The 112907-nt window shown below is 69.8% G+C and carries 106 protein-coding genes, 2 tRNA genes and 3 pseudogenes (1 of these 111 running past the window's edge); 46 read left to right on the forward strand and 65 right to left on the reverse strand.

Annotated elements, in window-relative coordinates:
* Positions 1 to 464 precede the first annotated feature (464 nt).
* Both FCI23_RS15960 and lon read right to left on the reverse strand, forming a co-directional pair.
* Entirely contained in the window at positions 465 to 890 is a 426-nt protein-coding gene (locus FCI23_RS15960; protein ID WP_136724698.1) for a MarR family winged helix-turn-helix transcriptional regulator, read from the reverse strand.
* A gap of 133 nt (positions 891 to 1023) precedes the next feature.
* Positions 1024 to 3438 (reverse strand): endopeptidase La, encoded by a 2415-nt coding sequence (gene lon / locus FCI23_RS15965; protein ID WP_136724562.1) that lies wholly within the window; start codon positions 3436 to 3438, stop codon positions 1024 to 1026.
* Positions 3439 to 3540: 102 nt separating this feature from the next.
* Between lon and FCI23_RS56385 the strand changes: the two genes are divergently transcribed.
* The 7 genes from FCI23_RS56385 (at position 3541) to FCI23_RS15995 (ending at position 12538) form a co-directional block, all read left to right on the forward strand.
* Positions 3541 to 3702: a hypothetical protein gene (locus FCI23_RS56385; protein WP_169316810.1), complete on the forward strand. Its 162-nt coding sequence runs from the start codon at positions 3541 to 3543 to the stop codon at positions 3700 to 3702.
* Positions 3703 to 3766: 64 nt separating this feature from the next.
* Positions 3767 to 4654, forward strand: a complete 888-nt coding sequence (locus FCI23_RS15970; RefSeq protein ID WP_136724563.1) for a nucleotidyltransferase domain-containing protein — start codon at positions 3767 to 3769, stop codon at positions 4652 to 4654.
* A 155-nt stretch (positions 4655 to 4809) separates the two neighbouring features.
* Positions 4810 to 5448 carry an SDR family NAD(P)-dependent oxidoreductase gene (locus FCI23_RS15975; protein WP_136724564.1) on the forward strand — a complete coding sequence of 213 codons (639 nt, stop codon included), beginning with the start codon at positions 4810 to 4812 and terminating at the stop codon, positions 5446 to 5448.
* Positions 5449 to 5870: 422 nt separating this feature from the next.
* Positions 5871 to 6578: a spermidine synthase family protein gene (locus tag FCI23_RS15980; RefSeq protein ID WP_136724565.1), complete on the forward strand. Its 708-nt coding sequence runs from the start codon at positions 5871 to 5873 to the stop codon at positions 6576 to 6578.
* A 61-nt stretch (positions 6579 to 6639) separates the two neighbouring features.
* Entirely contained in the window at positions 6640 to 7380 is a 741-nt protein-coding gene (locus FCI23_RS15985) for a response regulator transcription factor (RefSeq protein WP_136724566.1), read from the forward strand.
* Positions 7377 to 8483, forward strand: coding sequence for a HAMP domain-containing sensor histidine kinase (locus FCI23_RS15990; protein ID WP_136724567.1), 1107 nt, complete (start codon positions 7377 to 7379; stop codon positions 8481 to 8483). The genes FCI23_RS15985 and FCI23_RS15990 overlap by 4 nt, the downstream gene beginning before the upstream one ends.
* A 203-nt stretch (positions 8484 to 8686) precedes the next feature.
* Positions 8687 to 12538, forward strand: a complete 3852-nt coding sequence (locus FCI23_RS15995; RefSeq protein WP_136724568.1) for a multifunctional oxoglutarate decarboxylase/oxoglutarate dehydrogenase thiamine pyrophosphate-binding subunit/dihydrolipoyllysine-residue succinyltransferase subunit — start codon at positions 8687 to 8689, stop codon at positions 12536 to 12538.
* Between the two features lie 75 nt (positions 12539 to 12613).
* Here the strand turns inward: FCI23_RS15995 and fxsT are convergent, their stop codons facing one another.
* The 7 genes from fxsT to FCI23_RS16030 form a co-directional block, all read right to left on the reverse strand.
* Complete coding sequence (fxsT, locus tag FCI23_RS16000) at positions 12614 to 15604, reverse strand: FxSxx-COOH system tetratricopeptide repeat protein (protein ID WP_136724569.1); 2991 nt, start codon at positions 15602 to 15604, stop codon at positions 12614 to 12616.
* Positions 15605 to 15700: 96 nt separating this feature from the next.
* Complete coding sequence (locus tag FCI23_RS16005) at positions 15701 to 16993, reverse strand: FxsB family cyclophane-forming radical SAM/SPASM peptide maturase (RefSeq protein WP_246143738.1); 1293 nt, start codon at positions 16991 to 16993, stop codon at positions 15701 to 15703.
* Positions 16994 to 17123: 130 nt separating this feature from the next.
* Positions 17124 to 17300 (reverse strand): YxD-tail cyclophane-containing RiPP peptide, encoded by a 177-nt coding sequence (locus FCI23_RS16010; RefSeq protein ID WP_246143739.1) that lies wholly within the window; start codon positions 17298 to 17300, stop codon positions 17124 to 17126.
* Between the two features lie 71 nt (positions 17301 to 17371).
* Positions 17372 to 20653 (reverse strand): SAV_2336 N-terminal domain-related protein, encoded by a 3282-nt coding sequence (locus tag FCI23_RS16015; protein WP_136724572.1) that lies wholly within the window; start codon positions 20651 to 20653, stop codon positions 17372 to 17374.
* A gap of 6 nt (positions 20654 to 20659) precedes the next feature.
* Positions 20660 to 21685: an AAA family ATPase gene (locus FCI23_RS16020; RefSeq protein ID WP_136724573.1), complete on the reverse strand. Its 1026-nt coding sequence runs from the start codon at positions 21683 to 21685 to the stop codon at positions 20660 to 20662.
* Positions 21686 to 21834: 149 nt separating this feature from the next.
* Positions 21835 to 23811: a trypsin-like peptidase domain-containing protein gene (locus tag FCI23_RS16025; RefSeq protein ID WP_136724574.1), complete on the reverse strand. Its 1977-nt coding sequence runs from the start codon at positions 23809 to 23811 to the stop codon at positions 21835 to 21837.
* Entirely contained in the window at positions 23804 to 24193 is a 390-nt protein-coding gene (locus FCI23_RS16030) for a CU044_2847 family protein (protein ID WP_136724575.1), read from the reverse strand. The genes FCI23_RS16025 and FCI23_RS16030 overlap by 8 nt, the downstream gene beginning before the upstream one ends.
* 147 nt (positions 24194 to 24340) lie before the next feature.
* Between FCI23_RS16030 and FCI23_RS16035 the strand changes: the two genes are divergently transcribed.
* From FCI23_RS16035 to FCI23_RS56390, 4 genes are all read left to right on the forward strand, one after another.
* Positions 24341 to 24523, forward strand: a complete 183-nt coding sequence (locus FCI23_RS16035; RefSeq protein ID WP_136724576.1) for a DUF6104 family protein — start codon at positions 24341 to 24343, stop codon at positions 24521 to 24523.
* 271 nt (positions 24524 to 24794) lie between these two features.
* Positions 24795 to 25658 (forward strand): DUF4097 family beta strand repeat-containing protein, encoded by an 864-nt coding sequence (locus FCI23_RS16040; protein ID WP_211265351.1) that lies wholly within the window; start codon positions 24795 to 24797, stop codon positions 25656 to 25658.
* Between the two features lies 1 nt (position 25659).
* Positions 25660 to 26607 carry a PadR family transcriptional regulator gene (locus FCI23_RS16045; protein ID WP_136724578.1) on the forward strand — a complete coding sequence of 316 codons (948 nt, stop codon included), beginning with the start codon at positions 25660 to 25662 and terminating at the stop codon, positions 26605 to 26607.
* A 64-nt stretch (positions 26608 to 26671) separates the two neighbouring features.
* Entirely contained in the window at positions 26672 to 26998 is a 327-nt protein-coding gene (locus tag FCI23_RS56390; RefSeq protein ID WP_169316811.1) for a hypothetical protein, read from the forward strand.
* A gap of 52 nt (positions 26999 to 27050) precedes the next feature.
* On the opposite strand, the gene FCI23_RS16050 is transcribed toward FCI23_RS56390, so the two are convergent.
* The 3 genes from FCI23_RS16050 to FCI23_RS16060 form a co-directional block, all read right to left on the reverse strand.
* Positions 27051 to 29807 (reverse strand): type 1 periplasmic-binding domain-containing protein, encoded by a 2757-nt coding sequence (locus tag FCI23_RS16050; protein ID WP_246143740.1) that lies wholly within the window; start codon positions 29805 to 29807, stop codon positions 27051 to 27053.
* 271 nt (positions 29808 to 30078) lie between these two features.
* Positions 30079 to 31041 carry a zinc-binding dehydrogenase gene (locus FCI23_RS16055; protein ID WP_136724579.1) on the reverse strand — a complete coding sequence of 321 codons (963 nt, stop codon included), beginning with the start codon at positions 31039 to 31041 and terminating at the stop codon, positions 30079 to 30081.
* A 137-nt stretch (positions 31042 to 31178) separates the two neighbouring features.
* Positions 31179 to 32411 (reverse strand): NAD(P)-dependent malic enzyme, encoded by a 1233-nt coding sequence (locus FCI23_RS16060; RefSeq protein ID WP_407645968.1) that lies wholly within the window; start codon positions 32409 to 32411, stop codon positions 31179 to 31181.
* Positions 32412 to 32938: 527 nt separating this feature from the next.
* On the opposite strand from FCI23_RS16060, the gene FCI23_RS16065 reads away from it, so the two are divergent.
* From FCI23_RS16065 to FCI23_RS16075, 3 genes are read left to right on the forward strand one after another with little or no spacing between them, the layout of a single operon-like run.
* Positions 32939 to 33871: an ABC transporter substrate-binding protein gene (locus tag FCI23_RS16065; RefSeq protein WP_136724580.1), complete on the forward strand. Its 933-nt coding sequence runs from the start codon at positions 32939 to 32941 to the stop codon at positions 33869 to 33871.
* A 27-nt stretch (positions 33872 to 33898) separates the two neighbouring features.
* Positions 33899 to 34840: an amino acid ABC transporter permease gene (locus tag FCI23_RS16070; RefSeq protein WP_136724581.1), complete on the forward strand. Its 942-nt coding sequence runs from the start codon at positions 33899 to 33901 to the stop codon at positions 34838 to 34840.
* Positions 34837 to 35616, forward strand: a complete 780-nt coding sequence (locus tag FCI23_RS16075; RefSeq protein WP_277037749.1) for an amino acid ABC transporter ATP-binding protein — start codon at positions 34837 to 34839, stop codon at positions 35614 to 35616. Before FCI23_RS16070 ends, FCI23_RS16075 begins: the two co-directional genes overlap by 4 nt.
* Positions 35617 to 35707: 91 nt before the next feature.
* On the opposite strand, the gene FCI23_RS16080 is transcribed toward FCI23_RS16075, so the two are convergent.
* Complete coding sequence (locus FCI23_RS16080; protein WP_136724582.1) at positions 35708 to 36466, reverse strand: class I SAM-dependent methyltransferase; 759 nt, start codon at positions 36464 to 36466, stop codon at positions 35708 to 35710.
* 83 nt (positions 36467 to 36549) lie between these two features.
* Between FCI23_RS16080 and FCI23_RS16085 the strand changes: the two genes are divergently transcribed.
* Positions 36550 to 37188, forward strand: a complete 639-nt coding sequence (locus FCI23_RS16085; RefSeq protein ID WP_136724583.1) for a CGNR zinc finger domain-containing protein — start codon at positions 36550 to 36552, stop codon at positions 37186 to 37188.
* On the opposite strand, the gene sodX is transcribed toward FCI23_RS16085, so the two are convergent.
* Positions 37083 to 37493 (reverse strand): nickel-type superoxide dismutase maturation protease, encoded by a 411-nt coding sequence (gene sodX / locus FCI23_RS16090; RefSeq protein ID WP_246143749.1) that lies wholly within the window; start codon positions 37491 to 37493, stop codon positions 37083 to 37085. The two genes, FCI23_RS16085 and sodX, sit on opposite strands and share 106 nt — an antisense overlap.
* Before the next feature lie 159 nt (positions 37494 to 37652).
* Here sodX and sodN point away from each other — a divergent pair, with 159 nt between their 5' ends.
* Positions 37653 to 38048: a superoxide dismutase, Ni gene (gene sodN, locus FCI23_RS16095; RefSeq protein WP_136724585.1), complete on the forward strand. Its 396-nt coding sequence runs from the start codon at positions 37653 to 37655 to the stop codon at positions 38046 to 38048.
* A 7-nt stretch (positions 38049 to 38055) separates the two neighbouring features.
* Here sodN and FCI23_RS63055 read toward each other — a convergent pair.
* A pseudogene (locus FCI23_RS63055) lies at positions 38056 to 39061 on the reverse strand (tyrosine-type recombinase/integrase); the annotation flags it as partial.
* Between FCI23_RS63055 and FCI23_RS63735 the strand changes: the two are divergent.
* Positions 39003 to 39641, forward strand: a complete 639-nt coding sequence (locus tag FCI23_RS63735; RefSeq protein ID WP_407645969.1) for a hypothetical protein — start codon at positions 39003 to 39005, stop codon at positions 39639 to 39641. The pseudogene FCI23_RS63055 and the gene FCI23_RS63735 overlap by 59 nt on opposite strands.
* A 192-nt stretch (positions 39642 to 39833) precedes the next feature.
* On the opposite strand, the gene FCI23_RS16105 is transcribed toward FCI23_RS63735, so the two are convergent.
* Positions 39834 to 40952 carry an aldo/keto reductase gene (locus tag FCI23_RS16105; protein ID WP_211265343.1) on the reverse strand — a complete coding sequence of 373 codons (1119 nt, stop codon included), beginning with the start codon at positions 40950 to 40952 and terminating at the stop codon, positions 39834 to 39836.
* 144 nt (positions 40953 to 41096) lie between these two features.
* Between FCI23_RS16105 and FCI23_RS16110 the strand changes: the two genes are divergently transcribed.
* Together FCI23_RS16110 and cutA are read left to right on the forward strand one after the other, a co-directional pair.
* Positions 41097 to 41501, forward strand: a complete 405-nt coding sequence (locus FCI23_RS16110; protein ID WP_136724586.1) for a MerR family transcriptional regulator — start codon at positions 41097 to 41099, stop codon at positions 41499 to 41501.
* A 148-nt stretch (positions 41502 to 41649) separates the two neighbouring features.
* Positions 41650 to 42072, forward strand: coding sequence for a divalent cation tolerance protein CutA (gene cutA, locus FCI23_RS62360; protein WP_322973842.1), 423 nt, complete (start codon positions 41650 to 41652; stop codon positions 42070 to 42072).
* A 619-nt stretch (positions 42073 to 42691) separates the two neighbouring features.
* On the opposite strand, the gene FCI23_RS63060 is transcribed toward cutA, so the two are convergent.
* Both FCI23_RS63060 and FCI23_RS63740 read right to left on the reverse strand, forming a co-directional pair.
* Entirely contained in the window at positions 42692 to 42961 is a 270-nt protein-coding gene (locus FCI23_RS63060) for a hypothetical protein (protein WP_211265344.1), read from the reverse strand.
* Between the two features lie 250 nt (positions 42962 to 43211).
* Positions 43212 to 43571, reverse strand: a complete 360-nt coding sequence (locus FCI23_RS63740; RefSeq protein ID WP_136724587.1) for an ATP-binding cassette domain-containing protein — start codon at positions 43569 to 43571, stop codon at positions 43212 to 43214.
* On the opposite strand from FCI23_RS63740, the gene chvE reads away from it, so the two are divergent.
* A complete protein-coding gene (chvE, locus tag FCI23_RS16135) occupies positions 43513 to 44622 on the forward strand; it encodes a multiple monosaccharide ABC transporter substrate-binding protein (protein ID WP_136724588.1) in 1110 nt (369 codons plus the stop codon). The genes FCI23_RS63740 and chvE overlap by 59 nt on opposite strands.
* A 275-nt stretch (positions 44623 to 44897) precedes the next feature.
* On the opposite strand, the gene FCI23_RS16145 is transcribed toward chvE, so the two are convergent.
* From FCI23_RS16145 to FCI23_RS16195, 12 genes and pseudogenes are all read right to left on the reverse strand, one after another.
* The gene (locus FCI23_RS16145; protein ID WP_136724589.1) at positions 44898 to 46796 is read right to left on the reverse strand and encodes a hypothetical protein; all 1899 of its coding nucleotides are present in this window, start codon (positions 46794 to 46796) and stop codon (positions 44898 to 44900) included.
* 186 nt (positions 46797 to 46982) lie between these two features.
* Complete coding sequence (locus tag FCI23_RS16150; protein ID WP_136724590.1) at positions 46983 to 48011, reverse strand: ABC transporter permease; 1029 nt, start codon at positions 48009 to 48011, stop codon at positions 46983 to 46985.
* Entirely contained in the window at positions 48008 to 48979 is a 972-nt protein-coding gene (locus FCI23_RS16155) for an ABC transporter permease (protein ID WP_136724591.1), read from the reverse strand. Before FCI23_RS16155 ends, FCI23_RS16150 begins: the two co-directional genes overlap by 4 nt.
* Positions 48976 to 50406: a sugar ABC transporter ATP-binding protein gene (locus FCI23_RS16160; RefSeq protein ID WP_136724592.1), complete on the reverse strand. Its 1431-nt coding sequence runs from the start codon at positions 50404 to 50406 to the stop codon at positions 48976 to 48978. Before FCI23_RS16160 ends, FCI23_RS16155 begins: the two co-directional genes overlap by 4 nt.
* Positions 50407 to 50452: 46 nt before the next feature.
* Positions 50453 to 50665, reverse strand: a pseudogene (locus FCI23_RS63745) (ATP-binding cassette domain-containing protein); the annotation flags it as partial.
* Between the two features lie 69 nt (positions 50666 to 50734).
* Complete coding sequence (locus FCI23_RS16170; protein WP_169316813.1) at positions 50735 to 52018, reverse strand: substrate-binding domain-containing protein; 1284 nt, start codon at positions 52016 to 52018, stop codon at positions 50735 to 50737.
* A 430-nt stretch (positions 52019 to 52448) separates the two neighbouring features.
* Positions 52449 to 52922 carry a nuclear transport factor 2 family protein gene (locus FCI23_RS16175; protein WP_136724594.1) on the reverse strand — a complete coding sequence of 158 codons (474 nt, stop codon included), beginning with the start codon at positions 52920 to 52922 and terminating at the stop codon, positions 52449 to 52451.
* A 75-nt stretch (positions 52923 to 52997) separates the two neighbouring features.
* The gene (locus tag FCI23_RS56400) at positions 52998 to 53165 is read right to left on the reverse strand and encodes a hypothetical protein (RefSeq protein ID WP_169316814.1); all 168 of its coding nucleotides are present in this window, start codon (positions 53163 to 53165) and stop codon (positions 52998 to 53000) included.
* Positions 53166 to 53233: 68 nt separating this feature from the next.
* Positions 53234 to 54100 (reverse strand): ABC transporter permease, encoded by an 867-nt coding sequence (locus FCI23_RS16180; RefSeq protein ID WP_136724595.1) that lies wholly within the window; start codon positions 54098 to 54100, stop codon positions 53234 to 53236.
* On the reverse strand, positions 54097 to 54909 hold the full coding sequence (locus FCI23_RS16185) for an ABC transporter permease (protein ID WP_136724596.1): 813 nt from the start codon (positions 54907 to 54909) through the stop codon (positions 54097 to 54099). Before FCI23_RS16185 ends, FCI23_RS16180 begins: the two co-directional genes overlap by 4 nt.
* Positions 54906 to 55757, reverse strand: coding sequence for an ABC transporter ATP-binding protein (locus tag FCI23_RS16190; protein ID WP_136724597.1), 852 nt, complete (start codon positions 55755 to 55757; stop codon positions 54906 to 54908). The genes FCI23_RS16185 and FCI23_RS16190 overlap by 4 nt, the downstream gene beginning before the upstream one ends.
* 56 nt (positions 55758 to 55813) lie before the next feature.
* Complete coding sequence (locus FCI23_RS16195; protein WP_136724598.1) at positions 55814 to 56905, reverse strand: ABC transporter substrate-binding protein; 1092 nt, start codon at positions 56903 to 56905, stop codon at positions 55814 to 55816.
* A gap of 439 nt (positions 56906 to 57344) precedes the next feature.
* Between FCI23_RS16195 and FCI23_RS16205 the strand changes: the two are divergent.
* Positions 57345 to 57500, forward strand: a pseudogene (locus tag FCI23_RS16205) (histidine phosphatase family protein); the annotation flags it as partial.
* Positions 57501 to 57510: 10 nt separating this feature from the next.
* Here FCI23_RS16205 and FCI23_RS16210 read toward each other — a convergent pair.
* Together FCI23_RS16210 and FCI23_RS16215 are read right to left on the reverse strand one after the other, a co-directional pair.
* Positions 57511 to 58056, reverse strand: coding sequence for a GNAT family N-acetyltransferase (locus FCI23_RS16210; RefSeq protein WP_169316815.1), 546 nt, complete (start codon positions 58054 to 58056; stop codon positions 57511 to 57513).
* Positions 58057 to 58347: 291 nt separating this feature from the next.
* Positions 58348 to 58662 (reverse strand): antibiotic biosynthesis monooxygenase family protein, encoded by a 315-nt coding sequence (locus tag FCI23_RS16215; protein WP_136724600.1) that lies wholly within the window; start codon positions 58660 to 58662, stop codon positions 58348 to 58350.
* A gap of 87 nt (positions 58663 to 58749) precedes the next feature.
* Here FCI23_RS16215 and FCI23_RS16220 point away from each other — a divergent pair, with 87 nt between their 5' ends.
* Complete coding sequence (locus FCI23_RS16220; protein WP_136724601.1) at positions 58750 to 59703, forward strand: threonine/serine dehydratase; 954 nt, start codon at positions 58750 to 58752, stop codon at positions 59701 to 59703.
* A gap of 6 nt (positions 59704 to 59709) precedes the next feature.
* On the opposite strand, the gene FCI23_RS16225 is transcribed toward FCI23_RS16220, so the two are convergent.
* Together FCI23_RS16225 and FCI23_RS16230 are read right to left on the reverse strand one after the other, a co-directional pair.
* Positions 59710 to 59931 (reverse strand): hypothetical protein, encoded by a 222-nt coding sequence (locus FCI23_RS16225; RefSeq protein WP_136724602.1) that lies wholly within the window; start codon positions 59929 to 59931, stop codon positions 59710 to 59712.
* A gap of 257 nt (positions 59932 to 60188) precedes the next feature.
* Entirely contained in the window at positions 60189 to 60581 is a 393-nt protein-coding gene (locus FCI23_RS16230) for a BlaI/MecI/CopY family transcriptional regulator (RefSeq protein WP_136724603.1), read from the reverse strand.
* 138 nt (positions 60582 to 60719) lie between these two features.
* On the opposite strand from FCI23_RS16230, the gene FCI23_RS16235 reads away from it, so the two are divergent.
* The 7 genes from FCI23_RS16235 (at position 60720) to FCI23_RS16265 (ending at position 65962) form a co-directional block, all read left to right on the forward strand.
* Positions 60720 to 61595 (forward strand): 1-aminocyclopropane-1-carboxylate deaminase/D-cysteine desulfhydrase, encoded by an 876-nt coding sequence (locus FCI23_RS16235; RefSeq protein ID WP_136724604.1) that lies wholly within the window; start codon positions 60720 to 60722, stop codon positions 61593 to 61595.
* Between the two features lie 9 nt (positions 61596 to 61604).
* Entirely contained in the window at positions 61605 to 62114 is a 510-nt protein-coding gene (locus tag FCI23_RS16240) for a GNAT family N-acetyltransferase (protein WP_136724605.1), read from the forward strand.
* 168 nt (positions 62115 to 62282) lie between these two features.
* Positions 62283 to 62696 carry an ATP-binding protein gene (locus FCI23_RS16245; protein WP_136724606.1) on the forward strand — a complete coding sequence of 138 codons (414 nt, stop codon included), beginning with the start codon at positions 62283 to 62285 and terminating at the stop codon, positions 62694 to 62696.
* 170 nt (positions 62697 to 62866) lie between these two features.
* Positions 62867 to 63733, forward strand: a complete 867-nt coding sequence (locus FCI23_RS16250; protein WP_136724704.1) for an RNA polymerase sigma factor SigF — start codon at positions 62867 to 62869, stop codon at positions 63731 to 63733.
* Between the two features lie 172 nt (positions 63734 to 63905).
* Positions 63906 to 64340, forward strand: coding sequence for a hypothetical protein (locus FCI23_RS16255; RefSeq protein ID WP_136724607.1), 435 nt, complete (start codon positions 63906 to 63908; stop codon positions 64338 to 64340).
* Positions 64341 to 64419: 79 nt separating this feature from the next.
* On the forward strand, positions 64420 to 65388 hold the full coding sequence (locus tag FCI23_RS16260) for a diacylglycerol/lipid kinase family protein (RefSeq protein ID WP_136724608.1): 969 nt from the start codon (positions 64420 to 64422) through the stop codon (positions 65386 to 65388).
* 316 nt (positions 65389 to 65704) lie between these two features.
* Positions 65705 to 65962, forward strand: a complete 258-nt coding sequence (locus FCI23_RS16265) for a WhiB family transcriptional regulator (protein WP_018563321.1) — start codon at positions 65705 to 65707, stop codon at positions 65960 to 65962.
* A gap of 164 nt (positions 65963 to 66126) precedes the next feature.
* Here FCI23_RS16265 and FCI23_RS16270 read toward each other — a convergent pair whose 3' ends face one another.
* The 6 genes from FCI23_RS16270 to FCI23_RS16295 all read right to left on the reverse strand — a co-directional run bounded on the left by FCI23_RS16270 (position 66127) and on the right by FCI23_RS16295 (position 73861).
* Complete coding sequence (locus FCI23_RS16270; protein ID WP_136724609.1) at positions 66127 to 67575, reverse strand: sensor histidine kinase; 1449 nt, start codon at positions 67573 to 67575, stop codon at positions 66127 to 66129.
* Between the two features lie 392 nt (positions 67576 to 67967).
* Entirely contained in the window at positions 67968 to 68990 is a 1023-nt protein-coding gene (locus FCI23_RS16275; protein WP_136724705.1) for an SIS domain-containing protein, read from the reverse strand.
* A 239-nt stretch (positions 68991 to 69229) separates the two neighbouring features.
* On the reverse strand, positions 69230 to 70720 hold the full coding sequence (locus FCI23_RS16280; RefSeq protein WP_407645970.1) for a glycoside hydrolase family 3 protein: 1491 nt from the start codon (positions 70718 to 70720) through the stop codon (positions 69230 to 69232).
* A gap of 8 nt (positions 70721 to 70728) precedes the next feature.
* Positions 70729 to 71553 carry a carbohydrate ABC transporter permease gene (locus tag FCI23_RS16285; protein ID WP_211265345.1) on the reverse strand — a complete coding sequence of 275 codons (825 nt, stop codon included), beginning with the start codon at positions 71551 to 71553 and terminating at the stop codon, positions 70729 to 70731.
* Positions 71550 to 72581, reverse strand: a complete 1032-nt coding sequence (locus FCI23_RS16290) for a carbohydrate ABC transporter permease (RefSeq protein ID WP_136724611.1) — start codon at positions 72579 to 72581, stop codon at positions 71550 to 71552. The genes FCI23_RS16285 and FCI23_RS16290 overlap by 4 nt, the downstream gene beginning before the upstream one ends.
* On the reverse strand, positions 72578 to 73861 hold the full coding sequence (locus FCI23_RS16295; protein WP_136724612.1) for an extracellular solute-binding protein: 1284 nt from the start codon (positions 73859 to 73861) through the stop codon (positions 72578 to 72580). Before FCI23_RS16295 ends, FCI23_RS16290 begins: the two co-directional genes overlap by 4 nt.
* A gap of 203 nt (positions 73862 to 74064) precedes the next feature.
* Here FCI23_RS16295 and FCI23_RS16300 point away from each other — a divergent pair, with 203 nt between their 5' ends.
* The 3 genes from FCI23_RS16300 to mctP all read left to right on the forward strand — a co-directional run bounded on the left by FCI23_RS16300 (position 74065) and on the right by mctP (position 76880).
* On the forward strand, positions 74065 to 74826 hold the full coding sequence (locus FCI23_RS16300) for a GntR family transcriptional regulator (RefSeq protein ID WP_136724613.1): 762 nt from the start codon (positions 74065 to 74067) through the stop codon (positions 74824 to 74826).
* Between the two features lie 159 nt (positions 74827 to 74985).
* On the forward strand, positions 74986 to 75249 hold the full coding sequence (locus FCI23_RS16305) for a DUF3311 domain-containing protein (protein ID WP_136724614.1): 264 nt from the start codon (positions 74986 to 74988) through the stop codon (positions 75247 to 75249).
* The gene (gene mctP / locus FCI23_RS16310) at positions 75246 to 76880 is read left to right on the forward strand and encodes a monocarboxylate uptake permease MctP (RefSeq protein ID WP_136724615.1); all 1635 of its coding nucleotides are present in this window, start codon (positions 75246 to 75248) and stop codon (positions 76878 to 76880) included. Before FCI23_RS16305 ends, mctP begins: the two co-directional genes overlap by 4 nt.
* A 43-nt stretch (positions 76881 to 76923) precedes the next feature.
* On the opposite strand, the gene FCI23_RS16315 is transcribed toward mctP, so the two are convergent.
* Positions 76924 to 77898 (reverse strand): helix-turn-helix domain-containing protein, encoded by a 975-nt coding sequence (locus FCI23_RS16315; RefSeq protein ID WP_136724616.1) that lies wholly within the window; start codon positions 77896 to 77898, stop codon positions 76924 to 76926.
* Between the two features lie 92 nt (positions 77899 to 77990).
* Between FCI23_RS16315 and FCI23_RS16320 the strand changes: the two genes are divergently transcribed.
* A complete protein-coding gene (locus FCI23_RS16320; protein ID WP_136724617.1) occupies positions 77991 to 78170 on the forward strand; it encodes a hypothetical protein in 180 nt (59 codons plus the stop codon).
* Between the two features lie 227 nt (positions 78171 to 78397).
* Here the strand turns inward: FCI23_RS16320 and def are convergent, their stop codons facing one another.
* The 6 genes from def to FCI23_RS16350 all read right to left on the reverse strand — a co-directional run bounded on the left by def (position 78398) and on the right by FCI23_RS16350 (position 83343).
* Positions 78398 to 79042, reverse strand: coding sequence for a peptide deformylase (gene def / locus FCI23_RS16325; protein WP_136724618.1), 645 nt, complete (start codon positions 79040 to 79042; stop codon positions 78398 to 78400).
* Between the two features lie 55 nt (positions 79043 to 79097).
* The gene (locus tag FCI23_RS16330) at positions 79098 to 80087 is read right to left on the reverse strand and encodes a tetratricopeptide repeat protein (protein WP_136724619.1); all 990 of its coding nucleotides are present in this window, start codon (positions 80085 to 80087) and stop codon (positions 79098 to 79100) included.
* A 212-nt stretch (positions 80088 to 80299) separates the two neighbouring features.
* Positions 80300 to 80632, reverse strand: coding sequence for a mycothiol system anti-sigma-R factor (gene rsrA, locus FCI23_RS16335; protein WP_136724620.1), 333 nt, complete (start codon positions 80630 to 80632; stop codon positions 80300 to 80302).
* Complete coding sequence (locus tag FCI23_RS16340) at positions 80629 to 81297, reverse strand: sigma-70 family RNA polymerase sigma factor (RefSeq protein WP_169316818.1); 669 nt, start codon at positions 81295 to 81297, stop codon at positions 80629 to 80631. The genes rsrA and FCI23_RS16340 overlap by 4 nt, the downstream gene beginning before the upstream one ends.
* Positions 81298 to 81536: 239 nt before the next feature.
* Positions 81537 to 82217 (reverse strand): alpha/beta hydrolase family protein, encoded by a 681-nt coding sequence (locus FCI23_RS16345; RefSeq protein WP_136724622.1) that lies wholly within the window; start codon positions 82215 to 82217, stop codon positions 81537 to 81539.
* Positions 82218 to 82518: 301 nt separating this feature from the next.
* On the reverse strand, positions 82519 to 83343 hold the full coding sequence (locus FCI23_RS16350) for an SOS response-associated peptidase (protein ID WP_136724623.1): 825 nt from the start codon (positions 83341 to 83343) through the stop codon (positions 82519 to 82521).
* 53 nt (positions 83344 to 83396) lie between these two features.
* On the opposite strand from FCI23_RS16350, the gene FCI23_RS16355 reads away from it, so the two are divergent.
* The 4 genes from FCI23_RS16355 (at position 83397) to FCI23_RS16370 (ending at position 87031) form a co-directional block, all read left to right on the forward strand.
* Entirely contained in the window at positions 83397 to 84110 is a 714-nt protein-coding gene (locus tag FCI23_RS16355) for a M50 family metallopeptidase (protein ID WP_136724624.1), read from the forward strand.
* 151 nt (positions 84111 to 84261) lie between these two features.
* The gene (aroA, locus tag FCI23_RS16360; protein WP_136724625.1) at positions 84262 to 85596 is read left to right on the forward strand and encodes a 3-phosphoshikimate 1-carboxyvinyltransferase; all 1335 of its coding nucleotides are present in this window, start codon (positions 84262 to 84264) and stop codon (positions 85594 to 85596) included.
* 9 nt (positions 85597 to 85605) lie between these two features.
* Positions 85606 to 86637: a ribosome small subunit-dependent GTPase A gene (gene rsgA / locus FCI23_RS16365; RefSeq protein ID WP_136724626.1), complete on the forward strand. Its 1032-nt coding sequence runs from the start codon at positions 85606 to 85608 to the stop codon at positions 86635 to 86637.
* A gap of 70 nt (positions 86638 to 86707) precedes the next feature.
* Positions 86708 to 87031, forward strand: coding sequence for a DMT family transporter (locus FCI23_RS16370; protein WP_136724627.1), 324 nt, complete (start codon positions 86708 to 86710; stop codon positions 87029 to 87031).
* A 39-nt stretch (positions 87032 to 87070) separates the two neighbouring features.
* Here the strand turns inward: FCI23_RS16370 and FCI23_RS16375 are convergent, their stop codons facing one another.
* The 3 genes from FCI23_RS16375 to FCI23_RS16385 form a co-directional block, all read right to left on the reverse strand.
* On the reverse strand, positions 87071 to 87625 hold the full coding sequence (locus tag FCI23_RS16375; RefSeq protein ID WP_136724628.1) for a Uma2 family endonuclease: 555 nt from the start codon (positions 87623 to 87625) through the stop codon (positions 87071 to 87073).
* Between the two features lie 452 nt (positions 87626 to 88077).
* A complete protein-coding gene (locus tag FCI23_RS16380; RefSeq protein WP_211265346.1) occupies positions 88078 to 88503 on the reverse strand; it encodes a type II toxin-antitoxin system VapC family toxin in 426 nt (141 codons plus the stop codon).
* Positions 88503 to 88772, reverse strand: a complete 270-nt coding sequence (locus FCI23_RS16385) for a type II toxin-antitoxin system Phd/YefM family antitoxin (RefSeq protein ID WP_136724629.1) — start codon at positions 88770 to 88772, stop codon at positions 88503 to 88505. The genes FCI23_RS16380 and FCI23_RS16385 overlap by 1 nt, the downstream gene beginning before the upstream one ends.
* 308 nt (positions 88773 to 89080) lie before the next feature.
* Here FCI23_RS16385 and FCI23_RS16395 point away from each other — a divergent pair, with 308 nt between their 5' ends.
* Complete coding sequence (locus FCI23_RS16395) at positions 89081 to 89461, forward strand: PIN domain nuclease (RefSeq protein WP_136724630.1); 381 nt, start codon at positions 89081 to 89083, stop codon at positions 89459 to 89461.
* Between the two features lie 49 nt (positions 89462 to 89510).
* On the opposite strand, the gene FCI23_RS16400 is transcribed toward FCI23_RS16395, so the two are convergent.
* Complete coding sequence (locus tag FCI23_RS16400; protein ID WP_136724631.1) at positions 89511 to 90128, reverse strand: TetR family transcriptional regulator; 618 nt, start codon at positions 90126 to 90128, stop codon at positions 89511 to 89513.
* Positions 90129 to 90250: 122 nt separating this feature from the next.
* Between FCI23_RS16400 and hisN the strand changes: the two genes are divergently transcribed.
* Positions 90251 to 91045, forward strand: coding sequence for a histidinol-phosphatase (gene hisN / locus FCI23_RS16405; RefSeq protein WP_136724632.1), 795 nt, complete (start codon positions 90251 to 90253; stop codon positions 91043 to 91045).
* 186 nt (positions 91046 to 91231) lie between these two features.
* The gene (locus FCI23_RS16410; RefSeq protein ID WP_136724633.1) at positions 91232 to 91624 is read left to right on the forward strand and encodes a CBS domain-containing protein; all 393 of its coding nucleotides are present in this window, start codon (positions 91232 to 91234) and stop codon (positions 91622 to 91624) included.
* Positions 91625 to 91756: 132 nt separating this feature from the next.
* Here FCI23_RS16410 and FCI23_RS16415 read toward each other — a convergent pair whose 3' ends face one another.
* On the reverse strand, positions 91757 to 93217 hold the full coding sequence (locus FCI23_RS16415) for a catalase (RefSeq protein WP_136724634.1): 1461 nt from the start codon (positions 93215 to 93217) through the stop codon (positions 91757 to 91759).
* A gap of 162 nt (positions 93218 to 93379) precedes the next feature.
* Between FCI23_RS16415 and FCI23_RS16420 the strand changes: the two genes are divergently transcribed.
* Positions 93380 to 93790 (forward strand): Fur family transcriptional regulator, encoded by a 411-nt coding sequence (locus FCI23_RS16420; protein ID WP_136724635.1) that lies wholly within the window; start codon positions 93380 to 93382, stop codon positions 93788 to 93790.
* Between the two features lie 53 nt (positions 93791 to 93843).
* On the opposite strand, the gene FCI23_RS16425 is transcribed toward FCI23_RS16420, so the two are convergent.
* The 5 genes from FCI23_RS16425 to FCI23_RS16445 form a co-directional block, all read right to left on the reverse strand.
* The gene (locus FCI23_RS16425) at positions 93844 to 95166 is read right to left on the reverse strand and encodes a hypothetical protein (RefSeq protein ID WP_407645971.1); all 1323 of its coding nucleotides are present in this window, start codon (positions 95164 to 95166) and stop codon (positions 93844 to 93846) included.
* A gap of 188 nt (positions 95167 to 95354) precedes the next feature.
* Positions 95355 to 95428: transfer RNA gene (locus tag FCI23_RS16430), tRNA-Met, on the reverse strand.
* A 108-nt stretch (positions 95429 to 95536) separates the two neighbouring features.
* Entirely contained in the window at positions 95537 to 97417 is a 1881-nt protein-coding gene (locus tag FCI23_RS16435) for a tetratricopeptide repeat protein (protein WP_407645972.1), read from the reverse strand.
* 205 nt (positions 97418 to 97622) lie between these two features.
* Positions 97623 to 97696, reverse strand: a tRNA-Met gene (locus tag FCI23_RS16440).
* Between the two features lie 41 nt (positions 97697 to 97737).
* Positions 97738 to 100575, reverse strand: a complete 2838-nt coding sequence (locus FCI23_RS16445; protein ID WP_136724710.1) for a UPF0182 family membrane protein — start codon at positions 100573 to 100575, stop codon at positions 97738 to 97740.
* A 129-nt stretch (positions 100576 to 100704) separates the two neighbouring features.
* Between FCI23_RS16445 and FCI23_RS16450 the strand changes: the two genes are divergently transcribed.
* Positions 100705 to 101259, forward strand: coding sequence for a PPA1309 family protein (locus tag FCI23_RS16450; RefSeq protein ID WP_136724636.1), 555 nt, complete (start codon positions 100705 to 100707; stop codon positions 101257 to 101259).
* A gap of 236 nt (positions 101260 to 101495) precedes the next feature.
* Here the strand turns inward: FCI23_RS16450 and FCI23_RS16455 are convergent, their stop codons facing one another.
* From FCI23_RS16455 to FCI23_RS16465, 4 genes are all read right to left on the reverse strand, one after another.
* Positions 101496 to 102572 (reverse strand): YlbL family protein, encoded by a 1077-nt coding sequence (locus tag FCI23_RS16455; RefSeq protein ID WP_211265347.1) that lies wholly within the window; start codon positions 102570 to 102572, stop codon positions 101496 to 101498.
* 72 nt (positions 102573 to 102644) lie between these two features.
* Positions 102645 to 102791: a hypothetical protein gene (locus FCI23_RS56405; RefSeq protein ID WP_169316816.1), complete on the reverse strand. Its 147-nt coding sequence runs from the start codon at positions 102789 to 102791 to the stop codon at positions 102645 to 102647.
* A gap of 105 nt (positions 102792 to 102896) precedes the next feature.
* Positions 102897 to 103331, reverse strand: a complete 435-nt coding sequence (locus tag FCI23_RS16460; RefSeq protein WP_322973844.1) for a molybdenum cofactor biosynthesis protein MoaE — start codon at positions 103329 to 103331, stop codon at positions 102897 to 102899.
* A gap of 96 nt (positions 103332 to 103427) precedes the next feature.
* The gene (locus tag FCI23_RS16465) at positions 103428 to 104531 is read right to left on the reverse strand and encodes an SDR family oxidoreductase (protein ID WP_136724638.1); all 1104 of its coding nucleotides are present in this window, start codon (positions 104529 to 104531) and stop codon (positions 103428 to 103430) included.
* 116 nt (positions 104532 to 104647) lie between these two features.
* On the opposite strand from FCI23_RS16465, the gene FCI23_RS16470 reads away from it, so the two are divergent.
* Both FCI23_RS16470 and FCI23_RS16475 read left to right on the forward strand, forming a co-directional pair.
* A complete protein-coding gene (locus FCI23_RS16470) occupies positions 104648 to 106048 on the forward strand; it encodes a zinc-dependent metalloprotease (RefSeq protein WP_136724639.1) in 1401 nt (466 codons plus the stop codon).
* Positions 106045 to 106581, forward strand: coding sequence for an NUDIX hydrolase (locus FCI23_RS16475; protein ID WP_136724640.1), 537 nt, complete (start codon positions 106045 to 106047; stop codon positions 106579 to 106581). The genes FCI23_RS16470 and FCI23_RS16475 overlap by 4 nt, the downstream gene beginning before the upstream one ends.
* Before the next feature lie 41 nt (positions 106582 to 106622).
* Here FCI23_RS16475 and FCI23_RS16480 read toward each other — a convergent pair whose 3' ends face one another.
* From FCI23_RS16480 to FCI23_RS16495, 4 genes are all read right to left on the reverse strand, one after another.
* Positions 106623 to 107384 carry an AIM24 family protein gene (locus FCI23_RS16480; RefSeq protein ID WP_136724641.1) on the reverse strand — a complete coding sequence of 254 codons (762 nt, stop codon included), beginning with the start codon at positions 107382 to 107384 and terminating at the stop codon, positions 106623 to 106625.
* 17 nt (positions 107385 to 107401) lie between these two features.
* The gene (locus tag FCI23_RS16485) at positions 107402 to 108085 is read right to left on the reverse strand and encodes an AIM24 family protein (protein ID WP_136724642.1); all 684 of its coding nucleotides are present in this window, start codon (positions 108083 to 108085) and stop codon (positions 107402 to 107404) included.
* A gap of 8 nt (positions 108086 to 108093) precedes the next feature.
* Complete coding sequence (locus FCI23_RS16490; protein WP_136724643.1) at positions 108094 to 109647, reverse strand: TerD family protein; 1554 nt, start codon at positions 109645 to 109647, stop codon at positions 108094 to 108096.
* A gap of 69 nt (positions 109648 to 109716) precedes the next feature.
* Entirely contained in the window at positions 109717 to 110292 is a 576-nt protein-coding gene (locus tag FCI23_RS16495) for a M48 metallopeptidase family protein (RefSeq protein ID WP_136724644.1), read from the reverse strand.
* Between the two features lie 194 nt (positions 110293 to 110486).
* Here FCI23_RS16495 and FCI23_RS16500 point away from each other — a divergent pair, with 194 nt between their 5' ends.
* Both FCI23_RS16500 and FCI23_RS16505 read left to right on the forward strand, forming a co-directional pair.
* A complete protein-coding gene (locus FCI23_RS16500) occupies positions 110487 to 111608 on the forward strand; it encodes a TOMM precursor leader peptide-binding protein (protein WP_136724645.1) in 1122 nt (373 codons plus the stop codon).
* Between the two features lie 7 nt (positions 111609 to 111615).
* Positions 111616 to 112907, forward strand: partial view of an ABC1 kinase family protein gene (locus tag FCI23_RS16505; RefSeq protein ID WP_136724646.1) — the 5' portion only. It continues 58 nt past the right edge of the window; the window shows 1292 of its 1350 coding nt (coding positions 1–1292); it begins with the start codon at positions 111616 to 111618; its stop codon lies off the right edge, out of view.

Here is a 112907-nt window from a genome sequence, read left to right on the forward strand (position 1 = left end):
CCCGGACGGAGTCTGGGGGAGAGTCGTCGACTGACGACAACGCCGCGAGCTCCCCCAGCTACCGCTGGGAGGTGCCCCCAGTGCCAGGGCACGCGACGCCGCGGAGATCGGCCGGACAGGCCCTAGGTGGTCCCGTGCCCCCAGGAGGTGCCCCCATCTCGCTCCGCTCGGCCCCGCGGAACGCCCGCACACAACAGGACCTCCTGCCACTCGTATGGATTCGCACCCACGAGCTACCAGGAGGCCCTGCCTTCATGCCCGGACCATCGGAAGATCACCAGACCAGGAACCCTGTCCGACCAGCCTTGCCTTCAGGCCGGTACGACAACGCCCCCTACAGGGGCAGCCCGCTCAGGACCGGGCCCAGGATGCTCGAGCCGGCGCTGCCGTGTCGCACCTTTTGGTCGTCCGACGCGCCGACCCGCCAACTTGAGCCCGCCCAGGCGACCTCGCCCCGCAGGCGGCTAGCCGCCCTCCTGGAGTTCGTTCAGGCGGTGGAGAAGGCGGGCCAGCTCCGCCACCTCCGTGCGGTCCCAGCTGGAAAGGCGGCGGAGATAGCGCTGACGCCGGGCGTCACGAACGCTGGCGAAACGTTCCCGCCCCTCCGGGGTGAACTCGACGAGAAAAGCGCGGCCGTCAGCGGGATCGGGCTCACGGCGGATGAGGCCGAGATCTTCCAGAGCGCGCAACTGACGGCTCATGGTCGCTTTCCCGACGCCGAAGTACCCGGAGAGGGTGGTGGCGCGCTCGGGGCCGGTCTCTTCGAGGCGGGCGAGCAGCCCGTAGGCGGCGGGCTCCAATTCGGGGTGGACCTCGCGGGCCATTTCGCCGGACTGGGCACGGGCCCGCCGGAACATGACGGTCAGCTCACGTTCGAGCGACTCCATCATCGGGTCCACGTCGTCACCGTCCCCTTTCAGAACTGCCAGGAATCCTCCACAGTCGCGACAGTATTCCGCAGAAGGGGAGCAACGGCGTACGGCCCCCCGCAGAAGGGGGGCCGTACGCCGTTGGTTCCGCCGGTCAGGCAGCGACCGGCACGGCCACGGCCTCGGCGGGCTCCAGGGCCAGCTTCAGCACCTGGCGGACGTCGGAGACCGGGTGGACCTCCAGCTTCTCCAGGACCTCGGCCGGGACGTCGTCCAGGTCGGCCTCGTTGCGCTTGGGGATCACGACAGTGGTGATCCCCGCCTGGTGGGCGGCCAGCAGCTTCTGCTTGACGCCGCCGATGGGCAGGACACGCCCGGTGAGCGAGACCTCGCCCGTCATGGCGACGTCGGTACGGACCCGGCGGCCCGACAGCAGGGACGCCAGGGCGGTCGTCATGGTGACGCCCGCGCTGGGGCCGTCCTTGGGGACGGCACCGGCCGGCACGTGCAGGTGCACGCCGCGGTCCTTCAGGTCGCCGACGGGCAGTTCCAGTTCGGCGCCGTGCGAGCGCAGGAAGGAGAGGGCGATCTGCGCGGACTCCTTCATGACGTCACCGAGCTGCCCGGTGAGCTGCACGCCGCTGCCGCCGGTCTCCGGGTCGGCGAGGGACGCCTCGATGTAGAGCACGTCGCCGCCGGCACCGGTCACCGCGAGGCCGGTCGCCACGCCCGGGACGGCGGTGCGCCGCTCCTCAGGATCCTGGGCGGCCTCCGGCACATGGTGTGGCCGGCCGATCAGCCCGCGCAGGTCGTCGGGGCCGACGGCGAAGGGCAGCTTCTGCTCGCCCAGCTCGTTCTTGGCCGCGATCTTGCGCAGGATGCGGGCGATGGTCCGCTCCAGGGTCCGTACGCCCGCCTCACGGGTGTACTCCCCCGCGAGCCGGCGCAGCGCCGGGTCGTCCAGGGACACCTCGCCGTCGGCGAGCCCTGCACGCTCCAGCTGGCGCGGGAGCAGGTGGTCGCGGGCGATGGTGACCTTCTCGTCCTCGGTGTAGCCGTCGAGCCTGACCAGCTCCATGCGGTCGAGCAGCGGCTCCGGGATGGCCTCCAGGACGTTGGCGGTAGCCAGGAAGACGACATCGCTGAGGTCCAGCTCGACCTCCAGGTAGTGGTCCCGGAAGGTGTGGTTCTGGGCCGGGTCGAGCACTTCGAGGAGCGCCGCCGCCGGGTCGCCCCGGTAGTCGGAGCCGACCTTGTCGATCTCGTCGAGCAGGACGACCGGGTTCATGGAACCCGCTTCCTTGATCGCGCGCACAATACGGCCGGGCAGCGCGCCGACATACGTACGCCGGTGGCCGCGGATCTCCGCCTCGTCGCGTACGCCGCCGAGCGCGACCCGCACGAATTCGCGCCCCATCGCGCGCGCCACGGACTCGCCCAGCGACGTCTTGCCGACACCGGGCGGCCCGACCAGGGCCAGCACGGCGCCGCCGCGCCTGCCGCCGACCACGCCGAGCCCCCGGTCGGCGCGACGCTTGCGCACCGCCAGGTACTCGGTGATCCGCTCCTTGACGTCGTCCAGTCCCGCGTGGTCGGCGTCGAGCACCGCACGGGCGCCGGGGATGTCGTAGGCGTCCTGGGTGGTGGTGTTCCACGGGAGTTCCAGGACCGTGTCCAGCCAGGTGCGGATCCAGCTGCCCTCGGGCGAGGCGTCCGAGGAGCGCTCCAGCTTGTCGACCTCCTTGAGCGCGGCTTCCCGCACGTTTTCCGGGAGGTCGGCGGCCTCGACGCGGGCCCGGTAGTCATCGGACTCGTTCTCGGGCTCGCCACGCAGCTCGGACAGCTCCTTGCGGACGGCTTCGAGCTGCTGGCGGAGCAGGAACTCGCGCTGCTGCTTCTCCATGCCCTCCTGGACGTCCTTGCGGATGGTCTCGGCGACGTCCTGCTCGGCGAGGTGGTCACGCAGCCGGGAGGTGGCGAGCTTCAGCCGCTCCACCGGGTCCGTGGTCTCGAGCAGCTCCACACGCTGTTTGGTGGTGAGGAAGCCGGAGTAGCCCGAGTTGTCAGCAAGCTGCGACACATCGTCGATCTGCTGCACCCGGTCCACGATCTGCCAGGCGCCGCGCTTGCGCAGCCAGCTGGTGGCAAGCGCCTTGTACTCCTTCACAAGCTCGGCGACCGCGCCGGGCGGCTCGGTCGATGCCGGCTCCAGCACCTGGGTGCCCTCCACCCACAACGCTGCCCCCGGCCCGGTGGTCCCGGATCCGATCCGGACCCGGCTCACCCCCCGGATAACCGCCCCGGGGTCGCCGTCGGACAGCCGGCCGACCTGCTCGACCGAGCCAAGAGTGCCGACGGCGGCCAACGCCCCGTCGATCCGCGGCACCAGCAGGACCTGCGGCTTGCGCTGGGCGCCCGCCTGGTGCGCGGCCTGCGCCGCTTCCACGGCGGCGCGAGCCTCGGCGTCGGTCAGGTCCAGCGGCACCACCATGCCGGGCAGGACGACAGCGTCGTCGAGCGGCAGCACAGGCAGGGTGAGCGGCGCCGACTGGGTGGATTCTGCAGCCATGATCTCTCCCTAAGCAATCAAGTTGAGCAATACCCACTCAATGCTCATGAGGCCGCTACTGTTCCCCTGCGCTGTTCGCTCTGAGCGATCGCCTCTGGGGGGGTGACCGCGTGCCGATCGATCGAGGAGTCGAGGGACACCCATGGCCTCGCAGGGACACACCGCGAGCAGGCGCTCGCCGAGATCCGTCATCTGCTCGACACCCACGGCGGCGGTATCGACGTACACCAGCTCACCGACGTTTTCCTCGCCCGCGCCCTCTGAAAGAGGCGGCAGGGCCATTGGCTGACGGCCCCGCTCGTGCTTGGTTGACGCGGTGAGCATCAGGATGACGCTGGAAGAAGAGTTCGCCGCGTTCCAAACACGGATGGAGAAGAACGCCGAAGTCCTCGGGGTCGTGCTCAGCGGCTCCCAGGCCCGGGAAGGCATGGCCACCGCGCACTCGGATTACGACCTGCTCCTGGTGGTCGCCGACGGTGCCGAGGAGGCCTTGGCGGGTGAGGCTCGACGTGACACACGGATGGATGTGTCCGCGATGCCTCTCGGCGAGTTCCGCGGGCACGCGCTGCCCGGCTCAGGAACGGAGTGGAACCGGTACGCATTCACCCATGCCAAGCTCCTGAAAGACACCCCCGAGGCCCTCATCGCCGGACTTGTCACGGCCAAGGGCCGCCTGTCCCCGGCCGAGGCCGCTGAGACGGCACCGGAAGTCCTCGACGGATTCCTCAACAGCCTCTACCGCTGTCTGAAGAACGAACGGGACGGCAACATCCACGGAGAGCGCCTCGACGCGGCCGAGGCCCTGCCCTTCTACCTCACTTACGTTTTCGCTCTGCACGGGCGAGTCCGGCCCTACAACAAGTATCTGAGCTGGGAACTGCGACACCGCCCTCTTGGCCGGCCGGAATGGGCCCACGACCACCTTCTCGGACTTCTGGCCGAGGCTCTCACGCCCACGGCCGTGCGAGCTGTCCGGATCATGTTCAACGAGGTGGAGCCGCATGCCCGGGCCGCGGGCCACGGCTCGGTCCTGGATGCCTGGGGAGAAGATTTGATCTTCATGCGCGGCAACAGCGGCGATAGCCAGTCGTCCCAGGAGACGTCCGAAGCCTTGCCTCCGCAAGTGCCAAGCGCCCCGTCATGCCGGGACCTCGGCGGACCTGGGTCAGGAGGAGCGGCAGGCCGGCCTGATCCGCCCACTCGCTCGCTCAGCTGAGCGCCACCCTCGCGACGCTCCGATCCGCCGAGCCCTCGCCATCCGTGAGCTCCCGGCTCCCGCCCCGCGGCTCGGCCTCGCCATTCGCCACCTCTTCAGTCCCAGGTATCGGTTGTACCTGGGACGGCCGATCCGTCGGCGGCATCGTCGACGCCATGAACAATTCCACAGCACTCGTCACCGGTGCCAACAAGGGCATCGGCAAGGAGATCGCGCGGCAGCTCGCGGCCGCCGGGCTCACCGTCTACGTCGGTTCGCGCGACGCCGGGCCCGGGCAGCGGGCCGTCGAGGAGATCGGCGGCGACGCCCGGCTGCTGATTCTCGACGTCACCGATGGCAAGACCGTCGCCGACGCCGAGCAGCAGGTCGAGAACCTCGACATTCTCGTCAACAACGCCGGCATCATGGCCGATGGCAGGGCGGCGATCGAAGCGGACGTCGACAGCTTCCGCCGTACGTATGAAACGAATCTGTTCGAGGTCCTCACCGTCACCAACGCATTTCTGCCGGCGCTGCGCCGATCCGCGAAGCCCCGCATCGTGAACATCTCCGGCGGGACCGGATCGCTGGCCTGGAGTCCGGGGCCGGAGCCGCACTTCCCGGCGGTGGGCTCGGGCGCCGCCTACCGGTCCTCGAAGACGGCGCTGACGCTGACGGTGCTCTACGCCCAGGCGCTCGCCGGTGACGGAGATCCGGCCGAGGGCGCGGCGGGCGCCGTGTCGCCGGCGCTCCTGCCGGACGACGGCCCCAACGGCGAGTGCCTCTCATGGGACGGAACCCCTATGCCGTGGTAAGTCACCATCAGGGCGTGTGCCGGCCCGAAACTCGCCGTGCGCGCGATCTCCGAAGGTTTAGAGGCCGCACGAATAGGTGGGGCGGCGTCGCGTGCCGAGCTGTGACATCAGCCGACTCCGTCGGCGGGGGCGCCTGGAAGTGTTGCCGTCGGTGTCGGTCGACGACTCTCCCCCAGACTCCGTCCGGGAGGTGCCCCCACCAAGCTCTCGGCTCCGCTCGAGCAGGGGCACCCCCATCGCGTCGCCTCGCCCCCAGCCTTCGGCCGGGAGGTGCCCCCAGGAGGTGCCCCCACCTCCGCCTTGCCAGACTTGCCCCTCGCCCCGCTCCTTCACCCACCCCACCCATCCGCGCGGCCTCTTACACAAACCGGAGACGTTCAGCCGGAACGGGCAGTCGCCGGGCCGTCGTAAGGTTTTCCCCCATGGCAGAGCATGCGAAGGCGTACGAGGACATCGCGCCGGTGACCGTCGACCGCCGCGAGGGCCCCTACGGGGAGGTGGCCCTGCGGCGCCGCGGCGAACACTTCGAGATCATCGCGAACGGCTGCTTCCTGATGGACACCTCGGACGGGCGCTCCGAGCGGCTGCTGGTCCGGGCCGCCTGCGAGGCGCTGCCCGGCCGCCCCGGAATGTCCGTGCTGGTAGGCGGTCTCGGCGTCGGTTTCTCCCTCGCCGAAGCGGCGGCCGAGCCGCGCTGGGGGCGGATCACGGTCGTCGAGCGCGAGAGCGCCGTAGTGGACTGGCACCGGTACGGCCCGCTGGCACCGTTCTCGGAGCACGCGCTGGAGGACCCCCGGGTCGAAGTGATCGAGGCCGACCTGGTCAGCTACGTACAGGCATACGCGCAGGTCGGGGCGGTCCCGGCGTATGACGCGCTCTGCCTGGACATCGACAACGGTCCCGACTGGACGGTAACCGACGGTAATGTCGGGCTGTACAGTGCCGATGGGCTCACCGCGTGCCGGGAGCGGCTGGCACCCGGTGGGGTGCTGGCGGTGTGGTCCGCCCGACCGTCGGCGGCATTCGAGAAAGCACTGGAATCAGTGGGGTTCACGGAGGTCCGGACCATTGAGATCCCGGTAATCCGGGGCGTACCGGACGTCGTACATCTCGCGCGCAAGGCCGCATAGCCTCAGTGCTCGTGCGCCCCGTACGCTGCATGGCAACCAAACGACCATGGGGGAACCCAGCATGGAAAGCACACACCCGACGCACGGCGACGCCGGTGCGGCTACGCCCGGTGCCCAGCGCCGGGTGTTGGTGGTGGAGGACGACCCGACCATCGCCGACGCCATCGCTGCCCGGCTCCGCGCCGAGGGCTTTCAGCTGAAGACCGCGGGCGACGGTCCGACCGCCGTCGACACCGCGCTCGCCTGGCAACCCGACCTGCTCGTTCTCGACGTGATGCTGCCCGGCTACGACGGCCTGGAAGTGTGCCGCCGGGTCCAGGCCCAGCGCCCGCTTCCGGTGCTGATGCTGACCGCGCGGGACGACGAGACGGACATGCTGGTCGGGCTCGGCGTCGGCGCCGACGACTACATGACCAAGCCCTTCTCGATGCGGGAGCTCGCCGCCCGGGTACATGTGCTGCTGCGCCGGGTGGAGCGGGCCACGATCGCCGCCCGCGACCCGCGCAGCGGCAATCTTCAGCTCGGCGACCTGGAGATCGACCACTCCCAGCGCCGGGTCCGGGTCCGGGGCGCCGATGTGCACCTGACGCCCACCGAATTCGATCTACTGGTCTGTCTCGCCCAGCAGCCGCGTGCGGTGCTCTCCCGGGAGCAGTTGCTCGCCGAGGTCTGGGACTGGGCCGACGCCTCCGGCACCCGGACCGTGGACAGCCATGTCAAGGCGCTGCGCCGGAAGATCGGCGCGGAGCGGATCCGTACGGTGCACGGTGTGGGCTACGCGCTGGAGACGCCGGCGCCATGAGCCCGGACAACCGGCGACCGGGCCTCAGGGAGCGGGCGTGGGATGAGCTGCGGCCCTACGACCCGTTCCGGTCGATCAAGGCGGCGTTGCAGCTGCTGGTCGTCGTCTCGGTGCTGATAACGACGTTGCTGGTGTTCCTGGCGATCCACTCGGCCACCGAGCTCCGGGTGATCACCATCTTCTCGATCATCGCGTCCCTGCTGATCACCCAGTTCGTGGCGCTCGGCCTGACCGCGCCGCTGACCGAGATGACGGCGGTGGCCCGGGCCATGGCGCGCGGCGACTACAGCCTCCGGGTGTCTGCGGTGCGCCGGGACGAGGTCGGCGAGCTCGCCGAGACCTTCAACCAGATGGCCGCCGACCTGGAGGCCGTGGACCGGCACCGCAAGGAGCTGGTGGCGAATGTCTCACACGAGCTGCGCACCCCGATCGCCGCGCTCCGCGCCGTACTGGAGAACGTGGTGGACGGGGTCTCCGAGGCCGACCCGGAGACGATGCGTACCGCGCTCCAGCAGACCGAGCGGCTCGGCCGGCTGGTGAACCATCTGCTGGACCTCTCCCGGATCGACAGCGGGGTCGTCCCGCTGGACGCCAAGCGGTTCGAGGTGTGGCCGTATCTGGCGGCGGTGCTGAAGACCGCCGGCCTGGGTCTCAGCGGCGCGCCGGGCAGCCCCCGGCCCCGTAAGGATGTCCATCTGCACCTGGATGTCTCACCGCCCGAGCTGACCGCGTACGCGGACGCCGAGCGGCTCCACCAGGTGGTCGCCAACCTGGTGGACAACGCCGTCAAGCACAGTCCGCCCAGCGGCCGCGTCACCCTCCGCGCCCGGCGCGGTGCGGGCCCCGGCAGTCTGGCCCTGGAAGTCGTCGACGAGGGGCCCGGTATTCCCGAGGCCGAACGCGGCCGGGTCTTCGAGCGCTTCAACCGCGGTTCCACGGTCGGCGACGGCGGTACGGGCCTGGGCCTGGCCATCGCCCGCTGGGCCGTCGACCTGCACGGGGGCGCCATCCAGGTGGCCGAGTCCGCTCGCGGCTGCCGGATCCGGGTCACTCTCCCGGGGTCGGAACCGCTCAGGCACCGGCCTCACGCGTCAAACACTTGAACATCAAACACTTGAGCAGGAGGTGGGCCCGATCGCATGCGCCAAAAAGGCATCCCATTCCCGCCCAAGGGTACCTCGAAACCATCCTTTCGATGTGACTTACGCGACGACTGGACCCCGGGCCTGCAGGAAGGGGTGCAGTAGGCGTAGCCTTTATTTCCGCTGTCCATCACCTTGTGAAGCGGAAGAGGGCGGTTGCCGCCGTGTCGTCACAGTCCCCCAATACCTCGAGTGTCTCGACCGACTCCGACGGGCAGGGCAAGAGCCCTGCGTCGGGTTTCGGAGCGAACGAGTGGCTCGTTGACGAGATCTACCAGCAGTACCTCCAGGACCCGCACTCGGTAGACCGGGCCTGGTGGGACTTCTTCGCCGACTACAAGCCCGGAGCCGACACCGGCTCCGCCGTGGCAGGCGGGGGCACCGGAGCTGCCGGACCCGCCGCACCGGCCCCGGCTGCGAACGGCGCCGCGACACCTGCCACTGGCGCGGCAGCGGCCGCGGCGAAGCCCGCGGGGGGCGCCGCCGTAACCGCACCCGCCCCGGCAGCCCCAGCCGCCGCGAAGCCGGCGGTCACCAAGCCGGCGGCAGCCGTCAGCGCCCCGGCGCAGGCGGCAGCGGCACCCAAGCCCGCCGCAAAGCCTGCCGCCGCCCCCAAGGCGGCCCAGCCGGCCGTCGGCGGCGCGACCGAGGGTCCCGCGTACGTCGTACTGCGCGGCCCGTCCGCCGCCGTGGCGAAGAACATGAGCGCCAGCCTGGACCTGCCCACCGCGACGTCGGTGCGGGCGATCCCGGTGAAGCTGCTGTTCGACAACCGCATCGTGATCAACAACCACCTCAAGCGCGCCCGGGGCGGCAAGGTCTCCTTCACCCACGTCATCGGCTACGCCATGGTGCAGGCGCTGAAGCTGATGCCCTCGATGAACTACTCGTTCACCGAGAAGGACGGCAAGCCGACCCTGGTCAAGCCCGAGCACATCAACCTCGGCCTCGCCATCGACCTGGTGAAGCCGAACGGCGACCGCCAGCTTGTCGTCGCGGCCATCAAGAAGGCCGAGACGCTCAACTTCTTCGAGTTCTGGCAGGCCTACGAGGACATCGTCCGCCGCGCCCGCTCGAACAAGCTGACGATGGACGACTTCAGCGGCGTCACCGCGTCCCTCACCAACCCCGGCGGCATCGGCACCGTCCACTCCGTGCCGCGCCTGATGCCCGGCCAGGGCCTCATCCTGGGCGTCGGTTCGATGGACTACCCGGCGGAGTTCCAGGGGACCTCCCAGGACACCCTGAACAAGCTCGGCATCTCCAAGGTCATGACGCTCACCAGCACCTACGACCACCGGGTCATCCAGGGTGCCGCCTCCGGCGAGTTCCTGCGGGTGATGAACCAGCTCCTGCTGGGCGAGAACGGCTTCTTCGACGACATCTTCGAGGCGCTGCGCATCCCCTACGAGCCGGTCCGCTGGCTCAAGGACATCGACGCCACCCACGACGACGACGTCACCAAGGCCGCCCGGGTCTTCGAGCTGATCCACTCCTACCGGGTCCGCGGCCACGTCATGGCCGACACCGACCCGCTGGAGTACCGCCAGCGCAAGCACCCCGACCTGGATGTCATCGAGCACGGTCTCACCCTGTGGGATCTCGAACGTGAGTTCGCGGTCGGCGGTTTCGCCGGCAAGACGCTGATGAAGCTCCGCGACATCCTCGGCGTACTGCGCGACTCGTACTGCCGCACCGTCGGCGTCGAGTACATGCACATCCAGGACCCGAAGCAGCGCAAGTGGATCCAGGACCGCGTCGAGCGCCCGCACAGCAAGCCGGAGCGCGAGGAGCAGCTGCGCATCCTGCGCCGCCTGAACGCCGCCGAGGCCTTCGAGACCTTCCTGCAGACGAAGTACGTCGGCCAGAAGCGCTTCTCCCTGGAGGGCGGCGAGTCCGTCATCCCGCTGCTGGACGCCGTCATCGACGCGGCCGCCGAGTCGCGGCTCGACGAGGTCGTCATGGGCATGGCCCACCGTGGCCGTCTCAACGTGCTGGCCAACATCGTCGGCAAGTCGTACGCCCAGATCTTCCGCGAGTTCGAGGGGAACCTCGACCCGAAGTCGATGCACGGCTCCGGCGATGTGAAGTACCACCTGGGCTCCGAGGGCACCTTCACCGGGCTGGACGGCGAGCAGATCAAGGTCTCGCTGGCCGCCAACCCCTCCCACCTGGAGACCGTCGACCCGGTCGTCGAGGGCATCGCGCGCGCCAAGCAGGACATCATCAACAAGGCCGGCACCGACTTCACCGTGCTGCCGGTCGTGCTGCACGGCGACGCGGCCTTCGCCGGCCAGGGCGTCGTCGCGGAGACCCTGAACATGTCGCAGCTGCGCGGCTACCGCACCGGCGGCACCGTGCACATCATCATCAACAACCAGGTCGGCTTCACCGCGGCGCCCGAGTCGGCCCGCTCCTCGATGTACTGCACCGATGTGGCGCGCATGATCGAGGCGCCGATCTTCCATGTGAACGGCGACGACCCCGAGGCCGTGGTCCGCACCGCGCGGCTGGCCTTCGAGTTCCGCCAGGCGTTCAACAAGGACGTCGTCATCGACCTGGTCTGCTACCGCCGCCGGGGCCACAACGAGGCCGACAACCCCTCGTTCACCCAGCCGCTGATGTACGACCTGATCGACAAGAAGCGCTCGGTGCGCAAGCTCTACACCGAGTCGCTGATCGGGCGTGGCGACATCACCCTGGAAGAGGCCGAGCAGGCCCTGCAGGACTACCAGGGCCAGCTGGAGAAGGTCTTCACCGAGGTCCGCGAGGCCACCTCGGTCCCCGCCGACACCGCCGAGGAGCCGGTGCTGCCGCCGTTCCCGGTCCCGGCCGAGACCGCCATCAGCGAGGAGGCCGTCAAGCGCATCGCGGCCGCCCAGGTCAACATCCCCGACCACGTCACCGTCCACCCGCGCCTGCTGCCCCAGCTGCAGCGCCGCGCGGCCATGGTCGAGGACGGCACCATCGACTGGGCCATGGGCGAGACCCTCGCCGTCGGCTCGCTGCTGATGGAGGGCACCCCGGTCCGCCTCGCGGGCCAGGACTCCCGCCGCGGCACCTTCGGCCAGCGGCACGCCGTCCTCGTGGACCGCGAGACCGGCCGGGACTACACCCCGCTGCTGTACCTGACCGAGGAGCAGGCCCGTTACAACGTCTACGACTCGCTGCTCAGCGAATACGCGGCGATGGGCTTCGAGTACGGCTACTCGCTCGCCCGCCCGGACGCTCTGGTGCTGTGGGAGGCCCAGTTCGGTGACTTCGTCAACGGCGCCCAGACCGTCGTCGACGAGTTGATCTCCTCCGCCGAGCAGAAGTGGGGCCAGCGGTCCGGCGTCACCCTGCTTCTCCCGCACGGCTACGAGGGCCAGGGCCCGGACCACTCCTCCGCCCGCATCGAGCGCTTCCTCGCCCTGTGCGCGCAGAACAACATGACGGTCGCCGCTCCCACCACCCCGGCGAGCTACTTCCACCTGCTGCGGTGGCAGGTCCACAACCCGCACCACAAGCCGCTCATCGTCTTCACCCCGAAGTCGATGCTGCGTCTGAAGGCTGCGACGTCGAAGACCGAGGACTTCACCAGCGGTCAGTTCCAGCCGGTCATCACCGACACCGCGGTGGACCCGGAGGCGGTCCGCAAGGTCGTCTTCACCTCCGGCAAGATCTACTACGACCTGATCGCCGCCCGCGCCGCCAAGGGCGTCAACGACGTCGCCTTCATCCGCATCGAGCGGCTCTACCCGCTGCCCGGTGCCGAGCTCCAGGCCGCCCTGGCGCCGTTCACCAAGGCCCAGAAGTACGTCTGGGCCCAGGACGAGCCCGCCAACCAGGGCGCGTGGCCCTTCATCGCCCTCAACCTCATCGACCACCTCGACCTCGTACTCGGCGCGGCCCCCGACAACGCCGACCGGCTGCGCCGGGTCTCCCGCCCGGCGTCCTCCTCCCCGGCCGTGGGCTCCTCCAAGGCGCACCTCGCCCAGCAGGAGGAACTGGTCAACGAGGTCTTCGACATCTGAGACTCCGACCAGCCAGTTCGGAGAAACGGTAAGGGGCCCGCACCTAGGTGCGGGCCCCTTACCGTTTCGTGTTCCTCACGTCAGCAGAGGCTCGAAGTCCCAGTACGGCCGCTCACGGCGGCGTACGGCCATGGTGTGCGGATGCTGCGGGCCCAGGCCCTCCAGGAGCTGCTGCAGTGTCTCCTGCTCCAGCTTCCCCGCCTCCTGGCCGCGCCTGAGCGAGCGCAGGTCGTCGGAGAGCGCCGCTTTGCAGGACAGAGTGAGCGGGTGGGTTTCTCCGAGCGTCCGGATGGCGCGCTCCAGCGTCTCGCGGCTTAGCGTCAGGGCGTTCTCCTCGTCCCCGGCCAGATTGCGGGCGCCGGAGGCGTTCAGCGCGGCTCCCAGGGCCCAGGGATGGTCGTCGCCAACCGCCCGGCGCATGCCCATCAGGGTGCGCTCAGCGATCTGCAGGGCCTCGTCGCGTTCGCCGAACTTCCACAGCGCCAGGCCCACATTGCCGGCGGTGCCGACGGCATACGGATGATTGGCGCCGACCAGGTCCCGGTAGCTGACGGCCACGGACTGCGCCAGCTCCCTCGCTTTTTCGACGTCGCCGTGTTCACGGATGAACGTGGCGTAGTCGGCCTGCACCTGGAGGGTCTCCGGGTGCTGAGGGCCCTGCCGCTGCGCGGAGCGTTCCATGATGCTGCTCATCAGGGAGTTGGCTGCGTCGAGGTCGCCGGCGCGCCGGAGGCACAGGGCGAGATTGTGCTCGGCGAGAAGCGTCTGCGGGGTGTACCGGCCCATCACCTGGTGGTGCGCGCGTACGTTGAGTTCCTGCCGGGACTGGGCCTCCTGGTACTGCCCGAGCAGCCGCAGCATCCAGGCGTAGGCCATACCTGAGTGCAGGGTGAGGTAATGACGCGCGCCCAGCTGCCTCTCGCGTACCACGAGGATGGTGCGGTTCAGTTCCAGCGATTCCTGGTATCGGCCGAGCAGGGCAAGGGCGATGGCGAGATTGCTGCGGACCTGGAGGGTCCTGGGCGCGTCGTCGCCCAGGGTCTCCATATTGGCGCGGGCGGACTCGTCATAGAGCTGGTGCGCTTCGGGATAGGCGCCGAGGGTGACCAGAGTGCCGCCGAGCCCGTTCTTCGCCCGCAGCAGGTCGGGGTCGTCGGCGGGCCGTGTCCCGGACAGCCGGTCGACCACGGACCTGCCGACCGCCTCGGCCTCCCGGAACCGGCCGACGCGGCGCAGCATATTGGCGTGCTGGTGGGTCAGTTCGAGCATCGACGGGTCGTCGGGGTCCAGCCGGGTGCGCCAGCGGGCGATGGCCTGTTCGCACAGCCGCAGCCCGGTGCGGTTCTCGCCGCGGACCCGGAGGTATTCGATGCAGTTGAGGACGAGGGCGCGTACCACCGGCTTGGTGCTGCTCAGCGCGCCGGAGGGCTCCAGGTGCGGGATGAGCTCGCCGTAGCGTGACCATTCGCGGGTGTCCGCCGGGCGCCTGGGGTCGGCGCCGGCCAGCACTTCGCAGGCTGTCACGGTCAGGGATTCGCGCCTTTCCTCCGTCAGTGTGCTGATCAGGAAGCTGTGGTACAGCCGGTGCATATTGACGTTGTCGACATACGGCTCGGCCTCGGAGGTGTCGACGTAGTCCATCCGGACCGCTGTCGACTCCGACAATCGCCTCAGCGCGGTGTGCCAGCGGATCGGGTCCGCGGCGAGGGCGGCCAGGTGCGGCGGCAGGTCGGACGGGTGCGCGGCCTGCAACAGCCGGACCGGAATGGCCTCGGGCGAGAAGAGCGCGAAGAGGTTGAGGAGTTCCACCGCCTCGGGGTTGTTCTCCTCGAGTGTGTTCAGCGTTATCGACCAGCTGGTCTGGAATCCCATCGGGTAGTCGGACGAGATGCTGATGCCGATGAGGTTGGCCTCGCCGCCCCGGATCAGGGCGACGTACTCGCCGGCCGACATCTGGTTGGCCGCCAGCCAGGCGGCGGTCTGGGCCAGCAGCAGCGGCAGATCCTGTACGGCGTCGGCCAGCTGGTCCGCCTCCGGCACGGTGAGGCGGGGGGCGCGGCGGCGGGCGTAGGCGATGGATTCGGGCCGGGTGAAGGACTTGATCGGGATCTCGGCGATGCTGCCGGTGGATGCCCAGTCCTGGGTGAGCGTGGTGATCAGGACATGGCCGCTGCCTTCCGGCAGCAGGTCCTCGACCTGTGTCATGTCGTCGGCACTGTCGAGGATCAACAGCCAGCGACGGTGCGGCCGGCCGAGGCGCAGGGCCTCGTGGACGGCGCGGATGCGCTCGCCCAGCTGCTCGCCGACGGGGAGTCCGAGGCGGGGGGCGAGCTCGGCGAACTGTTCACGGGCGGTGGCGCGGAAACCGGCGTTGATCCACCAGACGACGTCGTAGTCGTTGCCGAACCGGTGGGCGTACTCGATCCCGATCTGGCTCTTGCCGACGCCGGAGATCCCGCGCAGCGCGACCCTGGCTCCGCCTCTTCCGCCGGACTCGAACTGCTGGTGCAGTTCCTCCAGTGCCCACTCGCGGCCGGTGAAGCGGACATTGCGGCGGGGGACGTTCCAGACGGAGGGGGGGTCGTTGGGGAAGCGCGGCGCGAAAGCGTCGTCATCGCCGTTCCTCGGCATTGCGGCCGGGTCCACGTCGAGTCGGCCGAGGATCCGGCGCCGGGCTTCCCGGGAGTCGAGGTCACGCAGGTCGACCGGGCGGAGCGGTACCGCGGTGGGCGGCAGGGCGCGGGTGGCGACGCTGACGGCGGCGAACCGGTCGACGTGCGGCGGGACCACGGTCCGCAGAGCCCGGGTCCACTCCTCGTCGGTGCGCGGGCCCAGGCTGAAGTACCAGTCGTCCAGGACGAGCAGCACCCGGCCCGGGGCTTCCAGCAGATTCCGGAGCGCGTCGTCCAGGGGCACGCTGAGCGGCGGGTCCCAGCGCAGCAGGGTCGTGTGGTGGCCCAGCCGCTCCAACTGGTGTGCGATCCAGGTCGCCCACGGCCGGTTGAACCCCGCGTAGCTGATGGTGAACTGCTCGTGGGAGCCGGCGCCCCTCGGCCGATCCGACATACGACCGTCTCCCTACCGTACGGGCTGCGGAAATCACTGACTGTCAGGCAGATTAGCCCATAGGCAGAGAGGCGAAACGATGCCGCGTCAGGTGGGTTACGCCGTACGGCCGTTGGGTGGCACGAGTGGTGGGACGACAGCGGCGAGACGGGTCGCGATATGCCTTATGAGGCGCTCCAGGTCGGCGCAATACACGGACGGGTGACGGAAGCCGCTGCCCTCCCGATACCGGTGTGCGTAGTTGCCGCCGCCGCACACCCGCAGAACCGGGCAGCTGTGGCAGGCACGGCCGAGCGCTGTCGTACCGAGCTGGCGGGCCACCATGCCGGGGTGGTCGAGGGCCTCGTCGAAGGTGTGGCGGAAGACGTCGAGGCCGGTCCGGGTGGCGCCTTCGTACGCGCTCTTGAGCGAATCGACCTGCTCGATGGATCCGTCGGTCTCCACGATGAGGGCCGCGACCGGGGAGAGCCCGACCGACTCGGTGGTGCTGGGCAGGCCGAGCAGCAGGGCGATGATCTCGGTGAAGAGGCGGATGCGTGGGTGGGGCCGCTCGCTGCGGTCCGCGTCCCACCAGAGGTCGAATACGGCGGCGAGCCAGTCGCCGTAAGGGGCAGCGGCAGGGTTGCCGGTCCTTACCGCTTCCGGGGCCCGGAGCGGGAGGCCCGGCGGCGGGTGGCTCCAGTTGGCGTGCGGGAGCAGCAGATCGGCCGTCGGCGGCCGAAGCTCTGCCAGCGAGGTGTACACCTCGGCCGGGTCGGCGTTGAGATCGATGGTGCAGAGCAGCCCCGCGTATGTCCCGGGGTGGCGGGCCAGCAGCCGGGCGGCGCGCTCGGCGGCCGGCCAGCTGGGGCGGCCCGTGTGGTCCACCCGACGGTGGTTGAGGGCGGCGTTCCCGCCGTCGAGGCTGAGCCCGACCCGGACGCCGGCCCGCGCCAGTTCGCCGAGGCCCGACTCGGTGAGCAGGGTGCCATTGGTCTGGACGGAGGTACGGAGCTCGCAACTGCCGGGCAGTACCGCGCGGACCTCCGCCACATACTCCAGCACCGCCTCGGGGCCGGACATCAGCGGTTCCCCTCCGTGCAGGTCGACCCGCACCTCGGACAGCCGGTGCCGGTCCACGTGCTCGGCTATGCGAAGCGCGGTCCGGCGCATGGTGTCACCAGTGGCCCGGGCCGGGTGGGAGCGCCAACTGGCATCGGCGGCGTGGTAGATGTAGCAGTACGTGCAGGACAGGTTGCAGCGACTGTGGACCTTCAGGATGAACTGGCGCAATGCGGTCGGCCGCAGTCCGTCCCGGCGCAGGCCGGGCACATCGAGCACGGCCAGCGGCCAAGGGGCCAGTGCCGTGTCGGAAGCGGTACGCGGCTCCTGGCGCGACAGTGCGGGCACGGCGCCTCCTCCCCCGGTTGTCCCGAACATGACCCCATTCGGTCACAGAGAAACCCGCGCAGAGCACGAGTGACCGGTTCGGTGCACACATCGCCCTGAAGACGATCGCTTACCTCGCAACGAGCGAGCGTCAGTCAATCGTCGGCCCGTCGTCGTAGTAGGCGACAGCCGTCTCGGGACTGCGCGCACGGACGACAAGCCCGGCGAAAATCTCGCTCAGCACCGGATGGTCCACACACTCCCGGATCTTCTCCAGATCCGCCCCCGTGTAGTCCGGGAGCGGCTCGCCGGTCGCGGAATTCGACACCCTGCACTCCTCACTCGCGGCTCGCTCACGGCCTATGGCCTATGCCCTGCCCGGCCCCGACGGGAAACCTCTCACGACGCATCCCCCAGCGCCAGCACGCGTTCCAGCGTGGAACGCGCCTGCGGTCCGCGCTGCGCGCCCGCGCGCTGCCACAGCTCCCAGGCGGCCCGGTAGGACTCCAGGGCACGGGCCGGGCCCGCCGTCCGCTCCAGTACGCTGCCGCGCTGGTGGTGGGCGCGGGCCGCCACCAGCAGCTCGTCCGCGCCGGACGCGGCTTCGGCGGCCTGACGGTAGGACTCGGCGGCCTGGTCGCGGCGTTCGGGGGTGCCGCTGCCATCGGCGAGGCCGAGGAGGACGTCGCCGCGCTCCAGCCAGGCCTCAGCGGCGGTGCGGGCATCGTCGGACGCGGCGGCCCGGGCGGCACGGGCGAGGATCCACTCGGCCTCGTGGAGGTCGGTGAGGGCGCCGCCGAGTTCGCGGTGCCGGCGCAGCGCCCGGCCGAACAGGAGACGGCGGACCGGGAGCCGGGGGTCGCTCTCGGGGGTCTGGGCGAGGGCGGCGCGCAGGACACGCACCGCGTCGGTGGCGACGGAGAGACCACCGCCATGGCCGGCCCAGTCGGTGAGGGCCTCACCGCGGGCGGTGAGGAGTTCGGGGCGGAGCGGGTCGTCGAGGTGCAGCAGCCCCTGGGCCCGGGCGAAGAAATTGTCGGCCAGGGCGAGTTCGGAGGCGTCGGCGGTGTGCCGGTAGCGGGCGGCGTGGGCCTCGGCGAGCCGCCACAGGCAGCGCAGCTGAAGCTCGGTGTCCCCGGCCGAGGCCTCCAGAGCACGCTCCAGCTCCGCGGCGACCTCGGGGGCACCACGGTCACCGGCCACCAGGGCGCGGGCCTCGGCGAGTTCCAGGCGGGCGCGGCAGATGACGGCCCGCGGCCGGCCCTCGTCGGCAGCGAACCCGATGCCGGCCTCGAAGTCGGCGGCGGCCTGGAGCCCCAGCGCCCGTGCCTCGTCTGCGGAGTCACGGCCCAGGGCGTCCTGGGCGAGGGCCAGCAGCACCCCGCCCCGGGCGCGCAGCGCGGAGCTGGGCAGCGGCCGGGCGGTGGGCCACGCTTCCAGCAGGGCGTCGAGGCGTACCTGGGCCCCGTAGAGCTGCCGCCGGTCGCCGGAGATCCCGTACCGGTCCTGTACGACGTCGACGATGCGCAGCAGCACGTCCAGCAGTGCCTCGGGGTCCGGGCGGAGCAGCGCGTAGGCCTCCTCAAGGCGCTCGGCGGCCTCCTCCAGAACTGCTTCCGGGGACGGTTCCTGGCGCGCGACGGACCGGAGCACCATCCCGAGGACGTAGTGTGCGCGGGCGGCCTGTGCCGGCGGGACGCCGCCGGCGCGAGCCAGGTCGCCGGCGGACCGGGCGGTCCGCTCGGCCTCGGCCAGCACTTCGTGGTCCTGCCGGGCCTCCCACAGATGCAGCAGGGATTCGGCCAGCAAGGATCGAACCTGCGTAGTGGCCTCAGGGACGGCGCGCAGCAGCCGGATGCCCTCCCACAGGTCCCGGATGGTGCCTTGCTCCTCGAACCGCTCCAGCCGGACGCGGGCCTCGTCCAGCGCCCGCACATGATGGGTGATCACCACGCCGCCGGTCCGCTCGGGGAGCTCCGGTGCCTCGGGCACCCCTCCGACGCCGCCCGGCTGGAACCGCAGCAGCACCTTCCTGGGAACTTCGGCGAAGGGCTCCGGCACGGACACCGGACGGATCTCCTCCTCGGCGGGCGCGGCCGCGCCGGAGAGGTAACCGACGGCCAGTGCGGGGAAGTTCTGTGCCCGGCGGCCGAAGACCCGCTCGACGTAGAGCGAGCAGTGCTTCAGCACCAGCGAGGCCTCCCCCAGGCCGAGCCTGCGCAGCAGCACCTCCTGGACGCCGGGCGCGAACTCGTACCAGGGACCGCCCGAACGGCGCGGGTCCGCCACGGCAGCCTGGCCGGCGGCTCTGTCCTGCCCGTCCTGCCGTACGAGGAGCCCGCTGAGCAGTACCTCGGCCATCTCCATGGGGCCGGTCTGCGGCATCATGGCGCGCTGCACGATCTGCATCACGGGGTAGGCGAGTGGCGCCGCCGACAGATACACCGCCAGGTGCTGGGCGGCGGGCGAGGAGACCGCCTGGAAGTCCTCCACCAGCTGCTCGGCCGTGCGGTCCGGCGGGATGTAAGGTTCGGCACCCTGATGCCCGGCACTTACCCAGGCCGCCGCCGCGTCCAGCGTGGCGCCGGAGACCCCGGACAGCATCCGCGACCAGCCGCCGAGCACAGCGATGGTCGTGGAGAGTACGGGCACCGGCAGCGCCCCCGCCGCCCGGGCGCGCGGGCGGCGCCGGTGCGCGGTGAAGGCCGGCCCGCTGCCGTGCGGGCCGGTCTGGCGCAGGGTGCCCGGCTCGACGGCCAGCAGGGTCCGCGTCCACATGCGCTGCGGCAGCGGCTGTACGACGGCGACCGGGCCGCTGAGCGCCCAGTGGTGCAGCAGCCGTTGGGCGGCGCCGTACCGCCACAATGCGCCGGCGCAGTCGCTGAGCAGCAGGGTGACGGTGCGTCCGGTGGGGTCCCGGAGCCGTTCGGCGGGCCCGAGGGGGCCGTCACCGTCCACTCCGGAGGGGATCCCGACACCGCCGTCGGGGTGCGGGCGCAGCCGGTGCACGACGACGTCCCGGAAGGCGCCGACCTGCTCGCACACCTGCCGGAGCTCCTCCATCATCCGGTCCCACACGACCATCGACGGCGAGTCGTCCATCAGGAGCAGTAGCGCCGCCTCCCGGCGGCGGTCCTCGGCGAAGACCGGCACGAGGTGCCCGCTGCGCGCGCTGGTCTCGGCGGTGGCGGCCTCATCCAGCGGGCCGCGCGGCGGCCGGACGCGCGGTTGGTAGCGCTGCAGGGGGCGCAGGGCGCGCTCCAGCGGCAGCAGGGACGGGAAGGCGGAGGCTACCGGGATCCTTATGTGACCGCTGTCGTCCCGGCCGGGCGTGTCCTCCGGTTCCGCCACAGGGTCGCCGGAGCTCACCGCGACGGCGATGCGCTCCCCCGTGAGCTCCTGGGAGCCCCCCGCGACGGCCGGCTCCGGCCGCTCCTGGCCGGTGGGAACGGAGCGCGGGCCGCCGGGCGATGTGGCCGAAAGCGGGCGTTCGCCGGGGCCTGCGGCCTGCTCCCCCGCGCCGGGCCGCCCTGAACCGGGTTCCTGCGATCCGGGCTCTTGTGCGCCGATCTGCTGGGCCAGCCAGAGCGCGTCGGCCACCCCGGTGGCGTCGGTCCGGGCGCCCGCGTCACTCAGCCGCGCGATGAGCTGGGCGAGCGGATCGACCCTGGGGTGGCCCACCGGAGGTCACCTGCCCCGGTTCAGCGGCTGCATGAGCTCTTCCGCGAGGCGGTCCCTGGTGCCGGGCTCCTCGTCCCGGGCGTGCTGGGTGAGGTAGATGGCGTTGAGCAGCTGGTCGGCGGAGCGCTGCTCGCCGGGCCTGCGGTCCAGGAACTGTTCGATGATCCCCGCGTTGGCGGTCGCCGCGTCGTCGCCGAAGTGGGCTCGAACCATGGCAGCCAGCCGGTCCGCGTCGGGCGTGTCCAGGCGCAGGTGGATGCAGCGGCGCAACAGGGGTGCGGGGAAATCCCGTTCGCCGTTGCTGGTGAGCACCACGAAGGGGAACTCCCTGCAGCGCACCCGGCCGCCGTTCACCGTGACCTGCTCTCCGTAGTCGTCGCGGATCAGGATCTCCGGGCGGCGCTCCGCCATCCGCTCCAGCTCCGGAATCCGGAACTCGCCCTCCTCCAGAGCGTTGAGCAGGTCGTTCGGCAGGTCGATGTCGCTCTTGTCGAGTTCGTCGACGAGCAGAACACGGGGCCTGGCGGCGGGCAGCAGGGCGGTGCCGAGCGGGCCGAGCCGTATGTAGCGCCCGATCGCGTCGGGTTGCTCCTCCGCCCCCGACAGCTCCCGCTCATCGGAGTTACGGGAGATCTGCAGGTCCTGGAGCCGGGCCAGGGCGTCGTACTGGTAGAGGCCTTCCCTCAGCACCGTGCGGCTGACGATGGGCCAGTGCAGCACCCTGCCGAGCCCCAGCTCACGGGCGACCGCGTGCGCGAGGGTGCTCTTGCCGCTGCCCGGCTCGCCGGTGACCAGCAGCGGGCGGCGCAGATACAGGGCGGCGTTGATGAGTTCCAGCTCGGTGTGGCCCGGCCGGTACTGCTCCGCGAGGTCGCGGTTGAGGCCGAGCCGCCGGGTGGTGGACGTGTCGATGGGCGCCGGCGGGCTGACCAGCGGGCCACCGTCGAAGTCCCGCCAGGGCGGCGGCGCGGGCAGCCGCTCGATGCCGTCGTGCGGCTGGCCGGTGCCACGGTAGATCAGCCATTCGTTCACGTCGCGCTCCTCATCACCGGACGGTCGGGGGCTGCGGTGTTGCGGCCGGGCATGTAGGAGGCTGACCCCTTATCACCTATCACCGTACCCAGACGTTAAGGACTCAAAAGCCCGGGCGGCGCTTTCCGGACTGCATTGCGTACGGCAGCCTATGACGCCTCATAGGACGGCCGGGCGAACTCCGGCAACAGAAGAAGGGCGTCATCGTAGAGAAGCATGATGCCCTCGGCCCAGCTGCAGTCCCCGCCGGCCCGCAGCGCACGGACGGACTCCGGGAGGGCGCCCGCGCCCTCCACCCGGGCCAGCAGCAGGTCCGCCTGGTGCTGGAATTCCAGGCAGCTCCCGTCGCAGGCGCCGTCCGGGTGCGCGGTGGTGCGCCACAGCGCGAGGCCGTGCCCGGCCTCGAGCACATCCAGCATGATGTCCAGGCCCCTGCCGTCGCCGACCGGGCCGCACAGCACCGGCACCGACTCCCAGGGCGCGCTGCGCAACTTCTCGTACCCCGGGCTCTCGTCCAGGACGGACAGCGGCAGCGGTCGCAGCTCGGCGTGGCGTCTCATCTCCTCCCAGCGATACCGCCATTCGGCCGGCGGCATCCGGCCGCCGCGCTCGACATCGCGTACGACGACGGGGCGCCGCGCGCCCATGGCCCGCACCGCCCGACGGGCCCGCCCGCCCGCCGCCGCGGGCGGTCCCGGGGTCCACCCGTGGGCCACGGTGTCGAACCGCTCCACCGGGACGGCGATCTCGACGGGGGCGGGCAGTCCGGCCCCGTCGGCCCGGTCCAGGGCGAGCACCAGCGGCTCCTGGATCTGCTCGACGGCATCCTCGAAGGTGATGCCCTCCCGGTCGGCCTCCTCGTCGCAGACCCTGGCCACTTCCCGGTCGTCGGCCCCGCGCACCAGCTGGATCTCCCAGCGGAAACGCTCGGGGCGCCCGTCCGCCCACACCACCGGCGCGAACGCGACCACCACGGTGGCCTGGGCGGCCGGCGACTCCGCCAGCTCCCGCAGCCCCGCCCGGTCGGAAGTGGGCAGCTCCAGGCTGTGGTCCAGTGCCCAGTCCCGCAGCTGCTCCGCCCGCGCCGGGTCCTGCCGGCGCACCTCGGCCGCCACCCGTACGAGGTACGACAGGAACGCGTACCGCTCACGGCCGTCCTCCGGTTCGTACAGCAGCCCGTGCCCGTCCCGCCAGGCGCGCGGCAACGGCTCACGCACCGTGCCAGGCCCGAGGACCTGCTCGACCAGCCGCTGTACGACGCCGGGGCCGGCCGGCGGAGGCAGCTCGGCGAGCAGACCGAGCGCCTGGACCCTCTCGTAGGGGGTCCACTGGCCGATCACATCGGGGAGCGCGCCCTGGATGTCGATCCAGGTGCGGTCGGCGCCGGTCCGGTGCTGCTGGTAGTGCCAGCGGTCGTGGGCGCGGACGAGCTCCTGGTACGGGTCGTTGCCGTCGAAGGCCAGCGCGGGCACCAGCGGCGGCGAGCCGGCCAGCGCGCGCAGCGCGGTGAGAAGGACGGCCTTGCCTCCGTCGCGGGCCTTGCGACGGGCCTTGACGACGCCGACCACCCGGCCGTGGGCGAGGTCGACCACCAGGCTGCCGGAGACCCCGGGCGGGATCTCGGAGTCCGGGCCCAGCCGGAAAACGTCTATCCGGTCGTTACCGGGGACGTGGCAGGTGCCGTCCCAGGGGTCCTGTCCGAGCCAGCCGACCATGGTGACCTGGCTGCTGACCGGAGGCACGGTCCGGTCGCTGAGCCACACGCACCCCTGACGCACCGGATCCAGCAGCCGGATCAGTGCCAGGTCGGGCACGGTCCTGCTGTACTCGGCCTCGTCGTCCTGCTCCCAGCGGGCCGGCGCGTCCGGGCCGGGCAGCGCGTAGACCGCCCGGCCGCGCACGAGCCGACCGCCGACCCTGATGCCCAGCTCCCGGTCCCCCGCCCACCGCCGGCGCCCCGTGCTGTCCCTGCGCACCAGCACATGGGCGCAGGTGAGCACCCACTCGGGCGCCACCAGCAGCCCGCTGCCCCAGAACTCGGCGCGTTCCCCGTGGAGATCGCCCTCAATGGCGACGCTGGCTCTCCGGGCGAGCTCGCGCAGGCGCTGCTCATCCTGGCTAACCATGGGGCTCCGCTGGCGGGTTGTGCCAGGTCAGGGTGATGGCGATGGACGACCTGGCCTCGCCGTCGGCCAGTACGCTCACGATCCGGCCGGCCTTGACCGCGAGTTCGACCCCGAACACGACGCTCACCTCGTGCGGCGCGGCCGTGGCGACCGCGTCCCGCAGTGACGCGGCGACTCCGGTGACCAGCTCCCGCAGGTCCTCCACCTTCGCGACCACCCGGTCGAGGGCGCCGACGTCCTCGTATCCGCCGTATCCCCCGTACTCGTCCTCGTGTCCGTCCTCCCCTTCGGGGCCCGACGGGTGCAACTCCGCCAGCCGGGCCCACACCTCCGTACCGTCCGGCAGTTCGATGCGCTGTGCGCGCTCCGCACGCTCCCCCATGACAGCCTCCCGCTCCCCCCTTGCTGGATACTGCCTTACCCCGGCGGCCGACGATCCAAGCGGCGACGGGCCCCTTCGCCGCAGTTCTTCCGGTCCGCCTATCCTGACCGGGCTATACGTCCCTTCCACGCGATTCCGGAGCACCCCTTGTACTTCACCGACCGCGGCATCGAGGAGCTGGAGAACCGGCGCGGCGAGGAGGAGGTCACCATCGAGTGGCTCGCCTCCAGGCTGCGGGAGTTCGTCGACCTCAACCCGGAGTTCGAGATCCCGGTGGAGCGTCTCGCGACGTGGCTCGCACGGCTCGACGACGACGAGGACGAGGACTAGGGCTAGGACTAGGACTAGGGGCTTGTCCAGCCCGTCCGGCGCTTGAGGACTGGGGGTCCGGGGGCTGGCCCCCACACGGCGCCAGCCGCATATCGGACGCGGCCGGGAAGGGGCGGGGAGGGAAAAGCGCCGCGGGCCCACCGCCCGCGGCACACGGCCCGGCGCCGGGGCGCTTGACTTCCACAGTACGCGATATATCGTGTCTATCGAGAGACGCGATATGTTGCGTTCCCGGCATACCCGTACCCGCAGGAGGCACGGCATGAGCGGCATGTCCGAATGGACCGTGTCAGAGCCACGGAAGCTCGTCTTCGACGGTGGCGTCGACACGCTCCATGTGCGCATCGTCAATGGCGCCGTGAACATCGTCGGCACCGACGAGGGACCGGCCCGGCTGGAGGTCAGCGAGCTGGACGGCCCGCCGCTGATCGTCTCCCACAAGGGCGGCACCCTGACCGTCAGCTATGAGGACCTCCCCTGGAAGGGCCTGCTCAAGTGGCTGGACCGCAAGGGGTGGAAGCGACACGCCGTGGTCTCGCTCGCCGTACCGCAGCGCACCAGGGTCTCGGTCGGGGTGGTCGGGGCGAACGCGGTGATCTCCGGCATCGCGGAACGTACGGCGGTGCGCGGGGTCAACGGCGACACGACACTGGTCGGGCTCTCCGGCGACGTCACCGCCGAGACCGTCGCCGGGAGCGTCGAGGCGCAAGCCGTCTCCGGCACCCTGAAGGTCAACACCGTCTCCGGCGATCTCACCGTCGTGGATGGCAGCGGCGCCCGAGTCGGCGCCGACTCGGTGAGCGGCAACATGGTGCTGGACCTCGATCCGTCGGCCGGTGCCGATGTTCGGCTGACCACCGTCTCCGGCGAGATCGCCATACGTATCCCGGATCCCGGCGACGCCGTGGTCGACGCCAACACCACCAGCGGCGCGGTCTCCTGCGCCTTCGACGAGCTGCGGGTCACCGGCCAGTGGGGCGCCAAGAGGATCACCGGCCGGATCGGCGCCGGCGGCGCCCGACTGAAGGCCACCACCGTCTCGGGCGCGATCGCCCTGCTACGCAGGCCGCCGATGGAGGAGGCCGCCGACGAAGCGGCCGACACCCCGGCCGCCCCGTTCAGGAAGGGCATCTGACGTGGCCCCCGTCTTCGCCCACGGCCGGCTGCGGCTGTACCTCCTCAAGCTCCTGGACGAGGCGCCGCGCCACGGCTACGAGGTGATCCGTCTCCTGGAGGAGCGCTTCCAGGGCCTCTACGCCCCCTCGGCCGGCACCGTCTACCCGAGGCTCGCCAAGTTGGAGCAGGAGGGCCTGGTCACCCACTCCACCGAGGGCGGTCGCAAGGTGTACTCCATCACCGACGCCGGGCGCGCCGAACTCACCGCCCGCACCGACGAGATCGCCGACCTGGAGAACGAGATCCGCGAATCCGTCTCCACCCTCGCCGCCGAGATCCGCGAGGACGTCCGGGGCGCGGCCGGCGATCTGCGCCGCGAAATGCGGGCCGCCGCCCAGCAGGCCCGTACCGCCGCCGCTCCCGACAAGCAGGAGTGGAAGGAGCAGGCCCGCCGCGCCAAGGAGGATGCCCGCAACGCCCGCCGTCAGGCCAAGGAGGCCCGCGACGCGGCGGACGCGACCCGCGACGAGGTGCAGCGCATCGCCCGCAGAGTCCAGGACGAGGTCCAGGAGCACGTCCGGCGCGGTGACTGGCAGGGCGGCCTCCGCGAAGGCCTCTCCCAACTCACCCGCGAGCTCGGCCAGTTCGGCCAGCAGTTCGACGGCCGTAAGAGCCCGTGGTCCCCCTACACCGGCCCCGACCCCGACCCTGGCCCCGACCCCGCCGACGCGGGCGCCAAGACCGGCACAAGCACAGGCGCCGACCCGGACTGGGCCAAGGACACCCCCGAGTCCGGCGACCCCGCCCGCGATCTCGAACGTCTGCTGGACCGTTTCCGCGACGACATCCGCGATGCCGCCCGCGATCGCGGTGTCGACGCCCAGCAGCTCCGCGAGGCCCGCCGCCATCTTTCGACGGCGGCGGCGCACATCGGCGCGGTGCTGCGGCGGCCGGAGGGCCGAGCCTGAGCCGCCCACCAGGAACGCGCCAAGGCCCCTACCGACCCGGCAGCACCGGTGCCATGATCAGCGCGTGCACACCGCTATCACCGTCGCGCTGTGGCTTCTCGCGCTGCTGACCCTCAGCTCGGGCGTCGCCGCCCTCACTGGCGGTTGGGTGTCGCCCTGGCTCGCCCCCAAGGTCGTCCGCCCCTGGCTGTACGGGATCGGCCAGCTCCTCTACGGCGGCTTTACCGTGATCCTGACCGTCTCCCGGATCGAATACGGCTACGCCACGAGCGCGTCCTGGCCCGTGGTGCCCGTCGGCGTCGCGTGCGCCATCACGGGCGGCGTCCTCACATTCGTATCCCGGCGCCAGCACCCGCAGCCGTCAGACGGTCAGCAGGACCTTCCCCAGTAGCTCCCCGCCCCCTCCCCGCCCCCGCCCCACGCCGCGGACCCCTCGGACCCGCTCAGTGCGCTGCCGCAGGCTGGCAGGGGTAGTCCTTGCCCCAGGTCTGCCGTACGTCCGCCGCCGTCACCGCGCCACACAGCAGCACGGTCTGCGGTGCGCCGTCCGGTACCGCTCGCAGCACGGACACCAGCTTGTCCGTGGTCATCCGTCCGCCGCCGTTTGCGCCGTGGGAGTCGATATGGCCGGTCGCGCCGTTGAAGCCGCCGCCCCCGAGCCCCTGGTACAGGACGGCCTGGACAAGAGTCCGGTCCAGCCGGTCGTCCACCTTCCCGGTGCTGGACCAGGCCTCGTCCAGCGCCTTGGACAGATAGCGCAGCGCGTCCCAGGCCAGGGCGGGATGTCCGTCCTGACGCATGGCCCTGCCGAACGCGCTGGTGTCACTGCCGTACCTGGCGTCGTACGCGGTCAGATAGGTCCGGGCCTCGGCGTCCGCCCCGTTCAGCACGGGAGCCTGTCCGAGGGAGACGTGATAGAGAGTCAGCGCCGAGAACGCGCTCCAAGGGCTCCCCAGCAGCAGGGCGTTGGTGATGTCGTCCCCGCCGAGCACGCTGAGCCGTGGACAGGCGTCGGAGCGCATCCGGTACTCGTCGAGAAAGGTCATGAACTGGCTCGCCCGGCCGGCCCACACCAGCGCGACCGGCTGCTTGCTCCCGGCCGTCGCGTCGCACACCTGCTGGGCGACGCCCGCGAGCGTGTCGTACCGCGTCCCGGCCAGGGCGCCGGGCACATCGGCGGTGCCGGAGCCGGAGAGCAGCAGCACATCGGTGCGGGCCGCCGGGTACTCCGTACGGAAGGAGGTGGCCAGGCTGTTGCTGTAGGGGTCTGTGGGGTCGGCGAACAGCTCGACCCGTGTGGCCTGCTTGTCATGGCCGTCCGCCTGCCGCACCATCGCCGCGTGCTCGACGAACGCCGCCATGATCTTTGCCGCCCGTTCGTCGGTCGGCGCCGTCTGGTAGTAGTGCGGCCCCTGCTGGAGCAGTTGGTCCGCCGTGCCGGAGGTTCCCACCATGGGGATGCCCGCCGCGTCCAGCGTCCGCATCGCTTGGTACGTGGCGAGGCGGCTCTGGCCGAAGCCGACCACGCCGACGATCGACCGGTCGCGCCCGGCCAGCTTGACGATGCTGTCGGCGACCTTCGGCGCGTCGGCGAAGAGATCCCCGGCGTTGGCCACCAGGATGCGCAGCGGCACCCGTTCGCCGCCGTTCAGCGCCAGGTCGTTGATGCTCTGCTGGGCGAGGGCGATGCCGCGCAGCTCCGGGAGTGTGCCGCCGCGCACCGGGTCCTCGTCGCCGTTGCCACCGGTCAAGGGGCCGAGGTAGACCACGGTGCGGTAGTGCGGCCGGCCGGGGGCGAGGTTCTTCATCGCCGCGTAGACCACGTTGTTCTGCTGGTCGATCTGGTCCAGCACCGCACCGACCTGTTTTTCGTTCGGGCCTTTGGCGAACCGGGCCTTCCCCTCGGTGACCCCGACGCAGTGTCCGCCCTGGCCCAGGAAGGTCCCGCCCGCGCAGGAGTCGGCGGTGGGGCTGTTCCCCGTCAGCACCACGATCGTCGCTGCGAGCGCGACCACCAGCGCCGTGCAGGCTGCCACGGTCTCCGTCCCGGGGCCGAGGCGCCGTGACGGCACCACCAGCATGGGGTGCAGGCCCAGCCAGTACGCGGCCCGCTCATTGTCGGCCGGGCCCTCCCGGACCGGCACCACGATGCCGTTCGGCTCCCCGGCCGGCACCCGCGCGGCCCACTGCTCCACCAGCGCCAGCCGGTCCCCGGCATGGGTGAGGTCCGACGCCTCGAAGTCCGGGACCCGGTTGGCCAGTGAACGCGCCCCGGCCGAGACCGCCAGTACCGAGCTGCAGTCCAGGTCCTCGATGGCGGAGCGCAGCTCGCGCAGGAACCGCTGCGTACGCGAGTCCCAGGGCCCGGCTTCCTCGAAGAGCAGTACGAAACGGGTGATCCGGCGCCGCCGCCAGGGGCGGAAGAGCCGCGCCCGGACCGCTCCGTCGAGGTCGGCGAGGAGCGCGTGCATCAGTACCCGGTCCAGCTGCTCGGGATCTCTGGCCTCCCCGCCCGGGGCAAGGTCCAGCGCGGAACGGAAGAAGTCGGTGGGCGGAGTGCCGTGCTGCTGTCGGATCCACTCCGCGTACCACCGCGGATTGCGCCGCCCGCCGAGCATCCGCCGGCTGGCCCGCACCCCGAACCGCCAGCGGGGCACCTTCTGGAACAGCGGCCCGGCCAGGAAGTGCCACAGCAGCTCGAACGTGCCGCCGGCGCCTGCCTGGTCATGGCCGCCCACCCACCACAGCAGCTCGTCCACCCGTGACCAGCCGCGGTGGTCGGTGTAGCAGTGGTCGCGCAGCTCCCGGTGGCGGTGCTCGAACGTGCCGCCGATCGCCGCCACGGTGGCCACCGAGTGCAGCAACCGGTACCCGGGCAGCCGCAACTGTCCGGTGCCGGGCGGCATCGTCTGCGCCAACTGCGTCGCGATCTGCTCGAACAGCTCCAACGGCGGCGCCCCGTCCGGTATCTCCGGCACATAGGCGTGCGGGGCCAGCACCTCGCTGCGCCCGCGCAGCCTCGAACGCAGGCCCGCGACGATCTGCCGCCCGGCGTGCCCGCCGTCCCCCTCCGTCAGCAGCACAACGGGCACCCTGCCACGGTTGCGCCGCGGCTGGACCACCAGTCGGTCGAGCGCGTCGACGAACCGTTCGACACCCGGATATGCCGGTATCCGGCTCCGTGGGTCCCCCGCTGTCATGCCTCTGGTCTCCTGTCGTCGCCGCCCCGCGAGGAGGCACCGCTCCAGTGGCGCTCTTTGAATCGCGCTTCCGAAGCCCAGGTCAGCTCGGTCTGGACGATGTCGTGGAGCAGCCAGTAGGGGAACCGCTCAATCCCGGATGCTCGGGTATCCGCTCGTCAACCGGGTGACTCAGGGCCGAAAGCAACTCCCCAATGGCACTAGTCACTTGAGCAACGAGGATTCCCGGTCAAAATCGACCGCAAACGCTCTCAGCCGATCGGAACGGTCGTCACATGGTCAGCACGACCTTCCCGAACAGGTCGCCGCCTTCCATCTTCTCGAGGCCCTCGCGGGCTCGGTCCAGCGGCAGTACGGAGTCGACGACCGGCCGTACACCGCTCGCGGCGCAGAAGCTGAGCAGGTCCTCCAGCTCGTCCTTCGTACCCATCGTCGAGCCGACGACCTTCAGTTCCAGGAAGAAGATCCGGTTCAGCTCGGCGGACTCGGGGCTCGGCCCCGAGGTCGCCCCCGAGATCACCAGAGTGCCGCCGGGGCGCAGCGACTTGACCGAGTGCGACCAGGTCGCCGCGCCCACCGTCTCGATCACAGCGTCCACCCGGTGCGGCAGCCGCGCGCCCGCCTCGAACGCCGCCTCCGCACCCAGCTCGACCGCCCGCTTCCGCTTCCCCTCGTCCCGGCTGGTCGCGAACACCCGCAGACCGCCCGCCTTGGCCAGTACGATCGCGGCCGTCGCGACCCCGCCGCCCGCCCCTTGCACCAGCACCGAGTCCCCGGGCCTTACGCCCGCGTTGGTGAAGAGCATCCGGTACGCGGTCAGCCAGGCCGTCGGCAGGCACGCGGCCTCCTCGAACGACAGCTCCTTCGGCTTCCGCAGCACATTCCACGCCGGTACCGACACCTTCTCGGCGAACGTGCCCTGGTAGCGCTCGGTCAGGATCGACCGCGGCTCCTTCGGCCCCACCCCGTACCCGGACTGGCCGATCACCGAGTGCAGGACGACTTCATTGCCGTCCTCGTCGATCCCGGCCGCGTCGCAGCCGAGGATCATCGGCAAACTTTCCTCACCCAGGCCCACCCCGCGCAGCGACCAAAGATCATGGTGGTTGAGCGATGCGGCCTTCACATTCACGGTCGTCCAGCCCGGGCGCGCCTCCGGCTCGGGACGCTCCCCGAGCTCAAGGCCGTTCAACGGCTGGTCACGGTCAATACGTGCGGCATAGGCAGCGAACATGACCTTGAAGTTAGACCTGCGGGGCGGGACCGGTGAAGGTCCCGCCCCGTGAAGCGACGTATGTCACCCGCCCGCGCCCCGCACGCAGCCGCCCCGCACGCAGGGGCTCCGCAACGCCGCAGGCCGCGACCCGGGCGTCAGCGCCGGGCGACGCCCTCCGCCCGTGCCGCCGCGGCCACCGCGGCCGTGACCGCGGGGGCGACGCGCGGGTCGAAGGGCGACGGGATCACGTGATCAGCGCTCAGCTCGCCGTCCACGACCGCGGCAAGCGCTTCCGCCGCCGCGATCTTCATGCCCTCGGTGATCCGGGACGCCCGGACCTGGAGCGCGCCCGCGAAGATCCCGGGGAAGGCGAGCACATTGTTGATCTGGTTCGGGAAGTCGCTGCGTCCGGTGGCCACCACGGCCGCGTACTTGTGCGCGACCCCCGGGTGGATCTCCGGATTCGGGTTGGCCATCGCGAAGATGAAGGCACCCTTCGCCATCTTCGCCACCGCCTCCTCCGGCACCGTGCCGCCGGAGACCCCGATGAAGACGTCCGCGCCGTCGAGCGCGGACTCCAGGGAACCGACGAGTCCGGTCTTGTTCGTATACGACGCCAGCTCCTGCTTGGCCGAGTTCAGGTCGTCACGCCCGCTGTGCACGACGCCCTTGCGGTCGGTGACCGCGACATCGCCGATCCCCGCCTCGACCAGGATCTTGGCGATGGCGACCCCGGCGGCGCCGGCGCCCGAGATGACCGCCCGGAGCTGGCCGAGCCCCTGGCCGGTCAGCCGCGCGGCGTTCCGCAGGGCGGCGAGGGTGACCACCGCGGTGCCGTGCTGGTCGTCGTGGAAGACCGGGATGTCCAGGCGCTCGATCAGCTTGCGCTCGATCTCGAAGCAGCGGGGCGCGGAGATGTCCTCCAGATTCACCCCGCCGAAGGACGGCGCGAGCCGCACCACCGTCTCGACGATCTCATCGACATCCGTCGTGGCCAGCGCGATGGGGACCGCGTCGACGCCACCGAACTGCTTGAAGAGGATCGCCTTGCCCTCCATCACCGGGAGCGAGGCCTCCGGGCCGATGTCTCCCAGGCCGAGCACCGCGGTCCCGTCCGTGACCACGGCCACGACCTGGGACTTCCAGGTGTACTCGTGGACCAGCTCAGGCTCCTCGGCGATCGCGGTGCAGACCCGGGCGACGCCTGGGGTGTACGCGAGCGACAGGTCCTCGGCGTTGCGCACCGGCACGGTGGCGGCGATCTCCATCTTGCCGCCGCGGTGCAGGGCGAACACCGGGTCCACCCGTGCCGGGAAACCAGCGGCTGCTGCCGCGCAAGGCCCTTCGTCGTCATTCTCGATGCGAGGATTGACAATCTCCGCTGCCACTTTTTGACCCCTTTGTCGTCTGTGTTAAGTGAGGGTACGCCGCCCGCACGGGCGGCAGTCGGGCTCGGCATCCGTGCCTCCAGGCGCTTGAGTGGTCCTGGGGCCGCGGACGCCCGGCACGCCGCACGCGTGCCCTGGGCCCCGGATGAGGGGTAAGGGTCTGTTCTACCGGAAGACCGATTCCACTGACGAGCCGAATTGGCCTCCGCTCCGCTTCCGCCGTATGCCACCCGCTCGGAGCAGCCGGTACGTCGGGGCGGGCGGCGCGAAGTGTCCGAATAACGGGTTTACCGCACGCGATGCGCGTAACTTGTCAGCGCGGCCCCACCGTGGTCCGGCCTTGGTGTGCCGGCCCAGTGGGTGCTCGGGGATCGCCCGTTATCTGATTTTGACACAACCGGACACCTAACAGAACCTGTCCGGATGGCAAGATGCGGGGGCGCAAGGTAGCGATAATCGAACACGCTCGCTACCGGACCAGCCGCAACCTGACCGCCCCTTCCCCACCCCCGCAGGAGGACCCAGCAATGACCGCCCGCATCATCCGTCGCACCGCCGCACCGTCCCGTTTCATCGCGGTAGGAGCGATCGCGGTCACCGGCGCCCTGCTGCTCACGGGCTGTGGCGACCAGACCAAGTCCACCGGCAAGAAGACCAGCACTGCCCCGCTCTTCAAGAAGCTCCCGGCGAAGTACCAGAGCTCGGGCGTCATCAAGGTCGGCACCGACGCATCGTACCCACCCATGGAGTCCACTTCGGGTAGCAAGATCATCGGTATAGACCCGGAAATCGCGGACGCGCTCGGCAAGCAGCTCGGGGTGAAGTTGGAGTTCGTCAGCGGCACCTTCGACGGCCTGATCACCTCGGTGCACACCGGTCGCCAGGACATTGTCATGTCCGCAATGAGTGACACCAAGGCGCGCCAGCAGGGTCTGGACGACAAGGGCAAGAAGATCGGCGCCGGCGTCGACTTCGTCGACTACTTCGAGTCCGGCGTCTCGCTCCTGGTCAAGAAGGGCAACCCGCAGAACATCAACTCCCTCTCCGACCTCTGCGGCCAGACGGTGGCGGTTCAGCGTGGCACCATCTACGAGACCACCTTCAAGGACCAGGCGAAGACGTGCGGTAGCAAGAAGCTCACCATCGAGTCCTTCGACACCGACACCGAGGCCCAGACCCGTGTCAAGTCCGGCGGCGCGGTCGCCGACCTCAACGACTACCCGGTCGCCGCCTACGTCGCCAAGATCTCCGGCGGCGGCAACGACTTCCAGGTCGCGGGCGACCAGACCGGCGCCGGCCCCTTCGGCATCGCCGTGAGCAAGGACAACACCCAGCTGCGCGACGCCCTCAGGGACGCCGTGAACGCCATCATCGCGGACGGCAGCTACACGAAGGTGCTCAAGAAGTGGAACGTCACCAACAGTGCCGTCCCCAAAGCAGAAATCAACGGCGGCTCCTGACCCACGCTTCTCTGAAGGGCAGTCGCTGTGACTGACAAGCTCGACAAGGCGCCGGCCCCAGCCCCTGGCCCCGCCCCGGCTCCGTACGAGGCCATCAAGGCCATTCCCGTCCGCCACTACGGCCGCTGGGTCAGCGCCGTGGTGGTGATCGCCCTCCTCGGCTGGCTCGGCTACGCCTTCTCGCAGGGCAACGTGATGTGGAGCACCGTCGGGGACAAGCTCCTCGACACCTCGGTGCTCAGCGGCCTCTGGCACACCGTGCTGATCAGCGTCGTCTCCATGGCCCTCGGTCTGGTGCTCGGCGTGCTCTTCGCGGTGATGCGGCTGTCGAAGAACCCGGTGACCGGCGGCGTGGCGTGGCTGTACATCTGGTTCTTCCGCGGCACCCCGGTATATGTGCAGCTGCTGATGTGGTTCAACCTGGCGCTGATCTTCCCGGTCCTCAACCTCGGGCCGATCTACAAGAACAACATGGTCGACGTCATGAGCCCGTTCGTGGTCGCCCTGCTGGGGCTCGGCCTCAACGAGGGCGCCTATATGGCTGAGATCGTCCGGGCCGGCATCCAGTCCGTCGACGAGGGCCAGACCGAGGCCTCGCACGCGCTCGGCATGACCAGCACCCAGACCATGCGCCGGGTGGTGCTGCCGCAGGCGATGCGGGTGATCATCCCGCCGACCGGCAACGAGTTCATCAACATGCTCAAGACCTCGTCGCTGGTCTCCGCCGTCCAGTACGTGGACCTGCTCCGCGCGACCTCGAACATCGGCTCCGCGGCAGGCGCGGTCATGGAGATGTACTTCGTCGCCTCGGTCTGGTACCTGGTACTGACCAGCATCTTCAGCGTCGGCCAGTTCTACCTGGAGCGCCGCTACGCGCGTGGCTCGCTGCGCAGCCTGCCGCTGACGCCATGGCAGAGGATCAGGGCCAACCTGGCAGGCTTCAGCAACCGGGGAGGGAACCCCGCATGAGCACCCCCCAGACCAGTCAGCCGATGGTCAAGGCCGAGGCCGTCCACAAGTCCTTCGGCCCGGCCCACATCCTCAAGGGCATCGACCTCGAGGTCGCCCCCCGCGAGGTCTTCTGCCTGATCGGGCCGTCCGGCTCCGGCAAGTCCACCTTCCTGCGCTGCATCAACCACCTGGAGAAGATCAACTCCGGGCGGCTGTGGGTCGACGGGGAGCTCGTCGGCTACCGCCAGAAGGGCGACAAGCTCCACGAGCTCAAGGACAAGGAAGTCGCCGCCAAGCGCCGGGACATCGGCATGGTGTTCCAGCGTTTCAACCTCTTCCCCCACATGACGGCGCTCGAGAACGTCATCGAGGCCCCTGTCATGGTCAAGGGTGAGAGCAAGGCCGTCGCCCGCGAGCGGGCCGTAGGCCTGCTCGACCGGGTCGGCCTCGGCGACAAGGCCGGCAGCTATCCGTCCCAGCTCTCCGGCGGCCAGCAGCAGCGTGTCGCCATCGCCCGCGCGCTGGCGATGGAGCCCAAGCTGATGCTCTTCGACGAGCCCACCTCCGCCCTCGACCCCGAACTCGTCGGCGATGTCCTGGACGTCATGCGCGGCCTCGCCGAGGACGGCATGACGATGATCGTCGTCACCCATGAGATGGGGTTCGCCCGCGAGGTCGGCGACGCCCTGGTCTTCATGGACGACGGCGTCGTGGTGGAGACCGGCCATCCGCGCGATGTACTCACCAACCCGCAGCACGACCGCACCAAGGCCTTCCTCTCGAAGGTCCTCTGACCGACGAACCCCGGCGGGGGTAAGGGGCGGCGCCATATGGCGCCGCCCCTTACCCGTTCTACGCCTGCTTAAGGACCTACTGCAGGCCGGCCTACTTCAGACCCAGCACGATCGCGTCCGACACCGACCGCCACACCGCCCGCGCCTCGCTGAAGCCCCCTTCCCGCAGCGCGGCCGCATGCCACTCGACGGAGTGCGACTCGCCGTCCGCATGCAGGCCGAAAATCTCGAACCGCCGCTCCGTCGGCGCCGCCAGCAGCGGGTCGGCCCTGGCGGTCTCCCACCACTGCGCCCAGTCCAGCACTCCGGCGGCCCGCTCGCGCTCCTGGCGGGCGCGCTCCAGCTCACGCGCCGCGGCGTTGACGCGCGGCGTGGACTCGTCTGGCATGTGATCCGCGTTCATGAAGACCCCGCCGTCCCGCAGCACGCCCGCGATCTGCCCGTACAGGGCGCACAGCGGCTCCGGCTGGAGCCAGTGCAGGGCGGTGGCGGTGAGCACCGCGTCGTACGAGCGGTGCGGCAGCCTCGACGCCCACTGCGGGTCGTGCAGATCGGCGCTGACGAACGCCACCCTCCGCTCCCCCTCGAAGTGCCCCCGCGCGATGGTGAGCAGCGCCGGATCGAGGTCGACGCCCGTGCTCACCGCGCCGGGGAAGCGCTTCAGCAGCCGGTCCGAGATACTGCCGGTGCCGCACGCCAGGTCCAGCACCCTCGGCTCGGTTCCGACAAGTGCCTCGACGAGATCGAACATGACCCGGAACCGCTCCTCGCGGTCCGGGAGGTACCACTCCTGCTGACGGTCCCAGCTGTCCTGCCAGGCCTGCCAATCGGCTGTCCGTACTGTCGTCATCGTCCCATGCCCCTTCACCCGTAATACCCTCGTAGGCACATCGGTCGTTACGGAGCCTAGATCGCGCGGAGTAAGGATCACAAGTGGAATTGGCCTATTACTCAGAGCATGCCCTGCGTTTGGTGAACACCGAGGAGCCGGCGCGCCGCACCGACTCCCTCACCTCGGCCGACGCCGTACGCGAACTCTTCGGCCCCACCGGACAGCCCGGCGCCCGCATCACCGACTCCGACGTGGCCCGGCTCCGGGCCGTACGCACCCGCCTGCGCGGCGTCTTCGAGGCCGCCTCGGAGGACGACGAGGTCCGCGCCGTCGATCTGCTCAACGCGCTGCTCCTCGAATTCCCCGTAAGCCCCCAGATCTCCGGCCACGAGTACCTCGACGACAACGGCCGCCCCGCCTGGCACATGCATCTCGCCGACCACGCAGCCAACGCCACCGCCGCCTACGCCGCCACGGCCTGCATGGGCCTCGCCTTCCAGCTCACCGCCCTCGGCGTGGACCGGCTCGGCATCTGCGAGGCCGCCCCCTGCCGCAACGCCTACATCGACACCTCCACCAACCGCTCCCGCCGCTACTGCTCCGACCGCTGCGCCACCCGCGCCAACGTCGCCGCCTACCGTGCCCGTAAACGCCTGGAAACCGACCGGCCCGCCCTCAGCGGCCGCACACACGACGCCACCCACGACGCCACGCCCGCCACGCCCGCCACCGACCACTGAACCTCTTTCGCCGGCCTGAACCGCCCCCGGCCCCGCGCCAGCACCAGCTCGTCCGGCACCGTCCCGAACTCCCGGCTGTCGTTCTCCACGAACGCGTTGTCCCCCAGCACCCACCACCCGCCCTCGCGCCGCTCCACCGCCCGCTTCACGATCAGCAGGTCCTGCTGCAGCGGATGTCGCAGCACCACCACGTCACCCGGGCGGACCTCCTCCGCGTTTTTCACGTACTGGATCAGTAGCCAGTCCCCGTTCAGCAACGTAGGGACCATCGACGGACCGGTCACCTCGACCAGCTGGTAGGGCAGTTTGCCCCCTGCTCACGCATCCTCCGCCTCCTGGTTTGTGTCTCCACCTACCCCAGAGTGACACCCGACTTTGGTCCTAGGCCCACGGGGCGGCCGAGAAAACCACTCGTCCGAGGAGTAATCTCCCATCTGGAAAGACGATCACGAGGAAGGACCGCCATGTTCTCTCGCCTGTTCGCGCCGAAGGTTAAGGTCAGCGCCCACTGCGACCTCCCCTGCGGTGTCTACGACCCGGCCCAGGCCCGCATCGAGGCCGAGTCCGTCAAGGCAGTCCAGGAGAAGTACCAGGCCAACGACGACCCGGACTTCCGGGCGCGTGCGATTGTCATCAAGGAGCAGCGCGCCGAGCTGGCCAAGCACCACGTCTCGGTCCTCTGGAGCGACTACTTCAAGGCGCCGCACTTCGAGAAGTACCCCCAGCTCCACCAGCTCGTCAACGACACCCTCAAGGCCCTCAGCGCCGCCAAGGCCTCCTCCGACCCGGCGACGGGCCAGAAGGCGCTCGACCTCATCGCCGAGATCGACAAGATCTTCTGGGAGACCAAGAAGGCCTGATCTTGGATCATGCCGCATGACCTGCGACAACACCGATTTCGGTAGTCGCCTGTCCGCACCCGGTCCGCAAGACTGCCAGCACGGAGTCCATGACGGACCGGGTGCGGTCGTCTTCCCCGGGCCACAGGTGCGCGTAGATCCGCAAGGTGATGACGGCGGTCGCGTGACCGAGGACCACCTGCACCTGCTTGACGCCGGCGCCGCCCGCGACGAGCGCCGAGGCGAAGAAGTGCCGAAGGTCGTGGGTGACCAGATGCGGCAGCTCGACGGGATCGCGGCCCTCGCGCTCGGCCGCCTCGTTCTCCCTTCTCCGCCTTCTGCAACGCCCGCCGCGCGCAGTTCCACTCGTTCTTCCATCGGCGGTACGTGAGGGGCGCGCTCTCCTCCATGGTGAAAAGCCACTCCTTGGACGGCCGCTTCGCCAGGTGGCTCAGGAGCGCGTCGGTGACGACCTCTCCGACCGGGACCGTACGACGGGACTTGGCCGTTTTCGGCGGGCAGGTGGCCCCAGCCTGATTGCGCTGCCGCTCCACCCGGATGGTCCCGCGCTTGAAGTCGATGTCCGAGACCTTCAGGCCCAGCAACTCACCGATCCGCAAGCCCGATCCGGCGAGGACGACGATCGCCGCCGAGAGGTACGGCGGCATCGCCTCGGCCATCTGCTGCACCTGCTCGACCGTCGGCGGCACGATCTCCTCGTCCGGCAACGGCGGGAGAGTGATGCGGCGGCAGGGGGTTGACGGGATCACCCGGTCCTCGACTGCGGCGGTCATCATGCGGACGAGCACGTCGTAGATGTTCCGGACACTTCCGGGTCCGAGCTGCTCCGACAGGCTCTTGAACATGACCTGCACATCATGGCGCCGTAACGCGGTCATCGCGCGGGAGCCGAGCACCGGGACGACGTGCAGCCGCAGCGCGTTGTCGGTGATCCGGGAGACCGTCTCCCCCGCGATGGCCGACGCCTCCCATTTCTTCGCGAAGTCCTCCAGGGATATTCGACCAGCACGCGGGAACCTCTTCCACACCGCCACCAGCGGCGAAGACGGCACCGCGCTCGCCGTCCTGCTCTCCACCCTGGTCCTGGTCGCCATCGCCGCCGCCCGCTGGCACGAGGTCCGGGGCCACCAACAGCAGGCAGCAGCCACCCGCGAGGCATTCACCCACCTCCAGGCGGCCTACCTCCGGACCGCCGGCCCCCTCCTGGCCGACCTCGCCCAGCGCGCACCCCACCCGGACAACGTCCGCCGCTACGAAGCCGCCGTCCGCCAAGCCCTCCCCGCCCACGCCGACCGCATCCTCACCGACCCCGCCTGGCCGGCTCTGACCACCACCCTCGCCAAAGCCGAAACCGCCGGCCATCACCCCGCCAATGCCCTGGCCGAAGCCGCCGAACAACGCGAGCTCGACACCGCCACCAGCATCGCCCACGTCCTCAACTGGCGCATCACCGCCACTGCCAACGCCCGTCTCAAGGCCGCCCGCGCCCGCAGCCAGACAGCGGCCACCCAGCCCACGCAATCCACCACCGTCCCGCCCCCGGTAAACCGCACTCACCCGACCCTCTCGGACCAGCGGCAACAGCACCGCTGAACCGCCGACCGAAGATGGTGGGGGCCCGCCAACTTGGGCAGGGCGCTCCACCAAGCGACCTCGTGGTGCTGGCGGGTCTGAGGCTTGATACCGGCCGGAACAGGCGAGCTGAATGCTGAATGGCTTTGTGCCCGGTTCCGGCGAGCCTGTGCCCCGGGCTTCGGCGGGAAGCCATCCCTCTCAGGGGCTCATCTACTCCGACCACGACGGTGTTGCGTACACGGCCGCTGTGCCGCCGTTGATCATGGGCTGTGTCGCCGCTCCGAAGAAGTAGTACGGGTACCCAGGCAGCGGCCGACTCGCTTCCTCGAGCCGTTCGGCAAGCGCGTGCGGAATTTCGAAGTCGATGGCGCGCAAGTTGTCGTCAAGCTGCTGCACCCTGGTCGCGCCGACCAGCGTGGACACGACTCCGGGGCGCCGCGTGACCCAGTTGAGCGCGACTTGCGCCGGGCTCCGGCCGATCTCGTGCGCGACATCAGACAGTAGGTCGATGGTGCGCCAGGTGTTGTCGGTGAAGAGTTTCGTGAACGTCGGATTGCCTGATGTGCGTGTCCGTTCGAGTGTGCCGTCCGTCTCCATCTCGGCCAGGCGGCCAATCCCTTGCGGTTGCGCTGTCTGCTGGCGTGCGTATTTACCGGTGAGCAGGCCGTTCGCCAGAGGCGACCAGGGAATGACGCCGATGCCGAGCTCGGCTGCGGCGGGAAGGTGTTCCCGCTCGATGGAGCGTTCGGCGAGGGAGTATTCGAGCTGGAGCGCGGCGACCGGCTCCCAGCCGCGCGCCTGGGCGAGCAGGTGCGCCTTTGCGGCGTACCAGGCCGGAACGTTGCTCAGCCCGATGGCGCGGACCTTCCCGCTGCGGACCAGCGTGTCCAAGGTCGACATGACCTCTTCCGCCGGAGTGATCGCGTCCCACATGTGCAGCCAGTAGAGGTCCACGTAGTCGGTCCGCAGGCGCCGCAAGGAGGCGTCGAGCGAGGCCAGGATGTTCTTTCGCCCGTTGCCGCCGGAGTTCGGGTCGCCCGGGGTGGTCGCGACGGTGAACTTCGTCGAGATGACCAGGCGATCACGTGTTCCGGTCTCCTGAATGAAGGTGCCCAGCAGGTCCTCGCTCCTGCCGCCCGCGTAGATGTCGGCGGTGTCGATGAAGTTGCCGCCCGCCTCCAGGTAGCGCAGGAAGATCGAGCGGGCGGTGTCCTCGCCGGCGTGCCAGCCGCCTTCCCCGAAGGTCATCGCACCCAGGGCGATGGGCGAAACGCGCAGTCCGGTGCGCCCGAGCAGGTGATACCGCGCCAGCGCGTCATTGATCGTCACCGTCGTTGCCTCTCGCCGTTGTGTGCCGTGAGCCGCAGGAGGAGACCGGCGGCCCGCGCTCACCGACGACTGTGCAACCCGGAGTTCACTCCGGGTCAAACGCGCCTTGACCGGGAGCCCACTCCTGGTGCGACCCTCGGGCGTGTGACCTTCTACTCACCCCGCCAGGTCGTCGAGAAGACCGGCTTCAGCTGGGACACGATCCGCTACTACGAGAGAATCGGCCTGCTGCACCAGATCGACCGGACCGCCGGGGGACGTCGGCGATTCACCGAAATCGACGTGCTCTGGCTCCTCCTGCTGCGCTGCCTGCGCGACACCGGCATGCCGATCGCAGAGATGCTCCACTTCGTGAAGCTCACCCGCAGCGGTGACGACACCGTCCCAGAACGCCTCGCCTTGCTGGAGGAACACGACCACCGGGTCGAGAAGCAGATCGCTCGGCTTCGCGCGGACCAGGAACAGATCCGGAGGAAAGTCCGCCTCTGCCGGTCCAAACTCGAGATTCAGGACGACAACCTGGCCAGCGACGAGTCTGCCGGGCCGTGAAGGAAATACGGCTGCAGAGCAATACACCTGTCCTTCGGCGGGTGCGGATCCGCCGAAGGACGGCTGTATTACGTGCGGGCACCGCCAACGACTCCGCCGATGCCACACAGCGATTCGCCGGTTTGCGTTGGGCCGCTCGCGCCACCGCATGGGGCAGCCAAAGGGACCTCAGACCCGAGAGGTGTTCCCTGCTTTTGTCCGCGCGACGCCACCTTCCAACGTCCGGGCCAACTACGCTCACGCCCTGGCTGACTTCATCCAGGTGTCCACGACCGCCGACAGTCGGGAGGCCGCCGCTGCACTCGCCCGCTCCGCAGTGAAGGCCCGGCTTGCTGCCTCAGCTCAAGTGCTCGGCCCGGTGGCGTCCGTGTTCTGGCACGAGGGTCAGTACGGGGAGGGTGAGGAGTACATCGCCGCATTGAGGACGATGGCGGACAATAGGCGGCGAGCCAGGACAGATACAGCGCCTTGTCACGGGCCTGGGCGTCGTCGAAACCCGCAAGCACCTGCTCCAGCACGGGCACCGCGCGCAGAGGCTTGTGCAGCACGACCCAGCCGCGGCCGGTCATAATCTGCACCTCGGCGTGGTCCACCCAGGCTGCCCAGTCGGGGCCCGGCGCTGTGCCGACGTCCCGGACGGTCTCTTCGGCGTGGGCCAGGGCGCTGCTCGGCGTTGGTGTTGTCGCCCGCGGTCGCGTAGGCCCAGGCCATGCGTTCGTGCAGCAAGGTGCGGACATTGGCCGGCACCAGCTGGTCCCGCACGACGTCGCATGAAGCTTCCGCGAAGCCCACACCGCTCTGTCCAAGTGAGGTCTGCTGGTAGGAGAGGAGCGCGTAGGCGTTGCCGGTCAGCGCAGCATCATCGGCCTGCTCGGCGGCCTTGAGGCTCTCCGTGTACAGGTGCCGCGCCTGGTCGTGTATTGCCGGCGTCGAAGGCGGCCCAGCCCGCCGTTATCTAGACCTGCCAAGGCTTTTGGCAGGTCAGGGCATTGTGCAGCTGGTAGGCACGTAAGCCACGGTCCTGCTGAGTCCAGTGGAGAGCTCGTGCAGTCGACGCCGTCGCCTTCGATTCAGAACGCTGTCCGCAGGATTCGCCCCTGCGCCGGGGCGACCCTCGCCATCGTTGCCGACTGGCAGCCTTCGGCGTGCCTGGGATCACCACAACATCGAGGTCGGTGCCCCGCCGCCGATCATCGGCGGCGGAGGGAGGCAGTTCGAGGATCCGCGCCCCGGTCCACATCCTCGAACAGTGCCGCCGCCCGCCCGGCGGTGTCCCTGGCCCAGCGCCCGGTGCTGAGCAGCCCCAGGACCAGGATGCCGCCGCCGAGCCCGAGCACCAGCCACCACACGCCGTTCTCTGCGCTGGTGTTGGGCGTCGGCGTCCCCTTCGAGGAGACCGTGGCCCGCGCACGCGAACTCGTCGCTGCGGCCATCGCGACGGAGGGCTCATTCAGGATCACCTGCCTCGGCGGCATCCTGGTCTGCCGACCGTAGACCGTAACCGGGAGTCGGTCCGGCCTCGGGGCAAGACTCGGCGCAGGATTCCACCACCACGCCCTTGCCACCCGGCGAGCAAGTCATTTTCCAGGCAGGCCCGAAAACGCAGGCCCACCCAGGAAAAGCTAAGCTCATCTGAGACGCTAAAACGGCTGGTCGCCTCCGACGGGGGCGGCTTCCTGTTCACCTGCCCTCCGGAGCCGTGCGCGCAGTTCAACTGCCGTACTGGTGAACCGACTCGGCGTCCGGCGGCAGGTGCCCGCTGATGATCCGCAGGAGCGCACTCCTTCGGATCCCGTTCTGTCCGACCACGCCGATCAGGGTCCCGGCCGGTACGTCAAGTGAAACGCCCCGCAAAATCTCGCGCTTCCTCCATCGACATGTCACCGAGGCATCCGCTAGCCTCACGCAATCTGCGGCATAGCCCGCAACTCCGTACGTGTCTGTCAGACCAGGGCAACTCCGCTTCGGCCCTGGCACGGTCCCTAGTGGACCCCGAAAGGATTTGACCCTGATGCGCCATGCCAGAGCCGCCCAGTTGCGGGTCACCACGGCAGTAACCACTGTTCTCATCCTTGCTGCCGCCACCGCCTGCGGTGGCGGCGGGACCAGCAGCAGCAGCGCCCACGGTGGCAAGGGTTCCACTGTCGGCATCGCCATGCCGACCAAGACCTCACTCCGGTGGATCGTCGATGGCCAGGCCATGGTCAAGCAGTTCGGAGCCAAGGGATATAAGACGGATCTGCGTTACGCCAACAACGACATCGACACCCAGGTGTCCCAGATCCACAAAATGATCGCCCAAGGCGACAAGCTCTTGATCATTTCAGCGATCGACGGCGAGGCACTGGGCGAGGTCCTGCTGGAGGCCAGGGACGCCGGGGTCAAGGTCATCGCCTACGACCGCTTGATTCTGGCGAGCAATGACGTGAGTTACTACGCGAGTTTCGACAATTTCAAGGTCGGCCAGCTCCAGGCCGAGTACATCGTCGACAAGCTCGGCCTCAAAAACGGGAAGGGCCCATTCAACATCGAGCTGTTCGCCGGCTCCCCCGACGACAACAACACCCAGTACTTCTACAACGGCTCCATGAGCATCCTCCAGAAGTACATCGACAAGAAGCAGCTGGTGATCGGGAGCGGCCAGAAGCGCATCACGCAGGTCAACACCCTGCGCTGGGACCCCGGCATCGCCCAGGCCCGCATGAAGGATATTCTCGCCACCTCCTACGGCTCCCAGCACGTCGATGCTGTGCTCTCTCCCTACGACGGCATCACCCGGGGTATCATCGCCGCTCTCAAAGCGGACGGTTATGGCACCCCGGCCAAGCCGCTTCCGGTCATCACCGGCCAGGACGCCGAGGCCGCCTCGGTCAAATTGATCCTCTCCGGCGAGCAGTCCGAAACCGTCTACAAGGACAACCGCAAGCTCGCCCGCGTCGCGGTGCAGATGGGCGACGCCATCCTCACCGGCGGCAAGCCGGAGATCAACGACACCAAGCAGTACGACAACGGGAACAAGATCGTACCCGCCTATCTGCTGCCGCCGGTCAGCGTCGACAAGACCAACTACAAGCGGGAACTCATCGACACCGGCTACCTCACACCCGCCGACTTGAAGTAGCCCCGTCGCGGTCGAGCAGAACGGGCGGCCGGCCGGGTCCGCGACGCGTTGGCGGGCAAGCGAAAGCAAGTACCCGCACGTCGCGAACCCGGTCCCGGTGGCCGACGCCCCTGCCGTTCGCGGCTGCGGGCTGGGTGGAGGTCCCGGGTGCCCTCAGCCCCGTCCGGTGCGAGCCTGGCCAGGACTACGACGTGTATGTGGAGCCCAATGTCCGGGTCCGGCACGACGTCCGCTGACCGGGCGTGCGGGGCCGCCCCGGTCGAGCCCCGCCAGGGCTACGCGACCGTGATCACGATCGCGCCGCTGTAGCTGCTCCCGGCCTTGATGGCCGTCGCGGTGCCGTCGACCGTCATGGACACGGTGCGGCCGTGAGCGCCGGTGACGGCGGCGTCCGCGGCGAGGACCAGCTTGGTCAGGTAGGACGTCCCGGTCACCGTCCAGCGGGAACCGCTGTCCAGCTCGACGATCACACCGTTGTTGACCGCCGCCGAAGGGGTGTTGGTGACCTCGCCGAGCTGCCGCCACTGCGCCGAGGTGATGGTGGTGACGGCGTGCTTGGACGTGCTGGCCGAGATGACGCCCTCGATCCGGCTGCGGGTGAAGGTCAGCGCCAGGTTCAGCCCGCCCCGCATGGCGTTGTAGAAGTCGCCCTGGAGGCGGATGTCGGTGAAGGCGGCCGTGGCGTCGCCGCTGTGGACCTCGGTGACGTCGAAGCCGGAGTCCCTGGCGGGGTCGCCCGTGGGCTCGGTGTAGACGCCGGCGTTCAGCAGCACCCCGTCGACCATCACCGGTCCCGGGTCGTCGTTCTCGATCACCTGCATGATGATTCCGTTGCCGGGGTTCAGCCGGGCGCCCCCGGAGCCGTCGACAGTGATCGCGACCTGCTGGCCCTTGTCCAGGAAGGTGGACTCCCGGGAGTTGAGGATCGTCCCGCCGCTCACGTCCACCGAGCCGGCGCCGTGCCACATGACGCCGAAGCGACGGGAGTTGACGACCGTGGCCCGCACCGGGATGTCCGCGAGCTCGCGGGCGCTGAGGCCGAGCCCGAGGTCGGTGTTGAGCTTCGCGACGGCGGCACGGGTGCTGTCGGCGTAGTGCACCGCGCCGCCCCGGTTGATGGTCGCGTACGTGGCCACGTCGAACCGGCAGCCGAGGAAGTTCTCCGTCGCGTTGCCGATGGCGTACGAGCCGTACCCGCTGTCACCGCTGTTGGCGACAAGGCAGTTGACGGCCGAGAGGGTGCAGTGTGAACCGTTGTCGGTGGAGAGGGCGCCCCATCCCTCGGAGGTGATGGAGGAGTTGATGTAGGACGCCTTGCTCTTGGTGCCCAGCAGGTTCGTGGCGCGCACATTGCCCGAGATGCTCAGCATCCAGGGCGCGTCCTCCATGTAGGTGGTGTTGACGGTGCTCCGGTAGTCGGACGGCAGCACGCCGTTCTTGACCTCGATCGTGGAGTTCTTGACGATGACGTTGCTGCCGCCGTCGGCGATCACGGCGGTACGGACCGCGCCCTGGTTGGAGATCGTGGCACCGTCCACAACCAGCGTGGTGCTCGTGCCGGTGCCCACGACGGCCGCGCCATAGCCCACGAAGTCGCAGCGCCCGTTGCCCTCGAAGGCGATCCTGGGGCTCTGCAGGGTGTAGGAGCCGCCCCCCACGTAGACGCCGTTGAACGCCTCCCCGTTCGAGGAGAGCCGGATGTCCCGCGCGAAGGCGTCGGTGAGCCGGCCCCCGAGGACGCCGGCCAGGACGGAGTTCGCCTTCACCACGCCGGTGGCGTCCACGTACAGGGCCTGGCGGAAAGGGAAGCTGAGGCCGCCGAAGGCCACCGGGTGGGCCACGGCCACCGTCAGGCAGATGTCGCCCCGGTAGGTGCCGGGAGCGATCTGCGTCGAAGCCGCTCCCGTCGCCGTCAGGAGCTGCCCGGTCTCGACCCCGTTGACCGTCAGCGTCAGGCTGTACCCGTCCGGGGCCGAGATGGTGCCGCCGGAGGCGATGGTGAGCCGGTCCAGCCTGGTGGTCCTGGAGACCACCAGGGTTTCGCCGGCCGCCACCGAGATCTCTCCGCCCGTGGCGGCGCCGGTGCTGGCACTGGCAGTGACCGGGTTGAGCAGCAGGGCCCCCGCGGTGGCGGAGCCCGCGACGAGGACCGAGCGTCGAGATATCTGCGTCATTGCATGTCTCCCTGAGGGTCGTGCACTGTGGGTTCTTCTTTTCCGGGCGCCGTGTGACGGGTTTGCGGCACGTCAGCGCGCCGCCTTTGCTCCCTGGGAATCCCCGGCTTCGGCCGGGAGAGAAAGGCGTCCTCGGTCCCGAAGACGCGAAGCGTTCTAGTAAGTCACGGCATCTCCGAATGGACGTCAGATACGGTCGCGCAGCCTCCGCTCGCGGCCGTAGAGTCCGACCACCGCGAGGATCAGCCCACCGGTGATCATCTGCTGGTCGGCGGAGGACAGCTGCGCGGCGCTCAGCAGCAGCGCGACCACGGACAGGACGAGTGCGCCGAGCACGGTGCGCCAGTAGTCGCCGCGCCCGCCGAACATCGTGCCGCCGACGATCACCGCCGCCAGGGACTGGAACAGGTACGGATCGCCGACGGTGACGTCGCCCGACCCCGAGTACCCGGCCAGCAGGATGCCGACGCAGACGGCCAGCACCGCGCTGGCGACGTACGCGCAGATCCAGGTCCTGCTCACCCGGACCAGGGCGAGCTTCGCGGCCCGCTGGTTCACCCCGGTCAGGTAGAGGCTGCGCCCGGCGCGGGTACGGGTGAGCACCAGTTGGATCGCCAGGGCGACCACGGCCCAGATCAGCACCACCGGCGGAATCGCCAGGCCGAACGTGCTGCCGTTGGCGGCGGTCAGACCGCCGAGCCAGGGCGGCGCGACCCCGGTGGCGGAGCCGTTGATCCACTTGAGGACGAGCCCGGAGACCAGGGCGCTGACGCCAAGCGTCACAATCAGCGGCTCCACCTTGAACCGGAAGGAGATCAGCCCGTTGGCCAGGCCGCCCACCACACCGACCGCCAGCGCCACCGCCGCCGCCGCCCCGGTGGACCAGTGGTAGGTGCCGCACAGCTCGGCGATGATGACGTCCCCGGCCGAGATGAACGCCGCGATGGAGAAGTCGATCCCGCCCACGAGCACGACGATCGTCTGGCCCGCCCCGGCCAGGCCGAGCAGGGAGCCATTGATGAGGATCGCGTACAGCACCCGGTGCGAGCCGAAGCCGACGATGGTGGCCAGGCCGTAGCCGTACAGCGCGACCAGGGCGAGGATCTGCAGCAACGGGAACCGGCGCTGCCACTCGGCCAGGGCGGCCAGCGGCGGGACCCGGCCCGGGGCGGCGTCGTCCGTTACCGCGGCGTCGGTCGGTGCGGTGACGGTCATGCGACCCTCCGGCGGGTGTCGGTGAGTACGGCTCCGACGACCACGGCGAAGACCAGCATCGCCCCGTAGATCGCGGTGGACCACAGCGTGGACACATGCACCTCGTTGAGCAGATTGTCGATCAGGTAGATGCTGCCCGCGCCGAGCAGCGAGCCGAGCAGTGAACCCCGTCCGCCGGACAGGGCCGTGCCGCCCAGCGCCACCGAGGCGATGGCGAGCAGCGTGTACTGCGTGGCCATGCTGGCCGAGCCCTCGTTGATCAGCGACATCAGTGCGATCCCCGCGATCGCGGCGAACAGTCCGCCGAGCGCGTAGGCGGCGATCCGCACCATGGGCACGTTCACCCCGGCGGAGAAGGCCGTCGCGTCGTCACCGCCCACGGCGTACAGGGCCTTGATGAAGGGCGTACGGGCGAGCAGCAGCCAGATCAGCAGAGGCGCGCCGATGGTCAGCACCGCGCCGGGGACCGGACCGAACGAACCGGCCAGGTCCTTGGTCCAGCCGGTGCTGCCGGCGGGTACCGAGTCGCCCTGCAGCTGGGTGGCCAGTCCGCTGATGATGATGTTGGCGCACAGGGTGGCGACGACCGGCTGGAAGCGCAGCACGGCCACCATGAAGCCGTTGACCGCGCCGATCGCGGTGCCGATCGCCAGACAGATCGGGATGACGACCATGGGCGAGCTGAGGCCATGGGGCAGCAGATCAGCCACGATCACGATGTTGACCAGCGTCAGCGCGGGGCCGATCGAGATGTCGATACCGCCGCCTCCGGACAGGATCGCCGGTGTGCTGGCCATCGCCGCGACCGCGAGCGGGGCGAATGAGGCGAGCACCGTGGCCCAGTTGGAGAAGGCCGCGAAGGCGGGCTGGACGGCGACGTCGACCAGGAACAGGGTCAGGGTGAGCAGTCCGGCGAACGCGTAGGGGCGCTTGCCGAGGAAGCCCCGGAAGGCGGTGAGGGTGGTCATGAGGCACCATCCGCGGAAGCAGCGGCAGAAGCGGCGGCAGCGGCAGCCGAGGCCGGGTCGGGGACGGGGACGGGGACGGGCTTGTCGGCGGCGACCGTCCGTCCGAAGAAGGCGGCGACAAGCGACTGCCGGGTCAGCTCCGCACGGGGCAAGGTCGCGGACAGCGACCCCTCGCGGAAGACAAGGACTCTGTCCATCAGTTCGATGTGCTCGTCGACTTCGGTGGAGAGCATGACGACGGCCACGCCGCGACGGGTCAGATCGTCCAGCAGCGCGTAGATGTCCCGCTTGGCACCGATGTCCACGCCGCGGGTCGGGTCGTTCAGCAGCAGCACCCGGGGGTCGCGGGCCAGCCAGCGGGCGATCACGACCTTCTGCTGGTTACCGCCCGACAGAGAGGTGATCGGGTCCGACTCCCGCCCCATCCGGATCTTCAGCCGGGCCCGGTACGGGGCGAAGCGGGCCAGCGCCGACCTGCGGGAGATCAGCCCCAGGCGGCCGTCCTGACGGAGCGTCGCGGCGGCGAAGTTCTCCCGGATGGACATGGTCCCGAACAAAGCCTCGGCCCGCCGGTCGCGCGGCACATAGCCGATGCCCGCAGCGGCGGCCCGCTGCTCGGAACGGATCTCGGTCTCGACGCCGGTGCCGACGCCGACGCCGGCACCGGCACCGGCACCGGCAGCGGCAGCGGCAGCGGCAGCGGCAGCGTCCTGCGTCCGCAGGACCGATCCTTCGCCAGGCGGCCCTTCCCACAGGGCCTTGATGAAAGCGTCCTGTCCATGGCCTTCCAGCCCGGCCAGCCCGACCACCTCGCCGGCCCGCAGTTCAAAGTCGACCGGCTCTGCCTCCGGCACCAGGCGCAGGCCCCGCACGCGCAGCAGCACCGGGGCGTCGGCGTCCGGGGCGGCACGGTGCGCGGGACCGTCCGCCGTGGCGCCCGTCAGGTGCTCCGCTCCCGTCATGAGCCGTACGAGTTCGGCGGTGGTGGCCTCCTTGGCCTCCAGCGTGGCGACCGACTCGCCGGAGCGCAGGACGGACACCCGGTCGGCTATCGCGTCGACCTCGTCCATCCGGTGCGAGACGAAAAGCACGGAGATGCCGGTGGCCTTGCGCCGGGCCACGGCCGCGAACAGCCGGTCGCGGGTGGCCACGTCCAGTGCGCTGGTGGCCTCGTCCAGGATCAGCACCTTCGGCTCGCGCACCAGCGCGCGTGCGATGCCGCACGCCTGGCGGTCGCTGAGCGACAGGTGCTCGACCGGGGTGTCCAGATCGGGCACCCGCTCCAGCAGTTCGGACAGTACGGCGGTGGCCTTCGCCCGCTTCTCGCTCCCGGAGACCCTGCGCCTGAACACCCCGTCCGCGCCGAGCCAGACGTTCTCCAGCACCGAGCGCGGGCCCACCACCAAGACCTCCTGGTAGACGGCCATCCACCCCGGCACTGATCGCCGCCACCGGAGCGGTGAAGCGGACCGCGGCGCCGCCGACCAGGAAGCCACCGGAGTCCGGTGCGTGGATCCCGGTGAGGATCTTGACAAGAGTGCTCTTGCCGGAACCGTTCTCGCCCATCAGGGCGTGCACCTCCCCGGCCGGCAGCCGGAGCGAGCAGGACCGCAGCGCCCTCGTCGCTCCGAACGACTTGGCAAGGCCGCTGACTTCCAGCGCTACCTGGCTCCGCTCGTTCAACACACCACTCCTTTGTGCTCGGCCGGGCCGTACGTCACGTCGGCCGGTTCGTGCGGCTGGTCCCTGTCCGGCCTAGTTCGTGGAGTTGAAGAAGCCGTCGATGTAACTGCTGGTCGCGAAGGACTGGTTGACGTCGCCCTCGGTGACCGTGGCGGCATTGCCGACCGCGAAGCCGGACTTGTAGAAGCTGGAGAGGTTGCTGTTGGTCACCAGCGGCGGATCGATGACGATGTCGGAGACCTTGACGCCGCTTCCGGCGAGCATGTGGTGCGCGACCTGGGCCACGGCGTTGGCCAGTCCGTCACCCGGGTTGAACAGGCCGACGCCCTGGTAGCTGCTCTGGTGGGCGTTCCAGTACGCCACGCCTCCCACGGTCAGGCCGTTGTCGGCGATCGTCGGCACGGTCTGGCTCGACTTCTGGAAGGCCGAGATGACGCCGGTGGTCATCGGGCCGCCCTCCAGGACACCGCCGATGGTCTTCGTCGGGTTGGCCGCCAGGTAGTGCTGGACGTTGGTCTGCGCGGTGGTGGGCGAGAAGTCCGTGTAGATCGAGTCGTCGAGTTTGATGTTCGGGCACAGGGCCAGCGCGGCCTTGGCACCGGTGAAGGTGTCGGTGTCGATCGGGACACCCTTGATGCCGTGCACACCAAGAATGGAGCCCTTGCCGCTCAGCGCCTTCGCGACCGCCGCGGCCTGTGCCTCACCCGCGGCGAAGGAGTTCGGCACGACGTTGACCGTATTCGCGTCCACGACGTTGTTCAGCATCGAGATCGAGGGAATACCGGCGGCCGCGGCTTTGTCGACCACCGAGTCGAAGCCCGAGGCCAGCGGCTGATAGATGATCAGGTCGACCTTGTCGGTGATCAGCTGATTGAACTGGGCTATCTGATTGGTGACCTCATTGGTGGAGACCAGGTCGATGACCTTGTAGCCGTCTGCCTTCAGGTATTTCTGCAGCGAGGTGTTGATCAGCGTCTGGTACGGATTGCTCAGCTGCGACTCGGAGATGCCGATGGTGAAGCCGGACTTCTTCGTCGGCTTCCAGTCCGCCCATTTACTCTTCTGGACGGTGCCGGAGTAGCCGCTGTAGGCGGCCTCGTACTTCGCGCCCAGGGCCCTGACCAGGCCGGTGGCGTCCTTGAAGGGCTCAGTCGGCACTGTCCCACAGGAACCGGCGGACCCCGTCGCCGACGATCCGGCGGCGGCGGCGGAGGAGGAGGAGGTGCTGTCGGATGCGGAACTGCTGCACCCCGCCGCCGCGAGCGCGAGGACGGTCGCGGCACAGACAGCGCCGGTCAGACGTGCCGTGCGATGCGGGGCGGCCGTGGCCGTGGCCGTGTCCGGTCTTCCGGCCATCGTAAAGACTCTCCTTTGAGTCTGGCGCATCCTCAGCACAATGAGCCTGAAGCAGATATACGCGGAATTACGGTGGGGATTGGCCCCGATATTAGGGACCCGGAGAAGCGGCCGGAAGCCCATTTCAGTGATGCCTGCCATCCGCCGCGGGTAACGCACTGGGTTCCTGGTGAATGCCGTAATGCCGGTGAGGGGTTTCAACGGATCTCCCGCCGTCGCAGCGCCTTGCGCCTGGATGCCAGGCAGCGTAGGAAGCACCGGTCACGTGGGACAAGGTTCGGTGTCATCGCAGCTCTGCATGGGTGGTATCCCGCTCCGGGCGATGGTGCGCCGTCCACCACCGCGCCACCGTCGGCGGTCCGCACAGAATCAGCCAGAAATCAGCGAGGGGCCCCTCCGCTCAGGCGGAGGGGCCCCTCGCACAGCACAGTCACGGCTGACGCGGGTGGCCGAGGTGCTCCGTCTCTCCGCCGAAGGGCAGGAACGTGCGTCGGGTGGCGAGGAGCCAACTGCCCCCGACCTTGCGGAACGTGTCCTCGTAGTGCCCCACGTTCGTGGGCAGCCGGGGCGGCAGCATGCCGTCCGTATAGCCGTCGACTCGATACGTCGCGAAGTAGGAGGTCGCGGTGGCCGCCGACGCGGAGTTCACGGTGACCAGGACGTTCGTGCTCATGCGGCGCGACAGCCGGTCCTTGGGCCGGGAGCCGAAGTAGCCGCGCAGCGCGTCACGCCCCTGCACGCGGCGGCTGTCGTCGGGCCATTCCCATATCCCGTCGGGGGTGAACAGTTCCGCCACTGTGCTGGGGTCCCCCAGATCGAGCCGGCGAACGAACTCAAGGATCAGACGCTCGCAGGCCCGCTCAGCGAGCAGGCGTTCCATGGGATCAAGGGCTTCGGCAACCATCTCCAATTCCTACCAGTCCCGCAGGCGCCCCCACGAGCGCTTTTCCCGCCTGACAGGATGGGGTGGGGCGGGCGCTCAGTCCTTGTCGCGGGTGTTGCCGTTCTCGTCCGGGTAGTCGCGCCACGAGCGCCTTCGGAGGGCGGGGATGACGATCCGTCCGGCCGCGTCATACACCTCGGCGGCCGGGCGGGCGGAGGGCTCGGTCCCGACGTGGACATCCCGCCGCCCGCCACTTCCACCCACCCCTCGAGAGGGAGTGCCGTGACGGGCACCACGAGCGCCGGTCCCACCCGGAGATCGACGCCCACCGGTCAGCCGTTCGGGCGGGAGGCGGGGGCGAAGCGGGCGAGGGCCAGGGTCTCCACGGCGAGGATGACGTTGTAGCAGAGCGCGGATACGGCGGTGAGTACGGCCACCGAGGCCCATAGGTGGTCGTAGTCGAAGGTCGAGGAGTCCTTCAGCATGGCGTAGCCAAGGCCCTGGCCGGTCGAGAGCCACTCGGCGAGCATCGCGCCGATCAGTGCTCCGGGCACCCCGACCCGCGCGCTGGCGAAGAACGCGGGCACCGCGCTGGGCAGCATCACCTTGCGGGCCACCATCCAGTCCCCGCCGCCGTACGCGCGGCACAGGTCGGCCGCCTGCCGGGAAGCGGATCTGAGGCCGAAGGACATGGTGACCAGGGCAGGGAAGAAGACGATCAGGCCGCTGATGACGGTGGTGGCCAGCAGGCCGCGGCCGAACACGAGGGTGATCAGCGGTGTCATCGCCACCAGCGGCACGGACCGTATGACGACCGCCATGGGCAGCAGGGCCTGCTCCACACTGCGGGCCAGTACGAAGACCAGCGATACGGCCACGGCCGCCACGAGTCCCGCGGCGAAGCCCACGCCCGCGTCGAGCAGGGTGCGGCCGAGGCCCGAGGCGACGAGGCTGCGGTGGTCACCGGCTTGGGCGCCCTCGAAGAGGTAGCGCCATACGTCGGCCGGGGACTTGGCCACCAGCGGGTCGAGGTTGTAGACCTGCAGGAAGATGATCCACAGCACGATTACGGCGGCCATCGTGGTGACCAGGTTGCCCAGCGGGCGCAGCAGGCGCCCCGCCCCCCGTAGCACCCGCCCACCGCTCGCGCCCGCGGCGGCGGGGTCGGCGGCCGGGTCGGTCGCGGTGATGGCGCTCATGAGCCGCCGCCTTCCACTGTTGTGCCGCGCGACCAGGGCAGGGCGAAGCGGGCGACGAGGCCGACCGCGCCGTACCCGACGCCTGCCACCGCGCCCGCCACCAGGGCGATGCCCCAGGTGCGGGACACGTCGAGCTGCTGCTGGCTGATGGTCATGGCGATGCCTAGTCCGCTGTCCACCCGGCCGAGGTACTCGCCGATGATGGCGCCCAGCAGGGCGGCGGGTGCCGCGATCTTGAGCGCCGCTAGCGTGCTCGGCAGCGCGGCGACGATCTGCACCCGGCGCATCTGCTGCCACCGCCCGCCGCCGTAGGCGCGCACCAGGTCGAGCGAGGCCTGATCGGCCGACCGCAGCCCCAGCAGGGCGCCGACCAGCGTGGTGAAGAAGACCGAGAGGCCCGCCATCGCCACCATCGGCTTGTCCCCGTCCAGGACCAGCGACAGGATCGGGCCGATCGCGACCATCGGCAGGCAGTAGGAGGCGACGGCGAGCTGGGTGAGCAGCCGCTCCAGGGCGGGGACCAGTAGCACCAGCACCGCGCACGCCAGCGCGAGCCCGTTGCCGATGAGGTAGCCGGACACGGCCTCGCCGGTGGTCTGGCTGATGTGCGGGCCGTAGAAGGTCCAGCCGTCGTCGAAGATCCCGCTCACCGCCGCCCAGGGGGTGGGGACGCCGTCGGCCGTGCTGAGGACCGTGGTCGCCAGTACGGACCAGGCCGCGATCAGGACGACGATGCCGGCCGCTCCCCCGGCCCACGCGGTGGGCAGCCGCAGTCCCCGCCCGGGTCCGGCGGCCGACTCCGTACTCACGAGGCCTCCGTTCCGGGGCGCCCGAAAAGCAGCTCGGAGAGCTGGTCGGCGTAGGCGTGGAACTCCGGGGAGCGGAGCATCTTCGGTGTGCGCGGCCGTGGGAGGTCGATGGGCACGGTCTCCACGATCCGGCCGGGCCTGGGCGACATGACGGCGACGGTGTCGCTCAGCAGCACCGCTTCGGTGATGGAGTGGGTGACCAGCAGGGTCGTCACCGCCCGGGCCTGCCAGATGCGCTGGAGTTCGAGGTTGAGCCGCTGCCGGGTCATGTCGTCGAGGGCGCCGAACGGCTCGTCGAGCAGCAGCACCTTCGGGTCGACGACGAGCGAGCGGGCGATGGCGACGCGCTGCCGCATGCCGCCGGAGAGCTGGGCGGGGCGGGCTTTCTCGAAGCCCTCGAGGCCGACCAGCTTGATGAGGTCGGTGATCACCGACGCGTCCGCCGAGATGCCGCTGATCTCCAGCGGCAGCCGGATGTTGGAGGTGACCGAACGCCAGGGCAGCAGCGCGCTGTCCTGGAAGGCGATGCCGAGGTGGTGGCGCCGCCGGGCGACCTCCGGACCCTCGCCGTGCACCAGCGCGGTGCCCGAGGTGGGCGTGTCGAGGCCGGCGAGGATCCTGAGGACGGTGGACTTGCCGCAGCCGGACGGTCCCAGCAGCGTGAGGAACTGCCCCTCCCTGGTGTCGAGATCGACGCCGTCGAGCGCGGTCACCCGGCGCCGCCCGAGCCGGAATTCCTTGCTCAGCCCGCGCAGGGACAGCCCGGTTCCGGTCTCCGGCGGCGTGGCCTCCGTCGGATCGGTCCCGTCAGGTGTGTCCCTGGCTGCGTCCTCTGCTGCGGTGCTCATCAAGTGCTGACCTCTGTTGGGGTGTCCGGGCGGCGGCGGTCGGGAGGCGCGGGGCCTCAGATGAGGCTGGGGTCCTCCTTGTAGACCTCTGCGAGGAGCGAGAAGTCGAAGAGCTTCTCCGCGGTGATGTCGAGGCCGCCGTACTTCAGGGTCTGGATGTTCTCGTCGATCAGCTTCTGTGTGACCGTGAACAGGCCGTTCTTCTTGGTGTCCGCGGTAAGGATCAGGGCGTTCTGGTCCTTCGACTCCAGGGTCTGCTCCTGGGTCGTGAGACCGAGCCCCTTGCCGTAGGTCTCGGCGGCGAGCTTCGCGCCGAGCGCCGGGTCGGCGATGCTCGCCTTCCAGCCCTTGATCTCCGCGCGTAGGAACGCCTTGAGCAGCTCCCGCTCCTTGTCGATGGTGTCCTGCCGCACCAGGTACGTCTCGGACACCAGCGGATATCCGGCGTCGGCGAGCAGGAACGTCGTGACCTTGAACCCCTTCAGCTCCAGCACGTTCGGCTCGTTGGTGATGAAGGAGAACCATCCGTCGACCGTGCCCTGGGTCAGCGGCAGCGGGTCGAACTGCACCGGCACCTTGGTGATCTTCGACGCGTCGAGCTTCGCGGCCTTGATGAACGCCGCCCAGATCGACTCGTTGGCGGCCTGGACGCCGATCTTCTTGCCGTACATGTCCTCCGGCTTGGTGATCGGGGTCTTCGCCATCGACATGATGCAGAACGGGTTCTTCTGGTACTGAGCACCGATGATCTTCAGCGGTGCCCCCTTGGCGATGGCGGCACCGGTGATGTCCGGCGCGCTGATCCCTACGAGCGCCTTCTTGGTGACGACATCGGTCTCCATCGGAGTGGCGGAGGGACCGCCGCCGATCAGCGTGCCCTTGGAGAAGCCCTCGGCCTTGTAGTAGCCCTTGCTGTCCGCGATGTAGCTCCCGGCGAACTCCACATTCTTGATCCAGGACAGACGCAGCGTCAGCTCACCGAAGCTCTTCGACCCCGAGGAGGCGGTGGACGACGAAGAGGAGCTGGAACCGGATCCGCAGGCGGCGAGCAGCGGGCCGCCGAGCGCGACGGCACCGCCGAGCTGCAGTCCGCGCAGCAGGAACCCTCTGCGGTCAGTGACTGCGAAATCTCTGTCCTTGCTGGTCATGGCGCAGGTCCCTTCCCTGTGCCGGATGTACCCGGCGCGTGCCAGGACATTAGAAACGGGGTGTTGCCACCGGGGTGTCCCACTGTTAGGTGCGGGTTTCCGATTTGCCGGGTGGAAGAGGACGCAGGTACGACTACCTGCACCGGAAGTAACGAATGGGCAATCCATGGCTGCCCGGCGGTATGCAGCGGCACACGGAGACCTGGCAGGTCCTTGCGTCGTATACGTCAGTACGCCAGCCGAGCCGGGCGGCGCGGGCCTGGAGGTAGCGGCGTTCGGGGATGCTCATCGTCCGGCGGGAGGCCGTGAGGTAGGCGGCGCGGGCCGCTCCGTGCTCCCCCGCCGTTTCCAGCAGGTGAGCGCGGACCGCGTCCAAGCGGTGGTGCCCGGCCAGCCTGCCGTCGGCGTCCAGTGTCCCGGGCAGTTCCAGCCCGGCGCGCGGTGGCGCTGGATCGGCCTCAACCAGGGCAACGCCGCCCTCACCGTCATCCGCTACGCGCCGGGGCGGCCCCCCGCCGTACTCGTCCACAACGACACCCGGCACCTGCCCGCCGAACTGCGCTGGACCGGCTTCCCGCCGGAGTACCGCGTCTGAGTCTCACGCCTCACGGCAGGACACTGCGGCTCCACGCCTCGCGCCCGGCCCCGTCGGCCGACGGTCCCAGATGCCCCGTCCTCGTCCACCCCCACGCCCGGCACACGGCCAGCCCCGCAGCGTTCTGCGGATCCAGCACCGCAGTGATCAGCTCCGCCCCGTCGAGCCGCGCGAGCAGCTGCTCCATCATCCGTTGCCCGACACCCACCCGCCGGTGCGGCGGCAGCACCATCAGCTCCGCCACGACGAACACCTGCCCCGACGCCGTCAGCTCCTCGACCCCCTCCGGGAGCTGCCCCTGGAACCCTTCCCAGAGCCCGCCGTCCCGGTCCGCCGGAAATCCATAGGCGCAGCCCGCGAGTTCGGCCTCGCTCGCGATCACCATCGCGAACCCGGTGCGCTGCACATCGTCCGCGAACCGGGCCAGAAAGTCCTGCCGGTCGTGGAATTCCTCTCCCCGGGCCCCGTGGTACGCCTCGACATACAGATCCGCGATCGCTTCCCGCTGCTGCTCCGCCTGCCACCTGCTCAGACGTCGCAGGAAAACCTCTGTCACACATGCCTCCCGACCGTGCCCCCACTGCGACCCGCAGATATCCACATCGTGTCAGCACCGGACGGATCCGGAAACACGGCAGAGCTGCTCACACCAACCGCAAGTTTCCGTCAAGGGCCGCTCAGGTCTTCCGTCTTCGCGCCCGGGGATCCGGTGGGTACAGGTCGCCGTCGCTTTATGGCACCACGCAAGCGGTGGCGCACCCGATCAGGCATCTGCGCCCGCGGCACCACTCGCGAGACACTTCGGCTACTCGCCTCGCTGCTGCCCGGTGCGGCGGAGTCCGCCTGATCAGACGGGACGGTCCCCGACCCGGTAGATGTGCTCCACACGGGGCGGGCTCGCGAAGTACGGGCCGACGAGTTCGCGCCAGCGGGCGAAGTCGACCGAGCCGCGGAAGGTCACGGTGTGGTGTTCGAGGGTCTGCCACTCGACGATGAGGCGGTAGCGGGTGGGGTATTCGACGCTGCGGCACAGTTGGACGCCATGGCAGCCGGCGGCGCCGAGGAAGAGCGGCTGGGCTTCGGCCACGCCGGCCTCGAACTTCTCCTCGGTGCCGGGAAGGACGTCGATCTCGGCGATTTCCCATACGGGCTGGTCGGTCATGCGGCGTCCATTCGGTCGTGCGGGCCGGTCCCGGCGATCGTACGGGTGCGGTCGACGAAGCGTGTCGCGGGAGGCAGACTCAGCTCAATGACCCCTCTCACGCACGCCGACGTCAAAGCCGCCGCCGACCGCATCGCCGGCCACATCCGCCCTGTCACCGTCGTGGCGGCCGACCCGGGGTCGTTCGGCGCCGCCGAGGTCTGGCTGGCCTGCGAGTTCATGCAGCACACGGGCAGCTTCAAAGCGCGGGGAGCCCTGAATTTCATCGCCGCGCACATCGATGCGGACGCCATGCCCGCCGCGGGAGTGGTCATCGCCAGCGGGGGCAATGCCGGGCTGGCGTGTGCCTGGGCGGCGCGGCGGCAGGGGGTGGCGGCGACGGTGTTCGTGCCGACGACCGCGCCGGCGGTCAAGGTGGCCGGACTGCGGGCGCTGGGGGCGGATGTGCGGCAGATGGGGAGGGAGTACGCGGAGGCGCTGGCGGCGTCGCGGAAGTACGCGGCGCAGACGGGGGCGCTGGAGTCTCATGCGTACGACCATCCGCTGATCGCCGCAGGGGCGGGGACGCTGCTGACGGAGATCTGTGAAGCAGTGCCCGGCCTGGAGACGGTGGTCGTGGCGGCCGGGGGAGGCGGGCTCTTCGCCGGATTCGTGGCGGCGGCCGAGCAGAGGGGGGTGCGGGTGGTGGCTGTGGAGCCGGAGGGGAGCCGGGCGCTGAACGCGGCTCTGGAGGCGGGCGAGGTCGTGGACGTCACGGTGGATTCGGTGGCCGCCGACTCGCTCGGCGCGCGCAGGGCCTCGCAGACGGCGTTGCTGCTGGCCCAGCGCGGGGATGTGCGGTCGGTGCTGGTCACGGACGAGGCGATCGTGGCCGCGCGCCGGGAGCTGTGGGACGGACGCCGGGTGGCCGTCGAGCATGCGGCGGGCGCCGCGCTGGCGGCGCTGCGGTCGGGGGCGTACGTGCCGGCGCCCGGGGAGCGGGCGGCGGTGGTGCTGTGCGGGGCGAACACCGACCCGTCGGACCTGGTGCAGGGCCCCTGAGGGGCCCTACGGCACCTCGCGCAGGTAGAGGGCGCCGCAGGTATGGCAGAAGGGCTCGCGGGTCCGTCCCCAGTCGTCCGCCGGCAGGACGGCGGACTTGGGGTCGAGTTCGCGGCCGCACATGGCGGTGGTTCCCATCTCGCGCACCATGTGCCAGCGGGTGACGCGGGCGTCCGGCTGACCGGGCGACTCGTCGGGGTCGTATTCGGCTCGTACTTCGTGCAACACGGCGGCGCACCTCCCGTCCCTCACCATGCGCCCGGCGGTGGCTGCGCGCCACCTCAGGGCAGCCATGCGGGCGGGTTGGGCCCAGAGGTCTCCCGGGCCACCCCGGGGGACCGGGCGCTACGCGGTCGGTCAGCCGGTGACGGCCGCGGTGACCGCGAGGGTACGGACGGCGGGCCCGGGGGGCGAGCCGGCGGCCGACGCCGGGGCTGACCGCCGCCGGCAGCAGCGAGAGGAGGAGCGGGAGGTAGACCGCGTCCTCACCGGCCGCCCCCCTCGTGGGCCGTCAGGAAGGCGCGCAGCGCCTTCTCCTCCGGCTCGCTGAGGCCGGACACGAACTGCTGGAGCGCGGCGATGGGGTCCGGGCCCCGGTCGAGCGCCTGGTGCATCACCTCGGCGGTGAGTTCGGCGGCGTTCTTGGTCGGCCGGTAGGTGCCGCGCCGGCCATCGGCGTCGCGGAGCACCATGCCCTTGTCGTAGAGGCGCTTGAGGATGGTGTGCACGGTGTTGTAGGCGAGTCCGCCGCCCAGTTCCGCCTGGATATCGGCGGGGGTCAGGGCATGCTCGGTCGCCCACAGCGTGGCGAGGATCTCGCTCTCCAGCTCGCCAGAGCTGCGGCGCGCTGCCTTGCCACTCGCGTCTGTTCCTCCCATGGCAGCACCTTACAACGCGTAGGGTGCGGTCCCCCGGCGTCGCCGGTGCGAACTGCCGCCCGCAGGGGCCGCACGGGACTCGCCCAGAGGGGCGACACGCCCGGGCGCGGCGTCTGCGGCAACAATAGGGAGGTGCCCATGCGTCCGCCCCCGTTGCTGCCGTCGCCGCTGACCGAGCTGGACGACGAGCGGCTGGGCCGGCACGGTGTGACACTGCTGCTCAAGCGGGACGATCTCATCCACCCCGATCTGCCCGGCAACAAGTACCGCAAGCTCCACCTGAACCTCCGGGCCGCCGCCGACGCCGGCTACGACACCCTGCTGACCTTCGGCGGCGCGTACTCCAACCACCTGCGGGCCACCGCCGCGGCGGGCCGCCTGCTCGGCCTCGCCACGATCGGCGTCGTACGGGGCGACGAACTCGCCGCCCGGCCGCTGAACGACTCGCTCACCCGCGCCGCCGACGACGGCATGCGGCTGCACTTCGTCGACCGCTCCACCTACCGCCGCAAGACCGACCCCGAGGTGCTGGACGCTTTGCTGGAGCGCTTCGGCTACGCCTATGTCCTCCCGGAGGGCGGCAGCAACGCCCTCGCCGCGCAAGGCTGCGCCGAACTCGGCCGTGAGCTGCGCGGCAGGGCCGAGGTCGTCACCGTCGCCTGCGGCACCGGCGGCACCCTGGCCGGCCTCACCGCCGGTCTGGGACCGGAGCAGCGCGCGATCGGCTTCCCGGTGCTCAAGGGGGGTCGATTCCTGGAGGACGGGATACAGCAGCTCCAGGAGGAGGCCTTCGGCGGCCGGCGGGGCGACTGGCGGCTCGACGACCGTTTCCACCACGGCGGCTACGCCCGCAGCACCCCGGAGCTGGAGGACTTCTGCGAGGACTTCACCGCCCGCCACGGCCTCGTACCCGACCGCGTATATGTGGCGAAAATGCTCCATGGTGTCTTCACCCTCGCCGACGAGGGCATATTCCCGCCCGGCACGCGCATAGCCGCCGTCGTCAGCGGATAGCCTGGGCCCATGATCCGAGCCGCGATCCCCGCCGATATCCCGGAGATCCACGCGATGGTCCGCGAACTCGCGGAGTACGAGCGCGCGCTGGCGGACGCGCGGGCGACCCAGCAGCAGCTGGCCGACGCGCTCTTCGGCGAGCACCCGGCCGCCTTCGCGCTCATAGCGCAGGACGACGTCGCGGGCTCCGTGGTCGGCTTCGCCCTGTGGTTCCGGAACTTCTCCACCTGGACCGGCACCCATGGCGTGTATCTGGAGGACCTCTATGTGCGCCCCCAGGCGCGCGGTGGCGGCCATGGCAGGGCGCTGCTCGCGGAGCTGGCCGCGATCTGTGTCGAGCGCGGCTACGAGCGCTTCGAATGGTCGGTGCTTGACTGGAACACCCCGGCGGTCGGCTTCTACCAGGCGCTCGGCGCCGTCCCCCAGGACGGGTGGACGGTCCAGCGGCTGGCCGGTGAGCCGCTCCGGGCGCTCGCCCAACAGGCCGTTGACAATAAAGCGACATCTCTTTCGAATTGAGATACCGAAACCCTAGCCACCGTCCGTACTCATACACTTACCATGGGTGACGTACGACGTACTCCGTCCGGGCGACATCGGGGTACCGATCGCGATAGCGTCGCTGGCGAACCAGAGAACCAGATCAGTTAAGTAACGAAGTGTGCTTGTGCCACCTTGGAGGTGAGGGTGTCCCAGATCGCAGGCGAGCCCGGGTCAAAGGACTTCGTCGAGGTCCGGCTGCCCGCGGCGGGAGCGTATCTGTCGGTGCTGCGTACAGCCACCGCCGGACTAGCGGCCCGCCTGGACTTCACCCTCGACGAGATCGAAGACCTGCGCATCGCCGTGGACGAGGCGTGCGCCATCCTGCTCCAGCAGGCCGTCCCCGGCTCTGTGCTCAGTTGCGTCTTCCGGCTGGTCGGAGACGCCCTATGGGTGAATGTATCGGCGCCCACCACCGACGGCCGCGCCCCGGAGCGCGACACCTTCGCCTGGACAGTGCTCACCGCGCTGGCCGGCGAGGTGTCCTCCACCGTGGCCGAGGACAAAACCGTCAGCATCAGCCTGCACAAGAAGCGCGGTGCCGGCCCCGGGCAGGCGTGAGGTCCAAAGATGCAGGCAGCCCGCAGGGGTCAGCGTGTCCCGGTCCCGGTACGGGTCGGTGACGGTACAACCGTGGTCGGAAACGGGGGATCGCCATGAGTGACCTGGAGAACAGCGCTCCCGGCGTGGAAAGCCGCGCCGTACCGGTGCAGGCGGTGCCCACCACCGCCATGCCCGAAGTGGATGCGGCGCGGCCCCACCCCGTGTCCCCCAACGACGGAACGGACGCGGCGGAGCAGGCTGATCCCATGGAAGAGCAAGAAGCAGAGCAGCAGCACGACCCGCACAACCGGGCCGGCGCCCGAGCGCTCTTCCTTGAGCTCAGCCGACTCGACGTGGGGTCCCCCGAGCGTGCCGAGCTCCGCAATCAGCTGGTGCGCATGCACCTGCCGCTGGTCGAGCACCTCGCCCGGCGTTTCCGTAACCGTGGTGAGCCGCTCGACGATCTCACCCAGGTCGCCACCATCGGCCTGATCAAATCCGTCGACCGCTTCGACATCGACCGCGGGGTGGAGTTCTCCACATACGCCACCCCCACCATCGTCGGCGAGATCAAGCGGCACTTCCGCGACAAGGGCTGGGCGGTGCGGGTCCCGCGCCGTCTCCAGGAACTCCGGCTCGCCCTCACCACCGCCACGGGCGAACTCTCCCAGCGGCACGGCCGGGCGCCCACCGTCCATGAACTCGCCGAGCACCTCAAGATCTCCGAGGAAGAAGTCCTCGAAGGCCTTGAATCCGCGAACGCCTACAGCACTCTTTCGCTGGACGTCCCGGACACCGACGACGAGTCGCCCGCCGTGGCGGACACGCTGGGCTCCGAGGACGAGGCGCTGGAAGGGGTGGAGTACCGCGAGTCGCTCAAGCCGCTGCTTGAGCAACTGCCGCCGCGCGAGAAGAGGATTTTGTTGCTGCGTTTCTTCGGCAACATGACGCAGTCACAGATCGCCGAAGAGGTGGGCATCTCCCAGATGCATGTCTCGCGGCTGCTGGCCCGCACCCTCGCGCAGCTGCGCGACAAGCTGCTGATCGAGGAGTAGCCCGCCCGCCGGGCATCCGCACCTCCCGTTTCCCCTGCCGCGCCGGCGGCGGCCCCGGCCGCCTAGCGCGGCTGCGGCGTGTCCTGGCACCTCCTGGCACCTCCTGGCACGTCCTGGCCGACTCGGGCCGCCGGGTGGATGCCGGCCGGCACGGCCCGGCTACGCTGCTGGTGTGAGTACAAAGCAGAGTCCAGCCCCCGGGAGCGCCGTGCCGGGACGTCCGGTGCGGTTGACCGCTGCGGCCGTGGTGGCCGCCCTGGAGGGGGCCGCGCTCGCCGCGTGGGGCATCGGCATGGTCGTACTCGGCATCGTCGGGAATCCCGACAGTCCGCAGCAGGCCGAGGCGGGGGGCCTGACCGTCCTCGCGCTCGCCGCGATGCCGCTGGCGGCGGCATACGGGCTCTGGCGAGCCCGCCGCTGGAGCCGGGGCCCGGTTCTGATCATCCAGTTGGTCGCCCTCCCGGTTGCCTGGACCATGATCCAGGCCGGCGGCGGCCTGATCGCGGCCGGCTCCCTGCTGGGGGCTGCCGCCCTGACCGAGCTCGTCCTCCTCGTCCACCCCGCCGCCACCGAGGCGCTCGGCATCGGCCGCCCGGCCGAGGAGTAGCGCCGCCCCCGGAAGCACGCACCGGCAGAGATCCAAGGTGGGTGCTGCCGGGTACCGCCCGCTGGGTACGCTGGCGACCATGCGTGCTCTCCTCGTGGTCAACCCGGCAGCCACCACAACCAGCGCGCGGACCCGCGACGTGCTCACGCGTGCGCTGGCCAGCGATCTGAAGCTGGAGGTGGCCACGACGGGATACCGGGGCCATGCCCGCGATCTGGCGCGGCAGGCCGCAGAGGGCGGGGAGATCGAGCTGGTCGTGGCGCTGGGGGGCGACGGGACCGTGAACGAGGTGGTCAACGGGCTGCTGCACAGCGGCCCGGACCCCGAGGGGTTGCCGGCGCTGGCGGTGGTTCCCGGCGGCTCGACGAACGTATTCGCGCGGGCGCTCGGGCTGCCGAATGACGTGGTGGAGGCGACGGGGGCACTGCTGGACGCGCTGCGCGAGGACTCCTCGCGTACGGTCGGGCTCGGTCTGGTCAGCGGGACGCCCGGCACGGAGGACGAGGGGGTCCCGGAACGGTGGTTCACGTTCTGTGCGGGCCTGGGGTTCGATGCGGGCGTGGTGGGCCGGGTGGAGGCGCAGCGCGAGCACGGCAGGAAGTCGACACACGCGCTCTACATACGCCAGGTGGCGCGCCAGTTCCTCGGCGAGCCGAACCGCCACGGTGGGACGATCACGCTCGAACGTCCGGGTGAGGCCCCGATACGGGGTCTGGCGCTGGCCATAATCTGCAACACCACGCCATGGACGTATCTGGGGAACCGTCCAGTGTACGCGTCCCCGGAGGCATCCTTCGACGCGGCCCTGGACGTGGCCGCCCTGTCGAAACTGTCGACGGCCGCCGCCGCCCGCTACGCAACGCAACTGCTCCGTTCCACTCCTGAACGCGGACCGCACGGGAAGCACGCGGTGGCTCTGCATGACTTGACGGACTTCACCTTGCATTCCCAGGTGCCACTGCCGTTTCAGGTGGACGGAGACCACCTGGGACTGCGGACGAGCGCAACCTTCACAGGTGTACGGCGCGCGCTCCGTGTGATGGTGTAAGCAGAAGGACCTAAAGTCCTTTTAGTCGAACGTTTAGGCTGCCCTGCACCCCATGGAAGTATGGCTGTGATGGAACCGACACCGAGGATTCCAAAAAAACTTTCCTGAAGGGGTTGTATCCGCAGCCCAGGTTTGCGACGCTCTTCTTGGCGATCGGGGCGGCTGCACGATGGGCCGCCTGCCCAGCCCGATTCCTCACAAACACCTGCGGGACCATACCAGGAGACTGGTTGACGTCCCGTGTCTTGTCCGAGGATTCGTGAAAGCGTTCACATTCACAAGCAACTTGCACGCAATACAAGGAGATGGAGCAGCCATGGACTGGCGTCATAACGCCGTTTGCCGCGAGGAAGACCCTGAGCTCTTCTTCCCCATCGGCAACACCGGTCCTGCGCTGCTGCAGATCGAGGAAGCCAAGGCCGTCTGCCGTCGCTGCCCCGTCATGGAGCAGTGTCTGCAGTGGGCACTGGAGACCGGCCAGGACGCCGGCGTATGGGGTGGCCTCAGCGAGGATGAGCGTCGTGCTATGAAGCGCCGCGCCGCCCGCAACCGCGCCCGTAACGCCAGCGCCTGACGCGCAAACTTTCCCCCGAGCCGCAGCGCGCAGCACCTCCGAATCGCGCAGCATCGCAGTAACCCCGGCCGCAGCAGTAGAAAGCGGCCGGGGTTTCTTGCTGTCTGCGCAGAATCCGCGTACAGGGCCCCGCACATGGAGGTACGGGGCCGGGCTTACGGGTCCTACTCTTCCGTCGGGAGTTCCAGGACAACCTTCGTACCCCGCCCGGGGGCGGGCACCATGTCGAAGGTGCCGCCCAACTCGCCCACCACCAGGGTTCGTACGATCTGCAGCCCGAGGTTCCCGGCCGTCTGCGGGTCGAAGCCCCCGGGCAGCCCGCGCCCGTCGTCCTGCACGGTGATGACCAGCGTGTCGCCGGACTTTGCCGAGCTGATCTCGACCGTGCCCTGCTCCCCCGGGCCGAAGCCGTGCTCCATGGCGTTCTGCAGCAGCTCGGTGAGGACCATCGACAGCGGGGTGGCGACCTCGGCGCTGAGGATCCCGAAGCCCCCGTTGCGGCGCGCGATGACCCGGCCCGGCGAGATCTCGGCGACCATCGCGAGCACCCGGTCGGCGATCTCGTCGAACTCGACCCGCTCGTCCAGGTTCATCGAGAGCGTCTCATGGACGATGGCGATCGAGCCGACCCGGCGTACGGCCTCCTCCAGCGCCTCCCGTCCCTTGTCGGAGTCCATCCGGCGGGCCTGGAGCCGCAGCAGCGCGGCAACCGTCTGAAGATTGTTCTTGACCCGGTGGTGGATCTCCCGGATGGTCGCGTCCTTGGTCATCAGCTCCCGCTCACGGCGGCGCAGCTCGGTGACATCCCGGGCCAGCACCAGCGAGCCGACGTGGATGCCCTTGGGACTGAGCGGGATGGTCCGCAGCTGGATGACACCGCCATTGCCCTCGACCTCCGTCTCGCGCGGCGCCCAGCCGCTGGCGACCTTGGCGATCGCCTCGTGCACCGCCCCCTTGGCGGGGGCCAAATCGGCCGTCGTGCGCCCCAGATGGTGGCCGACGAGGTCGGCGGCGAGACCGAGCCGGTGGTACGCGGAGAGTGCGTTCGGACTGGCGTACTGGACGACGCCCTCGGCGTCGAGCCGGATGAGGCCGTCGCCGGCACGCGGCGAGGCGTCCATGTCGACCTGTTCGGTGGGGTACGGGAAGGAGCCGGCGGCGATCATCTGCGCCAGGTCGGACGCGCTCTGCAGGTAGGTGAGTTCCAGCCGGCTCGGGGTACGGACGGTCAGCAGGTTCGTGTTGCGGGCGATGACGCCCAGGATGCGGCCCTCACGCCGTACGGGGATGGACTCGACGCGGACCGGGACCTCCTCGCGCCACTCCGGGTCGCCCTCCCGGACGATCCGGCCCTCGTCGATCGCGGCGTCGAGCAGCGGACGGCGGCCGCGCGGAACCAGATGGCCCACCATGTCGTCCTGGTAGGAGGTGGGACCCGTGTTGGGCCGCATCTGCGCTACGGAGACGTACCGCATGCCGTCCCGGGTCGGTACCCAGAGCACGAGGTCCGCGAAGGAGAGGTCGGAGAGCAGTTGCCACTCCGACACCAGCAGATGCAGCCACTCGAGATCGGACTCGTCGAGTGCGGTGTGCTGGCGTACGAGATCGTTCATGGAGGGCACAGTGGCGAGCGTACCCATACATCCAGAAAGCGCACCCATCCGGTCCCCACACCAGGCCTGAACACTCTATGATCTGACTGATGAAAAAACTTCCATCCTCCCCGCACAGGAGGGTGGAGCGAGGCCCGGCGCTCTCTGCCCTGACTGCGCCCAGGCCTCACGGTCGGTCCTACAGGGCCGTGGGGCACCGCACACCCCGCGCGCCACGGTCCGACGGCAGCTCCGGGCTGCGGTGCTGGGCCCCTCTTTACACGTTATGTGTAAGAGGGCGGGTTGAGGGTCCCGTCCTGGCGCCGCGGCCCGAAGTGGCTTCCGGGGCGGGCGATTCGCCGCCGTGACACCGGCGTCCGTGACACCGGCCTCCGGGTCAGCGCGTCTCCGGGTCAGCGCGTCTCCGTGACCTTCGCGAGAGCGCGGGGCGCGTCCGGATCCTGGCCCCGGGCGATCGTGACCTCGTAGGCGAGCATCTGCAGCGGCAGGATCTCCAGAATCGGCTGGACCTCCTCGGCGACTCCCTCGGTGGGGAGCACGAAGCCGGCCGAAGCCGCCTCGACGGACTCCTGGCTGCCGATGACGACAAGGTCGGCTCCCCGTCCGCGAAGACGGTCGAGAACAGGCTGGAGCGCCTCACCGCCCTTGCCGTCCGTGACGATGGCGATGACCGGGGACACGTTGTCGACCATGGCGAGGGGACCGTGCAGCAGATCGGCGCCGGAGAAGGAGAGGGCGGGGATGTAGCTGGTCTCCATGAGCTTGAGCGCGGCTTCCTTGGCGGTGGGGTAGCCATAGCCCCGGGAGGTGAGGACCAGCCGCTCGGCGAAGCGGTAGCGGCCGGCGAGGGCCTTCACCTCCTCACGCCGCCCGAGGATCCGCTCGGCCAGCTCCGGGAGCGCCTTCGCGACGAAGCCGTCGCCGCCGCGCAGTCCCTCGACGAAGAGATACAGGGCGAGCAGCTCGGCGGTGTATGTCTTGGTGGCGGGGAGCGCCTTCTCCGGGCCGGCCAGGACGTCGATGTGGAACTCGGAGACCTCGGCGAGCGGGGAGCCCGGACTGTTGGTCACAGCCAGCGTGATGGCCCCGGCCTCACGCGCGGCCTTGGTGGAGGCGACCAGGTCCGGCGAGCCGCCGGACTGGCTGACGGTGATGACGAGGACATCCGTCAGGTCAGGCCGTGCACCGTAGGCGGTGGTGGTGGACATGGAGGTGAGGCCGGCCGGCTTGCCGAGCAGGATCTCGATCAGGTACTTCGCGTACAGCGCCGCGTTGTCCGAGGTGCCGCGAGCGGTGAGCAGTACGAAGCGCGGCTTCCGTGCGGCGATCTGCTCGGCGATCGCGCGGATCCGCGGCGCGCCCTCGTCGAGGAGGCGGCGCAGCACCGCGGGCTGCTCGGCCATCTCGCCGGCCATGATCCGCCCAGGCGCGGTTTCCACGGCCTCCACGGCTTCCCCGAGTTCCACGGCTTCCTGCGGGGTCAGATTCGTGGCTGACATACGTTGTGCCTCCTGGCTGGGCCCCCACCGGGTCCGCGGCTCGGCCGGCGCCGGTGCCGGCCGAGCCGCGGACCTCCGGAAGGGATCCGGTGGTGTACCGACTCTTACGGGCTGTCGCACGACGGGCGCGCCGACCGTTGCGCTCTCCCCGTGAGTCAGCCCCCGGCGTCCTTGCCGGCGATGACCTCTGCTGCCGCGCGCCCGCAGACCCGGGCCGCGCCATGGGTCGCGATGTGCATCGCTCCCGATGGCGGCGCCTGGGGCACGCCCATCTCCACCACGACCGTGTCGGGCCGGGCGGCGAGCAGCGTGCCGAGGGCTCCGGCCATCCAGGGGTGGCGGTGGACGTCGCGGACCACAGCGACGATCCTACGGTCCCCCGCCGACTGGACCGCGTTTGCGGTCAAAGCGTCACCGTCCCGGAAGGTGGCCGTCACCGTGCCGGGAAAGAAGCGTTCCAGCTCGGCGCCGACACCCCAGGGCGTCTCGTCGCCGACGGCGATATTGGCCATCGGGGTGAAGGCTGCGACATAGGGAGCGGAGGTGATGGGGACGTAACTCTCGGTCCGGGTCACCCGCAGGGCACGGCGGGCGGCGGTGAGCCCGATGGAGAGGTCCGCTTCCGGGGCTGTGCCCGTCTTCCCGGCCGCCCAGACGGCGAGGGCCCGGACCCGGTCGGCGGCGTCGGCGAGCCGGGCCCGGGGGAGATCGCCGTTTTGCACGGCGCGCACGATGGCGTCGCGGAGCAGAGTGACGGTGTCCTCGTCGGAGGGACCGCCGCCGACGCAGATGGCGTCGGCCCCGGCGGCGATGGCCAGCACGGTGCCGCCGTCGATGCCGTAGACGTCGGAGACCGCACGCATGTCCATGCCGTCGGTGATGATGAGGCCGTCGTAGCCGAGCTCGTCGCGGAGCAGGCTGGTGAGCACGGTGGAGCTGAGGGTTCCGGGGCGGTCCGGGTCAAGGGCGGGGACGAGGATGTGGGCGCTCATCACGCCCTTGGTGCCGGCGGCGACGGCGGCCCGGAAGGGGACGAGTTCGCGGGCCCGGAGGGTCGCCGCGTCGACGTCGATGCGGGGCACGGCGTCGTGGGAGTCGACAGAGGTGTCGCCGTGCCCGGGGAAGTGCTTGGTGCAGGCGGCGACTCCGGCGGACTGCAGCCCTTCGACATAGGCGGCGGTGTGCCGGGCGACGAGGTCCGGGTCGGCGCCGAAGGAACGGACGCCGATGACCGGGTTGCCGGGGTCGGAGTTGACGTCGGCGCAGGGCGCCCAGGTGAGGTTGACTCCGCAAGCGGCGAGGCGGCGGCCGAGCTCGGCGGCGACGGCCCGGGTCAGGGCCGGGTCGTCGACGGCGCCGAGTGCGTGGTTGCCGGGGAAGGAGGAGCCGCTGCGGACTTCGAGGCGGGTCACGTCCCCGCCCTCCTCGTCGGCGACGACCAGGACGTCGGGCCGCACCGCGCGCAGTTGTGCGGTGAGGGCGGCGACCTGCGCCGGGGACTGGATGTTGCGGCCGAACAGGGCGACGGAGGCCAGGCCCTCGTCGAGCCGGTGCAGCAGCCAGTCGGGGGCGGTGGTGCCGGCGAAGCCGGGCTGGAGGACAGCGAGGGCGTCCCTGGTCAGGCTGTCGGTGGGAGTGTGGGTCACGCTCTGGGTCATCCCTTCACCGCCCCGGCGGTGAGGCCTGCGGCCATCTTGCGCTGGACGAGGAGAAAGAGAATGACGACGGGGATGGCCATCATGGTCGAACCCGCCATCATCGGGGCGTACTCGGTGCCGTGCTGGGTGGTGAAGTTGCCGAGCCAGACGGTGGCGGTCTGGTGTTCCTGGCTGAGCAGCATCAGTGCGTAGAGGTATTCGTTCCAGGCCAGGATGAAGCCGTAGACGGCAGTGGCGACCAGACCGGGAGCGAGCAGCGGAAAGACGACGCGGACGAACGCGCCGGTGCGGCCGCAGCCGTCGACCATGGCGGCTTCCTCCAGCTCTTTGGGGATGTTGACGATGAATCCGCGCAGGGTCCACACCGTGAAAGGGAGGATGAAGGTGAGGTAGGTGAGGATCAGGCCGCTGAGCTTGTCGTACTGCCCGAGATCGTTGAGCAGCAGAAAGACCGGGATGATCATGGCGACCAGCGGCACCATCTGCACCGCGAGGATGCCTACGATCACCACCTTCCGGCCGCGGAAGGCGAAGCGCGAGATGGCGAGTGCGGCGAGCAGACCGACGACCAGGGCGATGGCGACCGTACTCGTGGCGACGATCAGGCTGCGGCCGACCGGGCCCCAGAAGTCGGCGATGTTCAGGGCGCGGCGGAAGTTCTCCAGGGACAGCGGCCAGGGGAAGAACTTCGGGGTCGGGTCGATGGCGTCCTTGGCCGGTTTGAACGCCGTGTTGAGCATCCAGTAGACCGGGAAGCCGAAGCTCGCGAAGGTGAGCAGCCCGAGGATGTTGTAGAGGAGACGGGGTCGGCTTGTGGTCACTCGACCTCTCCGATCTTGAGCATCTGGCGCATGTAGACGGCCACCACGCCGAGCAGCAGAAGGACGGTGACCAGGGCGATGGCGGATCCGCCTGAGTAGTCGTTGACGACGAAGGCCCTCGTGTAGGAGTAGGTGGTGAGCAGCTGGAACTCGGGCTCCGGGTGCCCGCCGCGCATCAAATAGACCTGCGGGAAGACGCCCATGTCCCAGATCACCGAGAGCGTCGTCAGCATCACTATGATCGGCTTCAGGATCGGCAGAGTGACATACCGGAAGATACCCGGCGCGCCCGCGCCGTCCAGGCGGGCGGCCTCCTCCAGCTCCTTGGGGACCTGGGTCAGGCCGGCGCCCAGGGTGATGACGACAAAGGGCACCGCGCCCCAGACCACCAGCAGCATGATGACTGTCAGGCCTTCGGGGCCGCTGGCGAACCAGTTGTGCCCGTTGAAGTCGACCCCGGGCAGCTTGCTGATCAGCCAGTTGAGCACGCCGTAGTCGGTGTCGAACATCCATTTGAAGACGGTGACGGCGACGATGACGGGCATCGCCCAACTGGCCACGAGCGCGATGTTGACCAGGACCTTCACCCACCGCGAGACCCGTTGCAGAAGCAGGGCGATCAGCATGCCCACCACCATCGTGAGCACCACCGCCCCGCCCGCGAAGAGAATCGTCCGCAGGACGACCTGCCAGAACTCACTGTCCCCGAGGATCGCGGTGAAGTTGTCCAGGCCCGTCCATTCGGCGGGTTTGAAGCCCCACAGCTGGGCCTGCCCGAACTTCTGGAAGGAGAGGGTGACCAGCCGCACCAGCGGATAGCCGAGGACGAGGGCCAGCACCAGCAGAGTCGGTGCGAGCAGCCCCCAGGGCAGGGCGGCGGTGCCCCACGAGCGCCGGCCGGCCGGTCTCCCGGCCTTGCCGGCGCCGGCGCCGCCGCCGGCCGGGGTACCGGCGGCGGCGCTCGTCACGGGGCGTGCCGTCTTCGCTGTCACTGTCTTCGCTGTCTTCTCCCGGGGCTGGACTGTCATGCCGTGTTGATCACCTTGTTGATCGCGGCGTCCGCGTCCTTGGCCGCCTGCTGGACCGACTTCTTGCCGGTCGCTATGGCCTGGAGCATGTCCTGGAGGATCGCCTGCTTCTCGACGGTGCCCCAGCCGGGCGCGGTCGGGATGAACCAGCTGCTCTCGGCGGCGGTCGCGGTGACGGCGGTCGCCGGGTCGGACTTCAGGGTGGCGAGCTGGGTCGTGTTGTTGGGCAGATTGCCCTTGCTGATCAGCACCTTCTGGCTCGCGGTGCCCGTGAAGTCATTGATCCACTCGGTGGCGAGGTCCTGGGCCTTGGACTTCACCGGTACGGCGAGGTCGGAGCCGCCCAGGAAGACCGGCATGGCCTTGCCGGACGGGCCGGGGAGCACGAACTGGACGAGATTGGCCTTGAGCTTGCCGCCCGTCTTGTCGATCTTGGGGTCGGCGGCCGCGGGGCCCTCCCAGCTGGCGCCGTACATCATCGCGGACTTGCCCTGGCCGAAGATGATGTACCGGTCGGCCTCGTCCTTGGTGAGGTCGCCGTGCATGTACTTGGTGACCACGGACTTGAACTCCGTCAGACCCTTGACGGACGCCGCACTGGACAGGCTCGCGGTGAACTTGCCGCCCGACTCGGTGGCGATCGCGCCGCCCGCGTCAGCGACGAACGACATCCCGGTGTACCAGTCGCGGGAGGGCTGGTACCAGGCGTTGAACTTGCTGCCGTTCTTGCTCTGGATCTTGTCGAGGTCAGCGGTCAGTTCGCTGTACGTCTTCGGGGTACTCGTCACGCCGGCGGCGGCGGCGACATCCTTGCGCCAGACGGCGACCCGGGCAGCGGCGTAATAAGGGACGCCGTAGACCTTGCCGTTGTAGCTGACCGAGCCCTTGAGACCGTCCAGCCAGGCGGACGAGTTGTCGAACTTCGAGGTGTCGAGCTCGGCGAAGGCGCCCTTGATACTGTAGGGCAGCATCTCGGTGTTGCCCATCTCCACAACGTCCGGGGCCTTGTCGGTCGCGAGCACGGCGTCAAGCTTGGTGTTCTTGTCGCCCCAGCTGTAGTACTCGTGCTTGACCGTCACACCCGGGTGGCTCTTCTTCAGCGCCGCGTCGGCCGACTTGACCAACTCGGGCCAGTTGTTCTGTGCGTCGACCGTCAGCCATACGGTGATCGACTTCGCTGACGTGCTCTTGCCGGAGCCCGACCCGCTGCCGGAGCCGCAGGACGCGATAGAGGCGGCCATACAGGCGACGCCGATCGCCGCGATGAGTTTGCGCTTCACAGCACCCTCCCCAAGACAGTGATACAGAGTATTGGTTTAGACCAATGGAGGCAGCTTGGCCTAGACCTTTAAGGGTGTCAAGGGTGTATAAGTACGGCTGTCGGTCCGTTATCGGACCGACACCTCTGCCTGCACGGCGGCCATTCCCAGGCCCGTGCCAGGATGGAGGAAGTGTGCCGAGGATCTGGACAAACGGAGGACGCATGCAGAGCGACGGGGACGCCGGCACACCGGTCATCGACGGCGCGGTGGGCCGCACGGCCCGGGTACCCAAGTATTACGGCCTGAAGAAGCATCTGCTGGAGCTGACGGAGACCATGCCGCCAGGCTCCCCGGTCCCCCCGGAGCGCAGCCTGGCAACGGAGTTCGACACCTCCCGCACCACGGTCCGCCAGGCCCTCCAGGAGCTGGTCGTCGAGGGGCGCCTGGAGCGCATCCAGGGCAAGGGCACCTTTGTCGCCAAACCCAAGGTGTCCCAGGCGCTGCAGCTCACCTCGTACACCGAGGACATGCGCGCCCAGGGCCTGGAGCCGACCTCCGAACTCCTCGATGTCGGCTACATCACCGCCGACAACCACCTCGCCGGACTCCTCGATATGAACGCGGGGGGCCGTGTGCTGCGCATCGAACGGCTCCGGCTCGCCAACCGCGAGCCCATGGCGATCGAGACCACCCACCTCTCCGCCAAGCGCTTCCCGGCGCTGCGCCGTAACCTCACCAAGTACGCCTCGCTCTACACCGCGCTCGCCGAGGTGTACGACGTGCATCTCGCGGAGGCGGAGGAGACCATCGAGACCTCCCTCGCCACCCCGCGCGAGGCCGGGCTGCTGGGCACCGATGTCGGGCTGCCGATGCTGATGCTCTCCCGGCATTCCATCGACACCACCGGCGAGCCGGTGGAGTGGGTGCGCTCGGTCTACCGGGGCGACCGGTACAAGTTCGTGGCCAGACTGAAGCGGCCCTAGGCCGCCCCGGGCCCTGTCCGGGCCTGCGCATCTGCCGCGCCTGCTGTAGCCATATCGATATATGGCTAGGTGATGACGCAGCCCTGACACTTGCCTTAGATTTCCTGCGCATTACAAAGGAGTTCCCAGGAGTTTCGCACTGAGGACGGGGCCACGTTTATGTCGTCAGCAACAACCGGATCACCGGGCCGTACACCGGTCGTCACCCCTACCCGTGTAGTGGCCGGCCTCTGCCTCATCGTGCCGTTCGTGGCGATGTTGTGGGTCAGCTCCTACTCCAGGATCACCCCCGAGTTCATCGGCATCCCGTTCTTCTACTGGTACCAGATGCTCTGGGTGCCCGTCTCGTCCGCTCTGACCTTCACCGCGTACCTCCTGGTCCGCCGTGAGGAGCGCGCGCGCAAGGGGGGTGCGGCGAAATGAAGGACAGCGTCAATAGTGTCAACGGCGTCGCGCTCGGCGTCTTCATCTTCTTCTTCCTGGCCGTCACCGTCATGGGCTTCCTGGCCGCCCGCTGGCGCAGGGCCGAGAACGCCCTCCACCTGGACGAATGGGGACTCGGCGGCCGCAGCTTCGGCTCCTGGGTCACCTGGTTCCTGCTCGGCGGCGACCTCTACACCGCGTACACCTTCGTCGCCGTCCCGGCGGCGGTCTACGCGGCCGGCGCGGCCGGCTTCTTCGCCGTCCCGTACACCATCCTGGTCTACCCGCTGATATTCACCTTCCTGCCACGCCTGTGGTCGGTCTCCCACAAACACGGCTACGTCACCACCTCGGACTTCGTGCGAGGGCGGTTCGGGTCGAAGAGCCTGTCCCTGGCCGTCGCCGTCACCGGCATCCTCGCCACCATGCCGTACATCGCGCTCCAGCTGGTCGGCATCCAGGCGGTGCTCGATGTGATGGGCGTCGGCGGCTCCGGCAACTGGTTCGTCAAGGACCTGCCCCTGCTGATCGCCTTCGCCGTGCTCGCCGCGTACACCTACTCCTCGGGGCTGCGCGCCCCCGCGCTGATCGCGTTCGTCAAGGACACGCTGATCTACATCGTCATCACCGTCGCCATCATCTACATCCCCATCAAGCTCGGCGGCTTCGGCGACATCTTCACCAAGGCCGGCCACGCGTACGCGACCATCAGCCCGGCCACCGGCAAGCCCCGCGGCGCCCTCGCCCCCGGGGACACCGCCCAGTGGGCCTACGGGACGCTGGCGCTCGGCTCCGCGCTCGCGCTGTTCATGTACCCGCACTCCGTCACGGCGGTGCTCAGCGGCAAGAGCCGCAACGTCATCCGCCGCAACACCACCGTGCTGCCGCTGTACTCGCTCATGCTCGGCCTGCTGGCCCTGCTCGGCTTCATGGCGCTCGCCGACGGCGTCGGCAAGGGCATCACCGGCTACAACGGGCAGCTGGCGATCCCCCAGCTCTTCGAGAACATGTTCCCCTCGTGGTTCGCGGGCGTCGCCTTCGCCGCGATCGGCATCGGCGCGCTGGTGCCGGCGGCGATCATGTCCATCGCCGCGGCGAATCTGTTCACCCGGAACATCTACAAGGACTTCATCAAGCCGGACGCCACGCAGGAGCAGCAGACCAGGGTCTCCAAACTGGTGTCGCTGCTGGTGAAGGTCGGCGCGCTGGTCTTTGTCCTCACCATGGACAGGACCGTCGCCATCAACTTCCAGCTGCTCGGCGGCATCTGGATCCTGCAGACCTTCCCCGCTCTCGTCGGCGGCCTCTTCACCCGGTGGTTCCACCGCTGGGCGCTGCTCGCCGGGTGGGCGGTCGGCATGGGGTACGGGACCTGGGTCGCCTACGGCGTCGCCAGTGCCAGCCAGAAGCACTTCGGCGGCTCCTCCGACACCATTCCCGTGATCGGGCAGATCGGGTACATCGGGCTCACCGCCTTCGTACTCAACCTCGTCGTCACGGTGGTGCTGACCCTCGCCCTGCGGGCGGCGAAGGTGGCCGACGGGGTCGACGAGACCTCTCCGGCGGACTACACGTCCGACGCGGGCGAGCCCGGCGTCAAGGGGGAACTGCCGGTGGCGGCGAGCGCGTAACACCGGCGCCGGTGCGTTCCCGGAGGCCGTACGGGGCCGGTCCTCACGCCCGTACGGCCTCCGGGGGCACCCGGAAGGTACGCCGGTACGCCTGCGGGGTCGTGCCCACCGAGCGTGCGAAGTGGTGCCGCAGTGCCGCCGCGTTACCGAAGCCCGATCGTGCGGCGATCGCGTCCACCGTGTCGTCCGTGCCCTCCAACAGCTCCCGGGCCAGCAGCACGCGCTGGCCCAGCAGCCAGCGGTACGGGGTGGTGCCGGTCTCCTGCTGGAAGCGCCGGGCGAAGGTGCGCGGCGACATATGGGCCCGGACGGCCAGCTCCTCGACCGTCACCTCGCGGTCCAGGTGGCGCTCCATCCAGCCCAGCACATCCCCGACGGTGTCGCACTGCGCGCTGCGCGGCAGCGGCCGGTCGATGTACTGCGCCTGGCCGCCCTCCCGGTGCGGCGGCACCACCATGCGCCGGGCGATGGTGCTCGCCACCTCGCTGCCCTGCTCCTTCCTGACCAGGTGCAGGCACGCGTCAATGCCGGCCGCCGTCCCGGCCGAGGTGATCACCGGGTCCTCGTCCACGTACAGCACATCGGGTTCCACCTGCGCGAGCGGAAAGCGGCGCGCCAGATCGTCGGCGTGCCGCCAGTGCGTCGTGCAGCGCCTTCCGTCCAGCAGCCCGGCCGCGCCCAGCACGAACGCGCCCGAGCAGACGCTCAGTACGCGGGCGCCGCGCTCGACCGCCCGGCGTAGCTCCAGCAGCAGCTCCGGCGGGTATGCGCGGCTCCCATATGTGCCGCCCGCCGGGACCGCGACCAAATCCGCCTCCGCCAGCCGCTCCAGGCCGTACGGAGTGGTGATCGTGAAGCCCGCCTGGGCCTGGATCGGGCCGGGTTCGGCTGCGGCCACGGCGAAGTCGTACACGGGCAGGCCCTGTTCGCCGCGGTCGATCCCGAAGACCTCGCAGACGACGCCGAGTTCGAAAGGCTGGACTCCGTTGAGCACCACGACGGCCACGTTTTTCAGCATGCGTCGAGCATGGCAGGTTCCTGGCAGGAATTCGAGGTACTACGGCAGTCCTGCCACTCCCGGGTGACAGCGCCGAGCGCGACAGTAGAGGCATGGACACATTCCTCGCCTTTGCGGCCGTTATCATCCTCTTCGTCCTCCTGGCTCTCCCGGCGGTGGCGGGCCAGGCCCACGAGCGCCGGATCACCCGTCAGTTGCGCGCCGCGCAGGCCGCCCACGCGGCGGCGGAGCGGCGCGAGGCCGCACGCCGGACGTGGCACATCGCCGCGTAACGGGGCGCCCCCGCCCGTCCTCCGCCCGCCTCCCCGGCCCCGCGACAGCGGGGCACGACCGGGCGGAGGACACCTGCGCGGGCGCTGTCCGGCGTACCGCGAGTCCGAGGACCTGCCGGCAGTGCGCCCTGGAAAAGCCTCCTTCGACGACGACTTCTGACCGGGCCGGGAAACGCGCACCGGGGCGGGCCCTGTCATGTGCGGGGCCCGCCCCGGTGCGCGCGGCCTCACTCGTTGGGGACGGTGGCGTACTTGGGGGTCAGCTCGGCCATCTGCCGGAGGACGTCCTTGCGGTCGCGCTTGGAGAGCCGGTCGATGTAGAGGTAGCCGTAGAGGTGGTCCGTCTCATGCTGGAGGCAGCGGGCGAAATAGCCGGAGCCGGCGACGGCGACGGGGTTGCCGTGCAGGTCCTGGCCGCGGACGACGGCATAGTCGGGGCGGGGGAGCTCCATGTAGGCGCCGGGGACGGAGAGGCAGCCCTCATTGGAGTCGTCGAGGACGCGCTGGTCGGCGGGGAGCTCGTCGAGGACGGGGTTGACGATGTGGCCGACGTGCCGGCGGCCGTCGTCGTCGGGGCAGTCGTAGACGAAGACGCGCAGGTCGACACCGATCTGGTTGGCGGCGAGGCCGACGCCCTCGGCGGCCCGCTGGCTGGCGAACATGTCGTCGATGAGCCGAACGAGTGAATCGTCGAACTCGGTGACGATCCGGCACGGGCGGTGGAGGACCGGATTTCCGACGACGGTGATCGGCTTGGCGGTACCCCGGGCGCGGTGAGCCTCCTCACGAGCCGCGGCGTCGGTCACGTCGTCGAAGAACGACCCCTGCTGTTGCTGCTCGTCCTGCTGGTGCTCAGTGTCCTGCTGCGACATCGTCTGCCGTACGCCTTCCTGGGGCCTTGTATCTGCCCGTAAAGGGTACGGCCGGTCAGCAGACCTCTTCCAGATCACGCCAGTCCCGGGTGTCGGGGCTGTCGGCGACCCAGCTGTCGAGCAGCCCGCGCACCAGGGAGGCCGGCGCCGCGACGCCGCACTCGCGCTCGGAGACCCAGAGGGCGCCCGCGCTGCGGTGGCTGAGGTGTCCCGGGTGGCCGGGCTGGCCGTGGTCGTGGGGATCGCGGGAGTCGGCGGAGCCGTCGTCGGTCGGCATCCGGCTCTCGGAGCAGGTACGGCAGAGCAGGCGTACGGAGGACGACCAGTCCTCGGCCGCGAAGCCGGCGTCGGCGGCGAGCCGCTCCAGGGCGTCGCGGTCGGCGGCGGTGGCGGCTTCGAGGAGGACGAGCCAGGTGGGGACCGGGGACGGCGCCCACAGCTCGATCTCGTCGAAGACCGGATACACCGACACCGCCTTACGGGAGCCGGCGCCGTCGGTGGTGGCCCGCTCGCCGTTGGGGGCGCCGTCGTGCAGGACGACCTCGCCCCAGCGGCGCCCTGAGGACGGCAGCGGGATGCTCAGCACCTCGATCCGGGCCGGGTCCAGCCGGCGGCCCCACACGACCTCCGCCTCGCCCTCCGGGGAGAGCCGCACGGCCGCACTGCCGAGCTCCATCCGGACGGGGCCGGCGCCGGAATCCGGGCGCAGCCCGTACGCCTGCCAGGCGCGGCGGGCCAGCGGCCAGTCCTGGAGGGCCGAGGCGGCGATGCCGACATTCCACCAGTCGGGGGCCCCGGGGGCCCGCTCCAGGAGCGCCACGGCGCGCAGCCCGGCGGTGCGGGCCTGCTCCCAGTCGTGCCGGAACTTGTGCAGCAGCGCCAGGTTGTACCAGGACTCCGAGAGCCACGGCTCCATGTCGGCGGCGCGTGTCAGCAGCGCGCCGGCGTCCTCGTACCGCCCGTCGCCGATCAGCGTGAACGCGCGGTCGGTGGCCTGCCGCCAGGTGGCGGACGGCCGGTGCCGCACTCTGCCGAAGATCCTCACCACGTCCCGCCTGCCGGTGCCAGCACGTTTCTCATCACTCCTCCTTGCCACGGGCGGACCCTGTCACACCCCGCCGGGCTTGTCGGTTTGACGACATAGCCGCATCCAACCACGCCAGGTACCCCGGGCGCTTCCCACCGTCCGGTTTGGGACAGCGCAAAGGGCGCGGCCCTGGTGAGGGCCGCGCCCATCGCGTTGTGCGGGAGGCCGCGCTACGGTGCCGGGCTGCCGGTCGGGGCCGTGCTCCCGGCCTCGGCGACAACTTCCGAGGCCGCGACAGGGACCACCTGGCCCGCCCGGATCAGCTCGATCCGGGAGAGCACCTTGGCGCGCAGGTCGGTCGGCACGTCGTCCTGGCCGCAGCACCGCTTGACCAGCTTCTTCACGGCCTGCTCCAGGCCGTACTTCTCCAAGCACGGGTGGCACTCGTCGAAGTGCTCCTTGAACTTGGCGCAGGCGTCGGCGGACATCTCGTCGTCGAGATACTCGTAAAGATGGTCGAGTACCTCGGAGCAGTCCGTCTCATGAGGTTTCCCGCAGCTCATGTCTCCGAGCCCTTCTGATCCGCCGCGCCGGCCGGGACAAGCCCGCGATCCCGGGCGTAGTCCTCCAGCAACGAGCGCAGCTGTCGGCGCCCCCGGTGCAGACGGGACATCACCGTACCGATGGGTGTCCCCATAATGTCGGCGATCTCCTTGTAGGCAAAGCCCTCGACATCGGCCAGATACACGGCGATCCGGAACTCTTCCGGGATCGTCTGCAGGGCCGTCTTGACGTCCGAGTCGGGCAGGTGGTCGAGCGCCTGCGACTCTGCGGAGCGCAGGCCGGTCGACATATGCGACTCGGCACGCGCCAGCTGCCAGTCCTCGATCTCCTCGGCACCACTGCGCTGGGGTTCGCGCTGCTTCTTGCGGTACGAGTTGATGAAGCTGTTGGTGAGGATGCGGTACAGCCAGGCCTTCAGGTTCGTACCCTCGCGGAACTGGTGGAAGGACGCGTACGCCTTCGCGTACGTCTCCTGTACCAGGTCCTCGGCGTCGGCCGGATTGCGGGTCATTCGCAGCGCGGCCGAGTACATCTGGTCGAGAAACTCCAGGGCGTCCCGCTCGAAGCGCGCGTTGCGGTCGGCGTCGGTCTCCTTCGACCGCGCCTCTGACTGTGCCTGGGTTACCTCGGCCGTGGTGTCGTCGGTGCCGGTGACCGGACCCACCTCCTCCAATACGGTCACGGGGCCGAAACCGGTCCCGCTCGAATCGGAGGATATCCCGCTGGGGACAGGCGTGCCGGGCGCACCCGTCCTGCCGCGCTCCGCCGACCAGTCCGGCCAGCTCAGATACTCCGCTCCCGCGCGGGCCTGGCAGGTCGTCGAACCCATACGGCACCCATCCTTACTTTTGCCTGGCGTTTACTTTCGTACCGATGCCTCACACAACACACCCGCCGCGTGGCTCATTCCCGGGGCTCCGGCCGGGCCGCCGGCCAGCCCGCCAGCCAGGCCGCCACGGCGTCCGTGAGCAGCGCGAGAGCCTCCGGCTGGGTGATGTCCGCCGACTTCGGTACGGCGAAGCCGTGGTCGCCGTACGGCACCGTCACGAGCTCCGAGCCGGGCGGCAGTTCCGCCGGGAATTCCGCCGGGAACTCCTCCGGGCGACCGAAGGGGTCGCGTCCGCCCTGTACGACCAGGGTCGGCACCCCGGCGTTCAGCAGCTCGTCCGCCCGCGACCGCTCCGGCCGGCCCGGCGGGTGCAGCGGGAACGACAGTGCGACCACCCCGGCCGCTCCCAGCGCCTTCGCCGTCCGGCAGGCCACCCTCGCCCCCGCGCTCCGGCCGCCCGCGACCACCGGCAGCCCCGGCCGGGCCAGCGCCGGCCACAGCGCCGTCCAGGCCGCGTCCAGGGCCTTCGGCGCGGGGGCGAGCTTCTTGCCCGCCACCCGCCACGGCTGTTCCACCAGCGCCACGCTCATCCCCCGCGGTGGCAGCGCCGCCGCCAGCGCCCGCAGGTCCCGCGCCTCGATCCCGCCGCCCGCCCCGTGCCCTACCGCCAGCACCGCTTTCGGCGTCCCCGCCGCCGGGAACCACGTCACCCGGGCATCCCCGGCGGGCGTCGACACGATTTCTGTAAGGTCCACGCCCCCATCCTGCCGCCGCCGTGCCGCCTGCGGCGCTTGCCCCTCCCCGTCCTTTCCCGAAACCGGTGGCTCCGCCCCCGGACCCGCCCCCTAGGCCCTGGCGGGCGTGGGTGGGACCCCCAGTCCTCAAACGCCGGACGGGCTGGATATACCCACGTTGTGGGCAGGCGTGCCGCAGAGCGAGCGGAGCGAGATGGGGGCACCTCCTGGGGGCACCTCCCGGCCGAAGGCTGGGCGAGGTAGCTGGGGGACGGTCGGGGGAAAAGGCCCGCCGCAGGCGCCGGGCCCGACGGCGGGGCCGTCAGAAGAGCGTCTCCTCCTCCGGGGCGGGGAGAGGGTCGAGAAGCTCGGGCCCGTTGTTACGGACGTTACTGACGGCGGTGCTGACGGGGTAGGCCCGCAGAAGCCCCGGCGGCGGAGCAGCAAGCAGCGAACGCACCTCGTCAGGGTCGGTGGCCGCGGGGTCGAGCCACGCGTCCCAACGATCCGCCGGAAGGACCAGCGGCATACGCGGATGAATGTCGGCAAGCGCCCGCGGCCCATCCCCATCCCCGCCCCCGGCGTCGGCGAGCGCCGAGGTCTCAGCCTCGGTGGTGAGGACGGTGCAGGTGACCCACCACGCCTGAGGGTGCCCCTCCGGCAGCGTGCGGTCCCGCCAGAACTCGTACAGCCCGGCCATGGCCATGACCGATCCGTCCACCGGCGTGACGAAGTACGGCTGCTTGCGCGCCCGCTTCTTCTTCCCCTGCTCCTCAAGCTGCCGCTCGTCCTTCGCGGTGACCCACTCGTAGTAGCCGTCCGCAGGAACAAGGCAGCGCCGCGCGGCGAAAGGCTGCCTGAAGGACGGCTTCTCGTGCACCGTCTCGGCCCGCGCATTGATCAGCTTCGCGGCACCGTCGGGTGCCTTGGCCCAGGAGGGTACGAGCCCCCACTTGATCACCCGCAGCTGCCGTACCGGGGAGCTGGAGCCCGACTCCTTGTCGGGCCGCTCCAATATCGCGTAGACATTCGCTGTCGGAGCCACGTTCCAACTCGGGGCGAGCGCCTCCGTCGGGTCCCACTTCTGGACATCGAACAGCCCCGCCAGGTCCTGGGGCTGCCGGCTCGCTGCATATCGACCGCACATAGGTGCAACACTGCCAGGCACTTCAGCGTCGTGACGCCCGTTGGAAGGGAACGATGGACACATCCAGCATCACCGACGTGTGGGACCGCGTGTTCGGGACCCAGCCGGACCCATCAGGTTGGCTGGTCGCCGCGACCGCATTGCTCGCACTGGCAGCGGTGCTGCCGCACGGGATATGGCGGATCACCCGAAACGCCGTGACGATCGCACACGAGGGCGGCCACGGCCTCGTCGCACTGCTGACCGGCCGCAGCCTCGAAGGCATAAGGCTTCATTCGGACACTTCGGGACTGACGGTTTCGCGCGGCAAGCCGAGTGGCCTCGGCATGGTTCTGACCGCGGCCGCCGGATATTCGGCGCCGTCCCTACTGGGCCTGGCGGGGGCGCTGTTGCTGGCCGCCGGGCACATAACAGCGCTGCTGTGGGGAGCGACGGCTTTACTCATCGCGATGCTGGTGATGATCCGGAACGCGTACGGGGCGCTGACCGTGCTCGTCGCGGGGGCGGCGTTCCTGCTCGTGTCGTGGCTGGCGACGGCACAGGTGCAGGCGGGGTTCGGGTATCTGGCGGTGTGGTTCCTGCTGTTCGGCGGCGTACGGCCGGTGTTCGAGCTACAGCGCAAACGCCGTCGCGGCGAGGCACCGGAATCCGACGCGGACCAGCTGGCCCGTCTCACCCACACCCCGGCCGGGGTGTGGCTGCTGCTGTTCCACGCGATCGGGCTGTTCGCGCTCTTCGGCGGCGGGCGGTGGCTGACAGGCCTGTGACGCCACGGCCCATACCGCGCGTCCCCCTGTGATAGGCGGCTGAGCGGGTGAAGCGCGGGCGAAGGACTCCGTACAGGATCGTTGTTTCGCTCGCGTTTCGCCTGATTCGGTCAGGATTATCCTTGTTCGTAAGCCACTACGCTTGGGTCCCATGACCGGTAACCCCGCGTACACCGCATTCTGGCCCGCACCGATCGCGTCCGGCCCCGTCGACGCGACGGTCACCGTGCCCGGGTCGAAATCGGTCACCAACCGCGCGCTCGTGCTCGCCGCGCTCGCCTCCGAGCCGGGCTGGGTACGGCGCCCGCTGCGCAGCCGCGACACCGTCCTGATGGCCGACGCCCTGCGCGCCATGGGTGTACAGCTCGACGAGACGGTCAATCCCGGAGGCGGCGAGGCCTGGCGGATCATCCCGGCCGGACTGCACGGCCCGGCGACGGTCGATGTCGGCAACGCCGGCACCGTGATGCGCTTCCTGCCGCCGGTCGCCGCGCTCGCCGACGGTGAGATCCGCTTCGACGGGGACCCGCGTTCGTACCAGCGACCGCTGCACGGCGTGGTCGACGCGCTGCGCGTGCTCGGCGCCCGGATCGACGACGAGGGGCGCGGGTCGCTGCCGCTGACCGTGCACGGCGGCGGGGCGCTGGACGGCGGAAAGGTGGAGATCGACGCCTCGTCGTCCTCACAGTTCGTGAGCGCGCTGCTGCTGTCGGCCCCCCGCTTCAACCAGGGCGTGCAGGTGCGGCACACCGGCCCGAAGCTTCCGTCCCTCCCCCACATCAGGATGACGGTGGAGATGCTGCGCGCGGCCGGCGCCAAGGTCGACACACCCGAGAACGGCGGCGAACGCAACGTATGGCGCGTCGACCCGAGCGCCCTGCTGGGCAGGGACCTCACCGTGGAACCGGACCTCTCCAACGCCCAGCCGTTCCTGGCGGCGGCGCTGGTCACCGGCGGCCGGATCACCATCCCCGACTGGCCCACCCGCACCACCCAACCCGGTGACGCGCTGCGCGACCTTTTCACCCGGATGGGTGGCGAGTGCGTTCTGGATGACCGGGGCCTGACCTTCACCGGCACCGGGCGGATCCACGGCATCGACGCCGACCTGGGCGATGTCGGCGAGCTGACCCCCGGCATCGCGGCGGTCGCGGCGCTGGCCGACTCCGAGTCCGTGCTGCGCGGTGTCGCACACCTGCGGCTGCACGAGACGGACCGGCTCGCCGCCCTCACCAAGGAGATCAACGAACTCGGCGGCGATGTCACCGAGACCCCCGACGGCCTGCGGATCCGCCCGCGCCCCCTGCACGGCGGGATCTTCCGCACCTACGAGGACCACCGGCTCGCCACCGCCGCCGCGGTGCTCGGCCTGGTCGTGGACGGCGTACAGGTGGAGAACGTCGGCACCACCGCCAAGACGCTTCCCGATTTCCCCGAGATGTGGACGTCCATGCTCGGCGCCCCCATCGCCGCCGGGCGGGGCTGACCGGTCACCATGCGGCGCTACGGCAAGAACCCCGACGAGGACGACATCCGGGTCCGCCCCAACCCCAAGGGCAACCGCCCCCGCACCAGCATCCGCCCCAAGCACGAGGACGCCGCCGAGGGCATGGTCCTCACCGTCGACCGCGGCCGTCTCCATGTGCTGGTCGGCGACCGGCAGATCGTCGCGATGAAGGCCCGCGAACTGGGCCGCAAGAGCGCGGTGGTCGGCGACCGGGTCGCGGTCGTGGGCGACCTCTCCGGGGACAAGGACACCCTCGCCCGGATCGTAAGGGTCGAAAAGCGCGCCTCCGTGCTGCGCCGCACCGCGGACGACGACGACCCCTTCGAGCGCGTCGTCGTCGCCAACGCCGACCAGCTCGCCATCGTCACCGCCCTCGCCGATCCCGAGCCGCGCCCCCGCATGATCGACCGCTGTCTGGTCGCGGCCTACGACGCCGGGCTCGACCCGCTGCTCGTCCTTACCAAGTCCGACCTCGCCTCCGCCGACGCCCTCCTGGAGACCTACTCCACCCTCGGTGTCTCCTACGTCGTCACCAACCGCGACGACTTCCTGACCGGCGGCGTCGACCAGATCCGCGAACGCCTCAAGGGCCGCACCACGGCCTTCGTCGGCCACAGCGGTGTCGGCAAGACCACCCTCGTCAACGCCCTCGTCGAACGCCAGCGCGCCACCGGCATCGTCAACGCCGTCACCGGCCGGGGCCGCCACACCACCACCTCCGCCCTCGCCCTCCCTCTCCCCGACGATGGGGGTACCTCCCAGGCCGAAGGCTCTGGGGGAGGCTGGGTCATCGACACCCCCGGCGTGCGCTCCTTCGGCCTGCACCACATCGACCCCTCCCGCGTCATCCAGGCCTTCCCCGACCTGGAGCCCGGCACCGAGGGCTGCCCGCGCGGCTGCAGCCACGACGAACCCGAATGCGCACTCGACGCCTGGGTCGCGGAAGGCCACGCCGAGCCCGCCCGGCTCGACTCACTGCGCCGTCTGCTGGCCACCCGCGAGCGCCGGGAGGGGGACTAGCCCGCCTTTTCTGGGCATGCTGTGTGATGATCGCTCAGGAATCGCACAGTGACGGAAGGGAAGGCATCCCATGGCCTGGTTGCTGGTCGTGGTCGCAGGTCTGCTGGAAACAGGCTTCGCCGTCTGCCTCAAGCTCTCCCACGGCTTCACCCGACTCTGGCCGACCATCGCCTTCTGCCTCTTCGCCCTCGGCAGCTTCGGCCTGCTGACCCTCTCCCTCAAAAAGCTGGACATCGGCCCCGCCTACGCCGTCTGGACCGGCATCGGCGCCGCCGGCACCGCCATCTACGGCATGGCCTTCCTCGGCGACATCGTCTCCACCCTCAAGATCGTATCCATCAGCCTCGTCGTCACCGGCGTCATCGGCCTGCAATTGTCGGGCTCCGCGCACTGACGCCGGAGGCGGCAGTCAATGCGCCGCCGCCCCGCGAGGTCAGTGCTTGGCCGGATACCGGCCGAAGCGGGACGTGTCGATCGCGAACCCGAACGGTTCGGGCAGCTCTACAGGGCCGCCGAAGTCCGTCATCGACGATTCGGCGTATCCCTCCGCTTTGGGGCTGCGGTGCGAGACGCACTGCCCCTTGAACGGGTCGATGATCAGATACAGACCGATCCCGAAGCGGGCGTACACCTCAACCTTGTCCACGAGGTCCGTGCCCCTGTTGTTCCTCGACAGCACCTCGACGATGAATTCGATTCGGTCGGCCGGGAAGACCCCGTCCGGCTCGACGGGAACAGATGCCGGCATCGCGAAGAAGTCCGGACGCGGCTCATCGGCGAAATTCGGGTGGATCACCGTCTGCTCGGCTCCGATCCGCCACTCGCGATGGATGCCGAACTGCTGGATCAGTTCAAGTTGAATTTCCCAGTGCAGCGGCTTGCCCGACGGCGACAAGATGATCTCCCCGTTGATCAATTCGACGTTGTAGCCCTCGGGTACCTCCATGTGATCCAGTATCCGGTGCGCTCGTTCATCGACGACTGTCATTGCAGCCTCCTCCCTCACCGCTGGGCATCATCACCCAGCGTATCCATGCTTGGCGCGCCGCGCAGCCACCCGCCATCAGTCTCAGTCGCGCATTGCGCGCACTCCGGGCAGGACGGCGTGCGGGCTATCGGACAACGGCTACGGCGGGCGGAGGCCCCTCCCCCACCGCCAACTCGAACCAGATGTCTTGCCGCCCAACCCGAGCGGCTCCTCACCGATCACGCGGCGTCTGGTGCTGCTCCGCGCAAGTGCCACACTCCCCTCAAAGTGAAAACGGTAGGAATGCGCTCCCACCGTGCGCTACCGGTGGTGACCAGCGACCGACGATCTGACCCACCTCGCCGACTCCATCGGCGTCAAGCTCAAACTCTTCAGGGTCTGACCACCCCGAAGGGCCGCTTCCTCCAGCGGGGACCGGCGGGATCTTGTTACGACGCAACCAGCCGATGGCGTCAGACCCCGAACTCGAACGGATTGACCAGCCTCACGTCCGCTCGCTCGACGTCCTTGATGTTCCTGGTGACAAGCACAAGGTCGTGCACCTTTGCAGTGGCCGCGAGCAGACCGTCCACCGCAGGCAGCCGGTCAGGCGAATCCTGGCGCCCCCATGCCTCGGCCACCTCTGCGGTGACAGGCAGGACCTTGTCGCCGAAGTCCCGGCGAACTCTCGCCAACCACATGTCGAGGCGCTCGGCCATGGCAGGATCACGCCGCCGCACGTTCTCAGCGCCACGGCGGATCTCACCAATCACCAGCGCGCTCGTGAACACCTCTCCCGGCCGGGTACTGCGCATCCATGCCAGGACTCGGTGGTCGGCGTTGCGCTTCCGGACCTCGGACAGAACGTTCGTATCCAGCAGGTACCCCACCGGCCCCATCAGTCTTCCCCAAAATTCACGTCGCGGGGCAGATCGCGGGTACGGACGATTTCGTCCAGCTCTTCCGCGAAATCCTCGTCCCAGCCCGGTTCGGCCAGCAGGAACTCCCGAAAATCCGTCTCCTCACCCCGCAGACGCCGGTACTCCCTTATATCGATCACCACAGCCACCTCCTCCCCATGCCGGGTGACGAACTGCGGCCCATCCGCCGTGGCGTGCCTGAGCACCTCACTGAACTTCTGCTTCGCTTCCTGGACCTGCCAGCGCATCGCCCACACCTCTGTCCTGTCTAGACAGCCCACCGTTTCAACGATAGTCCCCGTCCGATAGTCACGCACGGCTCGCAGCGGGAGCCCACGGCTCACGATGCGCGCCTCTCGGCCTGGCTGGCCGAGGCTGCCGTCGAGAAGGCCCGCGCCGCTGCTCTGCACGCAGCGGGCCGCGCGGCTGCCCGTGAGCTGGTGGCCGAGTACGAGAGCGAGCACGGCCCGCTGCCCGAGGAATCCCGGCAACGCGCCCGCCAGTTCCTGATAGAGGCCGGACTGCTGGACGAGGAGCCCTGGCGGGCAGCCGGATAGTGCGCACAATCATCTACGACACCGGCGCGCTCCTGGCCGCCGAGCGACGCCACCCTGACTTTCTTGCCCTGCACGATGACCTGACGGCCGCCCGCATCCGCCCGATCGTGCCCGTCGTGATCCTCGCCCAGGCCTGGCGTGGCGGCCCACAGCACCAGATCTCCCGTGTCCTCAAGGGCTGCGACATCCTCCCCGACGACCAACGTGTCGGCCGCGCCGCCGGCATCGCCTGCGGAGCCTCGGGGACGGCCGACGTAGTGGACGCGATCGTCGTTGTCACCGCCGTCCAATATCAGGCCTCGGTGGTCACCAGCGACCCCGACGACCTCACCCACCTCGCCGACTCCATCGGCGTCAAGCTCAAACTCTTCACCGTCTGACCCTCCAGGCGGAAAGGTCGCCTTCGGCTGACGCCCCCGGTGGGCCCGGTCAGAAACCGTGTGCCAGCAGTCCCCGCACCAGGCGGGCGACCTGCTGGCACGCGTCGTTGTCGGAGGCCGCGGGGGCTATGACGTAGGAGAGCGTCAGCCGCACCGCGGCCTCGCAGGCCCGGCCGACGTCCGCGGGGTCGAGCTTGGGGTGGGTGTGTTCGAAGGCACCGGCGGCGCGCGTACGGAATTCGGCGACGAGCGCGCGGGGGGAGGGGGCGGACTCCTCGATGCGGGGGCGGTAGTAGGCGCGCGGGGCGGGGTCGGGGGCGAGGTCGGGGAGGCGGTCACTGCGGCAGCCGGTGAGGGCGGCGCGGACGAGGGCGTTGTGGCGGGCGGTGTGGAGGGTCCAGGCGGTGGCGGCGGCGAAGGAGTCGCCGGCGTCGTCGCCGCGGTGTTCGGCGGCGGCGAGGGCGCGCTCGACCCCGGCGAGAAAATCGTCGGTCTCACGGCGGGCCAGAGCCCGGGCGAGGCCTTCCTTGCTGCCGAACTCGTTGTAGAGGGTCTGCCGGGAGACCCCCGCGGCCACCGCCACATCCACCATCCGGACAGCCACCCAGGGCTGGGCGTCGAGCGCGGACAGGGCCGCGTCCAGTAAGGCTTCTCGCACTGTAGGCATCCTTGCCTCCAAGACCCCGTGGCGAGGCCGTGCGGAAAGAATTGACGTGCTGTCGTCATATGTCAAGGCTCCGGGCGTTCTGTACGTGACCAGGACGGCTTGCGATCAGTACTGTTCGCTTCATGCCGTTCAACGACGACCTGCGCCTTGCGCACATCCTGGCCGACGCTGCCGATGCCGCGACCATGGAACGCTTCAAGGCTCTCGACCTCAAGGTCGAGACCAAGCCCGACATGACCCCGGTCAGCGAGGCGGACAAGCAAGCCGAGGAGCTGATCCGCAGCCAGCTCCAGCGCGCCCGCCCACGCGACGCGGTGCTGGGTGAGGAGTACGGCAGCCAAGGCACCGGACCTCGCCGGTGGATCATCGACCCGATCGACGGTACGAAGAACTACGTACGCGGCGTGCCGGTGTGGGCGACGCTGATCTCACTCGTGGTACGCGGCGAGCACGGCGACGAGGGCGTGGTCGGCGTCGTCTCCGCTCCCGCGCTGGGGCGCCGCTGGTGGGCGGCGCAGGGCACGGGTGCGTACACGGGGCGCAGCCTGGCGGCGGCGACACGGCTGCGGGTGTCGCAAGTGGAGCGGCTGGAGGACGCGTCGTTCGGGTACTCGTCGCTGAGCGGCTGGGAGGAGCACGGGCAGCTGCCAGACTTCCTGGACCTGACCCGCGCGTGCTGGCGGACTCGCGGCTACGGCGACTTCTGGCCGTACATGATGGTCGCCGAGGGGTCGGTGGACATCTGTGCGGAACCGGAGCTGAGCCTGTGGGACATGGCGGCGCCTTCGGTGGTCGTTCAGGAGGCGGGCGGGGTGTTCACCAGCCTGGACGGGCGGCCGGGTCCGTTCGGAGGGAACGCGGCAGCGAGCAACGGCCTGCTGCACGAGGACCTGCTGGGGTATCTGGGGCGCGACTAGAGACCGTGAGACCCGGGTTACTGTGGGTAACTGTGGGTAACTGGGTTCATATGGGCTTACATGCGCTTAAGTGGGCGAAAATGAGTAGCGCCCGCTCCCTTGCTGGCGCCGCGGGCGCATGTGAACATGAGAATGCCTGAGCTTGTGAATTTGTGAAAGCATTCTCGAAGCCCGAGGGGTAATCCCATGCTGGTCCGCGATGCCATGAGCACGGTGGTCCTCACCATCGGCCCGACCCATACCCTCCAACAAGCCGCCCAGCTGATGTCCGCCCGCCGCGTCGGCGCGGCGATAGTCCTGGACCCCGACACCTGCGGCCTCGGCATCCTCACTGAGCGCGACGTCCTGGACGCGGTGGGCGCCGGCATGGACACCGATCGCGAGACCGCCCAGGCGCACACCACCACCGACGTGGTCTTCGCCGCCCCGCAGTGGACCCTGGAGGAGGCAGCTGCGGCGATGCTCCACGGCGGGTTCCGGCACCTTGTGGTGCTCGACGGCCACAATCCGGTCGGCATGGTCTCGGTCCGCGACATCGTGCGGTGCTGGGTGGCGCAGCGCGCGGCGGTGCCGGCATAGGACGTGGAACGGCGGGGTCAGGCTCGTTCATGGACGAACCTGACCCCGCCGGGTGCTGCGACGTGGAACGGCGGGGTCAGGCTGGCTCGTGGACGAACCTGACCCCGCCGGGTACTGCGACAAACGGACCGGTCAGCTGCGGAGGGCCTGAACCGCGCTGTCCAGCCGCTTGCCGAAGTCGGCGTCCGCCTGGCGGAAGTTGTTCACCGCGCGGTCGGCGATGTCGTCGCGCGACACCTTGGCGATGAAGCCCGCGAGGTTGGCGACCAGGCGCTCCTTCTCCTCGTCGGAAAGGAGGCGGTAGAGGTTGCCCGCCTGCACGAAGTCGTTGTCCTCCGCGTGCACGGGGGCGACGTGGTTGCCGGTGCCACCTGCGACCGGGGTCGGCTGCCACAGCGGGCGGCCGGTCTCGGCCGGGCCGCCGAAGCTGTTCGGCTCGTAGTTCTTGGCGCCGCCGTGCCGTCCGTCGTAGGCGTAGCCGTCACGGCTGTTGGTACGCGCCTCGGTGGCGTGCGGGCGGTTCACCGGCAGGTGGTCGGCGTTGATGCCGACGCGGTAGCGGTGGGCGTCGCCGTAGGCGAACAGGCGGCCCTGCAGCATCTTGTCCGGGGACGGTCCGATGCCGGGCACGAAGTGGGCCGGAGAGAAGATCGACTGCTCGACCTCGGCGAAGATGTTCTGCGGGTTGCGGTTGAGTTCGAGCTTGCCGATCTCGATCGGCGGGTAGTCCGCGTGCGGCCACACCTTGGTGAGGTCGAACGGGTTGAAGCGGTAGGTCGCCGCGTCGGCCGCCGGCATGATCTGCACCTGCACGGTCCAGGACGGGAACTCGCCGCGCTCGATGGCCTCGCGCAGGTCGCGCTGGTGGCTGTCGGGGTCCATACCGGAGACCTGGAGCGCCTCTTCGGTGGTCAGGTTCTTGATGCCCTGGTCGGTCTTGAAGTGGTACTTGACCCAGAAGACCTCGCCGTCGGCGTTGTTCCACTGGTAGGTGTGCGAGCCGTAGCCGTTCATGTGGCGAAGCGAGGCGGGGATGCCGCGGTCACCGAAGAGCCAGGTCACCTGGTGCGTCGACTCGGGAGACAGACCCCAGAAGTCCCAGACGTTGTCCGCCTCCTGGGAGCCGGTGTACGGGTCGCGCTTCTGGGTGTGGATGAAGTCGGGGAACTTGATGGCGTCCTTGATGAAGAACACCGGGGTGTTGTTGCCGACGAGGTCGTAGTTGCCCTCTTCGGTGTAGAACTTCAGCGCGAAGCCGCGCGGGTCACGCACCGCGTCCGCCGAGCCGAGGTTGCCCGCGACGGTGGAGAACCGCAGGAAGGTCTCGGTCTGCTTGCCGACCTCGGACAGGAACTTCGCCCGGGTCCACTCGCTGACGTCGCGGGTCAGCGTGAAGGTGCCGTAGGCACCGGCGCCGCGGGCGTGCACGATGCGCTCCGGGATGCGCTCCCGGTTGAAGTGCGCGAGCTTCTCCAGGAGGCTCTGGTCCTGAAGAAGGACCGGACCACCGATGCCCGCGGTCTCGCTGTTCTGGTTGTCCGCGACCGGGGCGCCTGCCTCAGTGGTCAGCGGGCCGCTCTCCTGAACCGTCACTTTTACTCCCTGGAATCGACCTGTCCCTTGGCTGTTGCCGGAACCGATCCTACGATAGACAGAGTCTAAGTCAAGAAGCCAGCCAAATCCGTACCAGTTCAGAACCCGGACGACCACTGGTAAACTGCCGGTATCCCACCGACCCCGAATAGGTGAACCCAAATGAGTGACCTGCTGGAACGACTGCGCGGACGTGGCTGGCGGATGACCTCCCAGCGACGTGTCGTGGCCGAGGTCCTCGACGGCGACCACGTCCACCTCACCGCCGACGAGGTGCATGCCCGCGCCACCCAGCGGCTGCCCGAGATCTCCCGGGCCACCGTCTACAACACCCTCGGCGAGCTCGTCTCACTCGGCGAGGTCCTGGAAGTCGCCACCGACGGCCGTGCCAAGCGGTACGACCCCAACGCCCACCATCCCCACCAGCACCTCGTCTGCTCCAACTGCGGCACCATCCGCGACGTCCGGCTCTCCGGGAACCCCCTCTCCAATCTCCCGGCCGATGAGCGCTTCGGCTTCGTCGTCGCCGAGGTCGAGGTCACCTACCGCGGCCTCTGCCCGGACTGCGCCTAGGACGTTCCGCCGGCGCGGACGCCCGAGCGCGTTCGCGCGCTCGGGCGTCCGCGCTAAGCCGTGTCCGGCCGTTCATGGCCGGCCGACTTGGCCGCTCGGAGCAGCCGGTCGGCGGCGCGGCGGACGGATGACTCGCTGTGGGCGCGGCCGAGCCAGATGGTCTCCAGGGGTACGGAGCCGGCGACGGGCAGGAGCGCCTCGAAGACCTCTCGGGCGACGCCCGGGTCGGGATCGAGGGCCAGGGGCGCCAGTACGGTCACCCGGTCGGCGGGCCTGACGAGCCGGCCGATCGCGTGCACGGCGGAACGCCGTACGAGAGGCGGCCAGGCGACCGGAGGCACGGGGGCGGTCAGCCGGCGCAGCAGGGCGACATCGGAGGCCTCGCCGCATTCACCGAGGCCGGTGGCCAGTCCGGCGGCCAGCCGGGCCGGGGTGGAGGGGCCGCATTTGGCCAGCTGCTTGCGGTACACGTCCACGGGCGGCTCCCCGCGGCTGTAGAGCCGCCACCGGGCCTGCGCCCGCACGATCCGCGCCCGGTCGGCCAGCGGCCCCACCAGGCGGGCCGCCGGTACGTCGTCCGGGAGTGCCGCCACCGCCAGCTCCCGCACCACGGCGGAGCGGGAGCCGAGAAGCCGCCCCGCCTGTTCGGGGTCGAGCTCCAGCAGCCGCTGGGCACACAGCCGTCGGCAGGCCTGATCGGGGTCGCGCAACGCCGTACGCAGCAGATCACCCCGTACGTATTCGCCGAGCTCCAGCGCCAGCCCGACCCCGAACCGCCGGGTCGGCGGATCCTCGTCCGCCGCCAGGGCCCGCACCGCACGCCGCCGTTCCGGCTCCGCCAGCACCCGTCCGTAGGCCTCGATCAGGCCGCCTGACCGGTGCCGGTCCCGCAATCTGATCAGCAGCCGTACCGCCGCGGCAGCCTCGTCCGGCGCTGTCCGCCTGGTCAGGGCCGCCACCGCCCGCTCGCGTACGGGCGTCACCCAGTCCGCGGTCCGCAGGGCCAGCGCGCTCACCGCCAGCGGGCCGCCGGTACCGGCCAGCCGTTCCACCGCGGCCTGCCGAAGCCGGCCGTCCCGGTCCAGGGAGGCCAGCAGCAGCCCCAGCAGATCCCCGCCGTGAAGCTCCAGGCGTTGCTGCTCGGTGCGCCGCGCGAACCGGTCCAGCTGGAGCCACAGCTCCGGCGGCGCGTCCAGCAGCGCGTCCAGCGCCGCCTCTCGGTCGTACGCCGCGTTCCGCTGTGCCGCCGCCCGCAGCTCCGCGAGAAGTCTTTCCACGCCCGGGGCCCCGCCCAACAGCGCATCCCCGCACAGCCCGCGCCAGCGCGCCGCATCCACCACCTCGACCGGCCGCCTACGCCGTCTGCGCAGCAACACCGCCTCCTCCCGCAGCCCCCTGCGTTGTTACAGGATCGCGCGGTAACACCGTGTACCCAAGCGCGTGCGCGGAGCTTTGCCCGAACCATTCCCGCGCTGTACCCAACCCTTAAGGGCGCGGGCTGCCAAGGCTCTGCCGGGCACGACAAGAAGGCCCGGAAGCGATTGCTTCCGGGCCTTCTTCGCAGTAGCGGGGACAGGATTTGAACCTGCGACCTCTGGGTTATGAGCCCAGCGAGCTACCGAGCTGCTCCACCCCGCGCCGTTGTGTCTTTACTGTAGCCCGGCCGCGCTGAGCAGCGCAAATCCTTAGCGCGGCCGGGGAGCGCCGCTCAGGGCGACAGCTCCCGCCCCGATCGCCGCGACGCTGTCAGGCAGTGAGCTCCTGGCGGAGGGCGTCGGCGAGCCGCGCGGCGCGCTCCGCGACCTCGGCGGGGCCGCATTCGATGGCGCGGGCGCACCAGGACTGGGCCTCGGCGAGATCGCTGTGGCGGGCGGCGAGCAAGGCCAGCCGCAGGGCGGCGCGGCCGTGGCTCGCGTTGGCGGCGCGGGTCCACCACAGGGCGGCCTCGGGCTCGGCGCCCTCGCGGGCCAGCAGCAGCCCGAGGTTGAAGGCACCGTTACGGCTGCCGGCCTCGGCGGCGCGGCGGTACCAGTGGGCGGCGTCCACGACGTCACCGCGTTTGGCGTGGCACATGCCGAGCCGGACCTGGGCCCGGCGGTGGTCCTGGCCGGCGGCGCGGGCGTACCACTCCTCGGCCTCTTCGCCGGGCCCCTCGCCGTCCTGGCGTTCCAGGAGCGCGCCGAGCCGGAAGGCGGCCTCGGGGCTGCCGCCGCCCGCCGCGCACCGCAGGTGGCGCTCGGCGCTGTGCGAGTCGCCCTCGCGCTGGAGGACGATGGCGACCTGGAGGGCAGCTTCGATGTGCCCGGCGGCGGCGGCGCGCTCGTACCACTTGCGGGCGGCGGCGTCCTCGCCCCGCCCGGCGTGCAGGATGCCGAGGTTGAAGGCGGCGTCGATGCTGCCGGCCTCGGCTGCCTTGGAGAACCACGGCTCGGCGCCGGCGTCGTCGCCGTGCTGGAGCAGCAGTACGGCGAGGGCGTTGGCGGCCTCGCGGTGCCCGGCGTAGGCGGCGCGGCGGTACCACTGCTCGGCCTGGGCGGTGCGGCCCTGGCCGGCGCAGAGCAGGCCCAGGTTGAAGGCGCCGTTGATGTCGCCGGCGTCGAGGGCGGCGCGGTACCAGCGCTCGGCGGTCTGGGTCTCGCCCTCCTGGGCGTGCAGCGCGCCGAGCGCGTTGGCGGCGTTGCCGTCACCGGCGTTGGCGGCGCGGCGCCACCAGGTGGCCGCGGAGTCGATGTCGCCGGCGTCGCGCAGCAGGAAGCCGAGCGCGCAGGCGGCGCGGGGCTCGCCGTCGCGGGCGGCGGTGAGATACCAGCGGGTGGCCTCCTGGGTCTCGCCGCGCTCCTCCAGGAGCGTGCCGAGGCGCAGCGCGGCCCGCCGGTGGCGGCGCGCGGCGGCCTGCCGGTACCACTGCTCGGCCTCACGGTCCTCGGCGCGCCCGGCGCAGATCCGGGCGAGCCGGTACGCGGCCTCGCGGTGGCCGTGTTCGGCGGCGGCCCGGAACCAGCGCTCGGCGCCGACGTCGCGCCGGTGGTCGAGCAGGTCGGCCAGCGCGTAGGCGCCCAGGGTGTGCCCGGACTCCGCGGCCTGGCGCAGCCAGTACTCCGCGCCGGGCTCGTCGCCGCGCTCGCGGAAGTGCCGTCCGAGCGCGTGCGCGGCGGAGGCGGAGCCGGCGACGGCGGCGATCCGCCACCAGTCCGCGGCCTCGTCGCCGTAGCCGCGCTGGTGCAGCAGCAGGCCGAGGTTGTTGGCGGCGGCGCGGTCGCCGGCGGCGCTGGCGGCGCGCAGATACGGCTCGGCGCCCTCGAGGTCACCGCGGCGCAGCAGCATGGTGCCCAGGATGCTCATGGCGGCGGCGTCGCCGTTGTCGGCGGCCCGGCGGTGCCGTGCCTCGAGTTCGGCCTCCTCGCGGGCTTCCAGGCTCTCCTCGTCCGGGAGCCCGTCCTCCGCCAGTACGATGCGGTCGTCGTCGGAGGGACGCGGGGCCGGCAGCAGGTCTCCGACGGCGGGGACGCGTCCTGGCACGGGTCCGGATACGGGTACGAGCGCGGACACGGGCGTACCGCCCGTCGGCCCGCGTTCAGGGATCTGACGAGTATTCAGCAGCCTTGCACCATCCCCCATAAGGTTCATCGTCGCACCATCCGTACCCGCAGTACACCTGGTATGCCGCGGCCCGTTGAGTCACTTCAGCGCTTTGTCGACTTCCCCGGCATCATGCCAGACCAAACCTGTAGGAGCGACATATCCCCCCTACTAGTGAACCCCGGTGTGAACCTACAACCACGACCACAAGTGAAAGGGCCCGGAGTCAATTGACTCCGGACCCTTCATACAGTAGCGGGGACAGGATTTGAACCTGCGACCTCTGGGTTATGAGCCCAGCGAGCTACCGAGCTGCTCCACCCCGCGCCGTTGTGTCGTAACCGTACCACGGCGCGGGGTGTGCCCGGTCAGCCCTTCTTCGCGGCCGCCTGCGCCTGCTTCAGCGCGGCTGCCAGATCCCTCTGCGCCTGCCCGTAGGCCGTCCAGTCACCGGCCTTCAGCGCCTTCTGCCCCGCGTCATAGGCCTTCTGCGCATCCGCCAGCGCCTGAGTCACCGTCGAGTTGGCCGGTGGTGCGGTCGTCCCCGTAGGCGGTGGAGGGGTGGTGCCGCCGGCGACGCCGAAGACCTTGTTGAGCGCGGCGTCCAGCGTGTTCTCGAACTCGGTCTGGCCGCCGTAGCTCACCAGCACCTTTTTCAGCAGCGGGTAGTTGGTGCCGGCGCCGCGTACGTAGACGGGCTCCACATAGAGCAGGCCCCCGTCCAGCGGAACCGTCAGCAGATTGCCGTACTCGACCGTCGAGTCGCCTCCCTTGAGCAGCCTGATCTTCTCGGCGACCGTCTCATCGGAGTTGAACTGGCTCTGGACCTGCTGTGGCCCGGACACCGGTGTGTTCGATGGCAGTCTCAGCAATCTGATCGTGCCGTAGTCGGAACTCGTGGCGTCCGCGTCCACCGCCATGAAGGCGCCGAGATTGTCCCGGCCCCTGGGTGTGAACGTGGTGGTCAGGGAGAAGGCCTGCGCATTCTGGTCAGGCATCTTCAGGCTCAGGTAGTACGGCGGCACGGACTTGCCGGTCTTCGCCGCCGGGTCGTCCGGGACCTGCCACACCTCGCTGCCGCTGTAGAAGGTCGACGCCTTGGTGACGTGGTACTTCGTCAGCAGCTGGCGCTGCACCTTGAAGAGGTCCTGCGGATACCGGAAGTGGTCCATCAGCGCCTTGCTGATCTCGCTCTTCTTCTTGACCGTGTTCGGGAACGCCTTCATCCACGTCTTCAGCACCGGGTCCTTGGTGTCCCACTGGTAGAGGGTCACCTTGCCGGTGTACGCGTCCACGGTCGCCTTGACCGAGTTGCGGATGTAGTTGACCTTGTTCTGCTGGGCGAGGACCGCCCGCTGGCCGTTGGTCAGCGAGTCGGCCGTCGTGTCACCGAGCGTCGTACGCGACGAGTACGGATAGCCGTTGCTGGTCGTGTAGGCATCCACGATCCACTGGATACGGCCGTTCACCACCGCCGGATAGATGTCCCCGTCGATGGTCAGCCATGGCGCGACCGCCTCGACCCGCTCCTTGGGGGTGCGGTTGTAGAGGATCCTGGAGTCGCTGCCGATGGCCCCCGAATACAGGATCTGCGGCTCCCCGAAGGCCGCCGCGTAGGCCGCCCTGGTGATCGGGTTCTTCAGCGAGACCCCGCTCTTGCCGGTGTACGTGAAGCTCTTCTCACCGCTGTCGTCGGAGTAGTCGATCTCCTTGGTGACCGGGTCGCCGACGATCGAGTACTGCGTGGTCTGCTCGCCGTAGTAGATCCGCTGCTCGTACGTTCCCAGGGCGCCCTTGGTCGGCAGGTCGGACTCGATGAAGGACGGCGCCCCGCTGGAGGTCGTCGTGGTGCCCTTGGCCGCGACCATGCCGTAGCCATGGGTGTACTTGAAGTGGTCATTTATCCAGTTGTTCTGCGGAATGCCGGCCAGATTCAGCTCACGCAGCCCCACCACGGTGTCCTGCTCCGTGCCGTTCACCGTGTAGCGGTCGACATCCAGGGTGGACGGGAACGCGTAGTAGCCACGCACCTGCTGCAACTGCTGGAAGGTCGGCGACACGACATTCGGGTCGAGCAGCCGGATGGCCGCCTCGGTGTCGGCGTCGGAGCGCAGCTGCTGCTTGGACTTCGTGCTCGTGCCCGAGTAATCCGTCACCTTGGTGCCGTCGATGCCGTAAGCCGCGCGTGTCGCGTCTATGTTCTTCTGGATGTACGGCTGCTCCTTGGCCGCCTCGTTCGGCTGCACCTGGAACTTCTGCACAATCGCCGGGTACAGGCCGCCGATGAGAATCGCCGACAGCACCATCAGGCCGAAGCCGATGAGCGGCAGCGACCAGGTGCGCCGCCACAGCGTGGCGAAGAAGAGCAGCGCACAGATGACGGCGATGGCGAACAGGATCGTCTTGGACGGGAGATACGCGTTCGCGTCCACATACCGCAGCCCGGTCCACTCATTGGACTTGAGGTTGCTGGACTTCACCGCGAGCCCGTATCGGTCCAGCCAGTACGCCACAGCCTTGAGCGAGACGAAAAGTCCGAGCAGCACCGAAAGATGGCCGGTCGCCGCCGCAGTCGCCTTGGCGCCCGGCGAAGTGATCCGCAGGCCCCCGTAGAGGTAGTGCACCAGGACCGAGGCCAGCAGGGCGAGCACCACGGCCGCGAAACCGAAGCTCAGCAGAAAGCGGTACCACGGCAGGTCGAACGCGTAGAACGCGACGTCCAGGTGGAACTGCGGATCCTTGGTGCCGAACTGCGTGGCGTTGGTCCACGTCAGCCACGTTTTCCACTGCGCGGCCGCCGAACCGCCCGCGATCAGCCCCACCAGGCAGCAGACGGCGAGCACCGCCCACTTCTTGTACGGAGCGATGCCCATCCGGTAGCGGTCAAGGCTCTGCTGCTCCAGCGACATCGCGCTCAGCGGAGGCCGCAGCCGGTGCGCCAGGTAGATATTGACGCCGACTGCCGTGGCCATCAGCAGGCCGAAGACGAAGAAGAGCCCGACCTTCGTCCACAGGGTGGTGGTGAAGACCGAGGAATAGTGGACCGATCGGTACCACAGCCAGTCCGTCCAGACCCCCGCGAACATGACAAAGGCCATGGCCAGCACGGCCAGCACCCCCACTGTCATGAGCAACGTCCGGGTACGCCGCGACGTACGGCCTACTCTGATCCGCGGCCCCGGCGGACCTCCGCCGCGGTCCGGCATCTGGAATGCCAAGGTTCGCACCTCGAAGTATGAGTTTCGTGCGGGCACCCGGCCGGCACCCACTGATGCAACTTACTCAGGCTTTACTCAGTTCCCGTTTTCCGGGTCCGAACAGGCAGGATATTGACCATGTCCAACATTGCGTCCGATGGTGCGCCACTTGCCTCAAGCCCGCTTACCCGGGCCGTACTAGAAATCGACGAGTACACGTCAGGTCTCGGCTGGGACCAGCCCGCCAGGCTCTTCGCACTCGTCGACACCGCGCAACTGCGCACCGAAGAGCCCGGGCTCGCCGACCAGCTGGGCCTCGGCGAGGAGACCGCCGGGGCATTGACCCCCATCGAGCAGGACGAACTGCCCGCCGGGGCCCCGCTCGACGAATTCCTCGCCACCATCGCCTGGCCGGATGTCATCGCCGGGTGCGCCATGACCGTTGAGCGGCTGATGCTCCCGCCGACCGCAGAGGAAGCCATCCCCGAGGGCCTCGACGAGGCCGCCCTCGCCAAGTGGGTCGCCTCCCACCCCGAGCGCCAAGAGGTACGCATGACCGTGGCAGTGCTCAGGAACGGGGCCCGTGAGTCCGCCGTACGGCTCCGCGAGAAGGACTCCGCGGCCGAGGTGCTCACCGGCGCCGGACTCGTGCCCGGCCTGGCGGACGCCCTGGCAGCCACCTTCGAGGCGTAGGGCCTGTCCGCCCGGCGCGTGCGCCGAAGGCCCTCGTGGCGGAGCTGCTTGGGCCTCCGGCCGACGCTGCCCGGGAGGGGCCCAGGCAGCTCTGGGCCGTGTGCGGCCGATCATGAACGGCCCTTTTGCCGCTGGCGCGTCCGGGCCCGAACAGAGCCGCTGTGCGTGCTTTCCGGCGCCTTGCGATGTACCGCACCGGACGACGCCCTGACCGCCCATGACCGGCCGGACACGGCCTAGCTCGCCGAGCAGCTCGGCAGGGCCGCCGTGTTCCCGGTCCGGATGTCCTTCAGGGCATCCATCGCGTCGCCGATGGTCTTCACCTTGACGAGCGTCAGCCCGCTCGGCGTGTCCTTGGCGGCCTCCGCGCAGTTGTCAGAAGGCGTCAGGAAGTACTGGGCGCCCTTGCTGCGCGCGCCGATGGTCTTCATGTCTATGCCGCCGATCGGGCCGACCGTGCCGTTGTCGTCGATCGTGCCGGTGCCCGCGACAAACTTGCCGCCGGTGAGATCGGTCGGGGTGAGCTTGTCGACAATGCCGAGCGCGAACATCAGACCGGCACTCGGGCCGCCCACATCCGCCAGCTTGATATCGATCTTGAACGGGTAGGTGTGCTCCACCCCGGCCTGGATGCCGACAACCGCCCGCGACTTCCCGCTGTCGTTGGACTTCTTGGTGGTGATCGAGAGATCCTCGGTCGCCGCGCCCTTCTTGCCGGCGTTCTTCACCGGGACGATCGTGAAGACCACCTTCTCACCCGGCTGGTGCTTGGTGACCAGCTTCGCGACATCGGCCGCCGCCTTCACCGTCGTGCCGTCCACCGCCTTGATCACGTCGCCGGCGTGCAGCACGCCCTCGGCCGGCGCGCCCTTGACGACCGCGGAGACGATCACCCGGCCGCCGACCGATATGCCCAGCTCCTTCAGTGCCGCGACCTTGGCGCTGTCCTGGGACTGGGTGAACTCCTCGGCATTCTGCTGGTCCGCCTGCTGGGCGGTCTGGCCCTTCGGGTAGAGGATGTCGTGCTTGACGACCTTCTCGTCCGACGAGAGCCATCCGGAGACCGCCTCCACCAGATTCATGGTGAAGTCGGCGCTCGTCACCCGGACAGTGGTCATATTGAGGTGACCGCTCGTGGGATACGTCTTCCGTCCGGAGATCTGGAGCACCGGCTCACCGCTGTGCTCCCCCAGGGTGTTCACGGTCGGTCCGGGCGACATCTCCGAATACGGCACCGGCATCAGCAGTGCGACGCACAGCAGCGTTATCAGCGTCAAGGTCGAGGCGAGCAGCGTCGCGGTGCGGCGTGGCATGGAACGACAGTACGGGACGGGTCCGACAGACGCCCCGCGGGGCTGCTCCGTCAGCGCGAACCCGAGCCGGACTTACTTCTGCATGGCGTCACGGAAACGCTCATAGTCCGCCAGCGACGCCACATCACCGGTCGAGCGCCTACGGGAGGCCCAGCCGCCCCACAGGGCGGCGGCCACCGCGGCGACCAGAGGGATGAGCAACCAGGCGAGCGCAGCCATTCGGCCTCCAGACCCCGCGCATATCAATGAAGGAACTATGAGCAGATTAACCGCCCGGTATTCCAACGTTCGGGCCGGGTCGAAAGTTACGCAACCCCAGCGCCATTACTGCCCGGCGGCGCCCACCCATTCCTCGGTACCGTCGGCGAACGACTGGTGCTTCCAGATCGGCACCTCCCGCTTGAGGTCGTCGATCAGCCGCTTGCACGCCGCGAACGCCTCCCCCCGGTGCGGACACGACACCGCCACGACCACCGCAAGGTCCCCCACCCTGAGATCGCCCACCCGGTGCACCGCGGCCAGCGCCCTCACCGGGTAGTCCGCCGCCACCTTCTCCGCGATCCGCCGCATCTCCGCTTCCGCCGTCGGATGCGCCGAATAGCCGAGCCCCGTCACCTCGGCCCCGGAGCCGCCGTCATGATCCCGCACCGTCCCCACGAACAGCGCCGTGCCGCCGGCCTCATCGTGGCCGACAGCCCCGAACACCTCGTCCACCGAGAGCGGGGCCTCGCGAATCGCGAGCAGCCTGATTTGTTCCATGCCGCCATGCTGCCGCATGCGGGGGTGTATTCCCACCCGTCCGCCGAGGCCGGAAGCCCCGGCGGACGGGCGGCTCGTCCCGGGGCCTGTCCGGCCCTAGATGCCGCGCCGTTTGCGGGCGCGGCGCACGAGGGCGGCGGTGCCGACAAGGGCGACGGTCGCACCGGCGGCACCGAGGGTGGTGGCGTCCTTGCGGCCCAGCCGACGGCCGACGACGGAGTTACGCCCGGCGACCTCCTCGATGAGCTCCGCGAGAACCTCCTCGTTGGTCCAGTGGGGGCGCCAGCCCGCCTCGTGCAACCGGCTGCCGCTCACCACCCAGGGGTGCATCGTGTAGGCGAGATCCCCGGCCGGGGAGGGGGTCAGCCCGAGCCGGTGCAGCCGGGAGGCGGCGCCCAGCGCGATGGCGGGAGGCAGCTCCATGCGGCGGATTCCGCTCAGCTCCTCGATCTCCTCCTGCTCCAGCCAACCGTCGCAACCGACGGCCATCTCGCCGTCGACCTTCTCCAGGGCGGCGTATTCGAGCGCCGATACGAGGTCCTCGACATGGCAGAACTGCCAGCACGGCCGGCTGCCGGCCACCACCAACAGGCGTGGCGACTCGAAGTACCGGGTCAGCGAGGTGTCCGTACCGCCGACGAGTACCGTCGGACGCAGAATCGTGACATTGAGCCCGGGATGAGCGCGCGGCGCGCGTTTGCCGAGCCGCTCGATCTCCAGCAGGTCGCCGACAAAGCTCGCTTCCGCCGTCGCTCGCAGCGGCGTGTCCTCGGCGAGCGGAACGTCATTGTCGGGCTGGGCACCATAGACCATGGCCGAGGTGCAGAGCACGGCCCGCCGGACCCCGGCGGCCGCGGCGGCGGTGAGCACGGTCTGGGTGCCGCGCACATTGAAGGCGGTGCGTGCCTTGGGATCGGATTCGAGGTCGAGATCGAGCCCGAGATGCACGACGACATCGACGCCGCGCAGCCGCTCGGCGATCACCGGGTCCCGCACATCCAGGACCCGCCAAATGGCGCCGGGCACGTCGCCGCGCCGCTCGTCGATAGCGATGACCTTCTTGACCTGGTCGGACTCGGCCAGCCGCAGCGCTAGCAGCCGCCCGACTCCGGAGGCCGCGCCGGTGATCGCGACGACCGGGCCGTGACCGGCCGCGGCACCGCTCCGCCCTGAGCGAACGTTCTGTTCTGGGGAACTCACCGGACGTCTCCCACGGTTGTTTCTGTAGCGAGGTGCGCACTTAGTACGCAGCCATCCTGCCTGACGGGTGTCTAGGCTGGAGGTACAGGCCACAACACACAGAGCCGAGGAATCCCGTGAGCGACCACCCATTCGGATTCGGAGTCCCTCCTGAGGAGCCCGAGGACGGGGACCCGGGCAAGCACCAGGGCGGCGGGCAGGGCCCCATGAACCCCTTCGGCTTCGGCGGGGGCGCCGGCGGCGACAATCCCTTCGCCGCCATGTTCGGCTCCCTGAATCCGAACGACCTGGGCCAGGCCTTCCAGCAGCTCGGCCAGATGCTCTCGTACGAGGGCGGCCCGGTGAACTGGGACATGGCCAAGGACATCGCCCGCCAGACCGTCGCCCAGGGCACCCCGGACGGCACCAAGGACAGCAGCATCGGCCCGGCCGACCGCGCCTGGGTGGAGGAAGCGCTGCGGCTGGCCGACCTGTGGCTGGACGGGGCGACTTCGCTGCCGTCGGGCGCGGGGACGGCCGTGGCGTGGAGCCGGGCGGAGTGGGTCGAGGCGACCCTCCCTGTCTGGAAGGACCTGGTGGACCCGGTCGCGGAGCGGGTCGGCGCCGCTATGGGGGACGTACTGCCCGAGGAGATGCAGGCCATGGCCGGCCCGCTGCTCGGGATGATGCGCTCCATGGGCGGCGCGATGTTCGGCACCCAGATCGGCCAGGCGCTGGGCACGCTGGCGGGCGAGGTCGTCGGCTCGACGGATGTCGGCCTGCCGCTGGGCCCGGCGGGCAAGGCCGCGCTGCTCCCGGCGAATGTCGCCGCCTTCGGCAAGGGCCTGGGCGTGCCGCAGGAGGAGGTACGGCTGTATCTCGCCCTGCGTGAGGCCGCCCACCAGCGGCTCTTCGCGCATGTGCCATGGCTGCGGGCGCATCTGTTCGGCGCCGTGGAGGGCTATGCGCGCGGCATCAAGGTCGACACGGCGAAGCTGGAGGACGCCGTCGGCCAGCTCGACCCGTCGAATCCCGAGGCGTTGCAGGACGCTTTGCAGCAGGGCATGTTCCAGCCCGAGGACACCCCCGAGCAGAAGGTGGCCCTGGCCCGTTTGGAGACGGCGCTGGCGCTGGTCGAGGGCTGGGTGGACGCGGTCGTCCACGCGGCCGCCGCCCCGCACCTGCCGTCCGCCGGTGCGCTACGCGAGACCTTGCGGCGGCGCCGGGCGACCGGCGGCCCCGCCGAGCAGACCTTCGCGACACTGATCGGCCTGGAACTGCGGCCGCGCCGGCTGCGGGACGCCTCCCGGCTGTGGGCGTCCCTCACCGACGCTCGAGGGGTGGACGGCCGCGACGGACTGTGGGGGCACCCCGACATGCTGCCCACCGCCGGGGATCTCGATGATCCGGACGGCTTTGTGCACCGGGAGTCCGTTGACTTCTCCGAGCTCGACAAGATGCTCGGGGAAGCCGCCGGCAAGCGGGACAAGGACCAGGAGCAGGACGAGACCGAGGGCGAGGACGACGAGCAGAAGTGAGCACGCTGCACGCGGACGCGGTGCGCGTTCTGAAGGAGTGGGACGCGCCCGACGCGCAGCAGGAGCGGCTGCGGCTCGGCTACCTCGATCATCTCGCCGCCCACCCGGACGGCATGTGGAAGGCCTGCGGGGACGGGCACATCACGGCGAGCGCACTGGTGGTGGACCCCTCGTCGGGGCGGGTGCTGCTCACCCTCCACAAGAAGCTGAAGATGTGGCTCCAGATGGGCGGTCACTGCGAGCCGGACGATGCCTCCCTGGCGGCAACGGCGTTCCGCGAGGCCACCGAGGAGTCCGGCATAGCCGGGCTGACCTCGCTGAGCAGCGCACCGGTGGCGCTGGACCGGCACCACACACCCTGTGCCTGGCACCTTGATGTGCAGTACGCCGTGCTGGCCCCGCCGGGTGCGGTGGAGGCGATCAGCGAGGAGTCGCTGGACCTCAAATGGTACGGATACGAGAGAGTTGGCGATGTCGCCGACGACTCGGTCCAGCGGCTGCTGGCCCGCACCAGGGTCGTGCTCGGCATCTGAGCAGGGCCCCGGTGCGGGCCGACGTGGGGTGGGCGGCCCGGCTACCCGTTTGTGAAGATGTTCCCCTGGTTCTGCCCATGAGCGCCCTGGCCGCCCAGTCCGTACTGCGCGGCCAGTCCCTGGCCGAGCTGCGCGTTCTGCGGCGGCATCAGCTCGCTGGGCTGCACCAGGGCGTACCCCTGGCCGAGGAATTGCAGCTCCCAGCCCTCTCCGGTGTTGCCGCGCCGCCGGAAAACGCCCGAGGAGCTGGTCTGCGCCTGCATCTGGACGCGCAGTGAGGTCGACCAGGCGACAACCGCGTCCGCGTCGGCGGAGACGTACTTCTCCGGGGTGACCGGCAGCAGCAGCGGGGCGCCGGAGGTCATCAGGGCGACCTTGCCCCGCCCGGAGATGTTGAGGTTGTAGGCGCCGGTGCCGGAGACGCCGAACTGGCTGTCCACGGCGATGACCTCCCAGTGCAGCCCCGAATCGAGAGCCAGCACATATGCGCTGTCCACGGTCAGGCCGTCCTGGTCGACTTCCACGATATGTATGTGCTGGGCGAGATTGGCCAGATAGACGGTGCCCTGCCCGGAGCAGCGCATCAGGTCCAGGCCCTCGCCGGTGCGGTAGCGGGCGCCGCGCTGCCCCGGGGACTGGTACTCGCCGTCGAATTCGATCAGGCCCTGGTAAGCGACCATGGCGCCCTTGCGGGCGAGGCAGTCACGGTTGCCGTCGAGCTTCACCCGCAGCAGGTACGGGTTCTGGAGGGCGTAGAGGTCGTCGGACTGAACCTCGGTGTTCACGAAAAGCGGGCTCTGCATGGTGTGTTCGCTCCCCCTCAGCCCCGGATCCGGAGACGGTCTGTGCTGTCCTCGCTGGGCTGTATGACGACGAATCCCTGACCGGAGAACCCGATCTGGAACGCCTCGCCGCTGCCCCGGCCGATCAGCGAGGACGCCTTGAAACTGCGCTTCGACTTCGTCTTCAGCCCGGTCGACCACGCGACCAGCGCGTCCGGGTCGACATATGTGTCGTCCTCGCCACGACCGCAGTCGACGACGACCGGGGTGCCGCGCGAGGTCAGCGCTACCCAGCCGGTGCCCGAGACCCCCACATTGAACAGGCCCTGGCCGGCGAATTTCGCCAGTCCCTTGACCCTCTCGACGCCCCACTGCAACTGGGCGTCGAAGGCGAGCAGGTTGCTGCCGTTGACGGACAGCGCCTCGTTGTTGAGGTAGACGCACACCACATCGGCACCGTAGTCCGCAAGGTAGAGCAGTCCGTCGCCGCTGCACTTCATCAGCGGGGCGCGCTCGCCGGTGATCCACTGTGAAGCCATCTGCCGCACGGCCGGCGGATTCGGCTCGTACTGCACAAAGCCCTCGTACGCGACCATGGAGCCGGTGCGCGCGAAGAGGTCCTGGCCGCTCTGCATGACGACCTTGAGCATCTTTCCGCCATGGGTCTCCATACGAGCGGCGGGCGGGGTCGGCGCGAAGCCCGTGATCATTGTCTGGTCCATTGGCGGTCTCACACCTCGTAGGGCTGGACGATGATGAAATTGCCGGGCGCACCCCGGAACTGAAGGTTGACGGTCTCCCCGCTGTGACCGGGGTACGCGTTCCGGCGCAGCCGTACCTGACTGGAGAGAATCACCTGCGAGGCAGCCGACCACGCGACGATCGCGTTGCAGTCCGCGTACGTCGTCGGGGTCACCGGCAGCACCACCGGCGTGCCGTGCGTCTTGACGATCACTGTGCCGGTGCCCTGGAACTGCATGGTGAACAGTGCGCCGCCGGGAATGCCGTGGCCCTCGATCCGGCGCACTTCGTGCTGGAGGCTCTCGTCGAAAGCGAGCACATTCTCGGCGGAGACGCAGATCGCGTCCCCCTGGAGCTCGATCGGGTGGAGATAGGAGGCGTCCTCGGCGAAGAACACCTGGCCGCGGCCGGTGCAGCGCATCAGCTGCATCTCCTGGCCGGTGGCATTACCGACGATCCGGCCGGCGAACCCGGCGCCCTTGTAGCCAAATTCCACCTTCCCCTGGTACAGCACCATGCTGCCCTGCCGGGCCAGTACGGGCTGGCCTCCGGCCTGGGACAGGTCTGCCCGGATCAGCTTGGCGTTCTGCTGTGTCCACCGCTGCCCGGTCGGGGCCTCCCGGTACTTCTCGATCGCTGCCGCCAGTCCCGCTCCGGCCGGCGCGGCCGGCGTCGGGGTGTGCGGCGGGGCCTGGCCGAACGCGGGCTGCGCCGGCACCTGCCCGAACGGTCCGGCCTGGCCGAATCCGGGTGGCGGCTGCGGCGGCGGGACCTGACCGAAGGGCGGCTGGCCTGGCGGGGGTACCACCGGGGCCACCATGGTGGGCGCGGAGTGCAGCGCGGGATTGCCCAGCGCCGGCAGCGGCGGCGGGCCGGCCGGCGCGGGGGTGGGCGCGTGCGGCGGTGCTCCGAAGGCCGGGGCCGGGGCCGGGGCGGGGGCGGGGAAACCCGCTGGCGGGGCGGCCGGGGGCGCGAAGCCCGGGGCTGCGGCCTGCTGCGGCACCACCGGAGATTCCTCGGCGACCTCGCCGCCGAAGTTCTTGAGCAGCGCGTCCAGGCCTCCGTCGAAGCCCTGGCCGACGGCGGCGAAGCGCCAGACATCCTTCAGATAGACATCGGCGAGCATCACCGCGCGCTCGGTCGTGAATTCGGCGCCATTGAACGCGTAGCGGGCAACTTCCTCACCACCGGCGACGATCCGGATGTAGCCCGGGCCCACCTGGGACATCTGTCCGGGGCCGTCGATCGTCGCGGTGAAGGACAACTTCTGGATCTCCGGCGGTATCCGCTCCAGCGTCACGCGGAAGGATTCGCTGTCGCCGGCCTGCGGGCCGAGCTGCTGGATCGCTTCCTCGGGTGACTTCGGCTGGTTGAAGAAGATGAAGTAACGGTCGTCCGACAGCTGTTCGTGGGTGTCGAGCCCGAAGCAACTGATGTCGAAAGTCAGACCCGGACCGGCGATCTGCACTCCGATGTACAGATCCGTCCCCGCCGTCAGATCACCGATCTTGGCCTTGTGGCCGCGTTGGAACTCCCTGGCCATGCGAACGACCGTCCCCCATCGTCAAGTACCTGTACGTTGCGACAGGCTAACCGCTCGGTGTGTCAGCGGCTATTCCTGGCGGGCCGCCGGAAGATGGGGAAGCCGGCCGGCGGCCACCACGCCCTCCAGATAACCGCGGGCCCGCTCGGTGCGCGGATAGGAGTCGAGAAGCTTCCAGAAGCGCGGCCCGTGCCCGGGGACGAGGAGATGGGCCAGCTCATGGAGGAGTACGTAGTCGATGACGTACTCCGGCATGCCCTGAAGGCGGTGCGAAAGGCGGATGCTGCCCTCGGACGGGGTGCAGGAACCCCATCGCGAATTCTGATTGGTGACCCAGCGGACGATGTCCGGCGCGGCACGGCCGCCGAGGTACTGCGCCGAGAGCTGGGCGGCGCGTGCCGCGAGCTCGTCGTCGCCCAGCATCTGCCGGCTCTCCTGGGCCGCCAGCTTGTCGAGCATGACCGTCACCCAGCGTTGCTCCTCGGTGGCGGACATCCGGGCCGGGATGAGGACCACGGTGCGGTCGCCTTCGCGGTAGGCCGAGACGGTGCTGCGGCGGCGGGCGCTGCGGCGCACCTCGACCGTGCTCGTCCGGGGGCCGCGCAGGCGCTGACTGGAAAGGCTGTGGGCTGGGTCGGCGGACACGTCTCGAACTTACCCGTCCTGGGCCGTGGAAGTCCTGCCCCCCGGCGTGCCCGCGCAAAAAAACCACCGCCCCAGAATCACCCAGCGCTCATATTGAACGATTAAAGACCAGAACCTGTGGATAACTTTCGCCGGCCGTCGGCACGTGCGGGCATTCTGGATACAGCAAAACCACGGGGAATCACGGGGTGATCATGAACATGCGTCCCATGCTCAAGACGGCCATGCGGAGAAGCTGGCGCAATCGCGAGAGCGTGCAGTTCGGCGTCGACCCGGCGCACGCCGTTGTACTCGACTCGGTCGACGGAGCGGCGGCCGGCTTTCTCGATCTTCTCGACGGCACCCGGGGGCTCGGCCCGCTCTCCCGCGAGGCCGAGGCCCTGGGACTCGAACCACGGCAGGCGCACCGGCTGCTCGGGCTGCTCGCCGAAGGCGGCGTTCTCGACGACGCCGCGGCGCACTCCGAGCTGGCCCGGGCGGTAAGGCACCGGGCGGCGGCGATGGACCGGCTGCGGCCCGATCTCGCGGCGCTGTCGGTGGTGCACCCAGGGCCGGGCGGCGCGGCGGCGCGGATACGGGACCGGCGCGGCGCGCGGGTGCGGGTGGTCGGCGCGGGGCGGGTCGGGGCGGCGGTCGCGGCGCTGCTGTCGGCCGCAGGGGTGGGCCGGGTCGAGGTGCGGGACGCCGGCCGGGTCGAGCCGTGGGATGTGGGCCCCTGCGGGATTCCCCCCGAGCAGATCGGCGAACGGCGGGACGCGGCGGGACGCGGGACCGTACGACGCGCGGCGCCCGACCCCCGGGCAGCCGCGCTGGGGCGGCGCGGGCCCCGGGCCGCCCCGGAGCCGGGGCTCGATCTGGTGGTGCTGGCCCCGCGCGACGGCCTGGCCGCATATGCCCCGGAGCCGGACGAGGCCGGCCCGCTGCTCACCGCGGGCATCCCGCACCTCTATACCGGGGTGCTGGAAGGAATGGGCGTGGTGGGACCATTGGTGCTACCGGGCCGCACGGGGTGTGCGGGATGTCTCGCACAGCAGCTGACCGACGCCGACCCGGCCTGGCCCCGGGTCCTGGCCCAGCTGCGGTCGGGGCGCCCGGCGGGGGTCCAGGCTTGTGACATCGCGCTGGCCACAGCGGTCGCGGGCACGGCTGCGGCACATGTTCTGGCCAGGCTGGACGGCCGGACCCCGCCAAGTTCGGGGGCGCGGGTGGAGTTCGGGCTGGCCCGGTTGACAATGGATATCCGGCCGGTGCCGGGGGACCCGCGATGCGTCTGCGGGGCGGCGGGGCAGAATGACCGCGTGACCGACCGGAAATGAGGGGCGCATGTCTGACCTTCCGCGCAAAGCGGTGACTCGCACCGCGAAGTTGGCGGCGCTTCCATTGGGGTTCGCGGGCCGCGCCACTCTGGGACTCGGCAAGCGGCTCGGCGGCCGGCCCGCCGATGTAGTGGCGATCGAGCTGCAGGAGCGCACCGCCGAGCAGCTGTTCAAGGTCCTCGGGGAGCTGAAGGGCGGGGCCATGAAATTCGGCCAGGCTCTGTCGGTGTTCGAAGCGGCACTTCCCGAGGAGATGGCCGGCCCCTACCGGGCGGCGCTCACCAAGCTCCAGGAGGCCGCGCCGCCGATGCCGGCCCGCACAGTGCACGCGGTACTGGAGAAGCAGCTGGGCGCGGACTGGAGATCGCTGTTCTCCGGATTCGACGAGAAGCCGGCGGCCGCGGCCTCGATAGGCCAGGTGCACCGCGCGGTGTGGCACGACGGGCGCGAGGTCGCGGTGAAGGTGCAGTATCCAGGCGCCGGGGACGCGCTGCTCTCGGATCTGAACCAATTGGGCCGGGTGGCCCGGCTGTTCGGCCCGCTGATCCCCGGGATGGACATCAAGCCGCTGATCGCCGAGCTGCGCGCCCGGATCTCGGAGGAGCTGGACTACGCGCTGGAGGCGCAGGCCCAGCGCATCCACGCCGTGGAGTTCGCCGACGACCCGGACGTGGTGGTTCCGGATGTGGTGCACCAGGCCGACCAGGTGCTGGTGACCGACTGGATGGAGGGGGTGCCGCTCGCCGAGGTGATCGCCAAGGGCAGCAAGGAGATGCGGGATCGAGCCGGCCAGCTGCTGGCCCGCTTCCTCTTCGCCGGACCGGCCCGCACCGGGCTGCTGCACGCCGACTCCCACCCGGGCAACTTCCGGCTGCTCGTCGATGACGGCCCGGCGGAAGGCTGGCGGCTCGGCGTGCTGGACTTCGGCACCGTCGACCGGCTCCCGGAGGGGCTGCCGCTGCCGATAGGCACCGCCCTGCGGCTGGCGCTGGCGGACGACGCCGAATCCGTGCACTCGATGCTCCGCCAGGAAGGCTTCGTCAAGCCGACGATTGCGCTCGACCCGGACGCGGTCCTGGACTATCTGCGGCCGATCATCGAGCCCGCCAGGGTGGAGGCGTTCGCCTTTGATCGTAGCTGGATGCGGGCCCAGGCTGCACGGATCGCCGATCCGCGTTCGCCCGCCCACCAGTTGGGCAAGCAGCTCAATCTGCCGCCGTCGTATCTGCTGATCCATCGCGTGACGCTGAGCACCATCGGTGTGCTGTGCCAGTTGACGGCGACGGTGCGACTCCGGGA

It is taken from the genome of Actinacidiphila oryziradicis, assembly GCF_005047355.1.
Lineage (GTDB): Bacteria > Actinomycetota > Actinomycetes > Streptomycetales > Streptomycetaceae > Actinacidiphila > Actinacidiphila oryziradicis.

Bases quoted from the DNA above. Each gene is read 5' to 3' on its own strand.
- FCI23_RS15960 (WP_136724698.1), bottom strand. From the start codon at position 890: ATGATGGAGTCGCTCGAACGTGAGCTGACCGTCATGTTCCGGCGGGCC.
- lon (WP_136724562.1), bottom strand. From the start codon at position 3,438: ATGGCTGCAGAATCCACCCAGTCGGCGCCGCTCACCCTGCCTGTGCTG.
- FCI23_RS15970 (WP_136724563.1), top strand. From the start codon at position 3,767: ATGACGCTGGAAGAAGAGTTCGCCGCGTTCCAAACACGGATGGAGAAG.
- FCI23_RS15975 (WP_136724564.1), top strand. From the start codon at position 4,810: ATGAACAATTCCACAGCACTCGTCACCGGTGCCAACAAGGGCATCGGC.
- FCI23_RS15980 (WP_136724565.1), top strand. From the start codon at position 5,871: ATGGCAGAGCATGCGAAGGCGTACGAGGACATCGCGCCGGTGACCGTC.
- FCI23_RS15985 (WP_136724566.1), top strand. From the start codon at position 6,640: ATGGAAAGCACACACCCGACGCACGGCGACGCCGGTGCGGCTACGCCC.
- FCI23_RS15990 (WP_136724567.1), top strand. From the start codon at position 7,377: ATGAGCCCGGACAACCGGCGACCGGGCCTCAGGGAGCGGGCGTGGGAT.
- fxsT (WP_136724569.1), bottom strand. From the start codon at position 15,604: ATGTCGGATCGGCCGAGGGGCGCCGGCTCCCACGAGCAGTTCACCATC.
- FCI23_RS16025 (WP_136724574.1), bottom strand. From the start codon at position 23,811: ATGGTTAGCCAGGATGAGCAGCGCCTGCGCGAGCTCGCCCGGAGAGCC.
- FCI23_RS16030 (WP_136724575.1), bottom strand. From the start codon at position 24,193: ATGGGGGAGCGTGCGGAGCGCGCACAGCGCATCGAACTGCCGGACGGT.
- FCI23_RS16040 (WP_211265351.1), top strand. From the start codon at position 24,795: ATGTCCGAATGGACCGTGTCAGAGCCACGGAAGCTCGTCTTCGACGGT.
- FCI23_RS16050 (WP_246143740.1), bottom strand. From the start codon at position 29,807: ATGACAGCGGGGGACCCACGGAGCCGGATACCGGCATATCCGGGTGTC.
- FCI23_RS16055 (WP_136724579.1), bottom strand. From the start codon at position 31,041: ATGTTCGCTGCCTATGCCGCACGTATTGACCGTGACCAGCCGTTGAAC.
- FCI23_RS16065 (WP_136724580.1), top strand. From the start codon at position 32,939: ATGACCGCCCGCATCATCCGTCGCACCGCCGCACCGTCCCGTTTCATC.
- FCI23_RS16075 (WP_277037749.1), top strand. From the start codon at position 34,837: ATGAGCACCCCCCAGACCAGTCAGCCGATGGTCAAGGCCGAGGCCGTC.
- FCI23_RS16080 (WP_136724582.1), bottom strand. From the start codon at position 36,466: ATGACGACAGTACGGACAGCCGATTGGCAGGCCTGGCAGGACAGCTGG.
- sodN (WP_136724585.1), top strand. From the start codon at position 37,653: ATGTTCTCTCGCCTGTTCGCGCCGAAGGTTAAGGTCAGCGCCCACTGC.
- FCI23_RS63735 (WP_407645969.1), top strand. From the start codon at position 39,003: ATGGCCGACGCCTCCCATTTCTTCGCGAAGTCCTCCAGGGATATTCGA.
- cutA (WP_322973842.1), top strand. From the start codon at position 41,650: ATGGGGCAGCCAAAGGGACCTCAGACCCGAGAGGTGTTCCCTGCTTTT.
- chvE (WP_136724588.1), top strand. From the start codon at position 43,513: ATGCGCCATGCCAGAGCCGCCCAGTTGCGGGTCACCACGGCAGTAACC.
- FCI23_RS63740 (WP_136724587.1), bottom strand. From the start codon at position 43,571: ATGAGAACAGTGGTTACTGCCGTGGTGACCCGCAACTGGGCGGCTCTG.
- FCI23_RS16145 (WP_136724589.1), bottom strand. From the start codon at position 46,796: ATGACGCAGATATCTCGACGCTCGGTCCTCGTCGCGGGCTCCGCCACC.
- FCI23_RS16150 (WP_136724590.1), bottom strand. From the start codon at position 48,011: ATGACCGTCACCGCACCGACCGACGCCGCGGTAACGGACGACGCCGCC.
- FCI23_RS16155 (WP_136724591.1), bottom strand. From the start codon at position 48,979: ATGACCACCCTCACCGCCTTCCGGGGCTTCCTCGGCAAGCGCCCCTAC.
- FCI23_RS16160 (WP_136724592.1), bottom strand. From the start codon at position 50,406: ATGGCCGTCTACCAGGAGGTCTTGGTGGTGGGCCCGCGCTCGGTGCTG.
- FCI23_RS16170 (WP_169316813.1), bottom strand. From the start codon at position 52,018: ATGGCCGGAAGACCGGACACGGCCACGGCCACGGCCGCCCCGCATCGC.
- FCI23_RS16175 (WP_136724594.1), bottom strand. From the start codon at position 52,922: ATGGTTGCCGAAGCCCTTGATCCCATGGAACGCCTGCTCGCTGAGCGG.
- FCI23_RS16180 (WP_136724595.1), bottom strand. From the start codon at position 54,100: ATGAGCGCCATCACCGCGACCGACCCGGCCGCCGACCCCGCCGCCGCG.
- FCI23_RS16190 (WP_136724597.1), bottom strand. From the start codon at position 55,757: ATGAGCACCGCAGCAGAGGACGCAGCCAGGGACACACCTGACGGGACC.
- FCI23_RS16195 (WP_136724598.1), bottom strand. From the start codon at position 56,905: ATGACCAGCAAGGACAGAGATTTCGCAGTCACTGACCGCAGAGGGTTC.
- FCI23_RS16215 (WP_136724600.1), bottom strand. From the start codon at position 58,662: ATGACCGACCAGCCCGTATGGGAAATCGCCGAGATCGACGTCCTTCCC.
- FCI23_RS16220 (WP_136724601.1), top strand. From the start codon at position 58,750: ATGACCCCTCTCACGCACGCCGACGTCAAAGCCGCCGCCGACCGCATC.
- FCI23_RS16230 (WP_136724603.1), bottom strand. From the start codon at position 60,581: ATGGGAGGAACAGACGCGAGTGGCAAGGCAGCGCGCCGCAGCTCTGGC.
- FCI23_RS16235 (WP_136724604.1), top strand. From the start codon at position 60,720: ATGCGTCCGCCCCCGTTGCTGCCGTCGCCGCTGACCGAGCTGGACGAC.
- FCI23_RS16240 (WP_136724605.1), top strand. From the start codon at position 61,605: ATGATCCGAGCCGCGATCCCCGCCGATATCCCGGAGATCCACGCGATG.
- FCI23_RS16250 (WP_136724704.1), top strand. From the start codon at position 62,867: ATGCCCGAAGTGGATGCGGCGCGGCCCCACCCCGTGTCCCCCAACGAC.
- FCI23_RS16260 (WP_136724608.1), top strand. From the start codon at position 64,420: ATGCGTGCTCTCCTCGTGGTCAACCCGGCAGCCACCACAACCAGCGCG.
- FCI23_RS16265 (WP_018563321.1), top strand. From the start codon at position 65,705: ATGGACTGGCGTCATAACGCCGTTTGCCGCGAGGAAGACCCTGAGCTC.
- FCI23_RS16270 (WP_136724609.1), bottom strand. From the start codon at position 67,575: ATGAACGATCTCGTACGCCAGCACACCGCACTCGACGAGTCCGATCTC.
- FCI23_RS16275 (WP_136724705.1), bottom strand. From the start codon at position 68,990: ATGGCCGGCGAGATGGCCGAGCAGCCCGCGGTGCTGCGCCGCCTCCTC.
- FCI23_RS16290 (WP_136724611.1), bottom strand. From the start codon at position 72,581: ATGACAGTCCAGCCCCGGGAGAAGACAGCGAAGACAGTGACAGCGAAG.
- FCI23_RS16300 (WP_136724613.1), top strand. From the start codon at position 74,065: ATGCAGAGCGACGGGGACGCCGGCACACCGGTCATCGACGGCGCGGTG.
- FCI23_RS16305 (WP_136724614.1), top strand. From the start codon at position 74,986: ATGTCGTCAGCAACAACCGGATCACCGGGCCGTACACCGGTCGTCACC.
- mctP (WP_136724615.1), top strand. From the start codon at position 75,246: ATGAAGGACAGCGTCAATAGTGTCAACGGCGTCGCGCTCGGCGTCTTC.
- FCI23_RS16315 (WP_136724616.1), bottom strand. From the start codon at position 77,898: ATGCTGAAAAACGTGGCCGTCGTGGTGCTCAACGGAGTCCAGCCTTTC.
- FCI23_RS16320 (WP_136724617.1), top strand. From the start codon at position 77,991: ATGGACACATTCCTCGCCTTTGCGGCCGTTATCATCCTCTTCGTCCTC.
- def (WP_136724618.1), bottom strand. From the start codon at position 79,042: ATGTCGCAGCAGGACACTGAGCACCAGCAGGACGAGCAGCAACAGCAG.
- rsrA (WP_136724620.1), bottom strand. From the start codon at position 80,632: ATGAGCTGCGGGAAACCTCATGAGACGGACTGCTCCGAGGTACTCGAC.
- FCI23_RS16350 (WP_136724623.1), bottom strand. From the start codon at position 83,343: ATGTGCGGTCGATATGCAGCGAGCCGGCAGCCCCAGGACCTGGCGGGG.
- FCI23_RS16355 (WP_136724624.1), top strand. From the start codon at position 83,397: ATGGACACATCCAGCATCACCGACGTGTGGGACCGCGTGTTCGGGACC.
- aroA (WP_136724625.1), top strand. From the start codon at position 84,262: ATGACCGGTAACCCCGCGTACACCGCATTCTGGCCCGCACCGATCGCG.
- rsgA (WP_136724626.1), top strand. From the start codon at position 85,606: ATGCGGCGCTACGGCAAGAACCCCGACGAGGACGACATCCGGGTCCGC.
- FCI23_RS16370 (WP_136724627.1), top strand. From the start codon at position 86,708: ATGGCCTGGTTGCTGGTCGTGGTCGCAGGTCTGCTGGAAACAGGCTTC.
- FCI23_RS16375 (WP_136724628.1), bottom strand. From the start codon at position 87,625: ATGACAGTCGTCGATGAACGAGCGCACCGGATACTGGATCACATGGAG.
- FCI23_RS16380 (WP_211265346.1), bottom strand. From the start codon at position 88,503: ATGGGGCCGGTGGGGTACCTGCTGGATACGAACGTTCTGTCCGAGGTC.
- FCI23_RS16385 (WP_136724629.1), bottom strand. From the start codon at position 88,772: ATGCGCTGGCAGGTCCAGGAAGCGAAGCAGAAGTTCAGTGAGGTGCTC.
- FCI23_RS16400 (WP_136724631.1), bottom strand. From the start codon at position 90,128: ATGCCTACAGTGCGAGAAGCCTTACTGGACGCGGCCCTGTCCGCGCTC.
- hisN (WP_136724632.1), top strand. From the start codon at position 90,251: ATGCCGTTCAACGACGACCTGCGCCTTGCGCACATCCTGGCCGACGCT.
- FCI23_RS16410 (WP_136724633.1), top strand. From the start codon at position 91,232: ATGCTGGTCCGCGATGCCATGAGCACGGTGGTCCTCACCATCGGCCCG.
- FCI23_RS16420 (WP_136724635.1), top strand. From the start codon at position 93,380: ATGAGTGACCTGCTGGAACGACTGCGCGGACGTGGCTGGCGGATGACC.
- FCI23_RS16435 (WP_407645972.1), bottom strand. From the start codon at position 97,417: ATGAACCTTATGGGGGATGGTGCAAGGCTGCTGAATACTCGTCAGATC.
- FCI23_RS16445 (WP_136724710.1), bottom strand. From the start codon at position 100,575: ATGCCGGACCGCGGCGGAGGTCCGCCGGGGCCGCGGATCAGAGTAGGC.
- FCI23_RS16450 (WP_136724636.1), top strand. From the start codon at position 100,705: ATGTCCAACATTGCGTCCGATGGTGCGCCACTTGCCTCAAGCCCGCTT.
- FCI23_RS16455 (WP_211265347.1), bottom strand. From the start codon at position 102,572: ATGCCACGCCGCACCGCGACGCTGCTCGCCTCGACCTTGACGCTGATA.
- FCI23_RS56405 (WP_169316816.1), bottom strand. From the start codon at position 102,791: ATGGCTGCGCTCGCCTGGTTGCTCATCCCTCTGGTCGCCGCGGTGGCC.
- FCI23_RS16460 (WP_322973844.1), bottom strand. From the start codon at position 103,331: ATGGAACAAATCAGGCTGCTCGCGATTCGCGAGGCCCCGCTCTCGGTG.
- FCI23_RS16480 (WP_136724641.1), bottom strand. From the start codon at position 107,384: ATGCAGAGCCCGCTTTTCGTGAACACCGAGGTTCAGTCCGACGACCTC.
- FCI23_RS16485 (WP_136724642.1), bottom strand. From the start codon at position 108,085: ATGGACCAGACAATGATCACGGGCTTCGCGCCGACCCCGCCCGCCGCT.
- FCI23_RS16490 (WP_136724643.1), bottom strand. From the start codon at position 109,647: ATGGCCAGGGAGTTCCAACGCGGCCACAAGGCCAAGATCGGTGATCTG.
- FCI23_RS16500 (WP_136724645.1), top strand. From the start codon at position 110,487: ATGAACATGCGTCCCATGCTCAAGACGGCCATGCGGAGAAGCTGGCGC.